This is a genomic window from Serratia sp. GW822-FHT06E05, assembly GCF_058799445.1.
The window spans coordinates 115,344-230,686 of sequence record NZ_JBXALM010000004.1 but is presented as its reverse complement, the minus strand read 5'-3'; the positions used below and the strand labels follow the sequence as shown (position 1 = coordinate 230,686).

Below are 115,343 nucleotides of genomic sequence, written 5' to 3'. Positions count from 1 at the left end.
GGCAGCCTGCATCAGGCTGCGCTGACGGTCGTTGATCCAACAGGCCTGCAGGCCTGAGCGCAACGCGCCGGCGACGTCGGTGGTTAAATCATCGCCGACGTGGAGAATATGCTCAGGGGCGATGCCTAAACGCTCTGCGGCCAGTTGATACATGTCCTGATAAGGTTTGGCGCGGCCATCCGGCCCGGAGCGCAGCACAAACTGAAAGTAACCGTCCAGCCCGCACATTGCAGGATCGGCATTGCCGTTGGTGATCGCCACCAGTGGGAAACGTTCGCCCAATGCTTTCAACGTAGCGTGGGTCGCTTCAGGCACTTCGATGCGGCTGCGCCACAGCGCAAAATTCTGCATCGCCGCGTCAGCCCCTTCAGCAGCCTGGGCATCACGCAGCCCCTGACGGCTCAGCGCCAGGTGGATGGCACGCCAGCGCCACTGGGTGACGTCGTGGTAAATCTCTGGATCCTGTTCACGTAACTCTTGGCGCAGGCGGTGAAAATCCGCCGACTGGAAGTGGTTCAGCCCGGGATGATAATTCTGCAGGAAAGCCACCGACTGCAATTCGGTCTGTTTGATCACCGGACGGTTGTCGTACAGCGTGTCGTCCAGATCGAAGGTCAATGCCGCCAGCGGGCGTAGCGGACGATAAAAGTGCATCAGGATTTCCCCCGTTTGGCGCGTGGATGTGCGGCATCGTACACGTTCGCCAGATGTTGAAAGTCGAGGTGGGTATAGATTTGGGTAGTGGTCAGATTGGCATGGCCAAGCAGTTCCTGCACCGCACGCAGATCGCCGCTGGACTCCAGCATATGGGTGGCAAAGGAGTGACGCAGCTTGTGCGGATGGATGTGGCTGTTAACGCCCTGCTTGACGCCCCACTCGGCAAAACGTTTTTGCACGTTACGGGTCGAGATGCGTTTTCCCTGATTGGACAGGAACATCGCATCGTCTGACGGCCCGAACAGGTCACGCATTGCCAGCCAGTGTTCTAGCCAGGTCACGGCGGTGCGGCCGACCGGCAGCTTGCGCTCCTTGCTGCCCTTACCCAAAACCCAAATTTCACCGGCGGCCAGATCGACGTGGCGACAGTCCAGCCCCACCAGTTCAGAAAGACGCAGCCCTGCCCCGTACATCACCTCAAGCATAGCGCGATCGCGTACCGCCAGCGGATCGTTGAGATCGATATCCAGCAGCTGATTCATTTCATCGACGTCGATGTTTTTCGGCAGATGGCGGCCACTGCGTGGCGTGCGGATCCCTTTGGCGGGGTTGGCTATCAGCATGCCCTGGCTGACCTGCCAGTCGAGAAAACTGCGTAATGCCGACAAGCGTAACGCGAGGCTGGAAGACTGCAGGCCGGCGCGTTTACTGCGCGCCGCCAGCATCCGGACTTTGGCGGCGTCCAACGACGGCCACTCCGTGATGCCCATATCCTGAGCCAGCGCCATCAGCGCCTGCAATTGGCGTGAATAGCTTAACTGCGTCAAGGGGCTGAGCTGGCGCTCCACCTTCAGATAGCGCAGGAAGGCGTCCACCGGCTGTTGCAGGCTGGCCGCCAGCGGGGTCATGCGCGTTCGATCCAGCGTTCCAGCAGTTCCGGCAACATGCGCGCCAGTTGATTAAGCATCACCGTGCCCATGCCCTGCTGATAATGTTGCGTATCGCGGCTGCTGAAAATCACCATACCCAGCTCGCCCTCATCACCCAGCATCGACAGCGCTACCGAGCCGACCAGTTTGGCCTGCGGCAGCAACAACAGCAACTCGGGGCCATTAAGGCTGCCAAGAAAGTGCTGTTGGTCACCCAGACGCTGAATGCGTAACGGTTCAAACGAAGAGCGCGTCAGGGCAAGGTGAGTAAAATCGGAAGGTGCGCCGATTTTCCAGCTTTCGGAAAACAGGCGGATGTTGGCGCCGGCCAAACCGAAACCGCGCGCCCAACGCTGCAGGCGGTTAAGCATATCCTGCAGGCTGTCGGCGGTGGCCAGGTTGGCCTGCAAATGCAGCAGGCTGGCAAACAGCGTTTCGTTGGCGCTGGCCTGCTCCATCAGCAGCGTGATTTCTTCTTCCAGCCGATGGATGTGATTGCGCTGGCGAGCCAGATGCCACTCGACCAACGATACGGTGCCGCGAACGGGATGGGGAACGCGCATTTGCTCCACCAACCGCGCGTTGCGCATAAAGAAATCCGGGTTTTGCAGCAGAAACTGCATCACGGCGTCGTCATCAAGCTCAATGCCTGCGACAGCCTGGTCCTCAACGCTCTTCATAGATGAATAAATCCGTCATATACATGGGTTGCCGGACCGGTCATAAACAGCGGGCTGCCCGGCCCTTTCCAGCGAATATGCAGGCTGCCGCCCGGCAGTTCTACATGCACCTCTTCTGACAGCAATTCCTGTTGAATCCCTACTGCCACGGCCGCACAGGCTCCGCTACCGCAGGCCTGCGTTTCGCCAGCGCCGCGCTCATAGACGCGCAGTTTAATGTGCTCGCGACTGACAATTTGCATAAAACCGATGTTGGCCCGTTCCGGGAAGCGCTCATGCCCTTCCAGCACCGGCCCGAGCAGCTCCACCTTGGCGGTTTTTACATCATCCACCTGTAAAACACAATGTGGATTGCCCATCGACACCACGCCGCACAGCACCGTATGTTCCGCCGCACGCATGATGTAGGTCTTTTCTTCTTTGGTTGCGCGAAACGGCACTGCCTGGGGATCGAAGTTCGGCTCACCCATATTCACGCACACCAGATCATCGTCGGTCACGCTCAACACCATGCGCCCGGTCTGGGTACTGACGCGAATATCGCGCTTGTTGGTCAAGCCTTTCAGCCGTACAAAGCGGGCAAAGCAGCGAGCGCCGTTACCGCACTGCGCCACTTCACTGCCGTCGGCGTTAAAAATGCGGTAATGGAAATCCAGTTCCGGATCGTAAGGCGGTTCTACCACCAGCAGCTGGTCAAAGCCAACGCCCAAGTGCCGATCGGCCAAACGGCGGATCAACTCGGGTGAGAAATAGACATTCTGTGTAACGGCATCGACCACCATAAAGTCGTTGCCCAGACCGTGCATTTTGGAGAACTGCATATCATACTCCGCTATCCGTCTTGGGTTTGCGGTGACTCACGCCGCCGCAAACAAGGTGTTACTGGTCGCTCATCGACGGTTTTTGCTGAGAGCCAGAAAGTTCCTGCTGATTTTTCTGTACCTGATCGCCGGTCTGAACCTGGGTAGCCGGTTTCTTAGTGCTGGCCGGATCGGCTGGCGGGAAGTACAGCGGGCCCTTCAGGCCGCAGCCGGAGAGCCCGGCAAGCAGAACTGCCATCAGCGCATAGCGTAGTTGTTTTTTCATTTGCATTAATGCCTGTAATTCATGCGTCCAAGGTCTCTATAATCGCAGGTGGATCATGAAAAGCAATAGGAATTGAATATGAACGACAGTGAGTTTCACCAGTTGGCTGACCAACTGATGCTGAATATTGAAGAGACCCTGGACGATTTTGACGGCGATGCGGACATCGATTACGAAACTAACGGCGGCGTAATGACGTTAAGCTTCGAAAATGGCACCAAAATTGTGATCAATCGCCAGGAGCCATTGCATCAGATTTGGCTGGCGACCAAAACCGGCGGCTATCACTTTAACTACCGTGACGGCGTGTGGCTGTGCGATCGCAGCGACCGCGCCTTCTACCCCTTACTGAGCGAAGCGGCCAGCGCACAGGCCGGCGAAGAGGTGACGTTTTCCTAACAATGGCAGCACTCGTCGTCAAGGCTCAGCCTGCTGAACCTTGACGATATCAATGCAGTTGAAACTGATGCTTTAGCGGCTGAGCAGCGCCGTCGGTCAGGGGAACGCACAGGCTCGACAACACGTTGCTGCGGAACGGGATCACCTGGGTGCGGCCATCAAGCTGCACTATCTGATAGAACTGCGGTAAGTTGAAGTTGATAAAGCTGGAGCCATAGGTGAAGCGATCGTGCGAGGAAGAGTAGAAACGGCTAACGTCACGCACCAGTTCCTCTTTACTGCCTTCGCAATGGTGATAAACCTCAACCCGGTTAGACTCATCCAGAATATAGATGTTAAAGCCTTTGTCGTCCGAGGTGTCTTCGAAGAAGAACTGAATAATCCCTTCGCTGGCGAAACCGTCCACCACCGGTGGCAGATGCACCTGATCGGTTTCCACTTTGATCGACAGGCCGTGCAATTTGTTGTTGGAAATGGCGCCGTAGAACTCCACCGCGTTTTCCAGCTTCTGCACCGACACGCTCAGCCGTTCGAAGAACAAGCCCCAGGTCTGGCCGGCAACCCGTACCGCTTTGAAACGGCCCGGCTCCAGTCGGGTGCTGGACAGGCGTAGCTCAATACACTCCGACACCAGCTGCTGTATACGGGTACGGATCAGGCCGCGCAGGTGCTGACTGTAGCAGAACACCTCGACCGATTCTGGCGGCGCGGCATCCTGGTGCATTTTGCCGAGAATGGTCTTCAACGCTTCCAGCACAGATTGCTCGCCGCTGAAATGCAAAGTACGCACTTCGTTCCAGGAGTTGCGGTACAACAGATCGATACTGCCCACCAGGCACTGCTGTTGCTGACCAAAGCTGAATACATCGAGCTTGCGGAAATCGAAATGCACCACCTGATTGCGGAAGGCGGCGGTCGGATCGTTTTCCAAATTGACGATTATCGCCAGGTGGCGGATTTCACACGGGCTGTACAGCGCTTTTGGCGTAGGGGCCGCCAGCCGCAGCGGGAAGTGGTGCGACACATCGGCCACCAGTTCCTGCAGTTTTGCGGTATCGCACAGGTTGCCGCTCTTGATGTGCAAACGGGTTTTCGGCGTCAGCAGCCCGTTGAAATAGGCCCAGGCCACCAGCTTGTTGAGGTAGCGGTTATATTCCAGCGGCTGATGGCTGACGATCGAGTCCATGGCCGGTGCCTGGTTATAAAGATACCAGCCGGTGCGGTTGGCGCGGCCAATCGGCACGTGAATAAAGGTCAAGTCGTCTTCTGACAGGTCCGGCGAAATCTGTGGGTTCACCAGCGTCACCTTGCCGGGCAGCGCTTCAAACGCGGCGTACAGCTTACGGGTCAGCACGCCGATATCCTGCGGGCTGGCGCTGACGCTAAGGTTGTTGCGGCGAGCGAAGCGGATCAGGTTGCGATAGCTTTGCATCATCGCATCCAACAGTTCGTTGTGTGCTTCACGTACCCGTTCGATTTTCCAGTTAGCGCGATTATCCAGGATCGCCAGACGCTCTTCGTCCCAGCCCCATTCGCTGACCAATTGGCTGAGAATTTCACGACGCCAGCCGACGCACGCATTGGCGCGGGACAGTTTTTCACAGACTTTCAGGTAGAAACAGCGGCGGACCAGGTCGAGGCGGGTAGTGTCGTTGATTTGATTCAGGTAATGCGTAACGCGTTCGAGCATCATACAGTAGGCGTCGAGACCAAAGCAGACAATCTCGCCCTGATGCAGGCGCTGTTTGATGTCCATCGCCAGCAGCTGCGTATTCGGGTATTCCCAGGAATAGGCTTCCAGCAGCAGGGTTTTCAGCACCGCCTTGTAAGGCGAGTCGATGCTTTTGTACAGTTGCCACAGGCTGGCACCGAAATATTCTTCCGCCGACAGCGTGCTCAGACCGCCGAGATCCAGCCATTCGTTCGGCGTTAACGCGCCTTGCGAGTAAAGCGACAGCACATACTCATCGTAGTGTGCTTCTTCTTCGCCCGGCACCATGTTCCACAAAATACGTTTGCCGGCCAGGCGCACCGCGGTGCGGTAAAATTCGTCCAGCAGCAGGATATGTTGGGTGGAGCCGCAGTCTTCGCCCCCCAGGCTGCCGCTTTCGTTATGACGGAAGCGGTTTTCATCGATCAGGAAGAAGCTGACTTCCACCCCCATCGACGCCGACCATTTTTCCAGCAGGCTGCATTTTTGCTGCAGGCGGTTACGCTCTTCGTTGTCCAGCCAGGATTGGTGGCACACCCAGATGTCGAGATCCGAGCTGCAACTCTGGCCGATCGACGAGGTGCTGCCCATCGAGTAAACCCCGGTAATCGGCAGTTCACCGCTGGCCATTTTGTCAAATGGGCTGCCCCATTTGTCTTCTAAATCATTGAGGTAATCTTGTTGAGTTTCATCAGGCGTGTAGAGGCAAACGCCATGGGGAACGTTACCGTTCAGGTAACCTGGCATCAGTGGGTGGTGGTGGTGCAATAAGGTAGGCAGCAGACTGTATACCCGTTGAAACGCGGGCTTCATGGCCGCTAGGGCGCGATCGATTCGTAATTGATTGATCGCATCCAGTCTCTGCTTCAATGTCTCGATGTAGAGGTACAAGACGTCTCGCCTGGTTATCCCGGTGTTTAGAAAAAAACCCGTATTCCATAAGTGCCGTTAGTGTTGGAAGAATATTTGGCAACTTATTGTTGGAAACGTGATCAATTTAACACCTTGCTGATTGACCGTAAAGGAAGTAACGCTTCACTATTATTGTAGCGCCACTCTAAACGATTTACCCGCAGTGTTAACTGCCCCAAAACACATCACACGTCCCGTTGATTCCGTTGTCCTTTCTTCGCCTATGGCTTCTTGCACTGACAGTTTTCACACTCAGTGGTAGGATGAACGGCGAATTATAAAAACGGTAACAAGCATGTTAGACAAAATTATTCGAATTGCCACCCGACAAAGCCCACTCGCGCTTTGGCAAGCACATTATGTGCAGCAGCGCCTGATGGCCAGCCACCCCGGCCTGCAGGTCGAACTGGTGCCTATGGTCACGCGAGGCGACATTATTTTGGATACGCCGCTGGCGAAAGTCGGCGGTAAAGGGCTGTTTGTTAAGGAACTTGAACTGGCGTTATTGGACGGCCGTGCGGATATCGCCGTTCACTCAATGAAAGACGTCCCGGTCGATTTCCCCGAAGGCTTGGGTTTAGTGACTATTTGTGAGCGTGACGATCCTCGCGACGCATTTGTTTCCAATCGTTTCGCATCGCTCGATCAACTGCCGCAGGGCAGCGTGGTCGGTACCTCCAGCCTGCGTCGTCAGTGCCAACTGCGTGAGCGCCGTCCGGATCTGATCGTGCGCGATTTGCGCGGCAACGTCGGTACCCGGCTGGCAAAATTGGATAACGGTGATTACGACGCCATTATTCTGGCGGTCGCCGGGCTTAAGCGCCTGGGGTTGGAACAGCGTATCCGCAGTCCATTGAGCCCGGAGGAGTGCCTGCCGGCCGTTGGCCAGGGCGCAGTGGGTATCGAATGCCGCCTCGACGACGAAACCACCCGCACGCTGTTGGCACCGCTCAATCACGTTGCCACAGAAACCCGCGTACGCGCCGAACGTGCGATGAATACCCGGCTGGAAGGCGGTTGCCAGGTACCGATCGGCAGCTATGCCGAACTGGATGGCGACAGCCTGTGGCTGCGAGCCCTGGTGGGCTCTCCAGACGGCAGCCAAATGGTGCGCGGCGAACGCCGCGGTCCGGCAGCTCAAGCAGAGCAGATGGGCATTGAACTGGCGGAAGAACTGCTGGCGCAAGGCGCTCGTGAAATTCTGCAGGACGTTTATCAGGGGAATCCCCCTGCATGACGATTCTGGTAACCCGCCCCTCTCCTTCCGGAGAAGAACTGGTCAGCCGACTGCGTGCGCTCGGTCGGGTTGCCTATCATGCTCCGTTGATCGATTTCGCCCCCGGGGGCGATTTGCCAAAATTGCCGCAGGCGTTACAGCAGCTTAATGATGGCGATCTGGTGTTCATCCTGTCGCAGCACTCGGTGAGCTACGCCCATTCTGTGATGGGCCGCGTCGGGCTGTCATGGCCTGCCAGGCTGGCCTATTACGCTATCGGTCGTACCACGGCGCTGGCAATGCACCGCATCAGCAGTCTGCCGATAGAATACCCGCGTGAGCAGGAGATCAGCGAAACATTGCTGTTGCTGCCGGCACTGCAGAAGCTGGAAGGTAAACAAGCGCTGATCTTGCGCGGTAACGGCGGCCGTGAGCTGCTCGGCAACACACTGAGCGAGCGCGGCGCTGCGGTCAGCTATTATGAATGTTATCAACGCAGCCCGGTGCACTATGATGGCAGCGAGCAAAGCGCCCACTGGCAGCGTGCCGGTGTTGATACGCTGGTCGTCACCAGCGGTGAAATGTTACAACAGCTCTATACTTTAGTTCCTGATTACTACCGTTCTTCGTGGCTGTTACGTTGCCGCCTGGTCGTAGTGAGTGAACGTCTGGCTACCCTCGCCCAGGAACTGGGCTGGAGCACAATTCGGGTAGCTGATACCGCCGATAATGACGCGCTGATCCGCGCGCTACAACAAACCTGACTATGGGATGTGCCACTATGACGGAACAAAATACCCCATCCGCCCCGGTTGAAGAACCAACCTCTGCGGTTGAGAGCCCCCAGCAGCCAGACGCTGAAAAGCGTAAAGGTAAAAATACCGGCCCGGTGTTGGGCGCGATCGCGATCGTGCTGGTTATCGCTCTGGCTGCCGGCGGCTATTACCATACACATCGACAGGCGCAGCAGCTCATCGCCGCCAATCAAACGCTGCAGCAACAGCTGGAAACGCTGAAACAAAGCCAACAGCAGGAAAGAAGCGCGCTGGAAGGCCTGCTGCAGCAACAGGGCAAAACGCTGGACGCCGCCGATCGCGAACAGGCAACCCTGGCGCGTCAGCTCAATGAACTGCAAGAGAAAGTCGCCATCATCTCCGGCAGCGACGCCAAAACCTGGTTGCTGGCGCAGGCCGATTTTCTGGTGAAAATGGCCGGGCGTAAGCTGTGGAGCGATCAGGACGTCACCACCGCCGCCGCGCTGTTAAAAAGCGCCGATGCCAGCCTGGCTGACATGAATGACCCGAGCCTGCTCGAGGTTCGTCGCGCCATCACCGAAGACGTCAGCACGCTGTCCACGCTGACTCAGGTGGATTTCGACGGCATCATTCTCAAGACCAATCAGTTGTCCAATCAGGTGGATAATCTGCGCCTGGCGGATAACGACAGCGACGAAGCACCGATGGATCAAGACAGCAGCGAGCTGTCGAGCTCGATCGGCGAATGGCGGCAAAACCTGGCCAAAAGCTGGCACAACTTTATGGCCGACTTTATTACCGTCCGCCGCCGCGATAGCAATGCCGAGCCGCTGCTGGCCCCGAACCAGGACATTTACCTGCGCGAAAATATCCGTTCGCGCCTGCTGGTTGCCGCACAGGCCATCCCACGCCATCAGAACGAAGTGTATAAGCAGTCGCTGGAGACCATTTCCACTTGGGTTCGCGCCTACTTCGATACCACCGACCCGGCCACGAAAGCGTTCCTGGAAGAGTTGGATACCCTGAGCCAGCAGTCGATCACCATGGACGTGCCGGATCAGCTGAAAAGCCAGCCGCTGCTGGAAAAACTGATGCAGACCCGGGTGCGCAATCTGATGGCCCAGTCCCCTGCCGCTCATCAGGAGGGATAAGCCATGTTACGCGTGCTATTTCTGTTCCTGGTGCTGATCGCCAGCGTGGTGGTTGGACCGATGTTGGCCGGCCATCAGGGCTATGTGCTGATTCAGACCGATAACTACAATATCGAAACCAGCGTCACCGGCCTGGTGATCATGGGTATCTTGCTGTTTGTGGTGCTGCTGGTGATCGAGTGGATCCTGCGCCGCATCTTCAGCACCAGCGCCCGCACTCGCGGCTGGTTCCTGGGCCGCAAACGCAGCCGTGCGCGTAAGCAGACCAAGGCCGCGCTGATCAAACTGGCCGAAGGTGATTACAAGCAGGTTGAAAAACTGCTGACGCGCAATGCCGATCACGCTGAACAACCGGTGGTGAACTACCTGCTGGCCGCTGAGGCCGCACAGCAACGGGGGGACGATTTCCGTACCAATCAGTACCTGGAACGCGCCGCCGAAGCCGCCGACACCGACCAGCTGCCGGTAGACATCACCCGCGTGCGCATTCAACTGGCTCAGGGCGAAAACCATGCGGCACGCCACGGTGTCGATCGTCTGCTTAACCAGGCTCCGCGTCATCCCGAAGTATTGCGACTGGCGGAAATGGCTTATCTGCGCACCGGCGCTTTTGCCTCATTGCTGGAGATCCTGCCGTCGATGAGCAAGATCAATCTGCACAACGAGGCTGAGCTGCAGGCGCTGCAACAACAGGCCTACATTGGCCTGATGAATCAGGCGATGGCGGATGAGGGCAGCGATGGCCTGAAACGCTGGTGGAAAGATCAGAGCCGCAAAATCCGGCATGAGGTGCCGTTGCAAATCGCGATGGTGGAGCACCTGATCGAATGCAATGACCATGAACTGGCGCAAGAGATCGTGCTCGACAGCCTCAAGCGCCAGTATGACGAACGCCTGGTGTTGCTGATCCCGCGTCTGAAGTCCGGCAACCCGCAACAGCTGGAGAAAGCGTTGCGTCAGCAGGTGAAGCAGCATGGTGCCACACCACTGCTGAACAGCACCCTGGGCCAGTTGCTGATGAAGCACGGCGAATGGCAGGCGGCGGCCGATGCATTCCGGGAAGCGCTGAAACAGCGTCCAGATGCCTACGATTACGCTTGGCTGGCTGACGTGCTGGAGAAGCTGCACCGCTCGGATGAAGCCGCACAGATGCGTCGTGAAGGCCTGATGCTGACGCTGAAGCAGAACGGCGAATAACGCACAATGCACTGTCTTCAAGGCGCGCCCACAGGTCGCGCCTTTTTTATCTAACGTTGTTTATACCCAAGATAGTTGGAGTCACAGCAAGGCGGCAAGCTCACGAATCCCCAGGAGCTTGGTCAACCAAGTGACTGGGGTGAGAGCGCGCAGTCAACGCAGCTGTGGCTTCAAATATGATGGGTATTAGGCAAAAAAAAACACTTGCCGCGGTGGCAAGTGTATAAAAAAGCAATCAGGTCTAGGACAACAGGGGCGGTGCCTCACTCAACGTTTTGCCCGGAGTGTGATGTCAGCCATTGCAAGCAACGCCGTCATCGTTCTGGTGGGCAATAGGCACCCTAAATCGGCTCTGCGTCATTCCCAGGGTTTATGAAGCCTAAGGCGAACATAAGAGGTGGAATGAGCATCTACATGGTGGATATTGCACTTGGCGTGCCAACTTTGGGAAAAATGCATCGTTCCTTCAGGCGAAAAGCCTAATAAGCTGAATTAAAACAGATTTAATCTCAGCACTTCGTTTCATTCCGCTCACTGCCCTTTCTGCTGCTATCACCTGACGTTTGCAGATATGTCGCCTTAAAACGACGACTTAAGCCAAAGTTATTTTTATTCAATAAAATCAATTCATTAAATGTCTCAAGCTGACGACAATGCGGCATGCCGATGTCGCCGGAAGCCAACACCAAGCCAAAAGCGTCCTGGCGGGATACGATAGATAGCGGGCAGAGGCAAAACCAGTGCAGGAGGACGCAAAGCGGAATGTCAGAAAGCAAAACGCCCGTTCATTGCTGAACGGGCTTTTCTGAATGTGGTCAGCGAGAGAGGATGACTTGCATCTGCGATGCCGCCCTACGGGCCGTTGCTAAAGCAACGTTGTCTCGCTGCGCTCGGCTCAAACCTCCTTCGGAGGTGCTCATCCTATAAACTACAGATGTAAAAAAACCCGCTAAAAGCGGGCTTTCTTGAATGTGGTCGGCGAGAGAGGATTCGAACCTCCGACCCACTGGTCCCAAACCAGTTGCGCTACCAAGCTGCGCTACTCGCCGATTTCTTGTTGCAGATACTACTAAATTTTATCGCTTATGTCTATGTAAATATTAAATTTATTAGACATTTTGTGTGGTGCGAAGAGAGGGACTTGAACCCTCACGTCCGTAAGAACACTAACACCTGAAGCTAGCGCGTCTACCAATTCCGCCACCTTCGCACAGTCACAAAACAGCTTAAAATTCTTCACTTCTCTTAGGAAGTGGGGTGGCTAATGGGACTCGAACCCACGACAACTGGAATCACAATCCAGGGCTCTACCAACTGAGCTATAGCCACCATTACTTCTTAACTACTTCACGCGGTAATACTACCACCGCAGCTCTTGCACACAAACTTAATGGTGCGCCCGACAGGATTCGAACCTGAGACCTCTGCCTCCGGAGGGCAGCGCTCTATCCAGCTGAGCTACGGGCGCATAGCGCCGTTGCGGGAGGGGATACTACGGATTTAACACAATCCTGTCTAGTGCTTTTTCGCAGAAATGTTGTGTTTGATTACGCTTTGCTCACTCCCGCGCAGGAAACCGCTATCCGTAGCCCCTTTTCACCGGTTATTGCTGTGTTTCTGTCCGTTTTTCAGCCGGATGATGTTTCTTGTGCATGCCGAAAGCAAAGTAGCACAGGCTGACTGCCGCTAAGAAAATCGCCCCGACCAGCAAAGAAATTCGCGTATCCGGGTTAATTCCCATGCCGATCAGCACGCAGACCAAGAAAGCGATAGTCAGATAGTTCACATAGGGGAACATAATCGACTTAAAGCTGTGGGTTTTAATCGCTTCCTTATGGGCACGGCGGAAATACAGTTGGCTAATCAGCACCACGAACCACGGCACCATGCCCGGCAACACGCTGGCGCTGTAGACATAGACAAACACCGCCTGCGGATTGGGAATGAGGTAATTCAATCCGGAACCGACTAACAGACAGGCAATGGTCACGGCGATACAGTTAACCGGCACGCCGTTGGCGGACAGCTTGGTCAACGACGCCGGCAACTGCCGGTTTTTAGCCAGTGCGTACAGCATACGGCCACCGCTGTACATCCCGCTGTTACAGCCTGAAAGCGCAGCCGTGAGCACCACAAAGTTAATGATACCGGCGGCAGCGACGATGCCGATTTTGGCAAAGGTCAGCACGAAGGGGCTACCTGCGGTGCCAATGCCGTTCCAGGGGAAGATGGTGACGATGACAAAAATGGCACCGACGTAGAAGATCAGGATACGCCACAGGATATTGTTAATCGCACGCTTCAGAGTCACCTGCGGGTTTTTGGCTTCACCGGCGGTGATCCCCACCAGTTCAACGCCCTGATAGGACGCCACAACAATACAGAGCGCGAACAGGAAGCCCTTCCAGCCGCCGGCAAAGAAACCGCCGTGCTCGGTCAGGTTGGCAAAGCCAATCGGCTGCCCGCCATTCCCGAATCCAAAGAAGATCACCCCCAACCCCACCAAAATCATCACAATGATGGTGGTAACCTTGATCATGGCAAACCAGAACTCCAGCTCGCCGTACAGGCGCACGGCGGCCAGGTTGGCCAGCGCTACCATCGCCACGGCGATCAACGCCGGTATCCACTGCGGGATTTCCGGGAACCAAAACTGCACGTAGACCCCAACGGCGGTGATTTCCGAGATGCCTACGGCAATCCACATAAACCAATAGCCCCAAGCGGTCAGGTAGCCAAAATAGGGATTCATGTATTTATGGGCATAAACGGCAAAGGAGCCCGCGACCGGTTCAAGGAACAGCATCTCGCCCATCGAACGCATAATGAAGAACACGAACAGGCCGGCGATGATATAAGCCAACAATACCGATGGCCCCGCCCATTTCAGCGTGCTGGCCGAGCCCATAAACAGGCCCACCCCGATGGTGCCCCCCAGAGCAATCAGCTCGATATGCCGGGCTTCCAGCCCCCGGTGTAGGCCTTGCGGTTTTTCTTTGTGTGCCATAAATCCTCAATATTATTTTTTTGATTGTGTTTGCATGCCGGCCGTTACCGGTCGTTATTGTTTTAATGAAAATAGCGTAAAACCTCTCCCGCCGCGTTGGCGGACACCAGCTTGTGATGGGACGATCTTACGGTGAGAAAAACGTCGTTAAGCGCTATCACGTTTTGCGCCAACGCTCAGGGATAATTTCCGGGCGGTATCGTTTCGCATTTTGCCGCTATAAGCAAACCGCAATTTAAAACTTTATGGAATAAATACAGGCGAGTTTATGGGCTGAGGTTATAGGAGTGCTGACGAATCCGTCATAAAGCAGGTTATTTGAACAACATGGCGCGCCGGGGCGGGATCTTCCGCCCCAGCATCGTTCTTACATCTTACCGCGGTAATAGTAGCTGACAAACTTCAGCAGTTTCAGTTGGCGTCCCAGGCGGCTCGGTTGACTTAACAGCCGATAGAGCCACTCCAGACCGAGGTTCTGCCAAATCTTTGGCGCACGCTTCACGTGCCCGGTGAACACGTCGTAAGTACCGCCTACGCCCATATAGAGCGCCTGCGGATGCACTTTACGGCAGTCACGCATCAGGATTTCCTGTTTCGGCGATCCCATGGCCACCGTCACTATGGCGGCACCGCTGCCGCGAATGCGTTCGAACAGCGCATCTCGCTGTTCAGGCTTGAAATAACCGTCCTGGCTGCCCACCAGGTTTACATTCCACTGGCTACGCAGCTTCTGTTCGGTTTCCGCCAGCACCGAGGGTTTGCCGCCAATCAGGAAGACCGGCGTACCCTCGCGTCCGGCGCGCTGCATCAACGCTTCCCACAGGTCGGCTCCCGCGACGCGTGATACCTGCGCCCCCGGGTATTTACGGCGTATTGAGCGCACCATGCTGATGCCGTCGGCATACTTGTATTCCGCTTCATCCAGCAAGGCGTGCAACGCCGTATCTTCCTCCGCCTTCAGTATCTTTTCGGCGTTCATCGCGACCAGCGTGCCCTGCTTTACCCGGCCGCCGTCAAACAGAAAATCCAGGCATTGCGCCATATCGCGAAATCCCCACAGGCTGAAACCGCGCAGCTCATATTGAGGAACCGAAATTTTTGCGTCCATCGTTATTATTACCCTTACAGAAGGCCGTCGACCCGTACGGATGATGGCGTCGATGCCAGCGTACGCGTACGCCGCACCCGTGCCTTAATCAACCCGGCAGTGTCAAACAGCCAGTACAACAACTTAGCCATCAGCAGGCAGGCGCCAAAAATAAGGCAGAAGAACACCACTCGCGAGACAAAGGAATCTACCCCTTCCCGCGCCAACACGATGATGTTGAATACCGCACCGAAGCAGAAACTTTGCAATATCGCGGCTTTATACCGGTTAGGTTCGCTTTTGCCCATCTCATACAGCCAGTCGAACCACTTGATGATCATCCCGACCAGCACCGCGCCAACGGGAATAAACACCGCACCGCCCATCACCACCAGTGAGCCGATAAGCGTGGGTGAAATCGCCAGGCCGGAATGGTTATTCAGCACTTCCCAGGTGAAATAGTTGGCGCTATTGAGCACCGTGTCTGGTCGCCCCGGCCACAGCCAGGCCGGAATGAACACGTAGAAATCGCGCACTATCGGTGCCAGGCCCTGGAAATCAATCTTGTCGTAGTTCTGCAGCAGCAGCGCCAGGTTTTCCCATGGCGAGAAGGTATCGCGCGTCAGGTAAAGGAAGGTATAGAACGCTTCGGGACCGCTGACGTCCAGGCTGTAGCGCTTTAACGCCAGCCAGAACATGCCGACGATACCAAACACGCCGGCGGCCACCAACATCCACAACGAGATCCAGCCGCGCACGATGCCGATAAACAGAAATAGCGAGAAGGCAATAATGATATTGGCGCGGGTACCGCCAACTATCACGTAAGTCAGGATGCCAAAGGCCACCGTCGCCGCCAGGAAAAAGAACCAGGCGCGCAGATCTTGCTTCAGGAAATACACCACCAGCATCGCCGGGATGAAGAAATAGAAGAACCGCTTGAGCGCCACCCCGGAGACATCGCTGGAGAAAATCTGGCTGTAAGAGTTGAGCTTGAACAGCAGGAAACCGTTTTGCATGAAGAAAATGCCGACGGTCGCCATCGCCACCAGCGCCAGCAGCATCCAGGTCAGATGGGTTTCCACCCGGTTCATGGTGAACACCGGCTTACGCGGTTGCACGCTGCGCTTTCGCAGCCGGGTTTTATAGCTGACGTAATAAATCGCATAAAAGGCAGTAGCGGAGAGGATCGCATAGAGTAAAAACTCTACCGGTACCACCTCGACGTCAAACTGAAACACCAGCAGACAGGTCAGCGGGAAACCGAAGTAAAACGTCAGCAAATACAGTAGCGTAAAGAAGACGTTAAAATTGAAACGGACGCGCCTAAACTCCTGGTAAGCCAGCGTCAGAATAAACAGCACGCTCACCAGATAAACGATAAATAACCCGCCAAATTGCGCCAGCGTCATACGTTGTCCCCTGCCGCCAGGGTTAATGCCTGCTGCCAACCATCAACGTAGTTAGGGTTGAAGAAAGCGATGGCCTGTTTATCGACGGAGGCCAGTTGGCGTTGAGCTTCACGCACTACCGCCTCATCCAGCGAATCGCCATAGAACAGCACAGGCAGATGTTGCTCCGCCAGATCCTGCCAGAACGGGTTCTGCCGGCTCAGCACAAAGGGCACGCCAAACTGGATCAGAAGACACAGCGTGCCTATGCCCTGCTGGCGGTTAAAAATAAAGTAACCCAGATCGCACTCGCGCAGGATATTCAGGTAATCGTCGAACGCCACCTGCTGCGTCAGCACCTGCAGGTTCCTGGCGCTGAACAGCTCTAGCCCGGCACTGCGTACCTGTTCAATATAGGCGTCGTTATTGGCCGGGTAGCCCATCGGCAGGATCACCCGCACCTCGGCGCCAAACTGCTGATGAATCGCTTTCAACGCCTCAATATGACGGTTGGTACGATCGCCAGAGTTCCCCACCAGAATGGTCATCGGCCCGGCCAGGTTTTTCTCTACCTCAATGCCGGTTAACGCCGGATCCATCCGCGTCGGGAAATACAACAAAGAGGCCGGCACGCGGGCATGGCGCTGCTGGTAATGAATAATATCACCGCGGGTCGCGAACACGTGTCTCACTCTGCCCTGCGCAATACGGCGCAGCAAATAGAACAGGCGGAATTTCCAACTGGTGGCGTTTTCATACAAATCAGCGCCCCAGATATGCCAACTCACCTGATCGGCCTTGATTTTACCACTCAGCAACGCCAACCACAGCGTAGGGTTAAACTGGCCGTGCAGGAAGAAACGTTGATTGCGATCGGCCTGCGCGCGGGAGATGACCGCCATCGCCAGACTTTTCTTGTCCGGATGGCATTCAATGCTCAGCTCGGGGAACACCCCTAACGCAGCGGCATCTTTGGCAGCCACCATAAAATGACGCGTCTGTTCGGACGGCAGGCGTTTCGCCAACACATCGTTGAAGAAACGCAGCACCGTCTGATTGTGATGCGGGATGTCAGATCCCAATACGTGAATCAGTGTCGTCATACTCGTCTACGGTAAAGAATAAATACGCAGCTACAGAGCGTGAAGTACACGATGTAGGTTGCCATGTAGGCCTGTGCCGCTCCCAGCGCGCCATGCAGCGGTATCAACCAATGCGAGAACAGCGTTAACAGCAGGAACTGACTGACTTCGGTCAGGATATAAAAACGCAGCGACGCCTTGGCAATCACCAGATAGCCGAACACATAGGCGCCCACTTTCAGCACGTCCCCCACCAGTTGCCAGGCAAACAGATCGCGCATCGCGACGAATTTGTCCGTGAACAGCAACCAGATGGCGAAGTCGCGCAGTAACCAGACCGTGAAACTCGCCGCCGCTACTGCGGGCAGTACAAATTTTAAGGAGCGCACAATCTCTTGAGATATGGCGCTTTTTTCCTTCAATCGCGACAGCGTTGGCAGCAGATAAACGGTAAACGAGGCGGTGATAAACTGCAGGTAAGCGTCGGAGATGCTGCTGACGCCCTGCCAAATCCCGACCTCATCCCAACTGTAATGGCTGGCCAGCAGGTTACGCATCATCACATAGGCCACCGGCAGCGTCACTGATGTGATCAATGCCATGATGGTGAACTTGCCAAGATGGCTGGCTAACGCCTTGTCCCATGCCAATGCCAAATAGCGCAGCGGCAAGGTTTTGCGCCGCCACAGCATAAAACCTGCGGGCAACACCACCAAGGCCGGCACCAGTGCCAACCCCGCCAGCGCGCCTTCGTAGCCGCCCAGCTTAAAGCACAGGTAGTAGGCCACTACGCCAATCAGGCTACCGCCAATCACCGCCAGCGCGTTGCCCATCGCATCGCGGTAGCCTTTCAGCACCGCCATAAACAGGTTGGCATAGGCGATACCCATCTGAATAAAGGCTACCGCCCGCACCACGCCGACATAGTCAGCATGGCCGAACAACCCGATACTGATAGGCTCCGCCGCGAACAGAAACACCAGCGCCAGCAGCGTGGAGAAACCCAGCACAATGCTCGACGCCGTCCCGACAGCCAGCCGTAACCGCTGCGGATCCTGATGATATTCGGCAACATACTTGGTGATGCCGTTAAAAATCCCGGCGCCGGACAGCACGCCCAGCACGGTAATCAGCTGACGGAAGTTGCCCGCCTGTCCAACCCCGCTGGGGCCAAACGCTACCGCCAGCAGTTTCACTACCAGCAGCCCCGCGCCAATTTTGATCAGCGTGGAGCCTGCGGTCCAAATTGATGTTTTTGCCAGCGACATATCAGGCGCAGAAGCTAAGAATGGTATTGATCACTGTGCGTTGAGTGACATCAGACATATTGTAGAACAACGGCAAACGGACCAAACGCGCACTTTCCTGACTGGTGAAGCGGTCTTCGCCGGAAAAACGGCCAAAACGATCGCCCGCCGGGCAGTCGTGCAACGGGATGTAATGGAACACCGCCATGATTTCGGCCTCCTTCAGATAATCGATAAAGGCCGTGCGGTCTTCAATATCACGCAGTTTGATATAGAACATGTGTGCATTGTGCACGCAGTCCGCCGGAATGGTCGGCAGCGCGATGCGCCCAGCTTTTGCCAGCGGCAGGAAACTGTCGTAATATTTCTGCCACAGCGCCAGGCGGCGTTGATTGATGTGATCGGCCGCTTCCAGTTGACCCCACAAATAAGCGGCCTGCAAATCTGACATCAGATAGCTGGAGCCGATATCGCGCCAGGTGTACTTGTCTACCTGACCGCGGAAGAACTGGCTGCGGTTGGTGCCTTTCTCACGAATGACTTCCGCCCGGTCAATCAGTGCCGGATCGTTGATCAGCGTGGCGCCACCCTCACCGCCTGCGGTGTAGTTTTTGGTTTCATGGAAGCTAAAGCAGCCAATATGACCGATGGTACCGAGCGCTTTGCCCTTGTAGGTAGCCATCACCCCCTGCGCGGCGTCTTCCACCACGTACAGGTTATATTTTTTCGCCAGCGCCATGATGGTGTCCATCTCGCAGGCTACTCCAGCGTAATGCACCGGCACGATAGCTCGCGTCTTATCGGTGATGGCCGCTTCGATTTTAGTTTCATCGATGTTCATGGTATCCGGACGCAGATCGACAAACACCACGGTGGCCCCGCGCAGCACGAAGGCATTGGCGGTTGAAACAAAGGTAAAGCTCGGCATGATCACTTCATCACCCGGCTGAATATCCAGCAGGATAGCCGCCATCTCCAGCGACGCGGTACAGGACGGCGTCAACAGCACCTTCGGGCTGCCAAAACGCTGTTCCATCCACTGCTGGCAACGGCGAGTAAAACCACCATCCCCGCACAGCTTGCCACTGCCCATCGCAGCCTGCATATAGTCAAGTTCAGTGCCAACAACCGGTGGTGCGTTAAATGGGATCATGTTTTCCTCTGTATAACCAATACGAGGTGCTTTCAATAACAGCACCCCGTCGTTGATAGAGCCGTAGTGCGGCCAGATTACCAAGCTGGGTCGCCACCCGCAGACGCTGCTGCGACCGTTGTTGACACTCTGCAATGGCCGCCGCCATTAGCCGCGCACCAATCCCTTTGCCTGACGCACCAGGGAAGGCCGCCAGCAGACCGATTCTCATTTCCTTATTGCCGATATCGCGCAGGCTGACAAAACCCTCCGGCTGACCTGTCTCGTCCAGTGCCAACAGGCATTGGTGATCAAAGGTTCCCAGTACCGCTTTTTCGATCCAGGCCGCATAGAAACGCCCGCTATCCTGAACGTCGTACCAAGGGGCCCGAAAACGGCTGGCGGTGAAAACATTGGCCGCCGCCGCACGCAATACCGGAATATCCTGTGCCACTGCCGGGCGAATCGCCAGCGGTGACGCACTCTGCGACAATGCACATTCCGTGCCGATATTCAGCAACAGATCGACCTCAGCCTCAACCAGTTGGAAACCCAGACCCGACAATGCATCCGCCCAGGTGGTTTGGTGCGCCGGAATTTTGGCTTGCACCAAGGCGTAGGCTGCCAGACCGGCCTCGGTCAACGCCGGGGCCGTGGTGGAAAAGTTGAGTTTGGCGCTGCTAAGGGCGAAAAACTCAGTTTCCCAGGCTAAAGGCTCAATAGTGGCGTGGACGCGCATGCAGCAAATCCAACAGATACTTGCCATAACCGGTTTTGGAAAGAGCACTAGCGGCACGTTTCAAATCTTTATCGTCCAGCCAACCGTTGCGCCAAGCGATCTCTTCCAGGCAGGCAATTTTAAAGCCCTGGCGTTTTTCCACCGTCTGCACGAAGCTGCTGGCTTCCAGCAGGCTGTCATGGGTACCGGTATCCAGCCAGGCAAAACCGCGGCCCAGCAGTTCAACGGTCAGCTCGCCACGCTCCAGATACATCTGGTTAATGCTGGTAATTTCCAGTTCGCCGCGTTCTGAAGGCTTCACCTGCTTGGCAAACTCCACCACCTGGCTGTCGTAGAAATAGAGGCCGGTCACCGCCCAGTCAGATTTTGGCTTTTTCGGTTTTTCCTCGATCGACAGCGCACGGAAATTATCATCAAACTCCACAACGCCGAAACGCTCGGGATCCATTACCTGGTAGCCAAACACCGTGGCACCTTCGGTGCGCGCCGCTACGGTTTTCAGTTTTGGGCTGAAAGATTGGCCGAAGAAGATGTTATCCCCTAACACCAGACAACAAGAGTCACCATTGATGAACTCTTCACCGATCAGGAATGCCTGCGCCAGGCCTTCTGGTTTAGGTTGCTCGGCATAGCTGAGATTCACGCCGAACTGATCGCCATTTCCTAACAGACGCTGGAACGAAGGCAAATCTTCCGGTGTGGAAATAATCAAAATGTCGCGTATACCCGCCAGCATCAGCACCGACATTGGGTAATAAATCATCGGCTTGTCGTAGATCGGCAGCAACTGCTTGGATACGCCACGGGTAATAGGGTGCAGTCGCGTACCGGAACCGCCTGCCAGAATAATACCTTTCATACTCACTCCAAAGAACCCATAGGGCCACCACTCAGGCGGCCAGGGCTTAAATTTAGTCGGATAAGCCTAAACGTTCACCCGTATAAGACCCGTCCTGAACGCGACGCCACCAGGTTTCATTGTTCAAGTACCAGGAAACCGTTTTGCGAATGCCGCTTTCAAAGGTTTCTTGTGGGTGCCAACCCAGCTCCCGGTCAATTTTGCCGGCGTCGATCGCGTAGCGCATATCATGGCCCGGGCGATCTTTGACGTAAGTGATCAGATCGCGGTATTGCGCCACGCCCTGCGGTTTGTTCGGCGCCAACTCTTCCAGCAGATCGCAAATGGTATGCACCACTTCGATATTTTTGCGTTCGTTGTGGCCACCGATATTGTAGGTTTCGCCTACCACACCTTCGGTAACCACCTGATACAGAGCACGCGCATGATCTTCGACATACAGCCAGTCACGCACCTGCGCACCGTTGCCATACACAGGCAAAGGTTTACCGGCAACGGCATTGAGGATCACCAACGGGATCAGTTTTTCCGGGAAGTGATACGGGCCGTAGTTATTGGAGCAGTTGGTGACCAGGGTCGGCAAGCCATAGGTGCGCAGCCAGGCACGGACCAGATGATCGCTGGACGCCTTGGAGGCCGAATACGGGCTGCTTGGCGAGTAAGGCGTGGTTTCGGTGAACAGATCGTCCGTGCCGTGTAGGTCGCCATACACCTCGTCGGTGGAGATGTGGTGGAAACGGAAGCTCTGCTTTTTCTCCGCCTCCAGCGGTTGCCAATAATGGCGGGCCGCCTCCAACAGGGTATAGGTTCCCACCACGTTGGTCTCGATAAAGGCCGCCGGGCCATCTATCGAACGATCGACGTGACTTTCCGCCGCCAGGTGCATGACCACGTCTGGCTGATACTGGGCAAACACCCGATCCAATGCCGCACGATCGCAGATATCCACCTGCTCGAATGAATAGCGTTCATTATCGGCAATCACCGCAAGCGATTCCAGATTACCCGCGTAAGTCAGCTTATCCACCACCACCACGCTGTCCTGCGTGGCTTCAATAATATGCCTGACGACCGCAGAACCGATGAAACCGGCGCCCCCAGTGACTAAAATACGTTTCAACGCCATACTCCTTTGGTATCTACAACCCACGTTTGTTTTATTTCTTCCGGCCTAATTGCCTTGAATTGCTTATGATCGACCAGCATCACGATCACGTCCGCCTGCTGCAACGCGTCAGCCATCGCTTTCAGAGTCACATGGCCCGCCAGCGATTTCGGCAGTTGCTCGACGTTCGGCTCCACCACCAGGGTTTCACCCACGTGCCAATCGGCAATCAAATGCGCCACTTCCACCGCCGGGCTTTCGCGCAGGTCGTCAATATTCGGCTTGAATGCCAGGCCGAAGCAGGCAATTTTCACTTCTGATGCGCGCTTGTCGGTGGCAGCCAGACAGTCGGCAACCGCCGCTTTCACGCGATCAACCACCCACAGCGGTTTTCCGTCATTCACCAGGCGCGCGGTATGAATCAAACGCGCCTGCTGCGGATTCTGCGAGACGATAAACCAAGGGTCAACCGCGATGCAGTGGCCACCTACGCCAGGGCCAGGCTGCAAAATATTGACCCGCGGATGGCGATTCGCCAGGCGGATAAGCTCCCAGACATTGATGCCCTGATCGGCGCAAATCAACGACAACTCATTGGCAAAGGCGATATTCACATCGCGGAAGCTGTTTTCGGTCAGCTTGCACATCTCAGCGGTGCGTGAATTGGTAATCACACACTCGCCCTCGAGGAAAATCTTGTACAGCTCGCTGGCGCGCTCCGAGCATTTTGGCGTCATACCGCCAATCACCCGATCGTTTTGAATCAGCTCAACCATCACCTGTCCCGGCAGCACGCGCTCCGGACAGTAGGCAATGTTCACATCAGCGGCCTCACCGGCCTGCTGCGGGAAACTGAGATCACTACGCGCTTCTGCCAGCCACTGCGCCATCTGTTCGGTCGCGCCCACCGGCGAGGTGGACTCAAGGATCACCAGATCGCCTTTTTTCAGCACCGGTGCCAAGGATTTGGCTGCGGCCTCGACATACGCCAGATCCGGCTCATGGTCGCCTTTAAACGGCGTCGGTACCGCAATCAGGAAGGCATCCGCTGCCAGAGGTTTGGTCACCGCCTGCAGATAGCCGCCGTCGACCGCGTCTTTCACCACTTTATCCAGGTCGGGTTCAACGATATGGATCGCACCACGGTTAATGGTATCCACCGCATGTTGGTTAACATCTACGCCCACCACTTTTTTCTTGCGGGAGGCAAACGCCGCCGCCGTTGGCAGACCGATATAACCCAGGCCGATAACCGAAATAGTGTTAAAACTCATAGTGTCACCTGATGATTCTTCAAAGCTTCCAGAATACGCTGGCAGGCATGCCCGTCACCGTAAGGGTTATGCGCCCGGCTCATGGCGTGATATTCGTTTTCGTCCGTCAGCAGCCGGTTAACCGCATCAACAATTTTTGCTACGTCGGTACCCACCAGCCGCACCGTGCCAGAATCTACCGCCTCCGGCCGCTCGGTGGTGTCACGCATCACCAGCACCGGCTTACCCAATGATGGCGCCTCCTCCTGAATGCCGCCAGAGTCGGTCAGGATCATATATGACTTAGCCATCAGATAGACAAAGGGCAAATAATCCTGGGGATCTATCAGGATGATATTATCAATCCCTTTCAGAATGCGGTTGACCGGCTCGCTGACGTTGGGGTTGAGATGCACCGGATACACCACCTGCACTTCGGGATGAGTACGGGCAATTTCTGCCAGCGCGCTGCAAATTCGCTCGAACCCACCGCCAAAGCTTTCGCGGCGATGACCAGTTACCAGAATCAACTTTTTGTCGGCATCCAGGAACGGGTAGCGTTGAGCCAGGCTGTCATGCAAGGCCGCATCGCCCATCACTCGATCGCGTACCCAGAACAATGCGTCGATCACCGTGTTGCCTGTGACGAAGATATGATCGTCCGGTAACAGTTCGCGCAACAGATTCTGTCGCGAATTCTCCGTCGGGGCAAAATGGTACATCGCCAGGTGGCCGGTGAGCTTGCGGTTGGCCTCTTCCGGCCATGGGGAGTAAAGGTCGCCAGTACGCAAACCTGCCTCTACATGCCCAACGGGGATTCGCTGATAAAACGCTGCTAAGCTGGTCGCCAGCGTGGTCGTGGTATCGCCGTGAACCAACACCACATCCGGTTTGAATTCCTCAAGAACGCCTTTCAGGCCTTCAAGGATGCGGCAGGTGATCTCACTTAATCCCTGGCCGGGTTTCATGATGTTCAGATCGTAATCAGGCACTATCTCAAATAACCGCAATACCTGATCCAACATCTCACGATGCTGTGCCGTCACGCAGACTCTTGATTCAAAGGCTTCATCCTGAGCCAGGGCATGTACCAGCGGTGCCATTTTGATGGCTTCAGGCCTGGTGCCGAAAACTGTCAACACTTTCACAGCGAATCTCTTTTGGTCGGTTAACCGCAGGCGAACCTGCGAATTGGGCGCTCTCACGCCCATCAGCGAATTATTATATTATTTTTATTTACGCGGCCGACGCACCAGGGCAACACCTGCGCCAACCAAAGCGCCCATCGCGCCCCACATGATCAACCAGAATACACGACGTGGGCTGTCACGTTTTACCGGCTCTTCCGGGGTCCGCAAATAGCGGTAAGTCTGGAATTTCTCGTCCAGCGTTGGGCCAACGTTCAACGTCGCCAGCATCGCGCGATTTTGATCGTAGTCCAAATCAAAGGTTGGGCCCGAAGCCTGTAATCCTTCCAGACGCGCCTGCAGCATAGGCTTGCCCAGCAGGAACAAATCGGAGTCTGGCAGCTGTTCTGCCGGGGTATCGGTCTGAGTCCGGCTAATGCCCTGCGTCTCGGCAATTTTTAACGCCTGTTGGATGGTGTTCAGCTCACGCTTGTACACGGCCTCTGCCACCGCTTCCTGGCGCTTGACCTGCGCCTTCATCGACGTGGTACGAGCCGCCCAAGCCCCCTGGATCTCTTCGTTTAAATGCTGAGCCGCGCGGTGGCTGGCAAACGCCACGTACTGACGCAGCAGGCGATTGGCATCTACCGCCGTTTCCGCCGTCAGTTTCACACCGTCGTTCGGCACTTTTTTGTCATCACGTGGCGTAAACTGAATATTGTTAATCAGCTCGTCGAGCAAGGCCGCATCGGCGCCCGCGTCGCCTTCCTGGCGCTGTTTGTAATAATCGCTCTGCAGCCAGAAATCTCGGCGCGTATCGTAAGCCGCCAGCTGCATAATAAATTCATTATAGGCTTCGTCAGCGATGCCCGGTTGCTCGGTAGCAGCCGCTGGCAGAGTACGCACATCCAGATTACGCAGGAACTGTTGCTGGGAATAATACCCCCCCAACGCATTCACCGTTGGCCGATCGGTAATCGCCGCCGCGCTCCACTCCTGTTTCACCAGGTAGGACACCACCAGCGCCACCACGGCGAACAGTACCGCAATACCGATAATCCATGACTTACCGCGCCACAGGGTACAGCACAGGCCGCGAATATCGAGTTCGTTATCCACTGCCGGGATAGTCTTGTCAGACGTTGTTTCTGGATTCATCACTGCCCAAAAGCCTCTGGTTAGGATTCTTGCTTATTGTCGTTCGAACGGCGCAGGCGCCGTTTGATACGCTTAATGTAACGTGCAACACGCCAGGCGCGCTTAATGCAGTAACCGTACAAGAAGAAGGCAAGCAAAAATAATGCCAACATCACCCATTCAGGGATAAAAGTAAGACGTTCGCCGATCACGCCGATGGCCGCCAGCAGCGCCGCCGCCAGGGTAATCAGCACGAAGGCCTGCCGTGGCGTAAAGCCAGCGCGCATAATCAGATGGTGAATGTGTTGACGGTCTGGGGAGAAGGGGCTCATCCCTTTGCGTAAGCGCCGATACATGATCGCAATCATGTCCATCAATGGAATAGCGATAATCCACAGGGCGGTAACAGGATTGATGGAATGGGCTTTACCCTGTGAACTTTGCAACAGCAGCCAAATAGCGGTGAAACCGATTAGCGTACTGCCAGCATCCCCCATAAATACCTTGTAACGTCGGCCAAGAATACCGAGGTTAAGCAGGATATAAGGAACGATGGCGGCAATCATCGCGAAGCACCAGAAAGCCAAATCGGAGTGGCCGCTCAGGTACAACAGCACGCCCAGCGCACCGAAAGAAACGCACGAAAGCCCGCCCAGCAGGCCATCAATGCCGTCTACCATGTTAAAGGCGTTGATAGCCGCCCAAACGGCAAACAGCGTGACCAGATAGCCGAACGGCCCCAGTTGCATTTCCCAGTCGCCAAGCACATGACCAAAACTGCGCAGGTAGAGCCCGGCAAACACCATCATCGCAATGCCGACCAATGCCTGGACCAGCGCGCGAATTTTAACGCTGATATCGAAACGATCGTCGAGAGCACCAACAAACACTAATAACCCCGCACAGGCGAGATAGAGTTTTCCGTGCGCAATCGTTTGGTCAGAGATCAAGAAAGCAAAGCACAGCCCGGCGTAAACAGAAATACCTCCGACAAGCGGGATCAACCCCTGATGACGTTTGCGGTAATTAGGTTTATCAACCAGACCAATACGTTTTGCTGCTTTGCGAGCAACAAAGAGAAAAGCCAAGGAAAACAGGAAAACAAATAGAATTTCAGTACTCATAGTGAGTAAGTTCACAGTTAACAAGATCTCTGTAGAAGATAAGGCAGCTTAACACGGGCGACAGGTCGCGCCATGAGGTCCCGCTACCTTTCAGTCATTTCCTATGACAACAGCCATTCATTCTTATTCCAACGCTTCTGTATGCCGTTTAAACAGCAACAATGCGCGAACGACGAAACGCCGACCGCAAATAAGATGAATTCTCAGTAAGCCATGAAAATAACTTACGTTTCCATTTCTGTTACTTATCGTATCTGCCAAAAGCAAAAAACGCCACGACTAGGCGTGGCGTTCTCTGAATTTTTTACTCAATTATGAGCGCATCGTCATTTATGAGCGCTTCATCATATCGAAGAATTCATCGTTGGTTTTGGTCATGGCCAACTTGTTGATGAGGAATTCCATTGCGTCAATTTCGCCCATTGGGTGAATAATTTTACGCAGGATCCACATTTTCTGCAGTTCTTCAGACGTGGTGAGCAATTCTTCTTTACGGGTACCAGAGCGGTTGTAGTCAATCGCTGGGAATACGCGCTTCTCGGCGATTTTACGCGCCAGATGCAATTCCATGTTGCCGGTACCTTTAAACTCTTCGTAGATAACCTCATCCATTTTCGACCCGGTGTCGACCAGCGCGGTAGCGATGATGGTCAGGCTTCCGCCTTCCTCAACGTTACGTGCCGCACCGAAGAAACGCTTGGGACGATGCAGGGCGTTGGCATCCACACCACCGGTCAACACTTTACCGGAAGCCGGTACCACGGTGTTGTAGGCACGCGCCAGACGGGTGATGGAGTCGAGCAAGATGATAACGTCTTTCTTGTGCTCAACCAGGCGCTTGGCCTTCTCGATCACCATTTCTGCAACCTGGACGTGGCGGGAAGCCGGCTCGTCAAAGGTAGAAGCGATAACTTCGCCCTTCACCAGACGCTGCATCTCGGTAACTTCTTCCGGACGTTCGTCAATCAGCAGAACCATCAACACGCAGTCTGGATGGTTGTAAGCGATGCTTTGTGCAATGTTCTGCAGCAGCATGGTTTTACCGGCTTTCGGCGGAGCAACAATCAGACCACGCTGACCACGGCCAATCGGCGAGGCCAGATCCAGCACGCGAGCCGTCAGGTCTTCGGTTGAACCGTTACCGCGTTCCATCCGCAGACGGGAGTTGGCATGCAGTGGGGTTAAGTTCTCGAACAGGATCTTGCTGCGGGCGTTTTCCGGTTTGTCGTAGTTAACTTCGTTAACTTTCAACAGGGCAAAGTAGCGCTCGCCTTCTTTTGGCGGACGAATCTTACCGGAAACGGAGTCACCTGTACGGAGGTTAAAACGGCGGATTTGGCTAGGGGATACGTAGATGTCGTCGGGGCCTGCAAGGTAGGAACTGTCTCCAGAGCGGAGGAAACCAAATCCATCCTGCAATATCTCCAACACGCCATCGCCGAAGATATCTTCTCCACTTTTCGCATGCTGCTTAAGGATAGAGAAGATAATGTCCTGCTTGCGCATGCGGGCAAGGTTTTCCAGCCCCATATTTTCGCCGAGAGTAATCAGCTCAGAAACCGGCGTATTCTTTAATTCGGTAAGATTCATAGTGGTGGGTTCTTAAACTCGGGGTATGTCTCGAACTTGTATCGTGAATGGTATGGCAGCGGGATATATCTTTCGTCTTTCTGGTGGTTGCCTTGGCCTTCCTTGCTTACCCCGTCACTTAGCGGACTAAGCTGCAGAGATTCGTTCGGTTGCCGACGGCCCACACCTTGAAATCCTTTGGATATTCGTGCCTGTTTACTGGACGTTCGATCGCCGGGCGCTGAGCCGTCACGGTAAGAAATGGCTTACAGAGGACGCGCGCATTGACGGTTTAAGATCGAAGGTACCTTAAAATTGATTTTGCAAAACCGTTTGATTGTTAAAACACGGGCTGAGTTCATTTTTTCTTTCAACGCCAGCGGTTCAACACAGAGTAAAGCTTTAGATTTAGACTCTTTAGATTTAAAACTTCGGGCAAGTTCTATATGCAGTATGGTTAAACTTAACACGCTTCTTGGCAGGCGTCTAGCGGTGAATTGAACATCCCCGCTAGACGCCTGTATATCCCCGTAGTCTCTCACTTCGCGGCTTTTTGACCGCGACGTCAGACCCCTTGGGCATAGGGCATCCCGCCCGATTACAGATTCGCGTTAAGGAAATCTTTGAGCTGGCCTTTGGACAGCGCACCAACCTTGGTCGCGGCCACTTCACCGTTCTTGAACAGCAACAGCGTAGGGATACCACGGATACCGTACTTAGGTGCGGTTGCCGGGTTTTGGTCGATATTCAGCTTGGTGATGGTCAGCTTGCCTTCGAACTCCTCGGCAATCTCATCCAGAATCGGAGCAATCATCTTGCACGGTCCACACCATTCAGCCCAGAAATCGACCAGGATTGGCCCTTCAGCTTTCAGCACGTCGTTTTCGAAGCTGCCGTCAGTCAGGTGAATAATTTTATCGCTCATGTTCTACTCCAAAGGATTGTGTCTACCTTGTTGGTGTAGCATTAACCAACCTAAGGTGACTTTATTTCACCGGATACGCTTTCGTAAAGCAATAGTTAGCTGATATTCTACCACACTATGAGCAAAACACACTTGACCGAACAGAAGTTTTCCGACTTCGCCCTGCACCCGTTAGTCCTTGAAGCCCTTGAAAAGAAAGGGTTTCAACATTGCACGCCTATCCAGGCGTTAGCATTGCCGCTCACGCTCTCCGGGCGTGACGTTGCAGGTCAGGCGCAAACCGGTACCGGAAAGACGCTGGCATTTTTAGCGTCTACTTTTCACTATTTGCTTTCTCACCCGGCGAAACAGGATCGCCAGACCAACCAGCCGCGCGCCTTGATCATGGCGCCAACGCGTGAACTGGCGGTACAGATCCACTCCGACGCGGAAGCCCTGTCCCAATCCACCGGCCTGAAACTTGGCCTGGCGTATGGCGGCGACGGCTACGACAAACAGCTGAAAGTGCTGGAAAGCGGCGTGGATATCCTGGTCGGTACTACCGGTCGTTTGATCGATTACGCCAAACAGAACTATATCGATCTGGGCGCAATCCAGGTCGTGGTGCTGGATGAAGCCGACCGTATGTACGATCTGGGCTTTATCAAAGACATTCGCTGGTTGTTCCGCCGCATGCCTGCGGTCGATCAACGCCTGAACATGCTGTTCTCTGCCACCCTGTCCTATCGCGTACGCGAACTGGCTTTCGAGCAGATGAACAACGCTGAATATGTCGAAGTGGAACCGGAACAAAAAACCGGCCACCGCATTAAAGAAGAGCTGTTCTACCCTTCTAACGAAGAAAAGATGCGTCTGCTGCAGACGTTGATCGAAGAAGAGTGGCCAGACCGCTGCATCATCTTCGCCAACACCAAGCACCGCTGTGAAGACGTCTGGGGCCACCTGGCCGCCGATGGTCACCGCGTAGGCCTGTTGACCGGCGATGTGGCGCAGAAAAAACGCCTGCGCATTCTCGACGATTTCACCAAGGGCAACCTGGATATTCTGGTCGCCACCGACGTCGCCGCTCGCGGTCTGCACATCCCGTTGGTGACGCACGTATTCAACTACGACTTGCCTGACGACTGCGAAGACTACGTCCACCGTATCGGTCGTACCGGCCGTGCTGGCGAAAGTGGCCATTCCATCAGCCTGGCCTGTGAAGAGTACGCGCTCAACCTGCCGGCGATCGAAACCTATACCGGCCACAGCATTCCGGTGAGCAAGTACAACAGCGATGCGTTACTGACTGACCTGCCTGCGCCGAAACGCCTGGCTCGCCCACGCGGCGGCAACGGTCCGCGTCGTAACTCAGCGCCACGTCGTGGCGGTGCGCCGCGCAACAACCGTAAACGTTCAGGCTGATAGACAATGCTCAGTTCCAGCGCACTTTATGCCGCTATCGATCTCGGCTCCAACAGCTTCCACATGTTGGTGGTGCGCGAGGTGGCCGGCAGTATTCAGACCCTGGCGCGCATCAAGCGCAAAGTGCGTCTGGCGGCCGGACTGGATCAGAACAACCTTCTGTCGCATGAGGCCATGCAACGCGGATGGCAATGCCTGAAGCTGTTCGCCGAACGCCTGCAGGACATCCCTCGCGAGCAAATTCGCGTGGTCGCCACGGCCACGCTGCGGCTGGCGTCCAATGCCGATGAATTCCTGCAGACCGCCGAGCAGATTCTCGGATGCCCGATCCAGGTAATCAGCGGCGAGGAAGAAGCGCGCCTGATTTACCACGGTGTAGCCCATACCACCGGCGGTCCGGACCAACGTTTGGTGGTCGATATCGGCGGCGGCAGCACAGAGCTGGTCACGGGGACCGGTGCGCAGGCCGCTCAGTTGTATAGCCTGTCGATGGGCTGTGTCACCTGGCTGGAACGGTTCTTCACCGATCGTAATCTGGGGCAGGAAAACTTCGAGCGGGCCGAACAGGCTGCGCGTGAAATGGTGCGCCCGATAGCACCGCAGCTGCGTCAGCACGGCTGGCAAATCTGCGTCGGCGCTTCCGGCACCGTCCAGGCGCTGCAGGAAATCATGGTGGCGCAGGGCATGGATGAACGCATCACCCTGTCCAAACTGCGCCAATTGAAACAGCGCGCCATTCAGTGCGGCAAGCTGGAAGAGCTGGAAATTGAAGGGTTAACGCTGGAGCGCGCCTTGGTATTCCCAAGCGGGCTGTCCATTCTGCTGGCGATCTTCCAGGAGTTGGGCATTGAAAGCATGATGTTGGCCGGCGGTGCGCTACGCGAAGGTCTGGTTTACGGCATGCTGCATTTGCCGGTCGAACAGGATATCCGCAGTCGCACCATTCGCAACCTGCAACGGCGTTATCTGTTGGATACCGAGCAGGCCGAGCGCGTCAGCCAACTAGCCGCCAATTTCTCGCAGCAGGTGAGCAATGAATGGCAGTTGGACGCTCGATGTCGCGAGTTATTGCACAGCGCCTGTCTGATCCACGAAATCGGCCTCAGCGTTGATTTCAAGCAGGCGCCGCAACACGCCGCCTACCTGATTCGCCATCTGGATTTACCCGGTTTCACCCCGGCACAGAAAAAACTGTTAGCCACCCTGCTGCAAAACCAGAGCAACACCCTCGACTTGCCACTGCTGAGCCAGCAAAACGCCCTGCCGCCACGTACGGCACAACGTTTATGCCGGATTTTACGCCTGGCGATCATCTTTGCCAGCCGTCGCCGCGACGACACGCTGCCTGCGGTGCGTCTGCGCGCCAATCATGATGACGAGCTGACGGTGATCCTGCCGCCTGGTTGGCTGGAGCAGCACCCGCTACGGGCAGAAGCGCTGGAGCAGGAAAGCCATTGGCAAAGTTACGTTCACTGGCCGCTGATACTGGAAGAGCAACGTTAAAATGACAAGGGCGCTAACCGCGCCCTTAGTCTGATGACAAACACCCGAAAACGTGGTTTTCGGATGTTTGGGGGTAAATCAGAAGACATAATCCTTTGTTTTTATTAGCCCCAAGGTCAGGACGTTTAACTGCAAAGGACTTTGTCAGCCATCTGAGGGCGCTAACCGCGCCCTTTCTTCTAGTTGCCGCCCTTGGCCTTGGCCAACTGAGCACGAATATTGGCCAGATGGCTCTGCCCTTTTTGCATCCTTTCCTGCGGACTGACCACTTTGCGCTCACTTTCCCACGCCAGGTCATCCTGCGGCAGTTCCAACAAGAAACGGCTCGGCTCCGGGCGAACCAACTCACCATATTGACGACGCTCGCGGCACAGAGTGAAAATCAGCTCCTTTTGGGCGCGAGTGATGCCTACGTAGGCCAAGCGTCGCTCTTCATCAACGTTATCTTCGTCAATGCTGCTCTGATGCGGCAATAACCCTTCCTCCATCCCCACCAGAAACACATAGGGGAACTCCAACCCTTTGGAGGCATGCAGCGTCATCAGTTGCACCTGATCCAGCTCTTCATCGCTTTCACCGCGTTCCATCATGTCGCGCAGGGTAAAGCGCGTCACCACCTGGGTCAGCGTCATCGGCTCATCCAGCTCGCTGCCTTCCAGCATTTCCGTCATCCAGCCGAACAGCGTATTGACGTTTTTCATGCGCATTTCGGCGGCTTTCGGGCTGGGAGAGGTTTCGAACAACCAGCTCTCGTAATCTACACCGTGGATCAGGTCACGCACCGCAGCCACCGGCTCGCGCTCCGCCAGTTGGGCGATGCCGTCCAGCCAGTGAGTGAAGCGTTGCAAAGACTCCAGCCCGCGTCCGGTCAGGTGCTGACTCAATCCAAGATCAAAACTGGCACGGAACAGGCTTTTATTGCGTTGGTTTGCCCATTCACCCAGCTTTTGCAACGTCGCCGGACCAATCTCACGTTTTGGCGTATTGACGATGCGCAGGAAGGCGCTGTCATCATCCTGATTGGTCAGGACGCGCAGATAGGCCAGCAGATCCTTGATTTCCGGCCGCGAGAAAAACGAGGTGCCGCCGGAGATCTTGTAGGGAATGCGGTTCTGCATCAGCATTTTTTCAAACAGCCGCGACTGATGGTTGCCACGGTAGAGGATCGCATAATCGCCGTAGTTGGTTTTCTTCACGAAATGGTGAGCTATCAGTTCACCCACTACGCGCTCGGCCTCGTGATCCTCATTATTGGCGGTCACCACCTTCAGCTCTTCGCCATAACCCAGTTCGGAAAACAGCCGTTTTTCAAACACGTGCGGGTTATTGGCGATCAGAATGTTCGCCGCCTTCAGAATACGCTCGCTCGAACGGTAGTTCTGCTCCAGCTTGATCACCTGCAGCGCCGGGAAGTCTTCCTTCAACAGCACCAGGTTCTGCGGGCGCGCGCCGCGCCAGGAGTAGATTGACTGATCGTCATCCCCCACTACGGTGAAACGCGCACGGTTACCCACCAACAGTTTTACCAGCTCGTATTGGCTGGTGTTGGTGTCCTGATATTCGTCCACCAACAGGTAGCGGATTCGGTTCTGCCAACGCTCGCGCACCTCTTCATTGCGCTGCAACAGCAGGGTCGGTAACAGAATTAAATCGTCGAAATCCAATACGTTACAGGCACGCATGTGTGCGTGATACAGACCGTAGCAATGCGCGAACAGCTTGTCGCGTTCAGAGCGCGCCAGCTCCATCGCCTTCTTGGGATCGACCAGATCATTCTTCCAATTGGAGATGGTGGAAATCAGCTGCGCCACCAGCGTCTTGTCATTCTCCAGCCATTTTTCGGTCAGCTCTTTCAGCAGCGCCAGCTGGTCCTGATCGTCGAACAGCGAGAAGTTGGATTTCATCTCCAGCGCGGCATATTCCCGCTTGATGATTTCCAGCCCCAGGGTGTGGAACGTGGAAATCATCAAACCGCGCGCCTCTTTGCGCCCCATGGTTTGCGCCACACGTTCTTTCATCTCACGCGCGGCCTTATTGGTAAAGGTCACGGCGGCGATGTGCCGCGCCTGATAGCCACAATTATGGATCAGGTGAGCAATCTTGTTGGTGATGACGCGCGTCTTGCCGGAACCTGCACCGGCCAGCACCAGGCAGGGCCCGGTAACGAATTCGACGGCTTGTTGTTGGCTGGGGTTTAATCGCATGGCGCTTTATTGCTCGACTTTATAACGTGGAAGGGGATTGTAGCAGAAAGCGCCGATGAGATTTAACGGGTATAATCAGCGCAATTTCTGTATCGATAAAGGCAATACCATGGCAAAGACGGCGTGCGCCCTGCACATTCTGGTAGATAACGAAAAACTGGCTGAAGAACTGCTGGCCAAGCTTAAACGCGGCGTCAGTTTCGACACGCTGGCGCGCAAATACTCAACTTGCCCGTCAAAGCGCAACGGCGGCTCGCTGGGCGAATTCAACAAGGGCACCATGGTGGCGGCCTTCGATAAAGCGGTGTTCAGCATTCCGCTGCTGAAGCCCTACGGCCCGGTGAAAACCCAGTTCGGCTACCACATCATCAAGGTGCTGTACCGCAACTGAGTGAGGGGGCAAACGCCCCCTCAGCCGTTATTGTGCGCTGGTTTCCGGGGCCGGTGCGGTATCGGCCGGTTTGACCTCCTCCGACACCACGGCCGGAGCCGGAGACATAATGCCGTTATAGGTTTCCTGTAACTGCTTCATGCTCATTTCCGGTTCGCCCTTCGGCTGCATCAACACCAGCGTCGCATCCTGAGAAAGCTGAAGTTTCAGCTCCTGATTCAGTGCTTCCAGCGTCAATCCGCTCAAGAACTCCTGGCGCAGTTTTTGATACTGCTCCGGTGCGATATCTACGACGCCGCTCTGCTGTGAACGCAGGCGTTGGCTCATCAGCACGTCCGTATCGGTGCGGGCATAGGTTGCGAACAACTTGCTCAACTGATCGGTTTTCTGCGCCAGCAGGGCGTTAAACTCATCCTGCGACAGCCCGTTGTTACGCACATTAGCCAATTCACGAGCGATAAAGCCCAGGCTGTTGTTCAGGTTGTTATTCGGCGTGTCGAGATGAATTGCGCACTGGGCACGCTGGTATTGCACGCGGCAATCAAAGCCCAGATGCAGGTTTTTCTGGTCACTCTTTTCCAGCACCTGCTGGAGATGCCAGAACAGCGCCTCGCGGGCCATATCACCACGCCAGTAGCGGCTCAAATTCTGCGAATCGCGGATCGGATGCCATGGCGCATCCCACATGATCGACAGCGTGTCCTGCTTGACCTGCTCGCTGATCAGGCTGACCGGCTGCGGTGGCAGCGGCGTCAGCGTCGGCATGGTGGCCGGCGTTTCACGCTTGCCTTTCAGCGGCGAGAAGGCCTTGTTGATTTGTTCGCCCAGGCTGCGGCTGTCTACCTTGCCCACCACGTACAGCGTCATGGCGTCCGGGGTATACCACTGCTGGTAGAATTTTTTCAGTTGATCGACATTCACCGGTCGCTTCGGTGGCTGGGCCGGATCGTGCGCCAACAGCGTCGAGCCTTTCAGGCGGTATCGCCACCAGGCATCTTTCGGGTTCGGCGGGAAAGTGCCCACCGGATCGACATTGGAGTTTATTACCGCATGCACGGTATGCTCGTCGATCGCCAGTTTGCCGGTGGTATCGGAAAGCCACGCCAGCGCTTCTTTCAGCAAGTCTGGGCGGTTATTCGGCAAGCTGAGATTATACATGGTGAAATCGTAAGAACTGATGGCCGGCGGCAAAGGCCGCTCAGGATCCACGCTCTGCTGCCACAGTGAACGCAACTGCGGTGGCGTAAAGCTTTCGCTGCGCGCTAAAGACAGGCGCGGCAGCAGATGGGCAAAGCCGATCTGCTGTGAGGACTCGACCAGCGAGCCGGCATTAACCATTAACCGCAGCTCTACACGGTCGCTCGGCCGCTGCGGTGTATCCAGTATCTGCCATGAAAACCCGTTGGCCAGTGCCCCCTGCTGCCAGGCAGGATCGGGTTGCAGTGCTTCGGCCTGCACGCTGCTGTTGGCTGCAGCCAACAGCAGCCCACCTACGATGAGATGAATTCTGGTGCCCTGCATGTGAACCCCTACTTAATGACTATCCAATTTCTTTATGCAAATGCGGATATTCCATTCGCCGGAATATTAGGCCATAACGCACAGCCTATAAAAACGCCCTGAGTTTCACGGTGGGGCGGAAAGCAGAAAGTGTACCATCGAGTTAGACCGCGCGCCTTTGCGGATGTCACTCATTAGGGTGAAAAATAATGGATAACCGGTTTTTAAATGCAAGAAATCATTACGCGGGGGGATAAAACGTCACCGGCTGCGGCTGCAACCGGTGATTTGAGGATTAAATCAGGCTGAAGGCAGCGTTTTGTCGGCACCTGCACCCGGCTTGTTGGACAGGGTGTCTTGCAGCTGTTTTTCGTCCAGCTGTTTACACCATTTAGCCACTACCACCGTAGCCACACCGTTACCGACCAGGTTGGTCAGGGCGCGGGCTTCAGACATGAAGCGGTCAATGCCCAGAATCAGCGCCAGACCGGCCAGCGGCAGGTGGCCCACGGCAGAAATGGTCGCCGCCAGCACGATAAAGCCGCTGCCGGTCACGCCCGCAGCCCCTTTCGAAGACAGCAACAGCACCACCAGCAACGTCACCTGATGCACGATATCCATATGGGTGTTGGTCGCCTGCGCGATAAACACCGCCGCCATGGTCAGGTAAATCGATGTGCCGTCCAGGTTAAAGGAGTAGCCGGTAGGAATAACCAGGCCCACCACCGATTTCTTACAACCCAGCTTCTCCATTTTGTCGAGCATGCGCGGCAGCACCGACTCGGAAGAAGAGGTCCCGAGCACGATCAGCAGCTCTTCTTTTATATAGCGAACGAATTTGAAAATGCTGAAGCCGTTGGCACGGGCAATGGAGCCCAGCACCACCACCACGAACAGAACACAGGTGATATAGAAGCAGGCGATCAACTGGCCAAGCTGCAGCAGCGTGCCCACGCCATATTTACCGATGGTGAATGCCATCGCCCCGAAGGCCCCCAGCGGCGCCAGACGCATAATCATGTTGATGATGCCGAAAATCACGCGGGAGAAACTGTCGATCACGTTGAAGATTAACTGGCCTTTCTCACCCAGGCGGTGCAGGGCGAAGCCGAACAGCACGGCAAACAGCAACACCTGCAAGATGTTACCGCTGGCGAAGGCGCCGATGACGCTACCCGGAATGATATCCAGCAAGAATGGAATGATGCCCTGCTGCTGAGCCTGCTCGGCGTAGACCGCCACCGCTTTGGCATCCAGCGTACCCGGATCGATGTTCATCCCGGCACCCGGCTGCACCAGGTTGACAATCAGCAAACCGATCAGCAGCGCAATGGTACTGACGATTTCAAAATAAAGCAGTGCGATCGCACCGGTACGGCCAACGGCCTTCATGCTTTCCATGCCCGCAATGCCGGTCACCACGGTACAGAAGATCACCGGAGCGATGATCATTTTAATCAGCTTAACGAATCCGTCGCCCAGAGGTTTCATCTGTGCGCCAATGTCAGGATAGAAATGGCCAAGCAGGACACCCAGCGTAATCGCCGTCAGCACCTGAAAATAGAGGCTTTTAAAGATAGTGAGTTTCATATGGACATCCTTTGGGGGAAGACACGCACCAGGCGGTGTTATGGTTATCTCGCCTGTTCATCGCTTGCGCGGAAAATAACACCCGCCTAACAACATGGAAATAATTTGTTGCACCAATAGATACATGTTGATACGAATTTAAGAGCTGAAACGCGCCAGCCCGAATGCAAGGCTGTAAAGGATGTAACCCTTTCTTTGCACTAACGCAAAAGGGGTAGATAAAGCGGGGTATTTCAAGCCAGAGGGCCAGCGGGCAACGTGGATGCCGCCCGCCGCAAAAGGCTCAAGAGGGAAATCAGGCTGGCGGCGGGCAGAACTCGGCTTCAAATTCGCTGCGCGGCAACGGGCGGGCAAACAAAAACCCCTGACCGCTATGAATACCGTGCTGCAGCAGCCAGTCGCGTTGTTCGGCATTCTCGACGCCTTCGGCCATCACCGGCAGCGCCAGCACCTCGGAAATCGAACTGACGATGCGCACCATCGCGTCGTCCATCGGCAGTCCCTGAATAAAGCTCTTGTCGATTTTAATCAAATCTATCGGCAGGCATTTCAATCGATTGAGGTAATTGAGGCTGGAATAGCCCATGCCGAAATCGTCCAACGCGATGGAAAGCCCCAGATCGTGCAGTTGCCGCAGCAGCGCCAACGCACGATCGAGGTCGTCAATGCGCACCGTTTCGGTAATTTCCAGCAGCAGCTTGCGCGGGTCAATTCGATGCTGGGCCAGCAGGCTTTTCAGATGCGGGACAAAATTCTCATGCTGCATCTGGATTGGCGACACATTTACCGCCAGCGGCAGGGTGATCCCCCGAGTCTGCCAATCCGCCAGGATGCGGCAAGCCTCTTCCAGTACCCAGTTACCCAGCGGCACAATCACCCCGAGCTCTTCAGCCAATGGAATGACGTCTGCCGGCAAGGTAAAGCTGCCGTCGTACTGCTGCCAACGAAGTAATGCTTCCGCGCCGATCACCGCGTTGGACTGCATATCTATCTGCGGCTGCAGGAACAGGGTGAAACGACGCTGCTCAATGGCATGCAAGATCTCACTTTCCTGCGTCAGACGCTTTTGGGTGCGTTCCGTCAGGCTCGGTTCGAAGAACAGCACCTGATTTTTACCTTCGCGATGCGCCGACATCATCGCCGAGGTGGCGCTACGCAACAGCTGCTCCGCGCTCTCCCCTGCGTTCAGGTAATGGGCGATACCGATACTGGCGCTGGGCCGCAGCGGCATTTCCTGCAGGCTCAGCGGCGCATTGATCTGCGCCATGATGCGGCGGGCCAACTGCATGGCATGAAACGGCCGTTCAACGCCTTTAGCCAGAATGGCGAATTCGGTATTGCTTAACTGAGCCAGCACGCCGTTTTCATCAATGCATTCACGTAATTTCTTCGCCAGCGTCAACAACAGCGCTTCACGCATCGTCGGATTAAGTACGCCCGAGGCTTCGTGCAACGTTTCAATGCCGATTACCAGCAGATTGAAACGCTCGGGCCGCAGGCTGGAAGCAATGTGTTGTTCCAGCAGCGCGGTGAACAGCGCCTGATTTGGCAACTCAGTGACCGGATGGCGAGTGCTCATGCGACTCAGTTCGGCATAGGCTTTGGCCAGCCGCTGCTGATTGCGGTTGTAGTTACGCACCAGCAAGCCCAACTCATCGTCCTGGTGCAGCGCCGGCAACATCAGTTGATGATAAGGCGCTTCTTCCTGGGAAATGTTTTCCAGCTCTTTGGCCATCGCGCGTAGCGGATGCACCATCAGTCGGTTCATACACCAGCTAATGGCGACCGAAAGAATCAAGGCCAGCAGCAAATAGGTCGACAACATGGTCGACAGCATGCTGAGAATAAATTGATACATGCGGAACGAATCGGCCTGCAACACCAGATAAGCCAATGGCTGCGGGTTGGCCGGCACGCGTTCCAGCGAATAGAGGGGAACGGAAATCTGGATCGGCAACTCGAACAGGCGGGCGATCATTGTCGGTACCGGACGTTCCGGCGGGAAGTTGGCGTGCAGTGCCTGAAATTCGTTCGGCAGCACGATATCCGCGCGCGTCAGGATGCCCACCGGCAACAGCGTATTCAGCACCTTCTTCGTTTCCGGCACGTCCATGCGCAGCACGGCTTCCGCCAGCGGCTGGCGTACCGAATGAGCGATATTTTCCAGTTGCTGGGCATAGTCATCCCTGCGCTGCTGCACAAAATGGAATAACTGGATCACGATAAAGATACAGATCGTCACCAGCGCCACACCGGACACCGTTGCCATCTGTTTAATCGTTAATGAGCGCCTGACCCGCAAACCTGCTCTCCGCTAATTCGGGCTGAAATAAAAAAGGGATGAATAATACCCATCCCTTGAACCGGTCTGAGTATACTCGATTGTTGACTGTTTTTATCTCTTCATGCCCAGGGCAAAACCAAGAAAAACGAGGGTTTCAGTCTTTTCCTAATGAAAGGCTGCGCGCCACAGCCAATTGTGGGACACAGCCTGTACACAGGGTAGCAAAACTCCTCTGTGCCGACACTCCGAATCTCCCTCAGCGGGGTTACTTGAAGTCGGCGTAAGGCGTCAGCAGTTGCGGCGGTAAATCCAGGTCACCCTGCCAACCGGCCAGCGAATAGCGCAGATAAATCAAAGCGTGGCTCGGGGTATAGTCTTTTGCCTGCTGGATGTCGATGCCGGCACCGAGTGTCCAGTGCGAACTGAGACGCCGTTCGACAATCGCCCGCAGGGTATAGCCGACGCCGGAAGAAGAGCTGCCATCCTCGACGGCAAACTTGTCCGGCAGCGAATCCGGGATCAGCCCCTGCAGCGGGTAACGCCGCTGGCTGTTGGTTTTCGAGTGGGATAACGACACCGAACCCCCCAGCTCCCAGGACCAATTATCAGTACGTTGGCGATAGTTTACCGGTATCGCCAGCGACATATATTGCTGCGGGCTGTAATAGCCCCCCTGGCCGAGAGAATAACCGCTCAAATCCTTCTGGTAGTGCCACAGCATGGTGTTCAGCCCGACGGTGACACGGCGATTATCTTCGTTGATCAACTTATAGTAATAACCGGCCATAAAGCGTTCACGCTGATTATCTTCAACGTTTTTGCCGGTTAACTGATGTGCGCTGAGGTCGGCCCAGATACCGTGCGCTTCGCCGCGGTCGTAACTGGCGCTAAGGCTGACCCCAGTCGCGCGCACGCCGCCCCAGGTGGTACCGGTATTTGGGTCCTTGGTGCCGCCGAACGCCAGCAATGAGCTCGAAATGGGACGTCGCGAGGCCGCCAACGTCCAACCAATGTGGTTCCAGTCATTGCTGTAGGCCAGTCCACCGACCCAGTCAACCACCTCAAAGCCCATTGGTGTGGTGCCGATATCCCCCGCCCAGCGATCGTTTTTCCATCCCACGGCCACGCTGGTGCCGGTGGTTTTCTGACGCTCATCGCCGCTGCACCCCTGAGTATTGCAGGTACCGAAGGTTTCGTAATATTTGCCGCTGCCGTCGGTGGAGAAGCTGCCGGCATCCAACTGTACGGTATCGGAACGGAAAAACGCCCGCCCGTCATACCACGGCATATCGACCTGTAACATGGTGTCATGCGCTTTGTAATCGGAGATGCCACCCGTGCCGCTGGAGCTCCAATAATCATGGTCGAGGGTGACATTCACGTCTTGCTGGCGATACAGATCCGCCGCGTCCGAACGAATGCCCCGTTTGAGCCAGTCATCTGTCGGGTTGTTGCGCGTCAGGTAGGTGTAACTGTCGTTATCCTGCGGCACGCTCGGGGCAATACCGCTGGCGACCATCGCCTGTTTATAATCCTGCTGGGCCAGCACCGGCTGCTGTTGATCACGTTCGAGCCGTGCCGCATCGCGATAAATCAGCGCCTTCGCCTGGCTGGGTGGCGCTAGCGGCGCCGTCGTTTTCAGCCGGGTAAAAATCTCGGTCGCTTTTTGCGGTTCGCCAACGGCATACCAGGCATTAGCCACCCGCCGCTCGCTGTTGTCTGATTCGCTCGATTCCGGCGCGGCGGTTTGCAGCCGCTGGCGTGCTTCACTCAGCTTGCCCTGCGCTACATAGGCTTCTATTTCACCCAACCTGGCATCCGGGTTGTTCGGCTCACGCGTCCGTACGCGCTGATAGTCAGCCAGTGCAGCGTCATATTCACCGCGCGCCAGCGCCCAGTCGGCCAACTGGAGATCAATGCGGGTATCCGCCGGCTGGCGGCGCAGATAAGCCACCGCCCCCGGCTCATCGCCCGCAGTACGTAACCGATCGGCATGTTCCAGCGTCGCCTGCATCTTCAAGCGCTGCGCCAGTTCACGCATATTGTCGTTCCACTGCGCGGCGGGCAGGGTATTCAACTGTGCCAACGCCTGAGTATCACGGTCGCTGCCGGAGAGATACAGCGCATAGGCGTATGCCAACTGCGGATTCGCACGCTGTTTTTGCGCCAGTCGACTGAACAGAGCATCTGCCTGTTCCGGCTGCCCGGCCTGACGCAACGTCTGCGCATAGTGGTAAGTCAGCCAGACGTCATCAGGATCCATCTGCTGGGCACGACGGTATTTCTCCACCGCCTGATGCCACTGCTTTTGCTGTACGAGCTGGTCGGCCTGCTGCTTGAGCATATCGAGCTGCAAACCTTCCAGCGTGCCACGCAGCTTGTTTTGCTGGCCGCGTGGCAGGCTGTTGAGATAGGCCAGCGCCTTTTCCGGCGACTGGCGCTGATAAATATTCACCAGACCCCGTACCGCGCTGCCGCTGCCGGGATCCAACCGCAGCGCCTGCTGGTAGAAACGTTCGGCGGCAGCATCATCTTTACGCGCCACCGCAACGTCGCCCAAGCCAATTACCGCGCTGCTGTCACCGTTGTCTATCTGTCGCGCCTGTTGGTATTTTTGCTGTGCCAGCGCCAAATTGCCGGCTTTCAGCGCCTTGTCACCTTCATCCACCGCCAGCCAGTAACTGTTGCTCTTGATCAGGCTCTGCCATTTACTGCTGCCATAGCCGCTTTTATCGGCCTGCAGGGCCTGACGAAACAGGCTCAGCGCCTGTGGACGATTACCGACGCGGGAATAGGCTTGCCCAAGAGCGCCCAGCACGTCGGCGTCGTTGGGTGAAGCCGCCAACGCTTTTTTCAACTCTGGAATGGCGGCACGACTGCCGCCCTTGTCCACCTGCGCCAGCCCGCGCACCCGCGCCTGGTAGGCAGGATCCGACAGCAGCGCCTGCTGCCGGGCCAGTTCTTGTCGGGCGCTGACCGCCTGATCGCCGGTTTCAAAAACGCCAAGAAAACGGTTAAGGGCAGCAACGCTCTGCGGACTGACCGGCATCGCTTTGACTTTCTCCAGCCACAGATCGGCGGCATCTCCGCGTCCGGCAGGATCGGCAGCCACTTTCTGCAAAAGATCATAGGCCTGGGCGTCGCGGTCCTGGCTAAATAGCATCCGCGCCAGCGACATGCGCAGCGGCACGTTGCCGGAATATTGCTGATCCAGCGTCTGCAACTGTTTCAGCGCCGCAGCTTCCTGCCCCGGCAATCGCGCGACCAACCGCCAGTATTCCACCGCCAACTCCAACGTCGGCGGATCGCCGTGGAACAGCTCGTCATACTGCGCTTTCGCCTCCGGCAAACGCCCGGCGGTCGCCATCAGCCGCGCCTGCTGCAGCTTTTGGCGGGTTTCCGGCTGGGTAAGCAGCATGTTCATTTCCGCCTGCCGATAGCTAGTTGACTGCGGCGCAATCTTTTTCAACTTATCCAACTGCTGCTGTGCCAATGCCAAATTGCCCTGTCGCAATGCCAAACGCATACGCGCGGAAATCACCTCCGGGTTATTCGGATCCATCAGTTCAAGCCGGTAGAGCGACTGGCGAACCAACTCATCTTTGTTGCCGGCCTCTCCAACCCGCACCTGCTCCAGCAGCCATTGTTCCGGCGCAACGGTTTCTGCTCCTTGCGCCTGTGGCAGCATCGCCAGGCTTAAAGGCACCAGGCCCAGCCAGTTTATTCGGAAGTTACGCATTGGCCGCCCCAGGAGGGTTGAAGTTCACCCTGCCGATTAAAACGATAACGTTGTTGATCCCATCCCTGACCAAACAGCGCCAACGAGGCGCTGAAATAGGCCCGATCGCCAGGCGGGTTTTGTTTGATACGTTGGCGCTGCACCTGCAAGGCCTCTGGCTCGTGCGCCAACATCGGCAACATCGACGCCGAGAACCCCACCGGACCATCGCCGTGGGTTTTACCGCTGGCAGTGTCGGTTTTCTCCGGCGGCACGCCTTGCTGAGCCGTTAGCTGCGCCATAGGTTGCAGTTGCTTGAGCAACACCGCCTTTTGTTCATCGTCGTCCGCCAGCATGCCGGCCCACAAATAAACCCGGATGGCGTCATAACTGCCGATATTCGGTTTGACGGTATCCGGCTGCCAGCCTTTGCCGACCTGCCACACCACCCAGTCCGGCGAAAAGCCGTGCGGCGCGGTTTCCAACCACAACCGCTGGTTGGTTTGCTGCATCTTCCGCCATGGGCCATTCAGCACGGCAAAACGTGCCAGCAGTTGCGGGGGTAAATAGCTCGGATTGAGGCGCCAGCGATCTTCCGCCACGAAGCCGACTTTGCCCGGTAACAGCATCAACCCCAGACCCGGGATATCCGCCACTTCTTCACGAGCGATACGTTGCAACAACAGTGTGCCAAGGGTTTGATAACGTCGGCTTTTCCACAACCGACCGGCTTCCAGCAAATTGTAGGCAATCCACAGGTCGGCATCGGATGCCGAATTGCTGTCCAGCACCGTCCACTGTTTTTGTTCGTTTTCGCCCCACAACCAGGCGGGCAAATGTGCACTGAGGTCGCCCGCGGCCAGATTGTTTTCCGTCCATGTCAGCAATTGATCGAAAGCAGGCCGATCGTTCGCCACCAGCGCGAAGAACAGTCCGTAACTCTGGCCTTCCGAGGTGGTGATTCGGTTAGGACTGCTCGGATCGATCACTCGCCCCTGCTCACTGATATAAAACTGTTTGTACTGTTGCCAGGCCGGCCATTCACAGGCTGCCGCCGCGCTGAATGCGCACAGCAGCAGCATGCCGATGGTCAGACGCTTCAACCTCGCAGGCATGGCAATCAGTCCCGGTCTTCAGGTGACAGGCGACGGCGGCTGAAGGCCTTCAGGCCACGCCATAACATCAGCGCCAGCACCACCACGACCACCACGGCGATCACCGCCAGCCACACCGGATGGGTCGACAGCGCGTGCCAGATACGCTCCCACCATGGCAGATGGCCAACATAATAAACGTCGCCCACTCGCAGACTGTTCACGCCTGATTCACGGATCACCGCAACCGAGCCAAACACCGCGGCACGCTTGCCGCTGTCCAGCTGCGCCGTGTTCAACAGGTCGTAACCCCGCGCACTGTCCGCCAGCAATGCCACAATGCTGCGCTGAGCGTTAAACGGCGACTGCACGCCGATAATTGCGGCCATCGCCCCTTCAGAACTGATGGTGGTTTTGCTGTCCGGCTTAGTGTCTTCTGCCAGCACGTCCATGGTCGGCAGCGGCAACTGCCGGGTTGGTTGTTTGACCCAGCTCTGGGTGGCGTCCACCAGCAGGCTGATCTTTTTATCGTCCTTCAGCTCCGGGGGAATAGTGCCGATCATCAAAATATCAGCATCCCGATCCTTGGCCTGCGACCAGTCGTCACTCAGCGTCATCGCCAACGCCGGGTAACCGGTTTGCGCGCCAATGATGCCCATCGCGTTCAGCAAAGCGCTGACCTGCGCCGGTTGCGGCTGCTTGTTCACCAGCACCAGCGTTTGCGACAAATCGGCCAGGCGGCTGAAAGGGAAACCGGCATTGGCAAAGGCCCGCAGGTCCGGCATCGCCATAAAGTGACGGTAACCGGAGAAATCAATGGTCGATGCGCCGTCGATCACCGCATGGTTAGCGGTAAAGGAATAGGTTTCGCAACGCCCTTCCGCGCCGCTGGCCAACAGCGTGGTGTAGTCAAAGTCGAAACGCAGTTGGTTGGTCGCCCCCAGACGCAGCGCCGGAATATTGACGTTCTTGTCCGAGTCGATCAGCCCCTGGGTCAGTGGCAAGCGCAGCAATTGGGCCCCCTGCTCATGCTCGGGCACCAGCGAGTAAGCCTGCACGAACTGGTTGTTCAGGCTGACGCTCAGCCGCGAACCGTCCTGAATGCGCGGGGCGGTATAGCGGTATTTCAGGTGCATATCGATGCCGGTACTGCGGATCAGGAACAGGTCCGGCGGCAAATTCATGGTCAACGAAATAGGGCCCGGCTCGATACCGCTGGTTTGCAATTGCTCAGCGTACTGCTGCAGCTCGGCGAAGGTCATCGGCCGATCGGTGCGTACCCAGTTAGGCGCATCATAGGGCTGACGCGGAGCCAGCTGTTCGACCTTGTCCACCGTGACGTTCTGGCCACGGAACAGAATATTGCCCTGCGCGATACCTTTCACCGCGGTGATCAAATCGTTGTCATCGCGCCCCTGCACCAGCAGCAGTTTGATGTACGGGTTATCCGGATGGCTGATCATCTCCACCGTCGGCCCGTTGACCGCCGGATAATCCCGCAGGAAATCCGGACGCTGCTTGTTGGTGGCGAAGACGATGGCGTGCTGTTCCGGCAGCTTGTTGTACAGCGTCGGGAACGACTGGCCGCGCCACTGTGCTTTGCTGCCGAACCACGAAGCCAAAATGCCTGCCGCGCGCTGCTGAGTGATATCCGGCTGGCCGGCAAACACCATCGGCAAGATCAGTGGGCGGTTGTCGCGACTGTCGAAAAACGGTTCCGGGAAATGCGACAGTTCGTTCTTCACCGGCAAGGTCTGGAAGCGCAGGTTCAACGAGCTGGATTTACTGACTTCCAACCACAAGGTCGTGCTGGCCGGGTTTTCGCAAATGTTTTGGTAATGGCCAACGAACACCAGCCGTACGCGGTTAAAATCGGTGATATAGCGAGGATCTATCGCCATTTGGATGCGATTTGGTTTACCGAGCTGCTCTTTGGCGAGCGTCGTCACCCCCATCAGCTCATCATTAAGGTAGACCTTGACGTGCGATTCCACCGGGATCAGCGACGGTGACGGCGTAAACTCCAGATCAAGCATCGCCTGCGACACCACCTCATCGCTGCGCACGCCGAATTCAACCTGGCCATCCGGCCGCGTACCGCGCAGGGTAAAGGTCCCCGGCGGCGGAGCAATAGTGGCGAACGGCAACTGCACATCACGAACCGGCGCATTCGGATCCACCGGCGCGGCCGATCCCATAGGGGTGGTGACCGACGCATCGGCGGGTATCGTCACCGGCGGCTGTCCGGTCGGCGCGGTGGCGGTTTCAGCCTGAGACAAGGTGCTGATGCCTAAGGCCAGGGCGGTAAACCAGGTTATTTTTCTCGTCATCGTATCATCATCAATGTTATAGCCTGGGGGCCAGGCGAGTGAGCGGGCGGTTTGCCTATACCACTGTCTCTTTTTGGCTGAAGGCCGGGGCTCTGCCAACGCCGTGTGGGATAAATGACACTACCCACGCAATCAGCGTCGTGAACCCGACCAGCAGGCGGCGCACCATCGGCGGTGCATAATCCGCCATACGTACGTAACCCCGGAAGCCCAGCGCCAGAACGTCGCGCAGGCTTTCGATCGGTTTATCTTCAGGGAACCCGTCCTGCCACAACGCCCAGGTATCGGCGCGGGCAAAGGTGCACTGAATAAAATCAATGTGTTCGCGGGTGGTCATGGAAACCATACGGATCCCCACCTTGCTGCCGAAGGCTCGGGTCACCACACACGGAAAGCTGTATTCCTGCTGCCCGCGTTTGAGCAGCAGCGACACCTTGTCGCCATCTTTCAGCGCATCCGCTACGCGCATCTCAATGCCCACCCCTCCATCGGAATAATCACGCAGCGTACAAGGGAACAGATGGCCGTCGGCACGAGCGATTGCGGCCGGCATCGCGATCTCTACCCGATGCGCCTGACGCACCTGTTTGGCCTCTACCGCTACCGCCACCGCCCCACCGAGAATGGTCATGTTGTACAGCACCCACACCAGGCTGATGATCACCGTCATGACTTCATCGGTCGGGCCGTAACCCAGCCGCCAAACGCCGAAGAACAGCCCGGCCAGATTCAGGATCACCAGGAACATATAGGGCCGGGTGATCACCCAGTCGACGTGCTCTTCTTCCACCAGCCCGCCTTTGGCGGTGACGTTGAATTTGCCCTTGTGCGGATTGAACAGCGCCACCGTCGTTGGCCGGGCGATATACCAGGCCAATACCGTTTCGTAGATCTCACTCCAGAAAGAGTGCCGGTATTTCCCCTGAATACGCGAGTTGGTCAGACTGGCGTGGATCATATGCGGCAACACATACAGCGCGATCGCCAGCGCCGGGGCGAAAATGATGTAGGCATGCAGCAACAGGAAAGCCAAGGGCGCGGTCAGGAAGATCAGCCGCGGAATACCGGACAAGAAGTGCAGCATGGCGTTGGCATAACATAACCGCTGCGCCAACTTCAGCCCCTTGCCTAACAGCGGGTTATCCAGCCGGAAGATTTGCACCATGCCGCGTGCCCAGCGAATACGCTGGCCAATGTGCGCCGACAGGCTCTCGGTCGCCAGCCCGGCGGCCTGGGGGATACGGATATACGCCGAGGTGTGTCCACGGCGATGCAAACGCAATGAGGTATGGGCATCTTCGGTGACGGTTTCCACCGCGATACCGCCGATTTCATCCAGCGCACTGCGACGCAGAATGGCGCAGGAGCCGCAGAAGAAGGTCGCGTCCCACATGTCGTTGCCGTCCTGCACCAGGCCATAGAACAGCGTTCCTTCGTTCGGCGTCTGACGAAAACGCCCCAGGTTGCGCTCAAAAGGATCCGGCGAGAAGAAGTGATGCGGGGTCTGCAGCATCGCCAGCTTTTTGTCTTTGAAGAACCAACCCATGGTCAGTTGCAGGAACGAGCGCGTGGGTACGTGGTCACAGTCAAAAATCGCGACAAACTCGCCGGTGGCCTGTTTCAGCGCGTTGTTGATGTTACCGGCCTTGGCATGCTCATGAGTCGGCCGGGCGATATACTTAACCCCCACCTCTTCGGCGAACGCTTTGAATTCTGGCCGGTTACCGTCATCGAGGATGTAAATACTGACCTTCTCTTTCGGCCAGTCGATGCCCAGCGCGGCGTAGATGGTCGGCTTCACCACCCCCAGATCTTCGTTGTAGGTCGGCACCAGCAAATCGATCGTCGGCCAGGTTGCGCTGTCGGCAGGCATCGGCACCGGCTGGCGATTCAGCGGCCAGACGGTCTGGAAATACCCCAACACCAGCACCACCCAGGCATAGGTTTCCGCTATCAGCAGCAGCAGGCCGCAGGTCAGGCTGAGCGGATCGTCCCAGTTCAAGGTGGCGGTATAGCGCCACCACAGGTAGCGGCAGGAAACGGTCAGCGACAGCACGATCAGCATCAGTCCCGGCAGACGGCCCGGTACCCGGCGCACCACCATGGCAATGGCCCACAGCAGTACCACAAACACAAACTGCGCCGGCAGATCGAACGGTTGAGAAATACAGAGTATGGCGAGGATTGCCGCCAATACGCCGACAATAATAAACAGCAGACGGCGCATGCGCTGGCTCATCCGGCCAAGGCGCTCAACCGAACGCTGCTCCAGCCCGGCATTTTCTAGCCGCTGTGGCAGGGTTTGCAGCCACTGGGCGTAGCGCAATTGCAACCGCCGCCAGCCGGCGAAACGATGATGGGTTACAGGTGCACGATCGGTGCGGAACACCAGCAGCCACAACCCTTGCACCAGATAGCGCAGCGCGTCCGCCGGCCGCGGACGGCTGGAGGATAGATGGGGGAACCAATAGCTGCGCGCAGCCCGCAACCGTTGCCAGACAGGGGATTCGAAACGCAGGAAAATCCAGCCCAGTGCCACCAGCAGCGTGGTGAAAAAGGCGGTAAACGCCGACGAACCATGCCGTCGGTAGGTACGGTAACGCGTCTGCACCGCCTGATGGACCGGCGGCACCAGCAGCAGGTTCATCACCCGGCTCATGGCGCCGTCCCCTTCAGGTTAATCAGACACCAGTTAGCCAGCGTCAGCACTTCATCCGCAGCCAGGCTTTCCGGCCGGTATTCCCCCAAAGGCTGTTTCACCGCCAGGGCTTCGGCCATCGCCTCATCGCGGTGGATAACCACCGGCAACAATCCGCCCAGCGTTTGCAGCCACAGCTGGTGTAAATCCTGCTGGAGTCGGCTGGCGGCGAAATAGTGATTAATAAGGAAACGGCAGCCTTGCGGCAACGCTTGCTGATGCAGCCGCACCTGGCAGTTTGCGTCCGGAGCAATCAGGGTAAAGACGCAATCTGCCACCGCCAGCGCCTGCTGAGCCAGTGCTTCATCATCCGCCGGCAGATCCAACAGGATCCAGTTGTACTGCGCCGCGGCGTTTAGCTGCGCCACATTGTCCTGCCAGCGGGCGGGCTGCTGCCGACAAGATTGCTGTACATTCAACCGTTCCGCCAGGGTGAGCTGGCCAAAGGGGAGAAAGTCGAGGTTTTCACAATAGCGCATCGCGCCCTGTTGCCAATCGCCGCCGTCCTGCTCGGCCCGCGCCCAACCCCGTGCCAGCTCGAATGGCGTATTAAAATGCAGACGCAGCAGGTTATCCGGCGCAAAATCAATCGCCAATACCGACTCGCCCAGTTGCTGTAATGCCCACGCGAGCGCCGCGGTGACCGACGTCGCCCCCATCCCGCCTCGCAACCCCTGCAGAGCAATCACTGGCATAAACTAACGGCTCCCCGTGGTCTGCGCTAATTCGGCCAGCAGCGGCCAGTTGGCCATCATTTGCGTTAACCGCTCCTGACGTGCGATATCGACATAGCTTAATTTTGGCAGCGAAAATGCCTGACTAAGCGCCAGCAAGTCGTCCTGAGTTTCCGATGGCACCACTGCGTGAAAGCGCGTTAATTGATCATTCATTCTGCCGCCTCAAAAAAATAGGCTAATGTTAATTACTATAGCAACGCTAAAAAAAAGACATGGCCAATAAGATGATTCTCAACAAATATTAGTACATGGCTGGTTTTAATTTTTTTATTATTGTTCCCAATGACAGGATGGCCGAATAGCTATACTCAGTTGGCCGCGACGACACTTTCAACGAAAGTAGAAAAATATCCTATGGCGCAATCTTTCTCATTAGGTGTTCGGCAGATTTGGGAAGAACTGTCTGTCATGCAAGCCCCGGGGCTGTATTGGGTGAATGTCGACCGTCAAACCGATGCCAACCTGCTCTGCCAGCAAACCTTGGCTGCCCAGGCTGCAACCAGCCAGGTCGCGTTGATATGCAGCGGAGAAAAACCTGACGGGTTGCTGGCGGCACTTGTCTCCCCCGCATTGAAAAAAATCCCGCTGTACCAGCTACCCGAGAAAAAAGCGGCGCTGATGCACTTTAGCGACGACCTGATGCGCGCCCTAAAACCGCAAAATCGCCTATTGATTCTGTTGGCCCATGCCAGCTTATGGCAGACCTTCACCCGCGAAGAGTTGGGTGACTGGACCCGCGCCACCGGCGCCTGGCTGCGCCGACAAGGCTGCACGCTGCTGATCCTCAGCCACGGCGGCGGCGTGAATAAACTCAAAGGGCAACTCAGCACTCAACACCGCATCCTTAACGGGCTGGCCAGCCTGCAGTGGCAGCAGGACAGTGCACAGTATCTGGTTAACTGGTGGAGCACCGAAAACGGCATCAACGCCAACCAATTACTGACGCTGTATACCGGTGAACACGGCTGGCAGGGTGACGACGACAGCAATAAACCTTCTCCGACCTCCATCCGCAGCGATGAAGGGCGCTACCTGGCCCAGCAGAGCATTCTTGAAGGCGCGCCGCCGCTATCGGCCAACTGGCAACTGCTGCAAACCAATGCGCAACTGGCGCAGCACGGCATGTTGACGCTTTCGGCTACGTTGATCTTCGCCCTGTACCAAAGTGATGAAATTGATGCGCTGGCACATCAAATCCACAGCCTGCGCCGTCAGCGCGGCAACGGGCTGAAAATCGTGGTACGCGAGATGAGCGCCAGCCTGCGTTACAGTGACGAACGCTTGCTGTTGGCCTGCGGCGCCAATCTGATTGTGCCGCACGTGGCACCGTTATCGCGCTTTTTGACCATGCTTGAGGGTATTCAGGGGCAGCGCTTCTCACGCCACGTTCCGGCAGATATTGATGCCCTGCTGGCCGGGCTGCGTCCGCTGCAACTGAAAGGTTATATGCGGCCGGACGATTTTAGTCAGGCGGTGATTTCGCTGATGGGCAACACGCTGCTGCCGGAAGACGGTAAAGGTGTGATGGTAGCGCTGCGCCCGGTGCCCGGGTTGCGCGCCGAACAGGCGATGACCCTGTGTTTTCTACGGCGCTTCGGCGACGTAATGACCGTGGTGCAAGGCCGACTGGTCCTGTTTCTCTCCACCTGCCGGATTAACGATTTGGATACCGCTCTGAAGTTTATTTTTCGTCTGCCGGTAGATGAAGCCTTCAGTAACCGGGTGGTGTGGCACCAGGACGTAGATATTATTTCTGAAATTAAACGGCTGGCGCACAACGCCAATATTCCGTTGCCTGCAGCGACCGCACAGGCCACACCGCGCCAGGCCGCCGCCGAGGCAGACCGCCCGCAGGAGCGCCGTCAACCGGTGGCTTTCACGCTGACTACCGGTGCGCAGGAGAATAAGCATGTTGAATCTTAACGATATTGTGCAACTGATTATTCTGTGCGCCATTATTTTCATCCCACTGGGTTACGCCTTTCACCGGCGTTTCCCGCACTGGCGTCAGTACTGGCAAAACCTGTTGTTATCACCGCGCTATTTAAAATCCATCGGATTATGGGTGCGCGAAGGTTCTTCATCTCAGATTAAGCGTAAGAAACAGCCATGAAGCCAACAAACAACCCGCAATCCGATAACTCCCTGTGGCGCTACTGGCGTGGGCTGGGTGGCTGGAACTACTACTTCCTGGCCAAATTTGCCCTGCTGTGGTTCGGTTACCTGAACTTCCACGCCTTGCCCAACCTGGTGTTCATGGCATTTCTGTTGATGCCGATACCTGCGATGCGTCTGCACCGCTGGCGTCATTACGTGGCGATCCCGATTGGGATTGCGTTGTTCTATCACGACACCTGGTTGCCCGGCATCAACAGCATCATGAGCCAGGGTTCGCAATTGACCGGCTTTAGCGCCCAGTACCTGCTGGAGCTGATAAATCGCTTTATCAATTGGCAGATGATCGGCGCGGCCTTCGTGATGCTGATTGCCTACCTGTTCCTGGCTCAATGGGTACGGGTTACCGTATTCACCGTTGCCGCACTGGTGTGGTTGAACCTGGTCAACATTGCCGGGCCGGCCGTCTCCCTGTTACCGGCCAGTACCAACGCTTCTACCAGTAGCACCCCGGCAACGACGCCGCCGGCTGCCGGGGGCGACAGCGCACCGGCGGACAGTGCGCCACCAACCAGCGCCAACCTGACGGCCTATCTGAATCAGTTCTACGACAAGGAAAAAACCCGCGCAACCGCCTTCCCGGCCAGCCTGCCTGCCGATGCTCAGCCGTTTGACCTGCTGGTGATCAACATCTGTTCGTTGGCCTGGGCCGACATGGACGCGGTAAAACTGGAAAACCATCCGCTGTGGTCGAAGATGGACATTATGTTCGACAACTTCAATTCGGCCACCGCCTACAGCGGCCCGGCGGCAATCAGGTTGTTACGCGCCAGCTGTGGTCAGCCTTCGCATCACGATTTGTATCAGCCGGTCAATCAGCAATGCTATCTGTTTGATAATCTTGCCAAGCTGGGCTTCAAAGAGCAGCTGATGCTGGATCACTCCGGCGTGTTCGGCAACTTCCTGAAAGAGCTGCGCGAACAGGGTGATATGCAGGCACCGCTGATGTCTCAGGCCGGGATCGGCAATGAGCTGGCCTCGTTCGATGGCGAACCGATATACAACGATTTGGAACTGCTCACCCGCTGGCTGGATCAGCAGCAGAAAGCCGGTGAGACCCGCAGCGCCACCTTCTTCAATATCATTCCATTACATGACGGTAACCGTTTCGTCGGTTCGAACAAGAGCGCGGACTATCAACCCCGGGCGCAGAAATTGTTCGACCAGTTGAACACCTTCCTGGATCAATTGGAGAAGTCTGGCCGCAAGGTGATGGTGGTGATCGTGCCGGAACACGGCGCGGCACTGGTGGGAGACAAAATGCAGATGTCCGGCCTGCGCGATATCCCAAGCCCGAACATTACCCATACGCCGGTAGGTATCAAACTGGTTGGTATGAAAGCACCGCATCAGGGCAGCCCGCTGCAGGTCAAAACGCCAAGCAGCTACCTGGCGCTTTCCGAGCTGGTTTCTCGTTTGGTAGACGGCAAGGCCTTCACCGCACCGAGCGTAGACTGGCAGGCGCTGACGCAGAACCTGCCGCAGACGGCGGTCATTTCCGAGAATGACAACGCCATCGTGATGCAATACCAGGGCAAGCCTTACATCCGGCTAAACGGCGGCGATTGGGTACCTTATCCCCAGTAATTGCATTACCTGATGACTCAGGCGCACGCCTTCGGGCGTGCTTAGTCTGATGACAAACACCCGAAAAACGTGGTTTTCGGATGTTTGGGGTAAATCAGAAAACATAATCCTTTGTTTTTATTAGTCCCTAAATCAGAACTTTTAATTGCAAAGGACTTTATCAGCCATCTGGGCACGCCTTCAGGCGTGCTTTTTTTTGCAGCCATCAATCTGCAGCGGAACCTTAATCCTTAACATTGGCTTTGGGCATTCCATTCCAATCGGCGTAATAATCCGGATAGAAAAAGCCAAGAGATTAATTATCAGTGGCTTGCGAAGATTCCTAATTCAGCTTATTTCGTCAGGATTTCGCTAAGAAAAATAAGCGCCATTAATACAAATAAAAAATCCACTCAATAAACTAATTAATACGATCATAATTAAAAGCAAAAAAAATGCCGGCGTAAAAACCGGCATTTTTAGTTAATTGTCATGGATAACAAAGTTATGCCGCAGAATTTTCATCCTGATCGACCGCAAAGCAGGCCACCATCTGCTCGCCGTATTGCTTTAACTGGGGTTGCAATTGGGTACAAGGCCCGAAAGCACGGCGGCAGCGAGCATTGAATGCACAACCTGGCGGCGGGTTCATCGGGCTGGGCAGTTCGCCGGTCAGCTTAATGCGCTCGCGACGCATATCCGGATTCAGGCGCGGCGTCGCGGACAGCAACGCCTGGGTATACGGATGACGCGGGTTGTTGAAGATGGCGTCTTTACTGCCCTTCTCCACGCAGCGGCCGAGATACATCACCATCACTTCGTCGGCAATATGCTCCACCACCGACAAATCATGGGAGATAAACACGTAAGACAGCCCCAGATCCTGCTGCAAATCCATCATCAGGTTCAACACCTGCGCCCGCACGGACACGTCCAGCGCGGAAACCGGCTCATCGGCAATCACTACGTCCGGGTTAAGCATCAACCCGCGTGCAATAGCGATACGCTGCCGCTGCCCGCCGGAGAACATATGGGGATAACGATCGTAATGCTCGGTTTTCAATCCGACCTTGGCCATCATCTCCAGCGCTTTCTCACGACGTTCTGCGCTGCTTAACGCGGTATTGATCTGCAACGGCTCCTCAAGGATCTGCCCGACCTTCTTGCGTGGGTTGAGCGATCCATAAGGATTCTGGAACACGATCTGGATCTTCTGGCGTCGCAGCTTCTCAGCCGTGACATCCGGCTTCAGCAAATCCTGCCCCTGATAGTACAACTCGCCACCGGTCGGAACTTCAATCATCGTCAGCAGGCGACCCAGCGTCGATTTACCACAGCCGGATTCGCCCACCACCGCCAGCGTTTTGCCACGCTCAAGCGTAAAGGAAACGCCATCCAGCGCTTTGACCAGCCGCTCCGGGGCAAATAGCCCCTTCTTGACCGGGTAGTGTTTCTTCAGGTCAATCGCCTGCAATAAGGGTTGGTTCTGGCTCATACGGTCGGCCTCCCCGCATCATCCAGCGGTGTGTGACATTTAACCTGACGGCCGGGAATGCTGCGCAGTTCCGGCTCTTCAGTACGGCAACGCTCATTGGCGTACGGGCAGCGTGGATTGAGCAAACAGCCGCTTGGGCGGTCATATTTGCCCGGTACCACGCCAGGCAGCGAAGCCAGGCGCGCTTTATCGGCGGCGAATTCCGGCAACGCGCGCAGCAGCGCCTGAGTATAAGGATGACGCGGTGCGCGGAAGATTTCCGATGCCTTACCGGACTCCACCACCTGCCCGGCATACATCACGATGATGTGATGCGCCGCCTCGGACACCAGCGCCAGATCGTGAGTGATCAGCAACAGGGCCATATTTTCGCGTTGCTGCAGTTCCAGCAGCAGTTCGATGATTTGCGCCTGAATGGTCACGTCGAGCGCGGTGGTCGGTTCATCGGCAATCAGCAGCTTTGGTCGGCAGGCGATCGCCATGGCGATCATCACGCGCTGGCTCATCCCACCCGAAAGCTGGTGCGGATAAACGTCGAGACGCGAAGCCGGGTCGGGGATACCTACCTGGGTCAGCAAATCAACAGCCCGTTGACGACGAGTGCGGCGATTGCCGCCCTGGTGCACCTTCAACGCTTCCATGATCTGGAAGCCGACGGTGTAGCACGGGTTAAGGCTGGTCATCGGATCCTGGAAAATCATCGCCACTTCCGAGCCCACCAGTTGGCGACGCTCTTTTTCGGAAATTTTGCGCAGATCCTGGCCGTTAAACTCCAGTTTTTCGGCCATCACCTTACCGGGGAAGTCGATCAGCCCCATAATCGCCAGCGAGCTGACGGACTTGCCGGAGCCGGATTCGCCGACAATGCCCACCACCTGGCCCTGCTCCACGCTGTAACTGATGCGGTCTACCGCGCGGAAGGGAGTGCCTTCGTCACCGAAGTGCACCGAAAGCTTGTCTACATTTAATAACGCCATCTCTCTCGTCCTCTGTTACTGCTTGAGTTTGGGGTCGAGAGCGTCACGCAAGCCGTCCCCCATCAGGTTAAATGCAAGCACCGTCAGCAGAATCGCCACGCCGGGGAAGGTCACGACCCACCAGGCGCTTTGAGCGAACTGCAGTACGTCGGAGAGCATGGTGCCCCACTCCGGCGTTGGCGGTTGCGCACCCATGCCCAGGAAGCCGAGAGCGGCCATATCCAGAATGGCGTTCGAGAAGCCAAGAGAGGCCTGGACGATCAGTGGCGCCAGGCAGTTTGGCAAGATGTTGATAAACATTTGGCGCAGCGCACCGGCACCGGCCACGCGTGAAGCGGTGACGTAGTCGCGGTTCACTTCCACCAAGACCGCCGCGCGCGTAAGTCGCACGTAGTGCGGTAAGGCGACGAAGGTTAACGCCAGCGAAGCGTTGACGATGGAGGGGCCGAAGATAGCCACCAGCACCAATGCTAACAGCAGGCTCGGCAACGCCAACATGATGTCGACGATACGCATGATGATTGCATCTACCACGCCGCCGAAATAGCCAGCCAGCAGGCCCAGCACCACGCCCATGATCAGCGAAAGCACCACCACCAGACAGCCGACCAACAGCGACAGCCGCGCGCCGTACATCAGGCGCGACAGTACATCACGGCCCACATCGTCAGTACCGAGGATATATTGCCAGCTGCCGCCTTCCTGCCAGACCGGCGGTTTGAGCAGCGCGTCGCGGAACTGATCCGCTGGCGCATGCGGTGCCAGCACCCCGGCACCGATGGCGATAACGAACATCACAATGATATAAACCAGGCCGACAACGGCCCCTTTATTGCGCTTGAAATAGTGCCAGAACTCCTGAAACGGGGTCATGGGCTTCGGCGCACCTTTAACTACAGACTCAGTGACTTGAGACATTAGAGCGCCCCTTATTTCTTGTGGCGAATACGCGGGTTGACCACGCCGTAGAGCACGTCTACCAGCAGGTTAACCAGAATAATCATACAGGCGACCAGCAATACGCCGCCCTGAACAACCGGATAGTCGCGACGCTGCAACGCATCCATCAGCCAGCGCCCCAGGCCCGGCCAGGAGAAGATGGTTTCGGTCAGGATCGCACCGGCCAGCATGGTGCCGACCTGCAGGCCAATCACCGTTACCACCGGCAGCAAGGCATTGCGCAAAGCATGCACCACGATCACCCGCATGCGGCTCACGCCTTTGGCGCGCGCGGTACGGATGTAATCTTCGCCCAACACTTCCAGCATTGAGGAGCGCGTCATACGCACGATCACCGCCAGCGGAATGGTGCCGAGTACGATAGCAGGCAGGATCATATGCATCACGGCATCAGCGAAGTCGCCCGGTTCGCCCCAAATCAGGGTATCAATCAGCATAAAGCCGGTTAACGGCAAGGTATCGTCGAGGAACACCGTGTCGCTGACCCGCCCCGATACCGGCGTCAGGTTTAGCTGCACCGAGACCAGCATGATCAGCATCATGCCCCACCAGAAAATCGGCATCGAGTAGCCGGTCAGCGAGATGCCCACCGCGGTATGATCGAATATTGAGCCTCGCCTGACTGCCGCCAGCACCCCGACCGGGATACCCACCAGCACGGCAAAAATCATCGCGCAGAACCCTAATTCCAGCGTGGCCTTGAAGCGTGGAACAAACTCATCCCAAACGGAGATGCGGCTTTTGAGGGACGTACCCAAATCACCCTGCAACACGTTGGATACGTAAGAGAAATATTGTTGATAGAGCGGTTTATCCAGCCCCATTTCCGCCATCAACTGCGCATGGCGTTCTGCGGAGATCCCGCGTTCCCCGGCCATGATGGTCACCGGGTCACCGGGGATCATATGGACGAATGCAAAAGTCAGCAAAGTTATGCCGATAAACGTTGGGATAACTAACCCCAAACGTCGGAGTATGAACTGCAACATATCCCGAACTCTCTGTATAAAGTGCCCGGCAGCTCATCGTCCGCCAGGCTTATTAAAGCTCACACACTTTGAACAATCCTGATGCCATACGCCGGAGACTGGTCAGCAGAAGCGCAACCTGTTGCGCCCCTGCCAAGTCCATTCGTGTGTCGCCGGCTTAACGGCCAGAATTAATCTAGAGAGACATTCTCAAAGTGATGCTTACCAAGCGGATCCACAACATAGCCCTTCACTTCTTTACGCACTGGCTCGTAAACGGTGGAGTGGGCGACAATCAGTGCCGGAGCCTGATCGTGCATCACTACCTGAGCCTGTTTGTACAGTTCGATGCGTTTGTCGTGGTTCGATTCAGCGCGTGCCGGTTGGATCAGATCTTCAAACGGCTTGTAGCACCAACGAGAGTAGTTGGAACCATCTTTCGCCGCCGCACAGCTAAACAGCGTGGCGAAGAAGTTGTCCGGATCCCCGTTGTCGCCGGTCCAGCCCATCATCACCGTCTGATGCTCGCCCGCTTTGGCGCGCTTGAGGTACTCACCCCACTCATAGGTCACGATTTTGGCTTTCACGCCGATTTTCGCCCAGTCAGACTGGATCATTTCCGCCATGCGGCGCGCGTTCGGGTTGTACGGACGTTGTACCGGCATAGCCCACAGGTCGATGGCGAAGCCGTCTGCCATGCCCGCTTCTTTCAGCAGCTCTTTGGCCTTGACCGGATCGTAGGTGTAATCCTTCACCGCGTCGTTATAGCCCCACATGGTTGGCGGGATCAGGTTTTTAGCCGCCTGGCCTGCGCCCTGGTACACCGCGTCGATGATCGCCTGCTTGTTGACCGCCAGGGTCAACGCCTGACGCACCTTCAGGTTATCCAGCGGTTTTTTCTCAACGTTGAACGACAGGTAGCCAACGTTCAGCCCCGGTTGTTCCATCAGGTTGATGGTTTTGTCCTGCTTCATGCGGGCGATGTCAGCCGGGTTCGGGAACGGCATCACCTGACATTCGTTTTTCTGCAGCTTGGCGTAACGCACTGAAGCGTCTGGCGTGATAGAGAACACTAAACGGTCGATCTTCGGCTTGGTGCCCCAGAAACCGTCGAATGCCTTATAAAGGATTTTGGAGTCTTTCTGGTATTGCAGCAGTTGGAACGGACCGGTACCGATTGGGTTCAGGTCAACTTTTTCCGGAGTACCGGCTTTCATCATCACGTCGGCGTATTCGGCAGACAGAATGGATGCGAAGTCCATACCCAGGTCAGCCACAAACGGGGCTTCCGGACGGTTCAGCACGAAACGGACTGTGGAATCGTCCACCTTCTCGATTTTGGCAATCAGTTTCGGCATGTCCATGCCTTCAAAGTACTCATAGCTGCCGCCGGAGACTTTGTGATAGGCATTATTCGCGTCCAGCTGGCGTTCGAAGGAGAACACCACGTCGTCAGCGTTGAAGTCACGGGTCGGTTTGAAATCTTTGCTGCTCTGCCACTTCACGCCTTTACGCAGGTGGAAGGTGTAGACTTTGCCGTCTTCGCTAACGTCCCATTTTTCAGCCAGGCCCGGCTGCAGTTCGGTGGTGCCGATTTTGAATTCGACCAGACGGTTGTAAATTGGCACCGAGCTGGCGTCATAAGTGGTACCCGAGGTAAACAACTGCGGGTTGAACCCTTCCGGGGAACCTTCAGAACAGTAAACCAAAGTCTTGGCTTGCACGCTGGCCGCAACGGTCAACGCAATCAGCCCAATACCGAATTTCAGAATCCCTGTTTTTCCCAAGGAACTTGTCATCGCTAGTGCTCCATTATGTGATGTGATGTGTGTTTTACCGCCAGAGCCTGTATTTTTTATTGCGCGGCCTGTGCAGTGTGCCCGAAGGCTGGGAGGGATAATTGCGCGAGAGAGCCGGGTGGAACGCGTCCCGGTGGGGGCGTCTGAGCGCGTGGAATTCACTCAAACAACTCTCGCTCTTACCCCTGAGGCTACCAAATTGCCAACTGTTTGGGGTGTCGTCAATATAACCAGTAGGGATTTACACAGACTGTGAGAAACAGCAAACAAACATAAAAAAAACCTTTCTTTAACAGTTGCAGCATTAAAAATTATGCTACACGGTCATTTTTAGTTCGTTAGCCTGCACTGAAGAAAGTTACTGGTGTTTAACTCCGATAAAAAACTAAAAAAGTTTGTTGCTGAATGATGAATATCTGAACGGTTATTTTTGTGATCTGCGTTAAATACAGGATGAAATGCTGATCCCCTACCCGAAAGAGTGAGACCTCGGCAACCTTTTTGATCGAGACGACTCCACAATCTATGCGCCGTTAAAAAACTTTCGTCTGTAAAAAGCCGGGGGCGAAAAGATATCCCCCGGCAACGTACTACAACCGATTTAAGGCGTACCGACGCTGTTGCCCAGGCTGCTGTTCATGTTATTCAGAATATCGCCGTTGTCGGCGTCAATTTCCCATGAGAACAACCCGCCCAGCTGCTTATCCAGCACATATTTGCCCTTCGCCTGCACCGAGCGCGCATCGTCGAAGGTGATCAGATCGCCAGTGGAAGGTTTGAAGACATAGGGTGCTTCAGCGGTAGCATCGTAGCTGTACTGCCATTCGCCGCTCATAAACTCATTGGCGATCTGGCGGTAATCCACGATGCCATTTTCCCAGGTGCCTTTCACCGGGCCAGTGGCGGTGCCGGTAAACGGAATGTTGTTCTGGTAACCGTTCACCCCGGTCCAACCGCGACCGTACATGGCGGTGCCCACCACGATTTTGCCCGGCTTCACGCCCTGCGTGAGCAGTGCATTAACGCCATTCACCGTGGTATACGCCGTATCCGGTTTCCAGGCCGGCGCTTTCAGCGCAGTCTGGTGGCCCAGGTTTTTCAGATCGAATGCCCCATAGAAGTCGTAACTCATCAGGAAAATGTGATCCATCGAGTTTTGTGCGGTGTTGTAATCCACCTTATCGATTTTATCCTTGCCGGCGCTGATCGCAGAGGTCAGTTCATACTTACGGCCAGTTTCCGCCGAAAGCTGATCCAGCATGGCGCGCAGCTCTTTCATCAGTTGCACATAGGTTGCCCCATCCTGCGTACTGCCCAGTTTCGGGTTAGCACCCTGCCCGCCCGGGAATTCCCAATCGATATCTACTCCATCAAAGAACTTCCAGGTTTGCAGGAACTCCTTCACCGAGCCGACGAAGCGATCACGCTTCACCTTATCGCCCATAAAGAAGAACGGATCGGACAACGTCCAGCCACCGATCGACGGCAGGATTTTCAGGTCCGGGCGCGCCTGTTTCAACGCCATCAACTGGCCGAAGTTGCCTTTGTAGGGGTCGTCCCAGGCGGTCACGCCCTTCTGACCTTTCTGCAGCGCAGCGAACGGATCGTGGATCGATACCTTAAAGTCTTCACGCCCCTGACAGGAACGCTGTAACGCCTGGAAGCTGCCTTCGATCTCTTTCAGGCTGTCGTTGATGCCGTCACCGCCACAGATAGGGATAAAGCCGTACAGCAGGTGCGTCAGATTCTGAGCCGGAAGTTTATCGACGGTGAAATTACGGCCGTAAACGCCCCATTCAACGAAATAAGAGCCAACCACTTTGCCGGAGTCTTGTTTATAAGGCTTATTCTTTTCCAACAAAGGTTCTTTTAAAGGTGCCAAATGGCTACCGTCGGTATCTGCCACCACAATTTCGGTTGCATCGCTGGCGGTACAGCCGTCGGCGTTGCATAACGCCACCTGCATTTGATAACGGCCGCCTTTATTCACCTTAAAGTTTGCGGTTCCCGAACCACCGGTTGAGGCACCACTCCAAACTTCTTTGCCATTTAATAATACTTTCGCCGTGGTACCGGTATCGCCATTCCATAAATTCCATGAAACAGAAACGTCGGCGGCATTTTTTACTTTCACCAGATTATTATAAGCCGTCGCCGCTTGATCGACTTCGACAATGGCGAATTTGGTATTGCCCCAGGCCAACGTAGGTTTGCCCGGTGCAGCGGCCTGCGCCGCAGAGCACAGCGTGCTGCCGATCAGCAACGCCAACAGCGGTTTATTAAATTTGCGCATAACTGATTCCTTTATTCCGAGAGGATAAACATAAAATAATTAATCATGGCCACCCATTGTCGGAACAAAATAATCCCGCAATAATCCTGGCCGATTAAAGTTAATAAATAAGCATTCATCTTTCCACGCAACGGAAATCTATCATTCCCATTTCGTGTATTCAGACTATAGATAAAATAATCATTAAAACAAGATGGCTATCAAGCGGGTTTTATTGAGCAGCGATGAATTTATTTAATAATGAATCACCGCTGCCAATAGGAATAAGGAGTGTGAATTAATTTCTGGGCAAGGATCAATATTTTTCATGGGATTGATGTCATTATTGACATCAAATTTAAATTGATGGTAGCGTAAACATCAACAAGGAATGTTCAATGCCAGCGACACTCGTAATGAACAGGCGTATTTGGCTGGATACAAACAGTTTGCTCAGTCTGGTTGTATGGGACGTCACTTCTGCGGTAAGAGGCAGCAACCACAAGTACAAATATCGCTTGGCCTATGTGGTTGAGGATAAATGCGTATTACGCTACGACAACGAGGCAGGCAAAGGTGACCATAAGCATCTGGATACCGTTGAGATCTCGATAAATTTTATCGATATTAATCAGCTGATTGACGACTTTATTGCAGAAGTTAACCAGCTAAGGAGGCCGAAATGCGCACTCTGAGGGTAAGTGTAATGCCTGTCCAACAGGCAATAGACGGGTTGAAGACTGATTTTGCCAAAGCTTTATCCGGTAAGGAGATGGGTAACAGGCTGATATTCCCCGATGTCAAAACGCTGACTTATGTCTTGCTGAACGCTAATCGGATGACTCTGCTGGAAATAATGACCGGTGCAGAAGCTATGTCGATTCGAGAGCTTTCCAGACGACTAAACCGGGATTTCAAAGCCGTACATACGGATGTGCAAGCACTACTAAATGCCGGCGTTTTAGATAAGAAAGGTGCAAAGATTATCTTCTCTTATGACGAAATTCATTTTGACTTCGTAACAGGAAAAGCAGCCTGAAGGGCAAATAACAGGCGAAAAAAAACCTGCTTATAAAGCAGGTTTTTCAAATGTGGTCGGCGAGGAGAGGATTACGCGCATCTCTGATGCTTGCCCTGCGGGCCGTTGCTAAAGCAACGTGGTCTCGCTGCGCTCGGCTCAAACCTCCTTCGGAGGTTCTCATCCTATAAATAACAGGCGAAAAAAAACCTGCTTATAAAGCAGGTTTTTCAAATGTGGTCGGCGAGAGAGGATTCGAACCTCCGACCCACTGGTCCCAAACCAGTTGCGCTACCAAGCTGCGCTACTCGCCGATGCGGGGCGCATCTTACTGCTGGGGATAATACGCGTCAATCACTTTTTCAACCCAGCCCGCCAAGTGGCGATAAAAGCGTCATAAAGCGCGGTACAATGCCCTGTACCGCGCTTTTGCATCATGCCTTGGCGGTTTTCAGCGCCGGTGATTGCGCACGCAAGAACGGCAGCAGGAACAGCGCGGACAGGCAGGCGGCGATAGAGATCACCACGAAGAAACCGTTCCAGTGCCAGATTTCCATGATGCGGGCAATCGGGTAGCCGGACAGTGCCGCCCCGAGATAGGCAAACAGACCGACGAAACCGGTCGCCGCTCCGGCGGCATCCTTGTGCGAACATTCCGCCGCCGCCATGCCGATCAGCATCTGCGGGCCAAAGATAAAGAAGCCGATAGCAAAGAAGCAGGCAGCCTGCAGCAGGAAGGTCACGCCCGGCATGAGCCACAGCGCCGCCACCGACAGGAAGATACCGATGGCGAAGATCAGGTTCATTGGCCCACGGTTACCGCGGAACAGCTTGTCGGAGCCCCAACCAGCCACCAGCGAGCCGATAAAGCCACCCACTTCGAACAGGGAAATCGCCGAGTTGGCGGTCATCAGCGAATAGCCTTTTTCCTGCGTCAGGTACAGGTTGCCCCAATCGTTGATCGCCGTACGTACGATGTACACCAGCACGTAAGACACTGCCAGCAGCCAGATGTACTTGTTTGTCAGCACGTAACGCTTGATGATTTCCCGATTGGTCAGGCCCTGGCCTTCCGATTCCTGCACCAGTTCCATGGCGTCGTTGCGCCATTTACCGACGCTAGGCAACCCCATGGAAGACGGCTTGTCACGCAGGCGCCAACACATCAGCAGGCCCAATAACACACCGATAATGCCCGGAATGATCATGCCGTAGCGCCAGCTGAAGTGCAACGAGATAAAACCGACCAGCAGCGGGATCAGCGCACCACCGAAGTTGTGCGAAGTGTTCCAGATAGCCCACCAACTGCCGCGTTCGGAGCGGGAATACCAACTGGTGAGGATTTTTGAACAAGGTGGCCAGCCCCAGCCCTGGAAGAAGGCGTTGAGGATCCACAGCGTACCCAGCATCAGCAACGAAGAGCTAAGCCCGAAGAAGATATTGAGCACGCCGGTCATGATCAGACCCAGGCCCATAAAATAGCGCGGGTTGGAACGATCGCTGATCATGCCTGAGATAAATTTCGAGCAGCCGTAGGTGATGTAGAACAGCGTCCCCAGGATGCCAACATCGGACATCGTCAGGCCAAGATCGCTCAGCATAGCCGGCATGATGAAGTTGAAGCTTTTGCGCGTAAAGTAAAACGCGGCATAGCCGATGTACATCGTCCACATCAGCTGGATACGCCAGTATTTATAGCTGGCATCGATCTGTTTTTGATCGGTAACCGGCGGCACATCCTGGCGGCTTTTAAGGAAAGACCACATGTGAAACCTCAGAGAATAGGAAAAGTGCCGCTATCATGCTGCGCGCGCGCGCGAATGGCTTACGCCGGATTCCCGACGCAGTTAGGAGTATTTCCTAGTTTTACGCTTCTGCCGTTGAAACTGTGGGTAAGATCACATTCAAACAGGTGCCATGCTCCGACGTCAGCCGCAGTTGGCCCCCCAGTGCGCTAATGCGCTCTTGCATGCCGCGCAGGCCGTAACCCGGCTCATGGTCGGCCAAATCGATACCGATGCCATTATCGCGAATGGTCAGCAGGATTTGCGGCGGTAGCCCCTTACGGTGACGAAGACGCGCGTCCAGCTCAATGCGGCTGGCAGCAGCGTGGCGACAGACGTTGGTCACCCCTTCCTGACAGACCCGGTACAGGGTAATTTTCAGCGTTTCATCCAGCAGTTCATCCGGTACCTGCCACTGCATCGTGCTCACCAGCGACGTATCCTGCGGTAGCGACTCACGCAACATCGCCGCCACCGCCGCCGACAGCGGCAGGTTATTCAGGGCGGCGGGCCACAGCTGAGTCAGCACGTCGTGAACGCCGTCATACACCCGCAGCGCCAGCGTATCTATCGCTTCTGCACAGCCGATCACCGGCGGCTGTGGTGCCAGACGCTTGATAATGCTGGCCTGGGTACGGATAACGGTGATGGTCTGGCCGACTTCGTCGTGCAGCTCACGCGCGACCTCCCGCCGGGTTTGCTCTTCGGCCGTCACCAGCGCGCGCGCCAGCTGGCGGTTTTCCGTCAATCGCAGCCGTAGCTGCTGGTTCAACTCACGCTGGCGTTGAATGCCGGCCCCAAGCAGCAGCCCGGTCAGACTTTGGGCCAGCAGCGACAGCAGCAGGTCGCGATGCGACTCGGGCTGCGGTGGCTCGTTGGCGACCAACACCACGCCGTTGAGCAGCGTCGCCAACAGCGCCCCCTGCCAACCGTAACGGTACGACATGAAGACGATCGGGATGGCCAGACAAAACGGCGCAAAGCGGCGCAGCTCGGCGGCATTCACCTGCTGTTGCAGCCAGATACTGAGCGCAAACAGCAGCAGATAGGTAGCCAGATGCCGTAACCGCAGCGTCACCGGTTTATGGATCAGGCCCGGTTCGAGCGGTACCCAGATTTGCCGCGCCAGATAGTGCCATAGCAGCAGGCAGGTCGGGGCGATGGTGAAGCCACCCGCCAGCCCAAGCAACAGCGCCCGTGCGCCCTCGCCGTTCACCACCTGCCACACCAGCGCCTGCAGCAGTGCGGCGACCGCCACCACCGCGCCCTGCATCAGCGGCCATTGCCATTCGCTGTCGTTTTGTTGATGGCGCAGCAGCCACGGGGACGCGACCAGGCTAAGCAACACCGTCAACACCAGCACCACCACCGAAGCCCACAGCGCCGGCCCGTAACCGAACTGATCCGCCAGCAATACCATCAGCAGCAGGTCGGCCAGCAAGATCCCCGGCCAGAAGCGGTAAGGGCTTTGCAGCAGAATGCCCAGGCGCAGGCCAAACGGGAACAGCAGCAGCGCCTGCCAGGGCGGGTCGATCAGCGCGGTGCCGATGCCCCACAGGCAAAACGCACTGGTGGCATAAATGAAAAACAGCGCCAGTTGGGTGATCAGGCGTTGCATCACAGATTCAGCATCCGCTTCGCCAGTTCGACGTTATTGTTAATGCCCAGCTTGGCGAACAGATTGGCGCGATGCACGTGGACCGTTTTCGGCGATAGCCCCAGGGCGACGGCAATCTCCCGTACCTCCTGCCCCTGGGCGAGTAACAGCGCGATTTCGCGTTCGCGACGCGTGAGGGGATCCACCTTCACCCGTGCCAGCTGTTGGGCGATTTCAGGCATCAGGTACACGCCGCCGCTGGCGACGGTGCGCACCGCGGTGATCAAATCTTCCGGCTTGCAGCGTTTGGACAAGAAGCCACAGGCACCACGCTCAAGCGCCATTTCCACCAGCGCCGGGTTGTCATGCATCGACAGCATCACCACCCGAATACCCGAGGGAATGTCCGCCAGCAAATCCAACCCGCTGCCATCCGGCATCGAAATATCGCAGATGCAGATTTCCGCCTCCAGGCCTGGTAACCCAGCGCGCGCCTGAGCAGCACTGCTGAATTCCCCCACCACCTGAATATCCGCCTCAAGCGACAGCAGTTGCACAAAGCCCGATCGCACAATGTCATGATCGTCAATAAACGCCACGCGCAAGGTCATGGAAATCTCCGGTTCGAGGGGGAAAGTGCCCAAGTATACCCTATAGCTTTCAAGTTGCAGCTAGGCGCCCAGCTCGTTCATCTCCAGGTACTGTAGGGGCGCCGCATGCTGCGCCCGCATTAATCGGGGCGAATTTATTCGCCCCCTACAGTAACTGGGGTGAACAACAAATCTGTCGGGAACAGATTTGAACGCTGCTTGCAGCAGCCCCGAAGGGGCAAGACCCACGGACGGGTCTTGTAAGCAGGTAATAACGCTGCAAGTTGAAAGATGACGGGTATATACCGCAAGCCTGTGCCGGATTAATTGATGAAGGGAAGGTATTAACAGATTTTACCGGGCGCAGTGCGCCCGGTATTGCAGAGGTTACAACTGTGCCGCCGGCAATTTTTCCTGCGGAATATTACACCAGTTGTTTTTCGCCACGATGCCGCCGTTCGGCGAGGTATATCCGAGGCAGCCGAGAATGGTATCGAACAGCTCTACATGACGGTGGGTTTTACCCACGCGCTGTTGGGCCTGAAGTTGTTCAAACGCCCCGCGATGCTGAGGATCTTCCAGGAATTTATCGGATGCCCATACCATCATCGGTACGCGGAACTGCTCCGGCGGTGCCATTTCACGCGGCGTGCCGTGCAGGTGCGAATTCTCGCCGATAGATTCGCCGTGATCGGACGAATAGAACACAATTGCCTTCTTCTCACGCACCTGATCAATCACGTTGGCGATAAAGCTGTCGGTATACAACACTGAGTTATCGAAGGCGTTAACCAGCTGCTCTTTAGAACAGAAATTGTCGACGCCGGTACACTCAGGTTGGTAACGCGCGTAGCTGCGTGGATAACGCTGTGAATAGAGGTAATGCGAACCTTTAGTGTGCAGGATCACCATGTGCTTGCCCTGCGGATAGCGGGCCAGCGACTCTTTCATTTCGTCTACCAACAGCATGTCGTCAACCGATTTACCGTCATTGCGTTTCTCGGAGGCGATCATTTCGCGGAACGAATAGTTGTTCACTTCGGTATTGTTATAGAACCAGACCTCGCTCTGCATGGCAAACAGCTCCGAGGTGAAGCCCAGATCCTTCAGCACTGCAAACACGTTCTGCTCTTTCAACGTACGCTGTGGGTTGTCTGAGGTACCGCCTTCACGCACGAACATGCAGCGCAGAGAAAGTTTGGTCGAGGTATCGCAGGATTCACCGCGGAACGCCACCAGGTTTTTCTCTTTGGACAGGCGTGGCGTGGTGTCACGGTCGTAACCCAGTATCCCCATGTGATCCCAGCGCGTGGTTTCACCGATAATAAACACCACGTAGGTATCATCGATATCGGCCGGCGGCACATAGGTAAAGTTCTTGGCCGGGTCGAACAAATTGGCCTGATCCTGGCTTTCGTCATACCGGGTATAGGCAAACAGCCCCAGCGCAGACAGCCAGTTGGATGGCAAATAGGAGTGCGCCACTACGCCACCGTAGCTCGGCAAATCCACATTGGTGATTTTTTCCTGCGCGCTCTGTTCGCTGTCCAACATACGCAGCGGCAACCACACCAGCGCCACCACCGCCACCAACACCACCAGCGGTTTCACCCGGTGCCCTGGGGTTTTCAGCTGTTCGATCAGCGTGTAGCGCAGGTTGTTTTTCCAAATGCACAGCAGCGGCAAGGCGCTGAGCACCAGCATCCATAATACAAAGTGCAAGCCGACCACTTCTTTTGACAGGTCGATATCCGTGGTCATGACCGAGACCACAATGCCGTAGCCAATCACCACGTTGAAGAACGTCATGTAATAGCTGGCGGCAACGGAAATCAGCACCAGTAACGAAGCAACGATACGGTAAAACAGCCGGCCACCAAGCGAGACCAGCCGCATGATAAAGAAGGTAAACAGCACGATAGCGATAACCTCGGTTACCGCAGAAATAACCTTAATCCCCTGAATGCCGTGCGAAAACGAATCAAAGCGACGATAGAAAACGGAAAGGTTTAAAAAGATGCCGATATAAATCGCTAACAATAACGATAAATTCTGCTGTGAAAGCGATTTAACTTTGTTCATGTAACGCGGTGGCTCCGGACGGTAACAGTTCTGAATCAGTCAGACATTCAATGCGGCTTCAGGTTCAGCCGATCGGCAATAAGCGCTATTTCGGGGGTAATAATCAAGAGAATTCTCAAGAAACGGATATTTTTTTCATTTTTTGTGAGAAGTGTAAAGGCGGGGCAGAACGAGAAAGGGAGGGATACCCTCCCCTTTTTCCGTGACGTTGGCGAAAGTCTTACTTAACGTTAAGCGTTACATCAATATTGCCGCGGGTAGCATTGGAATAAGGGCAGACCACGTGGGCTTTTTTCACCAGGTCTTCCGCCACGCTGCGCTCGATACCCGGCAGGCTGATATCCAGTTGCACTTCGATACCGAAACCGTTGGGGATTTCACCGATGCCGACGGTGCCATCAATTTTGGCTTCGGCAGGAATTTTCACCTTTTCTTTCGCCGCAACAAACTTCAGCGCGCCGAGGAAACAGGCCGAGTAACCGGCAGCAAACAGCTGCTCCGGGTTAGTGACTTCACCGCCCGCGCCACCCATTTCTTTCGGCACGCCCAGTTTGACATCCAACACGCCGTCGGATGAGGTCGCACGGCCATCGCGGCCACCGGTTGCTGTGGCATGAGCGCGGTAAACAACTTTTTCAATCGACATAAATCATTCCTTCTTTTGGTTGGAGGCATCATATCGGATCCAGTTGGCTGAACCCGATCATAGGTCTATCTCTCACGATTAAATCGCGCACTACTTAAATTACCCACTTATTTCAGTGTAGCGCAGGATCGCCGATCCTGCGTCTGGCAGCCGTTCTTCAAATCTGATCTATCAGCTTGCCGCGCAGCTTTTCGAGCTGCTGCTTGATATTAACGATTTCATCGAGGCTGCAATCGGTAGCGCACATCACGGCTTCCGGCACCGCCTGCGCTTTTTCACGCAGCGCGCGCCCGGCGTCGGTTAACGCGATAATCACCTGTCGCTCGTCGGTCGTGGCGCGGTAACGCAACAACAGCCCTGCCGTCTCGAGCCGCTTCAACAGCGGCGTCAGCGTGGCGGAATCAAGAAACAACCGCTCGCCGATGTCCGAAACCGTAATTTCGTCACGCTCCCACAGCACCAGCATCACCAAATATTGCGGATAGGTGAGATCAAGCTGGCTCAGCAGTTTGCGATACACCTTGTGCAACGCCAGATTGGCGGAGTACAAGGCAAAACACATCTGCTGATCGAGCAGCAGCAGGTTTTTCGCTACGGGGTGTTCGGGGTTTTTACTTTTCATGTTTTGAATATAGATAGCGCACGATGTAATCGCAAGCTATTTTTTAATCGGTATGCTACCTTTTTTAATGCAGGGGATGCCACAGCAGGGTGCTGTGCCGGAGGAAAAGGATATGACAACCACACTGGTAGAACGCGCACGCCGCTACGCCACCAAGGCGCATGCGGCTATCGATCAGCGCCGCAAATACACCAATGACCCCTACATCGTACATCCGCAAGCGGTAATGGAAATCGTCAGCAGCGTGCCGCACAGCGAGGAAATGCTGGCTGCCGCCTGGCTGCACGACACGGTGGAAGACACGCCCACCACCCTCGGCGATATCGAGAGCCATTTTGGGCCAAAGGTGGCAGAACTGGTGGCAATGCTGACCAACGTCAGCGGCACCGGCGGCGGTAACCGCTTCGAACGTAAAAACCGCGATCGACGGCACAGCGCCAACGCTTCACCCCAGGCCAAAACCATCAAACTGGCCGATCTGATCGACAACACCCGTTCACTGCTGGAATTCGACAGCCATTTTGCGCGCACTTATTTGATAGAAAAACAGCGGCTGCTGGAAGTGCTGACCGAAGGCGACCCGACGCTGTGGCGCCAGGCCAACCATATCGTCGAGCAGGGTCTGGAAAAGCTGCTGTTGCCGCCGCATAACGTCCCGGCAAGCTGGTTCGAACATGCACGCCAGCGTTACCGGGAAAGCGATGCGGCGTAATCCTCAGAAGGTCACTACGGTTTTCAACGCCGTCACCCAGGCATCCTGCGTTTCACTTACGCCCCCCGGATGATGCCAGTATTGTAGGCCCGGCTGCAGCTGCAGCCAGGGGGTGACGTTGAAGCGATAGTAGAGTTCTGCCGTCACGGAATGTCCTGGCACCGGGCGGAAATTGGGATCGTTATACGCGGTGGCGTTGTTGAGTTGATTCAGGTAACGCTGATTATCCCGGTAATGGTCGCTCAACTTGACCATTGAAACGCCCAGGCCCAGCCAATCGTCCGGCCGCGCGTCAAACAATCCGCGGTAGCGAATACCGGTAGAGGTGGAGTAATGCATATAGTTGGAACGCGGATCGGCCAATCCCAGGCTGTAGAACAGGCTCAGACCCCGATTGGCATCATCCGGATGACGCGTTAGCTGTTGGTTAAAACCACTGTACAGGAACCAGGTGCGGTCATGGCTGCGATAGCCGTTTGGATCGCTCGCTCCCGGGCCGCCGGAGACCCCCTCATACAAATCTTGTTGCCGGGCATTGGTGAACAACACTCCCAGGTTATAAACCCCCGGCAACTGATTGACCGCATGGGTTTTCAGTTCCAGCTCCATCGGCAGCAACAGGCCTTTACTGCCTTTGGTCGACCAGCTCCAGGCATGGCTGCGGCTTGGGGCGCTTGGGTTCTGCTCCATCAGGCCGGTTTTGAAGGTCAACCCGTCGGTCAGTTTGTATTGCAGCGTGGTACCCCAGTAGTGGACGTTCCAGTTATACCAGGTCAATGAGTTGGCGGACTTGCCGCCGCACAGCGTCAGCGTCTGGAAGTCACAGGGAATGATCTGATCGAAATCCTGCACCTTGTTCATCATGCCGATACGCCATTGCAGCCGACGCTCCAGAAAACTGCGGCTAAAGGTCAGCCAGCCCAGCCGGGTGATCGACTGGCCGCCGTAACTTTCCTGGGACAAATCGGTCGGATTAACGCGCGGATCCTGCAGGCGGTCGCGCGTCAGGTTGTTATCATGGTTGCGGTTAACGATATTGCCTTCAAGCGCCGCATCCGGAATTCCGGTCAGCGCCTGCAGGTCCTGGCTGAAGGTCAGCGAGAACTGATCGATATAGGACGCCTGCCTGTCGTGGTTATATCCACCGCCGGCGTTATAGGAAAGCTGGCTGAGATAACCCAGATTATAGTGAAAGCCATGATCTTCCAGGATCGGTCTGATCCCCAGCATGTCGCCCAACAACCCAGGTTGTGGCGGTTCGAACCCGAGCGCAACGCCTTGCCACTGGGCCGTTGGCGCCTCCACGTCTTTGGCGGTTTGCAAAGTTTCCGCCTGTGCGCCAACGCTGACCCACAGTAATCCTGCGCAGGTTATTGAGAGAGGTAATGGGTATTTCATTATTATATTTCTCCGCATATTACGCTGACTGCGGGCAACAGCATTCCCTGGGCGAGAATTCCCCAAACATTGGCAGCAGTAGATAAAGGTCATGACCCGGTGATTGCCACCGGGTTAATGGGTAAAACCTAGGCTTTTTCTTTCAGTGAGTTACCGTTGCTTTGAATCACGTCGCGATACCAGTAAAAACTCTTTTTGCGATGGCGCTCCAGGCTACCGTTACCGGCATCGTCGCGGTCGACATAAATAAAGCCGTAGCGCTTGGACATTTCAGCTTTAGAAGCGCTGACCAGATCGATCGGCCCCCAACTGGTGTAGCCCATCACTTCCACGCCGTCGTCGATCGCTTCCGCCACCTGCACCAGATGATCGTTGAGATAATCGATGCGGTAGTCATCGTTGATACTGCCGTCGGCTTCGATACGGTCCTTGGCCCCCAACCCGTTCTCGACGATAAACAACGGCTTCTGATAGCGATCGTACAAGACGTTCAGCAAATAACGCAGGCCAACGGGGTCAATCTGCCAGCCCCACTCCGAACTGGCCAAATGCGGGTTAGGCACCATATTGAGAATGTTGGCGCGGGCGGCGTTGTTTTGCTGTTCGTCGGTGGTGACGCAGCCGCTCATGTAATAGCTGAAGGAGATAAAATCGATGGTCTCGCGCAGCGCCAGCCGGTCTTCGGCGGTGATCTCAATCTGAATGCCGTTTTCGCGGAAGTAGCGCTGCATATAGGCCGGATAATCACCGCGGGCCTGCACGTCACCAAAGAACAGCCAGTCGCGGTTCTGGCGCTGAGTCTCCAGTACATCCTCCGGTCGGCAGCTCAGCGGGTAAACAATACCGCCCAGCAGCATATTGCCGATTTTGCCGTCCGGCACGATTTCGTGGCAGGCTTTGACCGCCCTGGCGCTGGCTACCAGTTGATGATGAATGGCCTGGTAAATTTCGCTCTTGCTGCTGTCCTCCGCCAGGCCAACGCCGGTAAAGGGCGCATGCAGCGACATATTGATCTCATTAAAGGTCAGCCAGTGCTTCACCTTGTGCTTATAGCGCTCGAACACCGTGCGTGCGTAGCGTTCAAAAAAGCCGATGGTCTTGCGGCTGCCCCAGCCGCCGTAGCGTTTCACCAGCCCATACGGCATTTCGTAGTGCGACAGCGTGATCAGCGGTTGAATGCCGTACTTTGCCATTTCGTCGAACAACCGGTCATAGAACGCCAACCCCGCCTCGTTCGGGGTGTCCTCATCGCCCTGCGGGAAAATCCGCGTCCAGGCGATGGAGGTTCGCAGGCACTTGAAGCCCATCTCAGCGAACAACGCGATGTCCTGCGGGTAACGATGATAAAAATCGATCGCCACGTCCTTGATGCCGCTGTCGCCGTCAACCCGTGGGACAATCGCGCCGAAAATGCCCTGCGGCTGCAAATCAGAGGTCGATAGGCCTTTGCCGTCGGTCTGATAGGCTCCTTCCACCTGATTGGCCGCTACCGCACCGCCCCACAGAAAATGGTCTGGAAATTTGCTGCTCATGGTTTTCTCCTCGGTTAACGTAATAAAGTCAGCAGCGGCGCCTGCTCCCGCACCCTGCTCTCGCCACTGGCCAACACCTCGACGTAGTCATCGCTGTTACTGATGATGATCGGCGTAGTGGTGTCAAAGCCGGCGGCGCGGATCGCTGCCTGGTCAAACTCAATCAGCAGATCGCCTGGCTTAACCCGATCCCCCTCTCGCACATGGGCGCTGAAATGCAGCCCGTCGAGCTTGACGGTATCTATACCGACGTGAATCAAGATCTCCGCACCGTCGTCCGATTCAATGCCGATGGCATGCCGGGTTTTAAACAATGAGGCCACGTGCCCGGCGACCGGTGACACCACTCGGCCCTGCAATGGGACAATCGCTACCCCCTTGCCCAATAAACCGCTGGCGAAAGTCGCGTCGTTCACCTGCTCCAGCGGCAATACGTCACCGGCAATCGGGCTGACGACGGACTGTTTGCGGTTAAGCGGGGCTGCAGGCGCCTGCTCGGCGACCGCTTCAACGGGGACCACGCCGAACAGATAGCTGGCCACCGCCGCAAAGCAGAACGACAGCAAGGTACCGGCAATCGCACCCCACACCGTGGCGTCAAAGCCACCGGCGGGAATAATCTGCGCAAAGGTGAAAACGTTCACCAGACCAAAGGAATAGGTGGCAGTGTGGAAATAACCGATCACCGCTCCGCCCAGCGCCCCCCCGATACAGCCGAAAATAAACGGCCGCTTGTTCGGCAGGGTCACGCCATAAACGGCGGGCTCGGTGATACCAAAAATCCCTGCGCCGATAGCAGAACCTGCCAGGGCCCGAAGTTTGGCGTCACGGGTACGCAACATCACGCCCAGCGTAGCCCCCACCTGCCCCATCACGGCCGGCAGCAGCAGCGGCACCATGGTGTCGCGGCCAAACACGCTCAGGTTGTTGATCATCAAGGGAACCAGTCCCCAGTGCAGGCCAAAGATCACGCACACTTGCCACATCGCGCCCATAAACGCCCCGGCAATAATCGGGTTAAAGGCGTAAATACTCTGATAGCCATTGGCCAGCAGATGGCTGAGCCAGGTGGCCGCCGGGCCGATCAGCAGGAAAGTCAGCGGGACGGTGATCACCAGGCACAACAGCGGCGTAATAAAGTTGCGGACCGCGCTGTGGATCACCCGGTTAAACAGCGGCTCCAGGCGGCACGAAATCCAGGCGGCAAATATGATCGGAATGACCGACGAGCTGTAGTTGATAAAGGTCAGTGGGATACCGAAGAAATACTCCCGCACCGCATCGGGCTGCTGGGCGGCTTCAAACGCCGCCATCATCAGGGGGTGGGTCAAAGCACCGCCGATCGCCATGCTGATGAAGGGGTTACCGCCAAATTTTTTCCCAGCGGTGTACCCGAGCATGATGGGCAAAAAGTAAAACAGCGCATCACTGGCAGCAAACAGCATTTTAAAGGTGCCGCTGCTCTCCAGCAGCCAGTCGCAGGCCAGGCTCAATGCCAGGAAGCCTTTCAGGATCCCCGAAGCGGCCATCACCCCCAACAGCGGAGTAAAAATGCCGGAGACCACGTCGATAAAGCGGCTGAAAAGATTGTCTTTTTTGTCACCATCTTCCGCCACCGCCTCACGCTCGCTCAGGCCGCCCACCTGATTGACCGCGTTGTAGACGTCGGCCACATGGTTGCCTACCACCACCTGAAACTGCCCGCCGCTTTCCACCACCATGATCACACCCGGATTTTTTTTCAGGGCGGCGGCGTCGGCACGGCGGCTGTCGCGCAGCTTGAAGCGCAGGCGAGTGGCGCAGTGCACCAGGCTTTTTACGTTGTCGCGGCCACCGACGCCGGCCAAAATCTCACTGGCTAATGCTTCATATTTCATCGCGATATCCTTCAATCCTGCATTCTGCCAAATCCCATTCAGCGGTGGCCAATCGCCGCCACAGAATTCAGCGCAAAAAAAAACCTAAACCTCATGGCCTCTGCACCCACGAAGGGAACAGAAGCACGAGGTTTAGGTTTTGCCTGCCTGAGCAGTGACAACCCTAAATCGGCTGAGTTATGACGTTACCACCCGACTTTTTGTCGAGGCAAGAGCTTGCGACGGCAAATTACCGAACTGTGATCCGCCGTACAAAACAGCGTCAGTGAGCGAAATAGTGCATGCCGCCGTCTACCGGAATCACCGCACCGGTGATATATCGCGCGAGCGGGGAACAAAGAAACGCGGCCAGATAAGCCATGTCTTCCGGCTCGCCAAAATAGCCGATCGGGATATTCTGTTCGATAAATGCCAGGCGTGCGGCGTCGGTCGGGTGCAGTTTTTCACGCACCTGTTCGCTATTAATCCGCCCGGGCTGCAGCGTATTGACGGTAATGCCCTGCGCCGCCACCTCTCCCGCCAGCCCCTTGGCCCACAGATGCAATGCGCCTTTAGCGGCAGTGGCGGCGTTTAAACTACGCGGCTCCATCGAGCCACTGATGTTGATGATCCGGCCCCATCCCTGCGCCTGCATGCCGGGCAGCAGTGCGTGGGTGACCCGACGCGCCGGCGTGAAATTCAGGGCAAACGCCTCTTCCCAACCCGCGTCGCCTTCGTTCAGTGCGGTTGGACGAGCCCCGCCGACGGCATTAATCACAATGTCTATCATGCCGAAGCGTTGCTGCACCTGAGCAAGCAGGCTGTCGAGTGCTCCTGCATCGGTGATATCCGCCGCAATCACGTAAGGCCGTATGCCACCGCTTTTCGCGATCTCATCTGCCAGGGCCAGCAGGCGATCTTCACGACGGGCGGTAGCCACCACGGTAACGCCCTGCGCTGCAAATACCCTGACCATACCCGCACCGATTCCTTCACTGGCGCCGGTCACCAACGCGACGCGATCCTGCAGTTGCAAATTCATAAGATTACCTTATTGAATAATTCAATTTGGTTTCAAACATAACGGCATTGAATCACACCCCGCTCTGTGTGAATATTCCATAAATTTGCAACGATACTGTGCAGGAATTCACTGATGTTCGATTGGCAGGATTTAAAACACTTTGTGGTGCTGGCGCGTACCGGTTCATTGTCGGCAGCGGCGCGAGAAATGGGCTGTGATCACGCCACCGTGGGCCGCCGAGTCGCAGCACTGGAGAAAGCGCTCGGTCTGCGGCTGATCCTCCGCCTGCCGCGCAGCACACCGCTGACACAGGATGGCAAAATGATTGCCGGCCTGGCTGCCGAGATTGAAAACCAAAGCCATGCCATTATCCGTCATGCGCGCAGCGCCGGCGAAACACCGCAAACCCAGGTGCGCATCAGTGCACCGCCGTCGATAGCCGCACGGGTTATCGCACCGGAGATTGCGAAATTTCATCAGGCTTTTCCGCATATTACGTTGATACTTTCCGGCGAGTCGGCCATCGCCGAACTGGACCGTGGCGATGCCGAAGTGGCGGTGCGGATGGTACGTCCGCAACAACCAGATCTGCTGGTTCAGCGCATCGGCATGATGCGCTACGCGCTGTACGCCACGCCGCAGCACGCAGCCCTGCCGGAAGCCGCACGGGCCTTTATCGCCTATGACCACCACTACCAACACCAGCCCCACCAGCAGTGGCTGCAGCAGCTGTTGCAGGGCCGCCCGGTGGTTTTTGAGGCCAGCGATCTGTTCTCGCTGCAAGAAGCCGCGCGTTCGGGGCTAGGTGCCGTGGTATTGCCGACGTTTGTCGCCGATAGCGACCCAGATCTGGTGGTTTTACCCACCCCCATCGCCGCGCCAACTCGCGAGCTGTGGCTGGTCACTTATCCCGATCTGGCGCGGTCCGTTGCCGTACGCGCAGTGATGACTTTTCTAGCGGATACCATCGAAAAAAAATGCCCATTGGTGACATAAAACATCAGCAAGGCTAATTGATGCTGGACAAAAGTCACGCAGGGGATTATTACTGATCACCGCGTAATTCACTTTAGGGACAGCTGAGATCATGACTTTGCGTACTGAGTTTGGACGAATTCTGATTACCGGCGCGGGCGGCCGGGTCGCTACGGCATTCCGTCAGTCCGTTGGCAATCGCTATCAGCTGCGGCTGGCGGAAAGAGACGTCAGCCTGTTGCACAATCTGCAGCCGGACGACGAGATCATCAGTTTTGATATCGCCGATATCGAAGCTTGCCGGGCGGCCTGCGCCAATATCGATACCGTACTGCACCTGGCGGCCGATCCTTCCCCCGATGCCGATTTTTGCAATTCACTGATGGACAACAATATCCTCGGCACCTTCAATATCTTCCGTGCGGCGAAGGACGCCGGTTGCAAACGCGTGGTGTTCGCCAGCAGCGCGCAGGCGGTCGAGGGCTATCCGTTGGATTACCAAATTCGACCGCAGGACGCGCCCAAGCCGAAAAATCTGTACGGGGTCAGCAAAGCGTTTGGCGAGGGCATCGCCGCCTACTTTGCCCATCAGGAGGGGCTGTCTTCGCTGTCGGTACGCATCGCCAACTTCACCACGTTGGCACGCGGTGAACAACTCAGCGCCCGTGATATGAGCGCCTTCCTCAGCCATCGCGACGCCGCCGATCTGCTCGAACGCTGCCTGCGCATTGAAGGCGTGCACCATGCGGTGGTGCACGGCGTTTCCAACAACCGCTATAAGCGCCTGTCGCTGGAGGAAACCACCCGCCTGCTCGGCTACTACCCGCAGGACGATGCCTTCAGCATCCTCGGTTTCGACTAAAGCTTGCTATCGATGCGCTGCAGCAGATAAGGGAAAAACGGGTTAGAGGCAATGCGCATCAGTGAATCCAGATCGACCACCAGCACCGAACGTTCGCCACGCGCTGCCAGCGTACCCAGGCTGATGCCGAACTCGCCGCGCTGAGCCGGGAAGCGGCCATAAAGCGAATCGCTCACCGGGAATGGCAGTGCCACGTGCGACAGCGAATAGATGTCCGCCGGATAGGTCATGCCCAGTGGCTGTACGCTTTGCGTCGTTTCTCCGGCCGCTGTCACACTGGCAATGGCCTCGCTACTCTCGGGCGAGGCGTTGGCAATCACCGTGGTTTGATAACGGCGCGGCGGTGCAGGCAACAGTTGGCTGACCGCCGCCGCCGCATTGGGTCGCAGCAAGGGTCCAAAGTTTACCGTACGATTGACGTCAAACAGCACCAGTTCGCTGCCGTTAGCCGGCAATTCATTATATAACGCGCGGATCACCGCCCGCGTACTGACGGTCGAATCCATTACCGACTGGAAGGTCAGCACCGGCGCCAACTTGTCCAGCTTGCCATCACGCGCTGCCCGAGCGATTTGCTGTTGCAGACCGTTGCTGAGAAGGTAAGACTGACGCGCGCCGTTCACTGGAAATGAATTGTATTTGAAGGGGTTAAACTCCGGCAGGACGCCGAGCCAGGCCGCTTTGGCAAACGCCGGAAACACCGCTGGCCAGCCGGCAATACCGGCGAAACGGGCAAAACTGGTCACGCCAATCATCGGTGAGATCAACACCAACCGCTGCGGCGCCGCTAACTGCGGATCGTCCAGCGCATCCAACGCATACTTCATCGCCAGCGCACCACCGTTGGAAAAGCCCACGATATGCAGCGGCTTGTCGCCTCCGGCCTTGCTGCGCGCCTCGCGCACGGCTAAACGCGTTGCCGCCAGCCAGTCGCGCCATTCAATATCGGTCAGTGCTCCCGGCACCGTACCGTGCGCCGGCAGGCGAATACCTACCGCCACATACCCCTGCTGCCGGTAGTTCTCAGCGATATGCCGCAGGCTATAAGGCGAATCTGTCAGGCCGTGCAGCAGCACCACCGCACCACGGGGTTCGCCCTGCGGCAGCAATTCGTAGGAGCGGTTCCAGTCGTGGGCAAAATGTTCCGGGTAGACCGGGCTGCCGTCAAAATAGCGGTTGAGCGGAATGCGTTCGCTGGCGGAGAGTTTGTCCGTGACGTTAACTTTCACCTCGTCAAACACCCGGCTCTCTGCGGCCAGATAAGCTTGCCAGTTGGTTTTATCCAGCTCGGCGGCCGACAACTCGTGCGGCACAAAAGTATGCCAAGGCTCCAACGCAGGGCCGCGCTGAGTATCGTAAACCCGCACCGCAAACAGCGTGAGCAAGACGGTGACGCCCACTATCGTCAGTCGTTTGGTCCATTTAATTATCGCCCTGGAAGGCATGCTCACTCCTGAATTCGCGGTTATCCAGCAGCGATTATAGAAGCTAAACGCCCGCAGGGTCAGCTCACTGACCGCCAACTTCTACTCGCCTATTTTTAGAGCCTGCTCACAGAACGCGCATTTCCCGGCCTTTTTCACGGATAAAAATTGATCTGCCAACCGAATGTTTGTAGGTTTTCTGTAACGATACACTAAAACGTTACAGTTAAAGATTAAGACACAAAGTATCGTCCCGTTCCCCCCTGTCCCTACCGCATTGCCCAGCAGGGGAATCATCTTCACCACCAGCATCGCAGGCTGTCTGCGATCGGGAGCCAGGCTCATGAAATCAATGACATGCCGCTTAACGCCGCGCCTGTTTATCACGTTGTTATTTATGCTGTTTACCCTGCCGTTGCGCGCCAACGCCGCCGAAGTCAACCTGCGGGTTTATTCATCGTTACCCGACGATGGCTACTCCGCACACGCTATCTGGTTCAACCGTTTCAAACAGAATTTGGAGCAGCGTCTGCCGGGTAAAATTGCCCTCAACTATTTCCCGAACGGCATGCTCGGAAAAGAAGCCGATGCGGTGCAGCAGGTGCGCATCGGTGCGATCGACATGATGATCTCCGGGACTTCCATCTGGGCCACGCTGGTGCCGGAGATCGGCGTGTTGGATCTGGGTTATCTGTTTAATGACAACCAACAGCTGGGCCGGGCGCTCGACGGCCAGGCAGGCCAACTGCTGAGCGCCATGTTGGCCAAACAGAGCAATATCAAGGTGCTGGGTTACGGTTTCAGCCTGGGGGCGCGCAACATTTACAGTAAAAAACCGCTGCAGTCGCCGCAGGATCTTAATCGGATGAAGGTGCGGGTGCTGCCGGCCCCCAATTTCATCGCCACGCTGAAAAGCATGGGCGCTACGGCAATCCCAATGCCCGGCGGTGAGGTTTACTCCGCACTGCAGATGGGAGTGATCGACGGCGTAGAACACGATGCCGCCACGGTGTACACCAGCAAGTATTACGAGATCGCCAAAAACGCCACGCTGACCCGTCATATCTATAACCCGATAGTAGCCACCATCAGCCAGGCGGCTTTCCAGCGCATTCCGCAAGACTTGCGTGACGAGGTGCTGGCCGCGGCCAACGAAGCCACCCTTTATGAACGCAAAATTGCGGCGGAAAAAGAAATTCAGGCCATGGAAAAACTGAAAGCCGCCGGCGTGATTTTCAGCGAAACCGACCGCGACTATTTCCGCCAGCAAACCCTGCCGCTGCAGGCGGCATTTACCGCTAAGTATCCACAGGCCAAAGCGGTGCTGGACGCCATTCATGCCGCAGCGCAGCCGTAACGCGCCCCGGCGGAGGATTTGCTATGACCCTTCCTGTAACCCTTGAAATGAGCGTGAAAAAAGTGGCTATTCTGACGCAGTTAAGCCGCGGCCTGACCCGCTTTACCGCCTGGGGCGGCGCACTGGCGCTGCTGGTGAACGTGGTGGTGGTATTCGCTTCAGTCGTCTGGCGCTACGCGCTGCACAGCCCGATCGAATGGGCTGAAGAGGTGGCGCGAGCGCTGATGGTGACGCTGGTGTTCTTTGGCGTCGCCACCTCCACCGGGCGCGGCAGACACATTGGTGTCGATCTGTTTCTGCGCTGGCTACCGGAAGCCACCCGGCCGTATGTGGTGCATGCCAGCCGCTGGGTTTTGGTGTTGGTGGCATTGGGGCTGACGGTATCCAGCTTTAGCCTGGTCGGCATTTCGCTGCCGCAGACCACCGAGCACGGCCTGCCGCAGGCAATTTTCGTGGTGCCGGTATTTATCGGTGCCGCGGTGATGTTGGTCAGCGCGCTCGACCACGCCTGCCAGGCGCCGCTGAAAGTGGTGTTAACCAGCGCCGCCGTTGTCGCGCTGTTGGGTGCCGCGGGCTACCTTAGCTTGCATACTGCCACCGGGCTCAGCTCGCTGCCCGCCGCGTTGATGCTGGCCTGCTTTATTCTTGGCATTATCTCCGGCGTGCCGATCGCCTTTACCCTCGGGATGTCGGCGATGGTGTTTTTCCTCAGCGATCCGTCGCTGCCGTTCGTCTTCTTTGCCCAACAGGTCACCGCCGGCGTCGACCATTTCGTGCTGCTGGCGATCCCGTTCTTTCTGTTGGCCGGCGCGGTGATGGAAGTCAATGGCATGTCGTCACGGCTGGTTGAGCTGATCGTGCGCGGCATGGGGCGCTATCGCGGCGGCCTGAACATGACGACGATTTTGTCGATGGCGTTTTTCTCCGGCATTTCCGGTTCCAAGCTGGCGGACGTCGCCACGGTCGGCGGCGTGCTGATGCCGGCGGTACGTCGGGCTCGCCAACCTGCCGAAGAGTCTGCCGGGGTATTCGCCGCTTCAGCCATTATGGCGGAGACCATTCCCCCCTGTGTAAACCTGATCGTAATGGGCTTTATCGCCAACATTTCGATTGGCGCGCTGTTTATCGCCGGGCTGATCCCCGCCCTGTGCCTGCTGGTATTGCTGCTGATTGCCGCCGTGATATTCGGCAAACGCATCAACGTCGATGACGCCTACCCGGTACGGATGCCGACGCGCCAACTGCTGATCGGCGCCGCCGTCGGTCTGGTTATGATTTTGATGATCGGCAAGGGGGTGGTGGCCGGCATCGCCACCTCCACGGAGATCTCCGCCTTCGCGGTGGTCTACGCCATCGTGGTCGGGCGGTTGGCCTTTGGTGAGCTGACGCTGAAAGCTACCCTGAAGCTGTTTGTCGACACCGCCGCGCTGTCCGGCATGCTGCTGTTTATCGTCGCCTGCGCCACCAGTTTGTCCTTCGCTCTGACCATCGAAATGATCCCGCAGCAGTGCGCACAGCTGCTGGTCGCCATCGGCGCAGACTACGGTCCGTGGCTGTTCCTGCTGCTGTCGATTGTCATCCTGATTATCTTCGGCGCAGTGCTGGAGGGCGCTCCGGCGCTGATTATCTTTGCGCCGATCCTGGTGCCCATCGCCACCCAGCTCGGCTTCAACCCGTTGCACTACGCCATTGTGATGATTCTGGCGATGGGTTTCGGCCTGTTTTCCCCGCCGATCGGCCTGGGGTTGTACACCACCTGCGCCATCTGCGGCGTCCCGATGCAGGACGTGATTAAACCTATGGCCAAATACCTGCTGATCGTGCTGTTCGGCATCATCGTTATCGCGCTATTCCCGGCGCTCTCCACCTGGTTGCCGACGCGGCTGGGCTACTGATTTTCTCAAGCAAGGAGTCACACCATGTTCTCTGATTTAACCGACAAACGCGTATTGATCACCGGTTCCACCGCCGGTATCGGGCTGGCGACCGCCGCCCTGTTCGCCCGGCACGGCGCCAAGGTAGGCATTAACGGCCTGCGCAGTGAGCCACCGGCAGAGATCGCCACCTTCCCCGGTGAATGCGCATTCTTCTCGGCCGATCTGTCGCGCTCCGCCGGCTGCGAGGCATTGGTGGAAGCCTTTGTCGCCCGCTTTGGCGGCATCGATATTTTGATCAACAACGCCGGTGGATTGGGCGGTCGCAACGGGCTGGAAGCGATAGACGACGAGTTTTTTGATCGAGTGATGGATTTGAACTGCCGCTCGGCGCTGATGGTGACCAAATTCGCTATCCCTCACCTGCGCGCTTCGGCTCGCGAGAATGGGACGACCGCCAGCGTCATCAGCACCGGCTCCATTGCGGCACGCGAAGGCGGCGGGATCGGCGCCGGGCTGTATGCCAGCGCCAAAGCCTGGTTGCACAATATCCACCGCAACTGGGTGAAGGAGTTCACCCAGGACAATATCCGTTTCAATATCGTGTCGCCAGGCAGCATCGACACCGCTTTCCATCACGGCAAGAGCGACGAAGTGCTGGGTAAAATGCGCGCTTCCATTCCGATGGGCCGCTTTGGCCGCAGCGAAGAGGTGGCGCCCACCTACCTGTTCCTGGCCTCGCATAACTGTAGCGGATATATCACCGGGCAAATTATCGACGTCAACGGCGGTCAACTCGCGCCCTAAGGGTCTGTGACTCACTTTCGGCCGCGTGATAAAGTCGGGGTAATGGGTTAATGCAAAACGGGAATGTGATGGCGAATATACGTGATGTGGCACGTCATGCCGGGGTGTCGGTCAGTACGGTATCCAACGTGCTGAACGGCCGAGTCGATCAGATGCGCAAGGATACGCTGGCCCGTATTGAACAGGCGATGGCGGCGCTGCAATACCAGCCAAACCGCGCCGCGCAGCAGCTTAAAACCGGGCAGGTCAAAATGCTGGGCCTGCTGGTACCGTCCATCGTCAACCCCAGCTTCGCTGCGCTGGTGCGCGAAATTGAGCTGGCGGCCAAGCAAAACTATGGTTATCAGGTGTTGCTGGGTGATACCCATCGCCAACAGGAAGAAGAGATCCGTTTTCTCGACGATCTGCTGGCGTTAGGCATTCGCGGCGTAGTAGTTGCCTCCACGTTTTACGATCGCCCCCATTTTCGCGATGCCCTGAAACGCGGCCTGGTGATGATTAACTACGACGAGCGCACCCTGGCCGTCCCTGGCGAGGCGGCGCTGCCGATTGACAGCGTGTCGATGGATAATTGCGCCGCCGGCAGCATGGCGGCACAGCATCTGATAGCCCAAGGCTGCCGCCGTATCGCCTTCGCTACCGCTTCCGGCATGACCAGCAGCCGCGCCAACAAAATTGCCGGTTACCGGCAGGCACTGGAAAACGCAGGGCTGCCGGCCTGGGTGATCGAAGGCAAAGCGCAGTTCGCCTACGGTGATGCTGAAATGGCCGAGTTAGGCAAGACGCTGGCCGAACAAATTTGCCAGAGTGAACCCCGGCCGGACGGCATTGTAGCGCTGAACGACATGTTGGCCATCGGCATGATTTCTGCCTTCCAGCGGCTTGGTGTGCGGGTGCCCGAGGATATTTCAGTTGTCGGCATCGATAACATGTTCCTGTCCGAGCTGTTTAACCCGGCGCTTAGCTCAGTGGCGCCGCCGCTGCGCGAGATGGCGGTGAAAATCGTCGATCGGCTGATTGGTCGGCTGGAAAACCCTGAATTGCCGGTGGAGGAGTTTTTATTCGCGCCTAGCCTGGTGCGCCGACAGTCGGTCATTAGCACGTAACCTCCTGCGGGGCTACGGCTCCGCTCTCTTTCATACTGAATCCATGCTGCGCTAATGCGCGGCGGGAGCTTCGCTGCGCCCAAAACCGCAGCGGGAGAATAAAAATGAACAATGAATCCTGCGTTTACTGCCATCCAACCAATGAAATCCTGCTGTGGCAAAACCCGCTGTGCCGGGCCATTTTCATTGCCGACAGCCCTTTCCCCGGCTGGTGTCGGGTGGTCTGGCATGAGCATATCGCCGAACTGAGCGATTTACGTGACGACCAACGCAACAGCCTCATGACCGTGGTCGCTCAGGTTGAAGCGCAACTACGGCAATTGCTGACGCCGGCGAAGATCAATATCGCCAGCCTGGGCACCGCACTGCCCCATTTGCATTGGCATATCATCCCGCGCTACCTCGACGACTCACATTTCCCGGAGCCGGTCTGGAGCCAGGCGCTACGCGCGCCAACGGCGAGAACCGTGCCGGAGAATTTTATTGAATTAATGAGGGAACGGCTGGCGATAACGCTGGGGGAATAACAAAACGCCGGGCATGGCCCGGCGTTTACTATTTAATTAAGGCTTTTCGGCGATTTTTCGCAGGTACTCATTATTTTTAAACGCAATGATGATCATTTCGAAACAAACGCGGGTGAACACGCCGCCGATAATGATCGCAAACAGGCCGCGGAAGAACTCACCGTAGAACATCAACCCAATCCCGACAACAATGATGCCCAGCAGGCACAGCCAGTACACGCCGGTGATGATTTTCGGCGTCAGCATCGCATCAAAAAAGAAAATGTTTTTCATTGTAAATCCTTCCTTAGGCCAGTATTTAATTATCCCAGAGGCACCGCATCAGTGCGGCATGCCTTGTTGTCACGCCAGTTATGATAGCGAGTAACGTGACGAAAAGCGCTCAGAAATCAGCAGGCCATTACATAAGGGTTGAGGATGTTTAACAAAATCGGCAACAAAATCCTGGGCGGTTTAGCGGCGCTGCTGCTCAGCCAAAGCGTGCTGGCACAGGAAACGCTGATCTTCGTGCGGCACGGGGAGAAACCCGCCAACGACAGCGGGCAGTTAACCTGCAAAGGGCTCAATCGCGCGCTGGCACTACCGGACGTGCTACTGGACCGCTATGGCAAACCTGATTTTATCTTTGCCGCCGGGCCCAAAGAGAATAAGACCGGCAGTTCGCTGCGAGCGCTGTCGACCATTATGCCCACCGCGGTACGTGTCGGACTGCCGATCGGCATTCAATTCCACGCCGATGACATCGCCGGGCTGCAGCAGGAGCTGCTCAGCGATAAGTACCAAAACTCGCGCATCTTCATCGCCTGGGAGCACAAGAATCTCGATAAGGCAGTGAAGAACATCGTTGCCGCGCGCGGCGGCGACGCCAGTTTGGTGCCCGAATGGCCAGGCAGCGACTTCGACAGCATTTTTGTGGTCACGCTGGATCAGGGCAAGGTTTCATTCCGACAAGAACGTGAGGGGTTGACTCAGTTGGCGGAGAGCTGCCCTTTCGCGGGGTAATGCCATGCTCCCGTTTCAATTGGCTCTCTGCATCGGGATAGGTAACGACGACGGACAAAGGTAACGGCCGCGTTCAGAGAGTCCACTGCGCTATTTTAATTTATTATATATTGGACTATTTTATAAACACCCCAACCATTTAATAATAATCAATTAAGATTACTCATCAACATATATATAAATAAAATAGTGCAATGGAAATGATATAAATTATTTATATATCGAAACAAACAATGGCTAAATATCTTTAAATTTAAAAAATCAACTCCAGCATTCACTAATATCAAACTAATGTCTTGTATTTCACTTATGGGATTGAATATCTACAGGAACCTGTAAATATCTTTATTAGCGGTGCTAGGGTAGCGCCGCACTGATTAAGGAAAGATCATGATGACCAGATCCCCCCTTGGTACTACTGCTTCAACAGGGCAAAAATGCCCGGAAAGCGGCGTTTGGAAGGTAGTGGGCACACCATCAACCACCGCCCCCATCGCGAAAGGTAATACCATGCCGCCCTACAATAATAAGGCGGCTACCTGGAAGTTAACCCAGTACGCCTAAGCCTTAAGTTATAAGCCGCCGCTTCGGGGCGGCTTTATTGCTGATGTTCAAGCCAACAAAGAAAGTCCATCATTCGCTCGGTAAACTCAGCGTCATTAGCGTTATTGATAGCATGTGCCAGCAGATAATTTATTTCTGAAGCCTTATCAGGATGCCGCGCTAATAATTGCTCGGCATAATCATCAAGCGCTATCGGCCAAAACAGGCTATCAGGATCACGCAGCATATTAGTTGCTCTGATCAGCTTTCTGGCCGCTTCGCGTTTGAGTCGTTGCAGCTCAGCAACCCGAGACCCGCCCGAGATTTTCACACCATAATCTTCCAGCACGGTGCGCAGATCGGCATTTACCGCCCGCGCAATGCGACGATCTGGCCGGAACAGTGGCAATGCGTTGCTAACGTCATTTCCCCAAAGACAGCGGCAATGGTGTTTCAACCAATAGCCCCAGCTATAGCGATTGGCGGGATTTAGCGCTTCATCGAGGGTGCCAATATCAAAATCCACCTTGCTGACTATCGTCTGATGTTGCTGGAAATCCTCACGCCATTGCTCAATAAGCGCCAATTCAGCGTCAGTAGCCCGCCGACTCAGCAACAAGGTGATATCCAAATCAGACTCCCCCGGTGTCGCTTGTCCGCGTGCCACACTGCCATAGAGATAAATACAGTGGATCAAGTCGGGGAAATGGCTCGGCAAGCCTGCGACCAACGCTGTCAGCACAGGCGTGAACGCATCCTGCAATGAGAAGTCGGTTACCCTGGGGATAAAGCCATCGCGGCAGAAGGTCATTGGCTGCTCCGAAGGGGTTTACGCTGGAGAGCATCACAGGAGTGATAAAACAGCAACTAACATACTGAATAACAAGCATATTAAATAATAAGAAGAAAGCGATCTATACACATACATATACACAATGGGTCTAGCTCCAAATGTATTGCGCAAATTATACCCAACTAAAATCGTTGCTAGCCCTCACTCTCACAGTAAAAAAGATTTATAGAAAAACTGTTCACACTGTTCACTTTTGAGTTTTTTATACAAAAATCAGTACTTTATATAGTGATTAGTTAACTAGGAACTATGCACTACTGTTCACTTCAACGTGAACAGTAGCAGCCAACTCCAACGCCCTCAGACTCAATGGGTATTAGTGCCCTTGAGTTTGCATATATGAGAGGTAAGCATGATGTCCAGGTTGGCTGGGTAATGTTGGCGTTATGTATATTCAGGCGTGCGCTTCACTTTCTACTAGCTCTAGGATTAGCCCGAAAAAAATGATTAGTTTATTGTGATTATTGAAAATAAGTGTCGCCGGACTTATTATGTGTACCAACCTTTATGACCAATAGCGATTAGTAAGAATAAAATCAATGGTTAACTTTATAAGTTACGTGAAACTACTTAACTATTCATAAAAATCAACTAGTTACTTTTCAAAATAGAAAGTAAGTAGTCTCTGCTACTTATAGCCAACTCATTATTGGGTTCTACTTGGAGCCAAAAACCTACACGTCCGAGAATGGAAAATAAATAGTTTGGGTCTTTGATTTTTTGTTGAGTAATGTGTGATATATATCCATACTTCATAATAAAATGTAACTCATTTTTTAATTTTCTTTTGTATTCTCTAGGTAATGATAATTGCTGGCCTGAAACTGAAAGTCCTGTTATTATTTTTTTATTAGAGTTGATTAACAATGAAGTTTTCTCTTCGTTAATACTTAGACCAAATTTTTTTATTATCTCTGTGATTACTCCTATAATCTTATTAGGTATATAGCTTCCTGAAAAACACATATCATCAGCATAACGAGAGTACGAAAGTTGATACTTTTTACTCAAATTATTTAATCTATTATCCAGTCCTTTAAGTAATAGATTGGAGAGATAAGGACTTGTAGAAGCACCCTGAGCCAATTTTCTGTCGTAACAACATAGAGAGGCTAGATAAAATGAAACATTATTTGTATAGCCTAGATGCTTAAAGTAATTAATAACCCAATTTATAGGTATGGATGGGAAAAAATCTTTTAAATCCATTTTAAGCAAACAAGGCTTATTCAAGTGGATAGAGGCATTTGTGATGATGGACTTTGCGGGTGTAAAACCATGACATGCATCATGAGGTTTATCATTGAGTAAAATATTTTTATAAATCCATTTCTGACACATTAACAATGATGGATAAGGTGATGCGATTTTTCTCATTCCACCTTTTTTCTTTGGTATATTAAACTCCCTATAGAAATCTTTAGATGAGGAGATCATTCGATCAAGTGTCGTTTCATCGATACCTATAAGATGAGATAAATGTTGTTTTTCAAAAATGATTGGAGAATTTGAATCTAACAATCCGGATATATATTGAATGTAAAGATTTGCTTGTTCGTTAGACACGCCACGGTCAGCAAAAAAATCTATCCAGGATTTGATTTTATTGTTTTTCATAATAATGGCTTACAGAAGATACCTTCAATACTTTAGCCTGTGGATTGAAGCGGCAAAATTTTGCGAAAACGCAAAAATTTGCTGATTCAATCCAGATAATAAAAGCGAGCAGCGAAAACGTTCGCTGCGAGGTTTTATTATCACTATCATGGGAATTGCGGAATTTTGCAATTCCCATGAACTGGGTTAACCCGGACCTAATCATGAGAGCGACTCCACTCTAACATACTAGCTTCTGTAAGCCATTTCATCATCATTCCAAATGCTCCATTACTTGTCAAGTATTGTCTTAAGTTTTTTATCCAATAATCTTATACTTGGAACATATTTATAATTTAGATCAAGTTTTGATCCTAACATTGATGCTGGAACTTTCCTCCAATCTCTATTGGCAGGTTCATAATAGTTATGATTCAATAGTACATACTCACGTCCTGAACCTGTAATACTTAAAATAATTCCGTCAATATTAATATATCCACTCTCTTTTAACTCGTTTAGATTTTTAGAAAATAAAGAAAAGGAAACTCTTGTTCTCTTGAACACAGAGAAGCTATCTACTTTATTAATACTTGCTGAAAATAATATTTTCATAATGATAAATTTTATTTTATTTTTCCCTTTCATCATGCATCTCCCATAGCTCTAAATAACAATGTCTTCCTAGCGCTTTTATTTAAGTACTCAGCCCACCAAAATATTGGGAATACACTATTTGGTAGGTTTATGTCCTTTCTATAATATAATGCCTCCGCTTCTCCATACCCCATTGTCGGCATATTCCGACCTTTATATTCTTTCGAGAGTATGTTTTCCATCGCTAACATTAAGCCTCTCATTTCCTTTGCCTCTTCACCTGTATAATAATCACTAATTCCTTTTTTTATTTTTATTTCAGATGTGATATCAATACCTTCAGCTAATACATTGGAAATCCCTTTTTCAGTGGCTGCAAGAACCTTAACTTTAATAGTAAAGTCATCATTTCTCGCAATTGAGAATTGTCGCTTAATGGTATTAACTCGGTCGATCACTGTCTTACCTGAACCAACAAACTCATCTACTATGATAATATCTTTTAGAGGGGCGTTATTTTTAAATGTTTTATATGCTTGCATTGCATCATTTATTAACTTATGATTAGTCCAGTTAAGTTCTTGTAAAAATAATTTCAATGAATATATAATTGCTTGTCCGCTATCAACACCACTTCCAATACTCATAGCGGATATTAATGTTGACTGCTCATGCAGCTGAGGTTCCGTTACAATATCTAACGCGATTTTTCGCATCAGAAATTGATATCTGTTATTATCAAGGAACTCAAACCTGTTAATGAGATCAATTAACAGCTCTCTTGTTTCATCATCTTGGCACTCTTCAAATAATAATTCTTCTAAAGCTTGAGACTTATCATGCAACCATGGTTGTTTACTTGTAAGCTCAAGCATAATCCTGAAAACATTCCTTTTCATAGACTGACAATGCTCAGTTTAACACTACAATGTAAAAGGTATATCATAAGTATATAACTCTATCATAGTAAAAATCATGGTATTACAGGGAATTAATTATCGAGGAACCGTACACAGCTTTTCACTTCAGCGTTAACCGTAGAGATTGGCAAGTACAAAAAAACCGGCCGGAGCCGGTTTTGCCGTTGTAGTGAAAGGGGGTAGCGAACAGCCCGCAAGCGGGCCGGAAGGATAACCGATACATTTTCCCTGGTGTTGGATTGCATGCGGTTTATAGCCTGAAACTATAAATGCCTCACTGCGGCAGCGTCCAATGGGTTCGGCAGATCAATAGCCGCGTATTGATCGGTGAAAACGATCATGACCGCGTTCACTCAGTGGGCTTCACACTTGGGTAACCAATCGGCCTCACAATCCTCACTCAGTACCAGGTTGGTCTGTATCCCCTGGTTGGTCTTGCGCTTAAGCAAGCTGATCTCGTATTCGCGCAAGGTCTGCGGGATGGCCCGCCCGAACGCCGTCAGATTCAACGGGTATTTGTGCCCTCGCGCCTCCATGTAAGAGAGGTAAGCGTGATACAGATACTTGCGCGGGTTGGCGGGCACAATATTGGCGTTCCCCATATACAGGCCGTGGGGTTCACTCTCTTCCAGCAGGTAGCCGCAAAAATCAACCAGCGGATCGGCACTGCGTTTGATCTCCAGCGCTTCATCCGAATGTTGCTGCGCCTGGAGCAGGTCGCGGGCATCGTTCGGGTTGGCAAAGCGTTGCATCAGGTGGCGTACAATCACCGCCAGTTCGCCGGTGATTTTGGTCAGGAGCTGCGGATCGCGCTCATGGGTCGGTATCACCTCTGGGAATGGCAGGATCACCCGGCGACGGGATACACCCCCGCTGCGGTCACTGAACTGCATCGGGTTGTTGTTCACCGCCAGGATCACCGCCGGAATGTGGGTGGAGTAGCCATCACGGTATTTCGGATCGATGGCGACGGCATCACCGCCGGTGATCGCCTTGATGCCTGCCCCGTCACCGCTCCATTTCTCCTGGTCAGGCAGGATTATCAGCGAGAACCCGACCACCGAGGCCCGATCCCGCGAGGATTCCAGCGTATCGATAGAGGCCGAGGTGGTGTTGTCTTTCCCCGCCAGCAGGCTGGCGATTGATGCCATTACGCTTTTACCGCTGCCACCCGGCCCGGTCACTTCCAGGAACATCTGCCAGTCATAGCGGTTTGCCAGCACCATAAAGAGCGCCGCGAGAATACGTTCCCGTTTGTCGGGTTGCTGTCCGGCGGCCCGCGTCAGCCAGCGCCAGAAGTGCGGCGCGTGGTCGGCCAGATTTTCCCCGGCCTTGGGTGGCGTGTAATCCACGCTGTTCACGGTGCGCAGCCAGTGGGTTTTCTGGTGGGCGCTAAACTGGCCGGTGACGGTATCAAACACGCCATTACGAAAGCCGATCAACTGGCGGGCCGGGGTACCCATCTGCGGCACCATCAGTTTAAGCGTATCCAGGACGCTGCCGATCCCCGAGGCGGAGAACGGGGCGCGGATTTTCTGGAACAGGGCGGCAATTTCCCGGCTGAGTACCCGGTAAGGCAATACCTGCCATGCGCCGTTCTCGTAGCGGCACAGATCTTCCCCCACCGGCGGCACCGCCAGCAAGTGCTGGTAATGTTCGGCCAGCAGTGCGGCTTTCTCACTGGCGCTCATGGCTTTCAGGTCGGCATCGCTGAGGGTGTCGAACGGGCTAGGGTGCTGCGGTGGGTTAAAGGCCTGCAACTGTGCCAGGGTAGGGAGTTTGCCCTGTTGCTGATAGAGATCGTTCCAATCACCGATCATTGGCGGTAATGCCAGTGTAGCGCCGGTCAGTTGGGCGGCCTCGGCGGCGCGGGTTTGGCCGGTGCCGTTCTCGTCATTGTCGGCGGCCAGCAGCAGCAATGCATCCGGGTATTGTGCGCGCAACTGTTGCGCCAGGGCGGGCAGGTTATTGGCACTGAGCGCAATACAGACGCTTTCCCCGGTCAGTTGATGCACGGTCAGCCCGGTGGCGTAGCCTTCCGTTAACCAGATCACCGCGTGATCCGGCCCGGCCAGAGAATGGCAGGCATCTTTGACCTGCCCTCCGGCCAGGGTGCGCTTGTCGCCTGCTGTGTTGATCAACTGGACGTTAACCACCTCCCCGGCGGCATTGGTCAGCGGTAACAGCAGGTCACCGGGTTGGTAGGTGATACCGCCCACGCGCAGGGGCTTACCCTGTAAGGTCAGGGGGGACACATCTGGCCAGCCTTTGCGGATCAGGTAGGCATTGCCTGCCTGGGGGACGGCAGCGGCCAGCAGTTGGCGGGCCTGTTCGGCGGCCTGTTGCCGGGCCTGGGTTTTATCCTGTTGGCTATCCGGCACCGGTAACGGGGCGTATGAGGTGTTGCCCAATACCCCGGCCACCTTGCTGGCGGCCTCTTTGGTGGTCACCGCCAGCGCCTTTTCGACCAGTGACAGGCCATCCCCGCCGCCGCACTGGTTGCAGAACCAGGTTCCGCGCCCTTGCTGGTTGTCGAAGCGAAAACGGTCTTTACCGCCGCATACCGGGCAAGGCTGTGCCCGGCCCCCGGCGGTGATGTGAATGCCCAGGGCAGGAAGTAATACCGGCCATTGGCCGGTTGCTGCACGTGAGGTGTGTGAAACGTTTAATAGCGTCATCGTCGCCCCCTCAATGCACGGTCGTGTTAGTGGTGGCGGCGAGCTGGTCACAGCACAGTTCGTCCATCATCTTTTGCCCTAACGGCGTCAGGCGGGGAGGAGCGACCAGGATATCCGGCTGCACCATATCCCCCAACATGGCACACGCCATGTCCATACCCTCTTCCGGGCCATGCTGACCAACAAAGTAGCCTTCCAACTGCATGGCGATGGTCATTTGCAATTCATCCAGCGAGTAACCGAGGCTAAGCCCATAAAAGGCGCAGGTATCGAGATAGGCTTGTGCCACCGCACGGCGATACACCGCTGTACGCACTTCAATAGGCAGGCAGGATTGATTGAGTGTGTTCATGCGGCGGTCGCCTCCAGGTTGTCATTGATATGGGATTCGCAGGTGGTGACCACCTGTCCGAGTTGGTCGGTCAGTACTGCCACCACTGAAGCCAGAGCATCTTGTTGGAAGCTGTCCGGGCGTTGACCGCAGCAGTTCATCTGATCGAGCATATCGAGGAACAACACCCCGACAGAATGCGCATGCTGCAAGCGCAGGAAATCGGCATGTGGGATCGGGTAGTGTGTATCGCTATAGAAACGGGCGGCCAGGGTATTCATGCCACCTCCGCGACAGGCAGACGGCCTGCGAAGGACAGCACGTAATCACGTACCAGGGCGCGGCGGGCGGCGTGCTCACAGGTGGCAACGGTGCGCAGCATGCAGGGCTGTAATGTGGTGGTGTTGCGGCGCACGGCAGCAAACAGGAAGACAAATTGCGGGTGTGACGGGGTGAGGATAGTAGCCATGGTGGCAGCCTCCATTGAGTAATGGTTATCGCTACCACCGAAGTTCCTACACTTATGGGTGGTAGCCCAGACGGGGGTAGGAATACCGGCCTCAATGGATACCGGCCAGCCCGAAGGCTGCCCCGCCTGAGCCACCATTGTTTGATCGCTACAGTAGCATAAAAACCACTGTGCAAAAAATGAGCGCGCTAAGGCCACGACATAAAAAAACACGCTAGGCGCGTGTTGTGTCGCCATTGAGTAACACGGGTTCCTACGCCCGGCTGTCGATTGTGCGACAGCGCAAGGACTATAACGTAGGGCTTGCCGCCAGGGCAAGCCGGAAAACGCATACGGATATTCAATCGATCGCATAGTGATCAACAGTCTGTTAAAACAGAGGTTTTGTAGCTGTCGGCGGCATTGGAAAGCGGTACATGGCGCACTTGGGGCCGGTGGTAAATCGATGGCCCCTGGCAAGTAAGGGCAATCACGCCGTGCTGGGCGCTGTGGCGTTCAGACAGGGCCATTTTAGGGTTCTTGCGCAGCATCAGGATAGCTTCTGCCACAAACAGGGCATCGCTGTGATCCAGGCTGAAGGTTTGTTGGCCGAGCGTCAGGAGCATCATGCTACGGCCTCCGGGTGACGGTTGGCGATGCGTTCAGCCATCCACTCTTCAACCTCAGACTCAAGCCAGGCAACATTCTTACCGCCCAGGGAGATTTGGCTCGGGAACTGTGAACGCCCAATCATTTCATACACGGTGGAGCGGGAAAGGCCGGTGGTATAGAGCACTTCCGGCAGGCGCATAAAGCGATCGCGGGGCGTGGGATCGGTCAGGGTTGGCGCGGGGGTAGAACGGGGCGGTGTGGCAACTGCAAGCATGGTTATGCTACCTCGTTTATATCCGGTGGTGACTCACCGGGACTGTGTGGACTCGTGTGGTAGCGCCCTATTATGTGAATATTTTTCATGATGGCAACAAGGGCTTGTTGTGTGGTAGTGAGCTATAACTGATTGTAAAACAGACAATTTTATCTATTGGCTTATATTGCCCATTATTGCCTTCTATTGACCCACTCAGCCAAAATTACTTATTACAAAATTCAGCATAACTATTATCTGATAGATAAAAATGTGATTAAAAGCGGGTTATATGGCTAGCCAGAAAAAAGGTCAATTTTGGGCAGGGTGAACAGTAGTGAACAGTGAGTGATGAGTTTTAAGTCAACTGTTCACTGCTTTACTTACTGATTTAACTCTATTTTTTATTAAAGTGAACAGTAGTGAATAGTTTATATAAAAACTAAAATCTCGGTGATGGTTTTCTGGGCAATTTCATGGGGTGTTGTCCTGCCGGTGATCCAACGGGCATTGATAGCGATGTTGTGCGGTTATCAACAGAATGGCGACACATTGACGAACACCGGAGATACCACAATGAGTACCACGCTACCCAAGTCCATCACTGAAAAGCTGCAAGCGCTGCGTGATGCCCGCGCCGCCCACGACAAAAATGCCCAGGAGTTAACGGAGGTCGTGACAGGCATCGCCCGTTGCCATCAACAGAAGAAAGACACCGAGGTGGAAAGTCTCGAAGCGGAAAGCCAGTGGCGTACCCTGTTCCGTAAACTGCGTGGGGAAATGACCCCGGAGCTGCAAGCGCAGCACCACAGCCGGATCTCCAAGCGGGAACTGACCAAAGAGTTTGACGGCCTGATTGAAGAAATGGAGGTGGATAAAATGTACCTCCACCTTTGCTGTGGAACGACGGCCCCCAAGCTGGTCGACGCGCACCGAGAGGCTTTGAACGCCTTTGCCGAGCACGCGATGACCCAGGCAGCGGATGCCCTTGGGAAAGTGCTTCTGACCGCCGATGTTGTCAATGCCTGCTCCCTGGCAAAGAAAGCCTACAGCGTTTACCACGATAACCCGATGGACGTCATTGAACAGCGCATACTGGGGGGGCTGAATGCCCATATCAGTGCAGCTATGGCGCAAAAGAATATTGAGCATCCGGTGCTGAGCGAAATCGGACTGGCACAGCCCGAGGAAACGGGGGTATTGCCGGAACTGCGCACTAACTTGATCAAGCGCATGCGGATAGCGGCGGAAGTGGCGGAAAAACGCAAGCGTTTCAAGGAACGGGGGATTAAATCATGATGCGTTGTCCCTTTTGCCGCAGTGGTTCACATACCCGCACCAGCCGGTATTTAACCGAACAGACCAAAGAGGCGTATTACCAGTGCCAGAATATCGACTGTTCCAGCACCTTTAAAACGCGGGAAAGTATTGAGCATGTTATTCAGCGGCCCTTGCCACCGGAAACTATTCCGGCACCGCCTCCACCGGAACGCCGAACGTTAAACCGTTACGGCAACAATAATCACCTGCACTGATTAACCATCCCCGCATCTTCCACCAGGATGCGGTTTTTTGCTTTCCAGCGCTCTCCCGAAATCAGCCTTTTTTCTGGCTAGCCTGTCTCAAACTGTGCGTGCATGCATAGAGTGCATGATTTTGCATGCGTATAATGCGTGTGTTTAGCCTATCTCGCCCCAGTGCTGGCGCGGCTTGAAGCCCTGCATGCAACTGCATGAAATGCGATACATAAAGCGGGCAGGCGAGGCGGGGATAGCATTGCGCGCGGGCGTGTTTAATTATTTCTACTCAATTTTACAGAGTGCCCATCGGACGTTTATTTATTTAGATATCTAAATAGAATTTTGGCATTGTCTTAGTGTTGTTGAATAAGCCGACTCTGCTTATATTCTCTCTGCCTTTACACAAGCACATACATCACTCGTTAAAGAGAAATATTATTACTTTATACCACACATCAATATATAAAAGATATGAAAACTGTATAGGTTAAAAAATAACAACATCAGATCCAACAATTATTAACTTAAAAAAAGTAGAATGCAGCATTACTGCAGCATTCTTTAATGACTTATGTTTTTATTAATTTTGGCAGACTTAAACCTTGAGTTATAGACCTCTTGTCACGATCAACATTCTTATTAATCCATATATTCATCATTTCTTCAGTACTAGTCTGATTTTGCTCAGAGGCTTGTTGAGCAAAAGTCCTATCAAATCGATTGCTTACTGTGTATCCATCCATTAAATTCCCTTTAGGGCGCATCATCTCTAAGTATTTGGTTTTATTGTTCATTTTTCACCTCCACCTATCAAGTATCTTTCTTCAACACTCTTGATACTTTAAGTATATGTTCCACTAACCCAATTCGTCAACAACTAGCAAATAGTGGCATTTTGAAAATTATAATACATTCATCATAAACTATATATTTTACTTATCATGATCATCTGCCACTTCCTCCTTATCAGGCATAGTCGAGGCATCGATGGCGTCATGAATAAAGACTTTAAATATGCTATCTATATAAATTGTCAATAAATAGCTAAAGGTAAGTAAAAAATCACCATCTCTATCAATTTTAAATTGATTAGCATCTGCGCTAGTTAGCACTAACACGCCCAAGCATTTATCATTTATTAAACTGGTATCAGGAGACATTATTGGCACAGATAGAAAAGATCTATAGTTAATATTATCACTTTCATCATCACTATTAAGTTCTGAGCTTTTTGTGATATCAGGACAAATTTTCATTTCTTTATGTAAGTGAGTAAGTCCCACGTGTCCAAAACCACTTTTCCATTTTCGGTTACGCTTTTGTAACCTGTCATCACATATTCTTGCTCGCACGCTTAGTAAATCACTCGGTGCATCATAAAGATATAAAGCAATATTAAATTTACTCTCACTTTTGTAACTAAAAAGTACTTCTCTTTTAGCTGATAGGAAACCTAAAACTGTCTTAAAGAAAGTAGCCGCATCACTCACTACCGCTTTCTGAGTTAGCTCTTTTGACTGGGTTCTTTTCGCCATTTCACTCAATTTATTCATTATCAGCAAGGTGGTGAAATGAATAACTGCCTTTTGGGTTTGATGCAACTCACTTTGGTCAATTGAGCGACTAGTTAACCCTTTATAATCATTAGCTAATTTATTATATTTCACTATCATTTCTGACAAGTGAAGGCTTGTATCCTCCTTCTTATCTAGGTACATAAATGAAATGCTAATAATTACGTGCAAAGTAAAAAGAAAGATATAAAAACCAATAAAATAGCTAGGCAAATCAATTAACTCGCCTTTAAATTGGAATATATAAGATATTCCTATACCAAGCAGTATCGGAATTATAAATGCGTTCCAGATAGAAAAGAAACTCACAAAATAACTGGAGAAACTAGTGCTTTTATAATTATTCCTTTTGATTATTTCGTGAACATCGTTAAATTCCATACATTATACCTTACATATTAAAATATAGTTAGCATACCACTGCAACATCTCCCTACGTTTCTCAAGGTATTGAGCGTGGTTATATGTCCCTCGGATACTATTCTTATCCACATGCGCAAGCTGCATCTCGATCCAAGCACTATCAAACCCATGCTCATGTAGGATAGTAGACATCGTGTGTCTAAAACCGTGACCAGTAGCACGTCCCTTATATCCTAGTAGCTCAATTACCTGATTCACACTTTCCTTACTTATAGGTTTTCTGCGGTTGTTGCGTCCAATAAAAATATAAGGGTAGTGACCAGTGATCGGCTGTAGCTGTTTGAACAACTCCATAACCTGCGTGGATAACGGCACAACATGGGGGCGTCGCATTTTCATACGTTCGGCAGGAACCTCCCAGATTGCCCTCTCAAAATCGATTTCTTCCCAAGTAGCAAAGCGCATTTCTTGTGTACGCACACCGGTCAGCATCACGATTTTGGCGGCGTTCTTGGTAATAATACTGCCGGTATAGCCTTCTAAATCTTTTACGAAGTAAGGCAGCTCCTCTGCTGAAAGGAACGGATGGTGTTGTTGCTTTGGAACAGCCAATGCACTGGCGAGATCTGGAGCAGGGTTGTACTCCGCCCTGCCGGTGATAATCGCATAGCGGAACACTTCTCCGCACCGCTGACGCACTTTGCGGGTTTTCTCTAGCGCTCCCCTCTTCTCAATGCGCCGAAGCACCTCTAAAAGCTCCAAGGGCTTAATTTCAGAGATCGGCCGCTTGCCGATATAGGGGAAAACATCAGCCTCAAAGGTGCTCATGATTTCCCCACGATAGCCGAGTGACCAGCGATCTGCCTTGGCCGTATGCCATTCACGGCTGATAACTTCAAATGAGTTCTCGGCGGAGAGTTTCTGGGCCAGCTTTGCAGCCTTTTTCACTTCACCTGGATCAATCCCTTCAGAAACCTGCTTACGCGCTACCTCACGCTTTGAACGCGCTTCAGCAAGGGAAACTAAGTCATAGGTGCCAAATGACATCAGCCTAGCCTTACCGGCATAGCGATAGCGAAAACGCCAACCTTTACTGCCACTGGGTTCGATCAGGAGTGAAAGGCCTTGGCCGTCGTTGAGTGTATAGGCTTTCTCTTGGGGTTTGGCACGGCGGATTTGTAAGTCAGTTAGCGGCATGTGTATAGCTCAAAGATGTATAGTCAAAATCTATACCCATCAGTATACACATTTTTCACGGATTTAGAGAGAAACTCTCGGACACCCTCGGACAGAAACTCACAGTAACCATTGGTTTTATTGGTGTTTTTTGGATTTATCGGGAGGTATTCGGACAAGCTTTGGCGGAAGATCACAGGAGTCGAACCTGCCCAGGACCGCTGGCGGCCCCAACCGGATTTGAAGTCCGGCCGCCCCACCGGGGACGAGGATCTTCCTTCGGGAGTCAGAAGCAAGAGCCTGATTATAGCGCAGTTTATCCTTAGCGCTAAGAGGGAAATAGCGGCGGCCCCCGGCAAAAATACCGGAGGCCGGCAGAATTACGGCTTCAACAGATCTTTGACGTCCAGCAGGATAAATTCATTGTCATCCGCCACGTTCGGCTGGCGGCTGGAGGAGAACGGGAAGTTATTGTCGTTACCGACAATAATATGACTGCCGTCCACCACGTCGACGTTTTCAATGGTGAAGAACGGGAAGGTCAGCACACCGTTGTTCAGCGGTTTGCGCGCCAACTTGTTCGGGTCCTGAATGTTCAACAGGTCGATATAAGCCAGTTTATCGACCGGTTTGCCGACGTTGGCATCAGAAAAAGCGATTTTATATACCCGCTTGAACTTCGCCACCTGGCTGAAGCAGTTGTCGGTTGGCGCACCCGCCGCACAAGCTTTGTCCGGCGTACCTTCGCCATTATCACGCTCAATCACCAGGCCATGGGTAGCGTCGATCATATTGAAATCGCCGATGGCGTTCTGGTTGTCTTCCAGCATGTACTGCCAGCTGCGGCCAGTCCAGGCCTGCTGTTTCACGTCAAATTCCAGCACCCGCAGGTAACGTTTTCCATCGCGGTTTTCAAACTTTTCGCCATCCCACAGCGCGCCCTCAAGCAACGGGTACAGCTTGCTGCCGTCCGGCGATGCCGCCATGCCCTCAAAACCCTTGGAACGCGCTACCTGGAAGTTCTGTTTGCCATCCGGTGCACCCGGTAGGGTCAGCGTCGGGTTATCCGGCGATTTGACTACCTTGCCGTCCACCTTGGTGTCGAACACCGCCAACACCTTACCGTCCAGATCGGCCTTGATCAGGTAAGGGCCGAATTCATCGCCGATCCACAGGGCATTGTCGGCGAACTGGAAGCTTTCCGGGTCGAAGTCGCTACCGGTCAGGTAACGCTGGTCGGTGCTCTCATTGACGATATGGAACGGCACTTTCTGGTCAGGATCGTGCAGGAATACCGTTTTCAGCGGCGTCACCGTGCCGTTATCAAAGTCGATTTTGTAGTGATTGAGGTACAGCATCGCATCCGGTGAGTTGGCTTTGCTGCCGAAGCCGTTGTCGGTCAACACCCAGTAGGTGCCGTCAGGCATGTGCTTGATACCGGAATGGCCCTGAAGGGGTTGGCCCGCGATCGGCAGGCCGATACCGGTCATGCGATCGGCGGATTTTCCCGCCACGCTGCCCAGTTCCGTCACGCGTTTGCCGCTGGTGTACTTACCGCTTTGTTGCAAATCGGTGGGAGCATCCTGTGGCGCCGCAATACTGGATTTTACCGCCAGTATCGCATGCCCGGCCAGCGTCGCAGACACCGGTTGGGCGTCAGCCCACAGGTTACCGCTCAGCGCCATACAGCCAGCCAACAGCGCCAGACGAGTTTTGGTGATGTGCATGTCATGGTTCCCTTTTTGTTGTTATCGCCCAGAAGTAAAAGCAACGTCACTATAGGGAGCCGCAATGACAGAAATATTATTCGGCGAACGCTCGCCGGTAGCTGTGCGGATGGAAGCACCAGGTGATGGCGATAAGCACCACCACCAGCAGTGCGTGAATTTGCCAATCGAGCACAAAGCCACCGCTGTAATCACGCAACAGGCCGGAAATATACGGCGTCGTACCCGCCAGCAGGAAGCCGATACCCTGCATAAACGCCACCAGTCGCCCCGCCGCCGCCGGGTGCGGAATATGGTCGAGCGCCAGCACCAGGCACAGCGGGAACGCACCGCCCAGCCCCAGGCCGGAAAGCAGTACCCACAGCCAAGGCAGCGTTTGCGGCAGGTAGATAAGGCCGATGAAACCTGCCAACTGCATGATCAGCGCCAGCAACAACAGCGGACGGCGGTCCGTAGCGCGCGCCAAGGCGGGCAACAGCAGCGCCCCCACTACCTGGCCGAAGGTCATCAGCGCCAATAGCGATCCACTGGCCTGCGGCTGCCAGCCGAGCTGCATGTAATAAGGGGGGAGCCAGGCGATCAGGCTGGTGTAGCCGCCATTAATCAAACCGAAATAGGCACCGAGCAACCAGGCGCGACGGCTGCACCATAAACTCGGTCCGCGAGCAGTACCGGACGGCGTCAGGCGTGCCAAGCCTCGGCTGACGGGCCACCAGGCGATCAACGCCACCAGCGCCGGTGCTGCCCACCAGGCCAGCGCGCTATGCCAGTCATGGCCAACACTCATCAGCCAGGGAGTAATCGCCGCCCCCAGCCCACCGCCGCCCATCAGCGCCGCCGACCACAGTCCGGCCACCAACGCCATCTGCTTGAGAAAATGATGCTTGATAATACCGGGCATCACCGCCTGGATAACGCCAATTCCCAGCCCGCCCAGCACTGCACTCAACATCAACTGCGTGCTGCCCGGTGCCAGCTCGCGCCAGGCAGCACCCAGGCCAATGGCCAGCAAACTCAGGACAACGCTGGTGCGTTCACTGAACAAACGGTTGATGGCACCGCCAGCCAACGCCATCAGCCCCATCATCAACACCGGCAAGGTAGTCAGCAGGGCCGCGCCGCCAAAACTCAGCCCGGTAGCCTGGCGCAGCGTCGGCAACAGCGGGCCAATAGACGTCAGCAACGGCCGCATATTCAAGCCAATCAGCACCAGTACCCACAACAGGGGATTGAACCAGCGGCGTAAGAAAGGGGGAGCAATAAAATGATTTAACACGGTCTATTCCTGAACTTCCGGGGTGAAGAGTGCGACGTCACAACCTGTACGCCGCAGCGTTGCATTACTCTAGGCAACGCCGCTAGTATTGGGAAATTAAATAATAAAATAGCCAGCAGTGGGAAAATGAATCGCTACCCGATGTTCAATCCGCAGTTATTGCTCAGCTTTGTCGCCGTGTGCGACAGCGGTAGCTTCACCCGCGCCGCGGACCGGGTATTTTTATCGCAGTCCACCGTCAGCCAGCAGGTGCGTCGGTTGGAGGAGATGCTCGGTAAACCGCTATTTGAGCGCTCCTCTCATCAGGTATTACTGACCGAGGAAGGCGTCAAACTGTTGAGCTATGCGCGGCGGATCATCGCGCTGAATGAAGAGGCACATGACGCCCTGACCGGTATCTGGCGCGACGGCGTACTGCGGTTGGGGATGCCGGAGGATTTCGCAGCACCGACTACTGAACTGCTGGCGGAATTCAGCCGGGCGCACCCGCACCTGCGGCTGGACGTCACCAGCGGCCTGAGCGCCGATCTGCACAGCGCCTATGCCCGTGAAGAACTGGACCTGATCCTGGTGAAACAGCGTCGTAGTCAACCTCCGCGCGCCGCCAGGCCGGAGCCGCTACTGTGGCTGGATAGCCTGGCCTTTCCGGCCATCGAACAATCCCCGGTACCGCTGGCGGTGTTCCCGCTCAATGGCCTATACCGCGATGACCTGTGCCAGGCGCTGGATAACCTTGGCAAGCGCTGGCGCATCGGCTACAGCAGTGCCAGTCTGGCGGCTCTCACCGCCGCATCCGCCGCCGGGTTAGGCGTCACGCTGTTGCCAGCGAGCTGTCGCTTGCCCAGCCACCGGGTGCTCGGCATCGCCGAAGGGTTACCGCCGATCGACAGCATCGAACTGGCGCTGTATTACCGCGACGGTGCCCCCGCCGCCACCCCGGCACTGGCCGAACGGCTGAAGGCATTTTGCGGGTTGGTGTAAAGACAGCTGTGTGGCCATCGCGAATGCACCCGGCCTAATACCCGACCTCACCGTAACGCTCGCGGTAATCCTTCGGCGTCATGTCGTAACCCTTCTTGAATACCGAGTAAAAATACTGCAGTGAGGGGTAGCCGCACATCTGCGAAATTTCAGCAATAGGTAGCGACGTCGCCGTGAGTAAATTACGGGAACGATCGAGCTTCTCTTCGTGGATTACATGGTGAATTGTCTGGTTCAGTTCATCCTTGAAACGTTTTTCCAGGTTAGAACGCGATATACCCACAGCATCCAATACTTGCTCTACCTTAATACCTTGGCAAGCATGGTGGCGTATATAATGCATAGCATGAATCACTGCGGGATCGCGCAAAGAGCGAAAGTCTGTAGAACGCCGTTCAATGACTTTTATTGGGGGAACCAAAATGCGCTGTAATGGCAGTACCTGCCCATTGAGCAGTTGATGCAGCAATTTCGCGGCACGATAGCCCATCTGGCGGGTACCCTGTGCGACCGAAGACAATGCCACCCGCGAAAGATAACGCGTAAGTTCCTCATTATCGATACCAATCACGCACAGTTTTTCTGGCACAGCGATATCCAGATGTTCGCAAACCTGCAGCAGATGGCGTGCCCGGGCATCAGTCACGGCGATGATGCCGGTCTGCTGCGGCAGCGTCTGTACCCAGTCCGCCAACCGGTTTTGTGCATATTGCCAATTGTCTGGCGACGTGGCCATTCCCTGATAGATAACTCCTTGATATTGTTCGGCAGCCACCAACGCCTTGAAGGCGTATTCACGCTCCTTCGCCCATTGTTTTCCACCTTCGCTTGGCAATCCGTAGAAAGCAAAACGATTAATGCCCTTTTCTTTCAAGTGAGTGAAGGCCGCCGCGACCAAGGAGTGGTTGTCGGTAGCAATGTAGTGCACCGGTGGGTATTCATCATCGCGATGGTAAGAGCCCCCCACGCCGACGATAGGCACAGTGACATTTTGCAGTAGTCGCTCAATCTCTACATCGTCAAAATCAGCAATGACGCCATCACCCAGCCAGTCTTTAATATTGTCGATACGGCAGCGAAAATCCTCTTCAATAAAAATATCCCAGTCACACTGCGACGCCTGCAAATACTCGCCCACACCTTCTACCACCTGACGGTCGTACACTTTGTTAGCGTTGAATAGCAGCGTAATCCGATAGCGCTTATCGAACATATCTACCCCACTCCACGTTTGAGCTCTTTGCGTCCATATACAACACGAATGGCCATTTCGACGTTAATCCTTTGCTTTACTTGTGAGCAATATCACGTAAGTCATTTTTCATAACAGCAAAAGTAAAACCCGGAATAAACACCCTGATGCATTAGCGCTATCGTAGCACCACAATAATGACAAACGTCAAGGTGAGGTCGTGTGATGGATAACTATAACTTTAATAATAAAATATCACGCAAAGGAACTCATAGCGCCAAGTGGGAAAGCACAAGCGATGCATTACCCATGCCATTAATTCCCCTTTCCGTTGCCGACATGGATATTCCACTACCGAATAAAACAATCAATTTACTTAATGAATTCACAAACAAAGGAATTTATGGCTATACATTACTGAGCGAAAATTGGGGAGAAACCGTCACGCAATGGATGCAACGTCATTGCCACTGGCATATCAATGCTGAGCACGTGGTCTTTTGCCCGCGAGTCATACAGGCCGTATCTCTGTACATCCAGAATTTTACTGCGCCGGGAGATAGCATCGTCAGCCTGGCGCCAGCATATCATCCCATCAGCCACAGTGTCGTACTGAATCAGCGTAAACTGTTGGAAAGCGAGCTACGCTATCATCATGGGTGCTATACCATCGACTTCGATGACCTTGAGAATAAATTTAAACATGCGCGCTGTTTTATTTTATTATCACCCCATAATCCAACGGGCACCGTTTGGGAAAAAGAATCATTAATAAAAATCGCACAGTTGGCCGAGAAACATCACGTCTTTATTATTTCAGATGATGTTCATTCTGATTTCATTTTTAGTCATCACCAGCACCAGGTAATTTCATCCGTTAGCTCCTACGTTGAGCAAAATTCTTTTATCTGCACCTCTCCGGCAAAAACATTTAACATGGCTGGTCTTGAAGTTGCCAACATTATTATTGCCAATAAACAACACCGTCAAAAATTTATACATTGTCTCGAAGCTGCGGGGATTCACAACCCCGGATACTACGCCGTCCCAGCCTTTTTAAGCGTTTACCGCGACTGTGATGACTGGCTATTCGCCTTAAAAAACTACCTTGCCGATAACCGCGCATGGGTAATCAACATGCTAAGTAAACATTTCCCTGACTGGGTGGTTACCCGCAGCACGGGAACATACATGCTCTGGGTGAATTACCAAGCAAGTCACCTCAGCGAAGATCAACTAAAGCACTGGTTCCTTAACCTTGCCGGCGTCGAAATGAGCTGGGGCTCGGGGTTTGGCGAGTCGGGAATAGGCTTTTTCAGAATCAATATTGCCACGCCACGAGATACGCTGGCTGAAGCATTAGAACGAATCATCAGTACTTCCCCCTACGCACACCAGGAGTAGTACCCCATGAATAATATAATAAAACCACGCGCACCGACGCTGACTGAATCCCTGCTGCCGATCGTTACCATGGTGCTGTTGTTGGGTATTGGCTACGCCGCTTTTGACCTACCGCCAGAACCTCTGATGGTACTGTCTACCGTGATTGCTGCACTATTGGTTAAACGCCTCGGTCACAGCTACAACGATATTCTCGTATCTATCTCACAAAAAATAGCCAAAACAATGCCCGCCTTGCTGATTCTCATCAGCGTAGGTTTGCTGATTGGTACGTGGATGGCGGGTGGCACGATTCCGCTGATGATTTATTACGGCCTAAAACTGATCAACCCGGCGATGCTGTACGTCACCGCACTGCTGGTCACTTCAGTTGTGTCCGTTTGCACTGGCACTTCCTGGGGTTCAGCAGGTACCGTGGGCGTCGCGTTTATGGGCGTCGCCATAGGTATGGATGCAAACCTGGCCGCTACTGCAGGAGCCGTTGTTGCAGGCGCATACTTTGGCGATAAACTCTCACCGCTGTCTGGCGATACTAACCTCGCGGCCATGGCGGCACAGGTCGATTTGTACGAACATATTGGCCATCTGCTGTACACCACCCTGCCATCACTCATTCTTTCCGCCGCTGTGATGTTCTTTTATGGCATGTCAGGCGATCTCGCAGGCGCCGCCATTCCAGACAAGGTCTTGTTGATTACCTCTGGCCTGGCCGGGATCTACCATTTTAATCTGTTGTTGTTGTTACCCGTAGCCATTGTGCTCTATGGCTCAATCACCAAAAAACCGACTATCCCTATCATGCTGGTTTCAGCGCTGGTAGCCATGGCCAATGCCTCATTTATTCAAGGATTTGCCTTTCATGATGTCGTCAAAAGCGCAGTCGACGGCTTTAACGTGTCGATGGTGGGTAATCAAGATATCAACCCTGTACTGAGTAATCTGCTGAACCGCGGTGGCATGAATTCCATGATGAGCACGCTGCTGATCTGCTTTTGTGCCCTTTCTTTTGCAGGCACGCTGGCACTGAGTGGTGCACTGGAAGTGATTGTCCACGCACTGCTTAAATTGGTGCACTCCACTGGCACCATGATCCTGGCAACACTGGCCTGTGGCCTGACCATGATCAGCGTCACCTGCAACGGGCAAATATCCATTCTGATCCCTATTGAAATGCTGCGTAATGCCTATATCGAGCGCGGTCTGCACCCGAAGAATCTGAGCCGAACGGTGGAAGACTCCGCAACAATCTTTGAACCTATTCTGCCCTGGACCGCCGCAGGCGCATACATGGCAGGCACACTCGGTGTCGCCACACTCAGCTATCTGCCGTGGGCAGTGCTGTGCTGGAGCGGGATATTTTTTGCCACGCTGTGGGGATTTACCGGATTCGGTATCGCCCGGCTGAAAAAAGAAGAACAGCAGCAGTTGCTGGCCCAAACCGCCGATAACCTCAAATAAGGAAGCCCCGAATGTCATATTTTGATCAGCTTGAGCAAGTGCGCTACGAAGGCCCAGCCAGCAATAACCCCCTGGCCTTTCATCACTACAATCCGGATGAACTGGTGCTTGGCAAGCGCATGGCGGAACATCTGCGTTTCGCCGCCTGTTACTGGCATACCTTCTGCTGGAACGGCGCGGACATGTTCGGCGTCGGTGCCTTCGATCGTCCCTGGCAGCAGCCGGGCGACGCGCTGGCGCTGGCCAAACGCAAAGCCGACGTGGCGTTCGAGTTCTTCCACAAGCTGAACGTACCTTACTACTGCTTCCATGACGTAGACGTCTCACCGGAAGGTGCCTCGCTGAAAGAGTATCTGCACAACTTTGCGGTAATGACCGACGTGCTGGAAGAAAAGCAGCACAGCAGCGGCGTGAAACTGCTGTGGGGCACCGCCAACTGTTTTACCCATCCGCGTTATGGCGCTGGGGCCGCCACCAACCCGGATCCGGAAATCTTCAGTTGGGCAGCCACCCAGGTATTCACCGCCATGAACGCCACCCAGCGCCTGGGCGGTGAAAACTACGTGCTGTGGGGCGGGCGTGAAGGCTATGAGACCTTGCTTAATACCGATTTGCGCCAGGAACGTGAGCAAATTGGCCGCTTTATGCAGATGGTGGTGGAGCATAAACACAAAACCGGTTTCCAGGGCACCCTGCTGATTGAGCCCAAACCGCAGGAACCGACCAAACATCAGTACGACTACGACGTCGCCACCGTCTATGGTTTCCTTAAGCAGTTCGGCCTGGAAAAAGAGATCAAGGTGAATATCGAAGCCAACCACGCCACGCTGGCAGGCCATTCGTTCCACCATGAAATCGCCACCGCCATTGCGCTGGGCATTTTCGGCTCTGTCGATGCCAACCGGGGTGACCCTCAGCTGGGCTGGGATACCGACCAATTCCCGATCAGCGTAGAAGAGAACGCGCTGGTGATGTTCGAAATTCTCAACGCCGGGGGATTCACCACCGGTGGGTTGAACTTCGATGCCAAAGTCCGCCGTCAAAGCACCGACAAGTACGATCTGTTCTATGGTCATATTGGCGCCATGGATACTATGGCACTGGCACTGAAGGTCGCGGCAAAAATGGTGACTGACGGCCAGTTGCATCAGCAGGTAGCGAAACGCTATGCCGGCTGGAATGGTGAATTGGGCCAGCAAATTTTGCAGGGCAAACTGTCGCTCGAAGCCTTGGCGCAGTACGCTGAAGGCCATGCACTGGCGCCGCAGCACGTCAGCGGCCGTCAGGAACAGCTCGAAAACCTGATGAACCGCTATCTGTTCGGCTAACCGATCGCGCGGCACACGCCGCGCCTTTAAGGATCCTCAACCATGTATATCGGCATCGATCTCGGCACTTCCGGCGTAAAAGTTATTTTGCTCAGCGAGCAGGGCCAATTGCTCGCCAGCCACGGTGAATCGCTGCCCATTTCCCGTCCTCATCCCCTATGGTCAGAGCAGGCCCCGCAGGACTGGTGGCACGCCACCGACCGCGCGATGCTGGCGCTGGGCAAACAACACAGCCTGCAGCAGGTAAAAGCCATTGGGCTCAGCGGTCAGATGCACGGTGCCACGCTGTTGGATGCACGTCAGCAGGTGCTGCGCCCGGCGATTTTGTGGAACGACGGCAGAAGCGCCGCACAGTGTCTGGCGCTGGAACAGGCGGTGCCGCAGTCGCGGCAAATCACTGGCAACCTGATGATGCCGGGCTTTACCGCCCCCAAACTGCTGTGGGTACGGCAGCATGAGCCCGAGCTGTTCAAACGTATAGATAAAGTCCTGCTGCCCAAGGATTACCTGCGCTGGTGCCTCACCGGCGAATTCGCCAGCGACATGTCGGACGCCGCAGGAACCGGCTGGCTGAACGTGGCGCGGCGCGACTGGAGCGAGGAGATGCTGGCGGCATGCAGCCTGACTCGCCGCCAGATGCCACAGCTGTTCGAAGGCAATCAGATCACCGGCCAGACCCATATTGAACTGGCCAAACGTTGGGGCATGTCGCCAGTGCCGGTGGTGGCCGGCGGCGGTGATAATGCCGCCGGGGCGATCGGCGTAGGCCTGTATCAGCCGGGGCAGGCGATGTTGTCACTCGGCACCTCCGGCGTTTATTTTGCCGTCAGCGACGGTTTTCTCAGTAACCCGGCCAGCGCGGTACACAGTTTCTGCCATGCGTTGCCCGACACCTGGCACCTGATGTCGGTCACGCTCAGCGCCGCATCCTGCCTGGACTGGGTGTGCAAACTTACCAACGTCGAGGACGTCGCTACCCTACTGCGCAATGTCGAACAGGCGCCGCCGGCGGCAGCGCCGCTGTGGTTCCTGCCCTATCTGTCCGGCGAGCGTACGCCGCACAACAATCCTAACGCCAAAGGCGCATTCTGGGGCCTGACTCACCAGCATGGGCCAACCGACCTGGCGCGCGCCGTGCTGGAAGGGGTTGGTTTCGCCCTGGCTGATGGCATGGACGTACTGCACGCCAGCGGTCTGCAGCCGTCCAGTATCACCCTGATTGGCGGCGGCGCGCGCAGCCCCTTCTGGCGACAAATGCTGGCGGATATCAGCGGCCAGCGGCTGGAATACCGCACCGGCGGCGATGTTGGCCCGGCGCTGGGGGCGGCTCGCTTGGCTCAGATTGCCCTGAACCCGCAGCGCTCACTGGCTGAATTGTTGCCTGAATTGCCGCTGGAACAGGTACATACCCCGGATGCCGAGCGCCACCAGCAGTACACCGCGCTGCGCAGCACCTTCCGCGAGCTCTATTCCCGTCTGTTACCGTTGATGTAAAACCGAAAGGGGGCCAAACAGCGCCCCCTTATTATTGCCAAATCGAATAGTCGCCAGTGGCAAATGTCACTGCCAACCCACGCGCTCCTCTCCTAAATTGGTGGCTGTCTTTTGACGCACCTCACCTCTGGATTAAGGAATTGAACGTGGAAAAAAACCAACAACAAAGCCGCAGAGCTTTCCTCAGCCAAACCGGCAAGCTCACCACCGCCTGTGCAGTCATTGGCCTGACGGGGGGCGTGGCGCAAGCCGCCGCGCCAGCGAGCAGCGCATGTATACCAGAGAGCACACCTATGACCCTGACCGACAGCCACTACTGGCTGAGCGACGTTCGACTGGAAGACGGTTTTGAGTACGATGGCGAGACGGTGATCGGCACCCGCACCGCGCTGTATCAGCTTGAAATCAAAGACGGAAAAATTGCCGCAGTTCACCCGAAAGAAGCAACGCCTCCCGCCGGGGTAGCGCGCTATCAGGCGCAGGGCCAACTGCTGCTGCCGGCATTTCGCGACATGCATATCCATCTGGATAAAACCTTCTACAGCGGCCCATGGCAGGCACCGCGCCCACGTCAGGGCAAAACCATCATGGACATGATCGCGCTCGAACAGACCTTGATCCCCAAGCTGTTGCCCACCTCGCAGCAGCGTGCGGAAAACCTGATCGCCTTGCTGCAATCGAAAGGCAGCACCGTGGCACGCAGCCACTGCAATATCGATCCGGTCAGCGGGCTGAAAAGCCTGGAACACCTGCAACGTGCGCTGGAAAACCACCGGGCGGACTTCAGCTGTGAAATCGTCGCCTTCCCGCAGCATGGCCTGCTGCATTCCAAAGTCGACGGCTTGATGCGCGAGGCCATGCAAATGGGGGTGCAATACGTCGGCGGACTGGATCCGACCAACGTTGACGGCGCCATGGAGAAGTCGCTGGATGCGATGTTCCAGATTGCACTCGACACCGGCAAAGGCGTCGATATCCACCTGCATGAAACCAGCCCCGCTGGCGTAGCGGCAATCAACTACATGATCGCCACCGTAGAAAAGAACCCGGCGCTGCGCGGTAAAGTCACCATCAGCCATGCGTTTGCCCTGACCGTGCTGAACCCGAATGAACTGGAGGAAACCGCTAGCCGGCTGGCGGCGCAGCAAATCACCATCGCCTCTACGGTGCCGATTGGCGGGCTGATGATGCCGCTGCCGCAGCTCAGTGAAAAAGGGGTATTTGTGATGACCGGAACCGACAGCGTGATCGACCATTGGTCACCGTTCGGCAGCGGTGACATTCTGGAAAAAGCCAACCTTTACGCCCAACTTTACCGCGGCTCCGACGAATTCCACCTCTCCCGTGCTATGGCAATCTCGACCGGTGGCGTGCTGCCGCTGAACGACAAAGGCCAACGCGTCTGGCCGCAGGCCGGGGACAACGCAGAGTTTGTACTGGTCAACGCCAGTTGCTCCGCCGAGGCGGTGGCACGCCTGCCGGCGCGCACGGCCACTTTCCATCAGGGGCGGCTGGTCGCTGGCCAGGTCGGCAAAGCCTGATGCTGGTCCGTTGATGTCACCATGATGGCCGTTTTTGGCCTTCTGCCAGACAAAGTAACGGCGCAGTATGGCGTCATACCCATTGGCGGAGGGCCGAAAATGTCACAGAGCGCGTTATTGATCATCGATGTTCAACAATCATTCCAGCATCGCCCATTCTGGCAGGAAGAAGATCTGCCCGCTTTCCAGCAGGCACTGACACGGCTGCTCGAAGGCTGTCGCCGGCAGGGCGTAGCCTTGGTTGATGTTTTCCACGTATCACCGGAGGGGCCGTTTTCGCTGGCATCCGGCTGGGTAAAACCGCTGCCGTTCCTCAACCATCAGGCAGACGTCACCGTTCATAAACAGGTGCACAATGCACTGACCGAATCCGGTCTGGACGCCTGGCTGCGCCAACGGGATATCGATCACTTGATTATCTCCGGCATCCGCACCGAACAGTGCTGCGAAACCACCACCCGGGTGGCGTCCGATCTCGGTTATCGGGTGACTTTCGTCACCGAGGCCACGATGACTTTCCCGATGCAGCATCCCAATGGAGAAGTCTTTACCACCGAACAGCTCAAGCGGCATACTGAGACGGTGCTGGTCGACCGCTTCGCCCAGCTCGCCAGCGTGGATGAAGTGCTGGCGCAACTCTCACAGGAGTAATCATGCCGCAGGCCGTCTATTTTTTGATGTTGCCCAACGCGCTATCGCTGGACGTCAGCGGCCCGGCCGAAACCCTGCGTTTGGCCGGGGCATTCAGCCTGCGCTACATCAGCCCACTGCCGCAGATCACCTGCTCGATTGGCATGACGTTGAGCCAGCTGCAGCCGCTGCCCGCCCGACTGGAAGACGGCGCTATTGTGGTGGTGCCAGGCGCACGCGATTCACGCAGCGATTTCGACCATCAGGCGGCCGAACAGGCCCGCCACTGGCTGGCGGCGCTGCAACCCGATTTGCGGCAGCAGCGCATCACGCTGGTCTGTATCTGCTCCGGCGCCCTGCTGGCGGCGCAGGCCGGGCTACTCGACGGCTATCAGTGCACCACCCACCATGATGTGATCGAACGCATGCGTCAGCAGGCCCCGGCCGCGCAGGTGAAAGAGAACCGTATCTTTGTTGAAGACCGCAACCTATACACCAGCGCCGGCATTACCGCCGGTATCGATCTGGCGCTGCATTTGATTAACCGCCAATGCGGTGCAATACGGGCAATGGAGATTGCCCGTGAAATGGTGGTGTATTTTCGCCGTTCCGGCGATGATCCGCAGCTCTCCCCTTGGCTGCGTTACCGCAACCATCTGCACCCGGCGGTGCACCGTGCGCAAGACGTGATGGCCGCCGAACCCGAGGCCGAATGGTCGGTGCCGCAGGTGGCGGAAAAGGCCCATGTCAGCAGCCGCCATCTGGCCAGGCTGTTCCGTAGCCACGTCGGCATCAGCGTGCGTGAATACCATGAACAGCTGCGGCTGGCGGTGGCGCAGCAGCGGCTACAACAGGGTTATGGGCTGGAAAAAGCGGCGCTGGCGGCGGGGTTTTCCTCCGGTCGTCAACTG

97 protein-coding genes, 6 tRNA genes and 2 other RNA genes (2 of these 105 cut by a window edge) are annotated in these 115,343 nt (G+C 55.1%); 32 read left to right on the top strand and 73 right to left on the bottom strand.

Translation table 11 applies throughout. The annotated features are described in order from the left end of the window. The 5 genes in view from yigB to lptM are tightly spaced (at most 58 nt apart) and all read right to left on the bottom strand, a layout consistent with a single transcriptional unit that may run on beyond the window. On the bottom strand, positions 1 to 654 hold the 5' portion of the coding sequence (gene yigB / locus AC1RKC_RS13115) for a 5-amino-6-(5-phospho-D-ribitylamino)uracil phosphatase YigB (protein WP_046374740.1). Its footprint begins 63 nt before the window's first position; the window shows 654 of its 717 coding nt (coding positions 1-654); its start codon is at positions 652 to 654; its stop codon lies beyond the left edge, outside the window. Next, entirely contained in the window at positions 654 to 1,565 is a 912-nt protein-coding gene (gene xerC / locus AC1RKC_RS13110; protein ID WP_261136499.1) for a tyrosine recombinase XerC, read from the bottom strand. Before xerC ends, yigB begins: the two co-directional genes overlap by 1 nt. Beyond that, positions 1,562 to 2,266: a DUF484 domain-containing protein gene (locus AC1RKC_RS13105; protein ID WP_020824770.1), complete on the bottom strand. Its 705-nt coding sequence runs from the start codon at positions 2,264 to 2,266 to the stop codon at positions 1,562 to 1,564. Before AC1RKC_RS13105 ends, xerC begins: the two co-directional genes overlap by 4 nt. Next, the gene (dapF, locus tag AC1RKC_RS13100; RefSeq protein WP_020824769.1) at positions 2,263 to 3,087 is read right to left on the bottom strand and encodes a diaminopimelate epimerase; all 825 of its coding nucleotides are present in this window, start codon (positions 3,085 to 3,087) and stop codon (positions 2,263 to 2,265) included. The genes AC1RKC_RS13105 and dapF overlap by 4 nt, the downstream gene beginning before the upstream one ends. Before the next feature lie 58 nt (positions 3,088 to 3,145). Next, on the bottom strand, positions 3,146 to 3,352 hold the full coding sequence (gene lptM, locus AC1RKC_RS13095; RefSeq protein ID WP_020824768.1) for an LPS translocon maturation chaperone LptM: 207 nt from the start codon (positions 3,350 to 3,352) through the stop codon (positions 3,146 to 3,148). Positions 3,353 to 3,430: 78 nt separating this feature from the next. Between lptM and cyaY the strand changes: the two genes are divergently transcribed. Further along, positions 3,431 to 3,751 carry an iron donor protein CyaY gene (gene cyaY / locus AC1RKC_RS13090; protein ID WP_020824767.1) on the top strand — a complete coding sequence of 107 codons (321 nt, stop codon included), beginning with the start codon at positions 3,431 to 3,433 and terminating at the stop codon, positions 3,749 to 3,751. A 49-nt stretch (positions 3,752 to 3,800) separates the two neighbouring features. On the opposite strand, the gene AC1RKC_RS13085 is transcribed toward cyaY, so the two are convergent. Continuing rightward, the gene (locus tag AC1RKC_RS13085; protein ID WP_048762216.1) at positions 3,801 to 6,353 is read right to left on the bottom strand and encodes a class I adenylate cyclase; all 2,553 of its coding nucleotides are present in this window, start codon (positions 6,351 to 6,353) and stop codon (positions 3,801 to 3,803) included. A gap of 316 nt (positions 6,354 to 6,669) precedes the next feature. On the opposite strand from AC1RKC_RS13085, the gene hemC reads away from it, so the two are divergent. The 4 genes from hemC to hemY are packed head-to-tail and all read left to right on the top strand — an operon-like array spanning position 6,670 to position 10,693. Further along, a complete protein-coding gene (hemC, locus tag AC1RKC_RS13080) occupies positions 6,670 to 7,611 on the top strand; it encodes a hydroxymethylbilane synthase (protein ID WP_048762214.1) in 942 nt (313 codons plus the stop codon). Beyond that, entirely contained in the window at positions 7,608 to 8,354 is a 747-nt protein-coding gene (gene hemD, locus AC1RKC_RS13075) for a uroporphyrinogen-III synthase (protein WP_115057956.1), read from the top strand. Before hemC ends, hemD begins: the two co-directional genes overlap by 4 nt. Positions 8,355 to 8,371: 17 nt before the next feature. Further along, entirely contained in the window at positions 8,372 to 9,496 is a 1,125-nt protein-coding gene (gene hemX, locus AC1RKC_RS13070; RefSeq protein WP_046374744.1) for a uroporphyrinogen-III C-methyltransferase, read from the top strand. Positions 9,497 to 9,499: 3 nt separating this feature from the next. After that, positions 9,500 to 10,693, top strand: a complete 1,194-nt coding sequence (hemY, locus tag AC1RKC_RS13065; protein WP_020824762.1) for a protoheme IX biogenesis protein HemY — start codon at positions 9,500 to 9,502, stop codon at positions 10,691 to 10,693. Positions 10,694 to 11,505: 812 nt separating this feature from the next. On the opposite strand, the gene AC1RKC_RS13060 is transcribed toward hemY, so the two are convergent. The 20 genes from AC1RKC_RS13060 to trxA form a co-directional block, all read right to left on the bottom strand. After that, positions 11,506 to 11,634, bottom strand: a non-coding RNA gene (locus tag AC1RKC_RS13060) — RtT sRNA. 31 nt (positions 11,635 to 11,665) lie between these two features. Next, a tRNA-Pro gene (locus AC1RKC_RS13055) sits at positions 11,666 to 11,742 on the bottom strand. A gap of 74 nt (positions 11,743 to 11,816) precedes the next feature. Beyond that, positions 11,817 to 11,903, bottom strand: a tRNA-Leu gene (locus AC1RKC_RS13050). Positions 11,904 to 11,946: 43 nt separating this feature from the next. Further along, positions 11,947 to 12,022: transfer RNA gene (locus AC1RKC_RS13045), tRNA-His, on the bottom strand. Between the two features lie 62 nt (positions 12,023 to 12,084). Next, positions 12,085 to 12,161 (bottom strand) — tRNA-Arg (locus AC1RKC_RS13040). A 135-nt stretch (positions 12,162 to 12,296) separates the two neighbouring features. Next, positions 12,297 to 13,700, bottom strand: a complete 1,404-nt coding sequence (gene thrP, locus AC1RKC_RS13035) for a bifunctional threonine/serine APC transporter ThrP (RefSeq protein ID WP_020824761.1) — start codon at positions 13,698 to 13,700, stop codon at positions 12,297 to 12,299. A gap of 367 nt (positions 13,701 to 14,067) precedes the next feature. Next, complete coding sequence (wecG, locus tag AC1RKC_RS13030) at positions 14,068 to 14,808, bottom strand: lipopolysaccharide N-acetylmannosaminouronosyltransferase (protein ID WP_149574099.1); 741 nt, start codon at positions 14,806 to 14,808, stop codon at positions 14,068 to 14,070. Positions 14,809 to 14,822: 14 nt separating this feature from the next. Next, positions 14,823 to 16,199, bottom strand: coding sequence for an ECA oligosaccharide polymerase (gene wzyE, locus AC1RKC_RS13025; RefSeq protein WP_020824759.1), 1,377 nt, complete (start codon positions 16,197 to 16,199; stop codon positions 14,823 to 14,825). Beyond that, entirely contained in the window at positions 16,196 to 17,281 is a 1,086-nt protein-coding gene (locus AC1RKC_RS13020; protein WP_046374748.1) for a TDP-N-acetylfucosamine:lipid II N-acetylfucosaminyltransferase, read from the bottom strand. Before AC1RKC_RS13020 ends, wzyE begins: the two co-directional genes overlap by 4 nt. Continuing rightward, on the bottom strand, positions 17,278 to 18,528 hold the full coding sequence (wzxE, locus tag AC1RKC_RS13015; RefSeq protein WP_493092567.1) for a lipid III flippase WzxE: 1,251 nt from the start codon (positions 18,526 to 18,528) through the stop codon (positions 17,278 to 17,280). Before wzxE ends, AC1RKC_RS13020 begins: the two co-directional genes overlap by 4 nt. A gap of 1 nt (position 18,529) precedes the next feature. After that, positions 18,530 to 19,660 (bottom strand): dTDP-4-amino-4,6-dideoxygalactose transaminase, encoded by a 1,131-nt coding sequence (rffA, locus tag AC1RKC_RS13010; RefSeq protein WP_115057951.1) that lies wholly within the window; start codon positions 19,658 to 19,660, stop codon positions 18,530 to 18,532. Further along, complete coding sequence (gene rffC, locus AC1RKC_RS13005; protein ID WP_115057950.1) at positions 19,647 to 20,378, bottom strand: dTDP-4-amino-4,6-dideoxy-D-galactose acyltransferase; 732 nt, start codon at positions 20,376 to 20,378, stop codon at positions 19,647 to 19,649. Before rffC ends, rffA begins: the two co-directional genes overlap by 14 nt. Next, entirely contained in the window at positions 20,356 to 21,237 is an 882-nt protein-coding gene (rfbA, locus tag AC1RKC_RS13000) for a glucose-1-phosphate thymidylyltransferase RfbA (RefSeq protein WP_115057949.1), read from the bottom strand. The genes rffC and rfbA overlap by 23 nt, the downstream gene beginning before the upstream one ends. A 52-nt stretch (positions 21,238 to 21,289) precedes the next feature. Continuing rightward, on the bottom strand, positions 21,290 to 22,363 hold the full coding sequence (gene rffG, locus AC1RKC_RS12995) for a dTDP-glucose 4,6-dehydratase (RefSeq protein WP_174573603.1): 1,074 nt from the start codon (positions 22,361 to 22,363) through the stop codon (positions 21,290 to 21,292). Beyond that, positions 22,354 to 23,616 carry a UDP-N-acetyl-D-mannosamine dehydrogenase gene (gene wecC / locus AC1RKC_RS12990; RefSeq protein ID WP_129941186.1) on the bottom strand — a complete coding sequence of 421 codons (1,263 nt, stop codon included), beginning with the start codon at positions 23,614 to 23,616 and terminating at the stop codon, positions 22,354 to 22,356. Before wecC ends, rffG begins: the two co-directional genes overlap by 10 nt. Beyond that, on the bottom strand, positions 23,613 to 24,743 hold the full coding sequence (gene wecB / locus AC1RKC_RS12985) for a non-hydrolyzing UDP-N-acetylglucosamine 2-epimerase (RefSeq protein ID WP_020824751.1): 1,131 nt from the start codon (positions 24,741 to 24,743) through the stop codon (positions 23,613 to 23,615). The genes wecC and wecB overlap by 4 nt, the downstream gene beginning before the upstream one ends. An 84-nt stretch (positions 24,744 to 24,827) precedes the next feature. Continuing rightward, positions 24,828 to 25,880 carry an ECA polysaccharide chain length modulation protein gene (gene wzzE, locus AC1RKC_RS12980; RefSeq protein WP_041414104.1) on the bottom strand — a complete coding sequence of 351 codons (1,053 nt, stop codon included), beginning with the start codon at positions 25,878 to 25,880 and terminating at the stop codon, positions 24,828 to 24,830. Between the two features lie 20 nt (positions 25,881 to 25,900). Next, positions 25,901 to 26,998: a UDP-N-acetylglucosamine--undecaprenyl-phosphate N-acetylglucosaminephosphotransferase gene (wecA, locus tag AC1RKC_RS12975; RefSeq protein ID WP_115057947.1), complete on the bottom strand. Its 1,098-nt coding sequence runs from the start codon at positions 26,996 to 26,998 to the stop codon at positions 25,901 to 25,903. 315 nt (positions 26,999 to 27,313) lie between these two features. Continuing rightward, a complete protein-coding gene (gene rho / locus AC1RKC_RS12970; protein ID WP_004950874.1) occupies positions 27,314 to 28,573 on the bottom strand; it encodes a transcription termination factor Rho in 1,260 nt (419 codons plus the stop codon). 577 nt (positions 28,574 to 29,150) lie between these two features. Further along, positions 29,151 to 29,477 carry a thioredoxin TrxA gene (gene trxA, locus AC1RKC_RS12965; protein WP_020824748.1) on the bottom strand — a complete coding sequence of 109 codons (327 nt, stop codon included), beginning with the start codon at positions 29,475 to 29,477 and terminating at the stop codon, positions 29,151 to 29,153. Between the two features lie 117 nt (positions 29,478 to 29,594). On the opposite strand from trxA, the gene rhlB reads away from it, so the two are divergent. Next, positions 29,595 to 30,881, top strand: a complete 1,287-nt coding sequence (gene rhlB, locus AC1RKC_RS12960) for an ATP-dependent RNA helicase RhlB (RefSeq protein WP_020824747.1) — start codon at positions 29,595 to 29,597, stop codon at positions 30,879 to 30,881. Between the two features lie 6 nt (positions 30,882 to 30,887). Beyond that, the gene (gene ppx / locus AC1RKC_RS12955) at positions 30,888 to 32,384 is read left to right on the top strand and encodes an exopolyphosphatase (protein WP_020824746.1); all 1,497 of its coding nucleotides are present in this window, start codon (positions 30,888 to 30,890) and stop codon (positions 32,382 to 32,384) included. Positions 32,385 to 32,563: 179 nt separating this feature from the next. On the opposite strand, the gene rep is transcribed toward ppx, so the two are convergent. Further along, positions 32,564 to 34,588, bottom strand: coding sequence for a DNA helicase Rep (gene rep, locus AC1RKC_RS12950; protein WP_048762492.1), 2,025 nt, complete (start codon positions 34,586 to 34,588; stop codon positions 32,564 to 32,566). Positions 34,589 to 34,697: 109 nt separating this feature from the next. Between rep and ppiC the strand changes: the two genes are divergently transcribed. Further along, positions 34,698 to 34,979 carry a peptidylprolyl isomerase PpiC gene (ppiC, locus tag AC1RKC_RS12945; protein WP_041415145.1) on the top strand — a complete coding sequence of 94 codons (282 nt, stop codon included), beginning with the start codon at positions 34,698 to 34,700 and terminating at the stop codon, positions 34,977 to 34,979. A 27-nt stretch (positions 34,980 to 35,006) separates the two neighbouring features. Here the strand turns inward: ppiC and AC1RKC_RS12940 are convergent, their stop codons facing one another. The 9 genes from AC1RKC_RS12940 to bcsR form a co-directional block, all read right to left on the bottom strand. Beyond that, positions 35,007 to 36,500 (bottom strand): M16 family metallopeptidase, encoded by a 1,494-nt coding sequence (locus AC1RKC_RS12940; protein WP_261136485.1) that lies wholly within the window; start codon positions 36,498 to 36,500, stop codon positions 35,007 to 35,009. A gap of 279 nt (positions 36,501 to 36,779) precedes the next feature. Continuing rightward, positions 36,780 to 38,069, bottom strand: coding sequence for a dicarboxylate/amino acid:cation symporter (locus AC1RKC_RS12935; RefSeq protein WP_020824742.1), 1,290 nt, complete (start codon positions 38,067 to 38,069; stop codon positions 36,780 to 36,782). 295 nt (positions 38,070 to 38,364) lie between these two features. Beyond that, positions 38,365 to 40,371, bottom strand: coding sequence for a biofilm formation regulator HmsP (gene hmsP / locus AC1RKC_RS12930; protein ID WP_130016592.1), 2,007 nt, complete (start codon positions 40,369 to 40,371; stop codon positions 38,365 to 38,367). 247 nt (positions 40,372 to 40,618) lie between these two features. Next, complete coding sequence (gene bcsC / locus AC1RKC_RS12925; protein WP_493092568.1) at positions 40,619 to 44,092, bottom strand: cellulose synthase complex outer membrane protein BcsC; 3,474 nt, start codon at positions 44,090 to 44,092, stop codon at positions 40,619 to 40,621. After that, positions 44,074 to 45,186 (bottom strand): cellulose synthase complex periplasmic endoglucanase BcsZ, encoded by a 1,113-nt coding sequence (bcsZ, locus tag AC1RKC_RS12920; RefSeq protein ID WP_174573600.1) that lies wholly within the window; start codon positions 45,184 to 45,186, stop codon positions 44,074 to 44,076. The genes bcsC and bcsZ overlap by 19 nt, the downstream gene beginning before the upstream one ends. A 5-nt stretch (positions 45,187 to 45,191) precedes the next feature. Further along, positions 45,192 to 47,495, bottom strand: coding sequence for a cellulose biosynthesis cyclic di-GMP-binding regulatory protein BcsB (gene bcsB / locus AC1RKC_RS12915; RefSeq protein ID WP_020824738.1), 2,304 nt, complete (start codon positions 47,493 to 47,495; stop codon positions 45,192 to 45,194). 55 nt (positions 47,496 to 47,550) lie between these two features. Next, a complete protein-coding gene (gene bcsA / locus AC1RKC_RS12910) occupies positions 47,551 to 50,154 on the bottom strand; it encodes a UDP-forming cellulose synthase catalytic subunit (protein WP_048762483.1) in 2,604 nt (867 codons plus the stop codon). Next, positions 50,151 to 50,888, bottom strand: coding sequence for a cellulose biosynthesis protein BcsQ (bcsQ, locus tag AC1RKC_RS12905; protein ID WP_261139810.1), 738 nt, complete (start codon positions 50,886 to 50,888; stop codon positions 50,151 to 50,153). Before bcsQ ends, bcsA begins: the two co-directional genes overlap by 4 nt. Before the next feature lie 3 nt (positions 50,889 to 50,891). After that, positions 50,892 to 51,083 (bottom strand): cellulose biosynthesis protein BcsR, encoded by a 192-nt coding sequence (gene bcsR, locus AC1RKC_RS12900; protein ID WP_046374762.1) that lies wholly within the window; start codon positions 51,081 to 51,083, stop codon positions 50,892 to 50,894. 201 nt (positions 51,084 to 51,284) lie between these two features. On the opposite strand from bcsR, the gene bcsE reads away from it, so the two are divergent. The 3 genes from bcsE to bcsG are packed head-to-tail and all read left to right on the top strand — an operon-like array spanning position 51,285 to position 54,692. Further along, positions 51,285 to 52,853 (top strand): cellulose biosynthesis protein BcsE, encoded by a 1,569-nt coding sequence (bcsE, locus tag AC1RKC_RS12895; RefSeq protein WP_261139812.1) that lies wholly within the window; start codon positions 51,285 to 51,287, stop codon positions 52,851 to 52,853. Next, a complete protein-coding gene (gene bcsF / locus AC1RKC_RS12890; RefSeq protein WP_020824733.1) occupies positions 52,840 to 53,043 on the top strand; it encodes a cellulose biosynthesis protein BcsF in 204 nt (67 codons plus the stop codon). Before bcsE ends, bcsF begins: the two co-directional genes overlap by 14 nt. Continuing rightward, positions 53,040 to 54,692, top strand: coding sequence for a cellulose biosynthesis protein BcsG (gene bcsG / locus AC1RKC_RS12885; protein WP_122080541.1), 1,653 nt, complete (start codon positions 53,040 to 53,042; stop codon positions 54,690 to 54,692). The genes bcsF and bcsG overlap by 4 nt, the downstream gene beginning before the upstream one ends. A 484-nt stretch (positions 54,693 to 55,176) precedes the next feature. On the opposite strand, the gene dppF is transcribed toward bcsG, so the two are convergent. The 6 genes from dppF to chiA all read right to left on the bottom strand — a co-directional run bounded on the left by dppF (position 55,177) and on the right by chiA (position 63,163). Beyond that, positions 55,177 to 56,166 carry a dipeptide ABC transporter ATP-binding subunit DppF gene (dppF, locus tag AC1RKC_RS12880; protein WP_020824731.1) on the bottom strand — a complete coding sequence of 330 codons (990 nt, stop codon included), beginning with the start codon at positions 56,164 to 56,166 and terminating at the stop codon, positions 55,177 to 55,179. Next, a complete protein-coding gene (dppD, locus tag AC1RKC_RS12875; RefSeq protein ID WP_020824730.1) occupies positions 56,163 to 57,143 on the bottom strand; it encodes a dipeptide ABC transporter ATP-binding protein in 981 nt (326 codons plus the stop codon). The genes dppF and dppD overlap by 4 nt, the downstream gene beginning before the upstream one ends. A gap of 15 nt (positions 57,144 to 57,158) precedes the next feature. Continuing rightward, positions 57,159 to 58,061, bottom strand: coding sequence for a dipeptide ABC transporter permease DppC (dppC, locus tag AC1RKC_RS12870; RefSeq protein ID WP_041414095.1), 903 nt, complete (start codon positions 58,059 to 58,061; stop codon positions 57,159 to 57,161). Positions 58,062 to 58,072: 11 nt separating this feature from the next. Then, entirely contained in the window at positions 58,073 to 59,092 is a 1,020-nt protein-coding gene (dppB, locus tag AC1RKC_RS12865) for a dipeptide ABC transporter permease DppB (protein ID WP_020824728.1), read from the bottom strand. A 170-nt stretch (positions 59,093 to 59,262) separates the two neighbouring features. Next, positions 59,263 to 60,870, bottom strand: a complete 1,608-nt coding sequence (dppA, locus tag AC1RKC_RS12860) for a dipeptide ABC transporter periplasmic-binding protein DppA (protein ID WP_020824727.1) — start codon at positions 60,868 to 60,870, stop codon at positions 59,263 to 59,265. A 601-nt stretch (positions 60,871 to 61,471) separates the two neighbouring features. Continuing rightward, complete coding sequence (chiA, locus tag AC1RKC_RS12855) at positions 61,472 to 63,163, bottom strand: chitinase ChiA (protein WP_142816134.1); 1,692 nt, start codon at positions 63,161 to 63,163, stop codon at positions 61,472 to 61,474. A gap of 377 nt (positions 63,164 to 63,540) precedes the next feature. On the opposite strand from chiA, the gene AC1RKC_RS12850 reads away from it, so the two are divergent. Beyond that, on the top strand, positions 63,541 to 63,837 hold the full coding sequence (locus AC1RKC_RS12850) for a toxin-antitoxin system TumE family protein (protein ID WP_048762474.1): 297 nt from the start codon (positions 63,541 to 63,543) through the stop codon (positions 63,835 to 63,837). Then, a complete protein-coding gene (locus tag AC1RKC_RS12845; protein WP_020824724.1) occupies positions 63,825 to 64,181 on the top strand; it encodes an HVO_A0114 family putative DNA-binding protein in 357 nt (118 codons plus the stop codon). Before AC1RKC_RS12850 ends, AC1RKC_RS12845 begins: the two co-directional genes overlap by 13 nt. A gap of 54 nt (positions 64,182 to 64,235) precedes the next feature. Here AC1RKC_RS12845 and AC1RKC_RS12840 read toward each other — a convergent pair. From AC1RKC_RS12840 to AC1RKC_RS12805, 8 genes are all read right to left on the bottom strand, one after another. Then, positions 64,236 to 64,365: non-coding RNA, RtT sRNA (locus AC1RKC_RS12840), on the bottom strand. A gap of 32 nt (positions 64,366 to 64,397) precedes the next feature. Next, positions 64,398 to 64,474: transfer RNA gene (locus AC1RKC_RS12835), tRNA-Pro, on the bottom strand. A gap of 120 nt (positions 64,475 to 64,594) precedes the next feature. Beyond that, positions 64,595 to 65,926, bottom strand: a complete 1,332-nt coding sequence (locus AC1RKC_RS12830) for an MFS transporter (protein WP_020824723.1) — start codon at positions 65,924 to 65,926, stop codon at positions 64,595 to 64,597. A 100-nt stretch (positions 65,927 to 66,026) separates the two neighbouring features. Continuing rightward, a complete protein-coding gene (uhpB, locus tag AC1RKC_RS12825; RefSeq protein WP_261136469.1) occupies positions 66,027 to 67,562 on the bottom strand; it encodes a signal transduction histidine-protein kinase/phosphatase UhpB in 1,536 nt (511 codons plus the stop codon). Further along, complete coding sequence (gene uhpA, locus AC1RKC_RS12820) at positions 67,562 to 68,152, bottom strand: response regulator transcription factor UhpA (RefSeq protein ID WP_020824721.1); 591 nt, start codon at positions 68,150 to 68,152, stop codon at positions 67,562 to 67,564. The genes uhpB and uhpA overlap by 1 nt, the downstream gene beginning before the upstream one ends. A 366-nt stretch (positions 68,153 to 68,518) precedes the next feature. After that, positions 68,519 to 70,213, bottom strand: coding sequence for a kdo(2)-lipid A phosphoethanolamine 7''-transferase (gene eptB / locus AC1RKC_RS12815; protein ID WP_048759427.1), 1,695 nt, complete (start codon positions 70,211 to 70,213; stop codon positions 68,519 to 68,521). 220 nt (positions 70,214 to 70,433) lie between these two features. Beyond that, a complete protein-coding gene (locus tag AC1RKC_RS12810; RefSeq protein ID WP_004934114.1) occupies positions 70,434 to 70,859 on the bottom strand; it encodes an organic hydroperoxide resistance protein in 426 nt (141 codons plus the stop codon). A 157-nt stretch (positions 70,860 to 71,016) separates the two neighbouring features. After that, positions 71,017 to 71,481, bottom strand: coding sequence for a MarR family winged helix-turn-helix transcriptional regulator (locus tag AC1RKC_RS12805; RefSeq protein ID WP_020824719.1), 465 nt, complete (start codon positions 71,479 to 71,481; stop codon positions 71,017 to 71,019). 112 nt (positions 71,482 to 71,593) lie between these two features. Here AC1RKC_RS12805 and AC1RKC_RS12800 point away from each other — a divergent pair, with 112 nt between their 5' ends. Next, the gene (locus AC1RKC_RS12800; protein WP_041415142.1) at positions 71,594 to 72,193 is read left to right on the top strand and encodes an HD domain-containing protein; all 600 of its coding nucleotides are present in this window, start codon (positions 71,594 to 71,596) and stop codon (positions 72,191 to 72,193) included. A gap of 3 nt (positions 72,194 to 72,196) precedes the next feature. Here the strand turns inward: AC1RKC_RS12800 and AC1RKC_RS12795 are convergent, their stop codons facing one another. From AC1RKC_RS12795 to AC1RKC_RS12780, 4 genes are all read right to left on the bottom strand, one after another. After that, entirely contained in the window at positions 72,197 to 73,591 is a 1,395-nt protein-coding gene (locus tag AC1RKC_RS12795; protein ID WP_261104435.1) for a carbohydrate porin, read from the bottom strand. A 128-nt stretch (positions 73,592 to 73,719) separates the two neighbouring features. After that, positions 73,720 to 75,123 carry a glycoside hydrolase family 1 protein gene (locus tag AC1RKC_RS12790; protein WP_115057938.1) on the bottom strand — a complete coding sequence of 468 codons (1,404 nt, stop codon included), beginning with the start codon at positions 75,121 to 75,123 and terminating at the stop codon, positions 73,720 to 73,722. A 14-nt stretch (positions 75,124 to 75,137) separates the two neighbouring features. Further along, positions 75,138 to 77,000 carry a PTS beta-glucoside transporter subunit IIABC gene (gene bglF / locus AC1RKC_RS12785; RefSeq protein WP_234529272.1) on the bottom strand — a complete coding sequence of 621 codons (1,863 nt, stop codon included), beginning with the start codon at positions 76,998 to 77,000 and terminating at the stop codon, positions 75,138 to 75,140. Between the two features lie 262 nt (positions 77,001 to 77,262). Then, positions 77,263 to 78,021: an SDR family NAD(P)-dependent oxidoreductase gene (locus AC1RKC_RS12780; RefSeq protein WP_493092569.1), complete on the bottom strand. Its 759-nt coding sequence runs from the start codon at positions 78,019 to 78,021 to the stop codon at positions 77,263 to 77,265. A gap of 114 nt (positions 78,022 to 78,135) precedes the next feature. On the opposite strand from AC1RKC_RS12780, the gene AC1RKC_RS12775 reads away from it, so the two are divergent. Together AC1RKC_RS12775 and AC1RKC_RS12770 are read left to right on the top strand one after the other, a co-directional pair. Continuing rightward, positions 78,136 to 78,999, top strand: coding sequence for a LysR family transcriptional regulator (locus AC1RKC_RS12775; protein WP_234529270.1), 864 nt, complete (start codon positions 78,136 to 78,138; stop codon positions 78,997 to 78,999). 91 nt (positions 79,000 to 79,090) lie between these two features. After that, complete coding sequence (locus AC1RKC_RS12770) at positions 79,091 to 79,840, top strand: NAD-dependent epimerase/dehydratase family protein (RefSeq protein WP_048759421.1); 750 nt, start codon at positions 79,091 to 79,093, stop codon at positions 79,838 to 79,840. Here the strand turns inward: AC1RKC_RS12770 and AC1RKC_RS12765 are convergent. Next, on the bottom strand, positions 79,837 to 81,285 hold the full coding sequence (locus tag AC1RKC_RS12765) for an alpha/beta hydrolase (protein ID WP_493092570.1): 1,449 nt from the start codon (positions 81,283 to 81,285) through the stop codon (positions 79,837 to 79,839). The two genes, AC1RKC_RS12770 and AC1RKC_RS12765, sit on opposite strands and share 4 nt — an antisense overlap. Before the next feature lie 322 nt (positions 81,286 to 81,607). Here AC1RKC_RS12765 and AC1RKC_RS12760 point away from each other — a divergent pair, with 322 nt between their 5' ends. From AC1RKC_RS12760 to AC1RKC_RS12740, 5 genes are all read left to right on the top strand, one after another. Further along, the gene (locus AC1RKC_RS12760; RefSeq protein WP_041414090.1) at positions 81,608 to 82,621 is read left to right on the top strand and encodes a TRAP transporter substrate-binding protein; all 1,014 of its coding nucleotides are present in this window, start codon (positions 81,608 to 81,610) and stop codon (positions 82,619 to 82,621) included. 23 nt (positions 82,622 to 82,644) lie between these two features. Continuing rightward, the gene (locus AC1RKC_RS12755; RefSeq protein ID WP_046374779.1) at positions 82,645 to 84,516 is read left to right on the top strand and encodes a TRAP transporter large permease; all 1,872 of its coding nucleotides are present in this window, start codon (positions 82,645 to 82,647) and stop codon (positions 84,514 to 84,516) included. A gap of 24 nt (positions 84,517 to 84,540) precedes the next feature. After that, complete coding sequence (locus AC1RKC_RS12750) at positions 84,541 to 85,302, top strand: SDR family NAD(P)-dependent oxidoreductase (protein ID WP_020824707.1); 762 nt, start codon at positions 84,541 to 84,543, stop codon at positions 85,300 to 85,302. Between the two features lie 68 nt (positions 85,303 to 85,370). Next, positions 85,371 to 86,408 (top strand): LacI family DNA-binding transcriptional regulator, encoded by a 1,038-nt coding sequence (locus AC1RKC_RS12745; protein ID WP_176984498.1) that lies wholly within the window; start codon positions 85,371 to 85,373, stop codon positions 86,406 to 86,408. Positions 86,409 to 86,512: 104 nt separating this feature from the next. Then, the gene (locus tag AC1RKC_RS12740; RefSeq protein ID WP_493092571.1) at positions 86,513 to 86,935 is read left to right on the top strand and encodes an HIT family protein; all 423 of its coding nucleotides are present in this window, start codon (positions 86,513 to 86,515) and stop codon (positions 86,933 to 86,935) included. A 36-nt stretch (positions 86,936 to 86,971) separates the two neighbouring features. Here AC1RKC_RS12740 and AC1RKC_RS12735 read toward each other — a convergent pair whose 3' ends face one another. Then, the gene (locus tag AC1RKC_RS12735) at positions 86,972 to 87,208 is read right to left on the bottom strand and encodes a DUF4282 domain-containing protein (RefSeq protein WP_046374782.1); all 237 of its coding nucleotides are present in this window, start codon (positions 87,206 to 87,208) and stop codon (positions 86,972 to 86,974) included. 144 nt (positions 87,209 to 87,352) lie between these two features. Here AC1RKC_RS12735 and AC1RKC_RS12730 point away from each other — a divergent pair, with 144 nt between their 5' ends. Further along, entirely contained in the window at positions 87,353 to 87,937 is a 585-nt protein-coding gene (locus tag AC1RKC_RS12730) for a histidine phosphatase family protein (protein WP_115057932.1), read from the top strand. A 598-nt stretch (positions 87,938 to 88,535) separates the two neighbouring features. Here AC1RKC_RS12730 and AC1RKC_RS12725 read toward each other — a convergent pair. From AC1RKC_RS12725 to AC1RKC_RS12680, 10 genes are all read right to left on the bottom strand, one after another. Next, the gene (locus AC1RKC_RS12725) at positions 88,536 to 89,291 is read right to left on the bottom strand and encodes a nucleotidyltransferase domain-containing protein (RefSeq protein WP_261440304.1); all 756 of its coding nucleotides are present in this window, start codon (positions 89,289 to 89,291) and stop codon (positions 88,536 to 88,538) included. Positions 89,292 to 89,924: 633 nt separating this feature from the next. Next, on the bottom strand, positions 89,925 to 90,950 hold the full coding sequence (locus AC1RKC_RS12720; protein ID WP_493092572.1) for a reverse transcriptase family protein: 1,026 nt from the start codon (positions 90,948 to 90,950) through the stop codon (positions 89,925 to 89,927). A 270-nt stretch (positions 90,951 to 91,220) separates the two neighbouring features. After that, on the bottom strand, positions 91,221 to 91,580 hold the full coding sequence (locus AC1RKC_RS12715; protein WP_493092573.1) for a hypothetical protein: 360 nt from the start codon (positions 91,578 to 91,580) through the stop codon (positions 91,221 to 91,223). After that, entirely contained in the window at positions 91,577 to 92,401 is an 825-nt protein-coding gene (locus tag AC1RKC_RS12710; protein WP_493092574.1) for a phosphoribosyltransferase-like protein, read from the bottom strand. Before AC1RKC_RS12710 ends, AC1RKC_RS12715 begins: the two co-directional genes overlap by 4 nt. 398 nt (positions 92,402 to 92,799) lie before the next feature. Continuing rightward, the gene (locus AC1RKC_RS12705) at positions 92,800 to 95,124 is read right to left on the bottom strand and encodes a primase-helicase zinc-binding domain-containing protein (RefSeq protein WP_493092575.1); all 2,325 of its coding nucleotides are present in this window, start codon (positions 95,122 to 95,124) and stop codon (positions 92,800 to 92,802) included. Positions 95,125 to 95,134: 10 nt separating this feature from the next. Continuing rightward, the gene (locus AC1RKC_RS12700; protein WP_202673236.1) at positions 95,135 to 95,476 is read right to left on the bottom strand and encodes a DUF5375 family protein; all 342 of its coding nucleotides are present in this window, start codon (positions 95,474 to 95,476) and stop codon (positions 95,135 to 95,137) included. After that, positions 95,473 to 95,736 carry a hypothetical protein gene (locus AC1RKC_RS12695; protein WP_493092576.1) on the bottom strand — a complete coding sequence of 88 codons (264 nt, stop codon included), beginning with the start codon at positions 95,734 to 95,736 and terminating at the stop codon, positions 95,473 to 95,475. Before AC1RKC_RS12695 ends, AC1RKC_RS12700 begins: the two co-directional genes overlap by 4 nt. Continuing rightward, complete coding sequence (locus tag AC1RKC_RS12690; protein ID WP_493092577.1) at positions 95,733 to 96,278, bottom strand: host cell division inhibitor Icd-like protein; 546 nt, start codon at positions 96,276 to 96,278, stop codon at positions 95,733 to 95,735. Before AC1RKC_RS12690 ends, AC1RKC_RS12695 begins: the two co-directional genes overlap by 4 nt. 5 nt (positions 96,279 to 96,283) lie before the next feature. After that, complete coding sequence (locus AC1RKC_RS12685; RefSeq protein ID WP_161739810.1) at positions 96,284 to 96,532, bottom strand: hypothetical protein; 249 nt, start codon at positions 96,530 to 96,532, stop codon at positions 96,284 to 96,286. After that, positions 96,529 to 96,789 (bottom strand): helix-turn-helix transcriptional regulator, encoded by a 261-nt coding sequence (locus tag AC1RKC_RS12680; RefSeq protein ID WP_493092578.1) that lies wholly within the window; start codon positions 96,787 to 96,789, stop codon positions 96,529 to 96,531. Before AC1RKC_RS12680 ends, AC1RKC_RS12685 begins: the two co-directional genes overlap by 4 nt. Before the next feature lie 555 nt (positions 96,790 to 97,344). Between AC1RKC_RS12680 and AC1RKC_RS12675 the strand changes: the two genes are divergently transcribed. Next, a complete protein-coding gene (locus AC1RKC_RS12675) occupies positions 97,345 to 98,067 on the top strand; it encodes an NAD-dependent aldehyde dehydrogenase (RefSeq protein WP_493092579.1) in 723 nt (240 codons plus the stop codon). After that, positions 98,064 to 98,303 carry an ogr/Delta-like zinc finger family protein gene (locus tag AC1RKC_RS12670; protein WP_241921788.1) on the top strand — a complete coding sequence of 80 codons (240 nt, stop codon included), beginning with the start codon at positions 98,064 to 98,066 and terminating at the stop codon, positions 98,301 to 98,303. Before AC1RKC_RS12675 ends, AC1RKC_RS12670 begins: the two co-directional genes overlap by 4 nt. A 554-nt stretch (positions 98,304 to 98,857) precedes the next feature. Here the strand turns inward: AC1RKC_RS12670 and AC1RKC_RS12665 are convergent. From AC1RKC_RS12665 to AC1RKC_RS12640, 6 genes are all read right to left on the bottom strand, one after another. Continuing rightward, positions 98,858 to 99,082 (bottom strand): hypothetical protein, encoded by a 225-nt coding sequence (locus tag AC1RKC_RS12665; RefSeq protein ID WP_493092580.1) that lies wholly within the window; start codon positions 99,080 to 99,082, stop codon positions 98,858 to 98,860. A 138-nt stretch (positions 99,083 to 99,220) separates the two neighbouring features. Further along, positions 99,221 to 100,243, bottom strand: a complete 1,023-nt coding sequence (locus AC1RKC_RS12660) for a GAF domain-containing protein (RefSeq protein ID WP_493092581.1) — start codon at positions 100,241 to 100,243, stop codon at positions 99,221 to 99,223. 3 nt (positions 100,244 to 100,246) lie between these two features. After that, complete coding sequence (locus AC1RKC_RS12655; RefSeq protein WP_493092582.1) at positions 100,247 to 101,422, bottom strand: tyrosine-type recombinase/integrase; 1,176 nt, start codon at positions 101,420 to 101,422, stop codon at positions 100,247 to 100,249. A 162-nt stretch (positions 101,423 to 101,584) separates the two neighbouring features. Beyond that, positions 101,585 to 101,679: transfer RNA gene (locus AC1RKC_RS12650), tRNA-Sec, on the bottom strand. A gap of 102 nt (positions 101,680 to 101,781) precedes the next feature. Continuing rightward, a complete protein-coding gene (locus AC1RKC_RS12645) occupies positions 101,782 to 103,128 on the bottom strand; it encodes an esterase-like activity of phytase family protein (protein WP_493092583.1) in 1,347 nt (448 codons plus the stop codon). Positions 103,129 to 103,204: 76 nt separating this feature from the next. After that, positions 103,205 to 104,404: a cyanate transporter gene (locus tag AC1RKC_RS12640; RefSeq protein ID WP_020824699.1), complete on the bottom strand. Its 1,200-nt coding sequence runs from the start codon at positions 104,402 to 104,404 to the stop codon at positions 103,205 to 103,207. A gap of 126 nt (positions 104,405 to 104,530) precedes the next feature. On the opposite strand from AC1RKC_RS12640, the gene AC1RKC_RS12635 reads away from it, so the two are divergent. Next, positions 104,531 to 105,385 carry a LysR family transcriptional regulator gene (locus AC1RKC_RS12635; protein ID WP_020824698.1) on the top strand — a complete coding sequence of 285 codons (855 nt, stop codon included), beginning with the start codon at positions 104,531 to 104,533 and terminating at the stop codon, positions 105,383 to 105,385. Between the two features lie 34 nt (positions 105,386 to 105,419). On the opposite strand, the gene xylR is transcribed toward AC1RKC_RS12635, so the two are convergent. Next, positions 105,420 to 106,598: a D-xylose utilization transcriptional activator XylR gene (xylR, locus tag AC1RKC_RS12630; RefSeq protein WP_493092584.1), complete on the bottom strand. Its 1,179-nt coding sequence runs from the start codon at positions 106,596 to 106,598 to the stop codon at positions 105,420 to 105,422. Positions 106,599 to 106,802: 204 nt separating this feature from the next. Between xylR and AC1RKC_RS12625 the strand changes: the two genes are divergently transcribed. The 7 genes from AC1RKC_RS12625 to AC1RKC_RS12595 form a co-directional block, all read left to right on the top strand. Further along, the gene (locus AC1RKC_RS12625) at positions 106,803 to 107,981 is read left to right on the top strand and encodes a MalY/PatB family protein (protein ID WP_493092585.1); all 1,179 of its coding nucleotides are present in this window, start codon (positions 106,803 to 106,805) and stop codon (positions 107,979 to 107,981) included. A gap of 6 nt (positions 107,982 to 107,987) precedes the next feature. After that, positions 107,988 to 109,439 (top strand): Na+/H+ antiporter NhaC, encoded by a 1,452-nt coding sequence (gene nhaC, locus AC1RKC_RS12620; protein ID WP_116691489.1) that lies wholly within the window; start codon positions 107,988 to 107,990, stop codon positions 109,437 to 109,439. Positions 109,440 to 109,450: 11 nt separating this feature from the next. Beyond that, a complete protein-coding gene (gene xylA / locus AC1RKC_RS12615; protein WP_046374803.1) occupies positions 109,451 to 110,767 on the top strand; it encodes a xylose isomerase in 1,317 nt (438 codons plus the stop codon). Between the two features lie 42 nt (positions 110,768 to 110,809). Continuing rightward, complete coding sequence (xylB, locus tag AC1RKC_RS12610; protein ID WP_392457600.1) at positions 110,810 to 112,261, top strand: xylulokinase; 1,452 nt, start codon at positions 110,810 to 110,812, stop codon at positions 112,259 to 112,261. Positions 112,262 to 112,407: 146 nt separating this feature from the next. Continuing rightward, positions 112,408 to 113,802 carry an amidohydrolase family protein gene (locus AC1RKC_RS12605; protein WP_187962097.1) on the top strand — a complete coding sequence of 465 codons (1,395 nt, stop codon included), beginning with the start codon at positions 112,408 to 112,410 and terminating at the stop codon, positions 113,800 to 113,802. Between the two features lie 99 nt (positions 113,803 to 113,901). Then, positions 113,902 to 114,453, top strand: coding sequence for a cysteine hydrolase family protein (locus AC1RKC_RS12600; protein ID WP_493092586.1), 552 nt, complete (start codon positions 113,902 to 113,904; stop codon positions 114,451 to 114,453). Positions 114,454 to 114,455: 2 nt separating this feature from the next. Next, positions 114,456 to 115,343 carry the 5' portion of a GlxA family transcriptional regulator gene (locus tag AC1RKC_RS12595; RefSeq protein WP_020824688.1) on the top strand. 36 nt of this gene lie beyond the right edge of the window, so only the first 888 of its 924 coding nucleotides appear in the window; it begins with the start codon at positions 114,456 to 114,458; its stop codon lies off the right edge, out of view.

Excerpts from the sequence above, each read along its gene's own strand:
- xerC (WP_261136499.1), bottom strand. The coding sequence starts at position 1,565 with ATGACCCCGCTGGCGGCCAGCCTGCAACAGCCGGTGGACGCCTTCCTG.
- AC1RKC_RS13105 (WP_020824770.1), bottom strand. The coding sequence starts at position 2,266 with ATGAAGAGCGTTGAGGACCAGGCTGTCGCAGGCATTGAGCTTGATGAC.
- dapF (WP_020824769.1), bottom strand. The coding sequence starts at position 3,087 with ATGCAGTTCTCCAAAATGCACGGTCTGGGCAACGACTTTATGGTGGTC.
- lptM (WP_020824768.1), bottom strand. The coding sequence starts at position 3,352 with ATGAAAAAACAACTACGCTATGCGCTGATGGCAGTTCTGCTTGCCGGG.
- cyaY (WP_020824767.1), top strand. The coding sequence starts at position 3,431 with ATGAACGACAGTGAGTTTCACCAGTTGGCTGACCAACTGATGCTGAAT.
- hemC (WP_048762214.1), top strand. The coding sequence starts at position 6,670 with ATGTTAGACAAAATTATTCGAATTGCCACCCGACAAAGCCCACTCGCG.
- hemD (WP_115057956.1), top strand. The coding sequence starts at position 7,608 with ATGACGATTCTGGTAACCCGCCCCTCTCCTTCCGGAGAAGAACTGGTC.
- hemX (WP_046374744.1), top strand. The coding sequence starts at position 8,372 with ATGACGGAACAAAATACCCCATCCGCCCCGGTTGAAGAACCAACCTCT.
- hemY (WP_020824762.1), top strand. The coding sequence starts at position 9,500 with ATGTTACGCGTGCTATTTCTGTTCCTGGTGCTGATCGCCAGCGTGGTG.
- thrP (WP_020824761.1), bottom strand. The coding sequence starts at position 13,700 with ATGGCACACAAAGAAAAACCGCAAGGCCTACACCGGGGGCTGGAAGCC.
- wecG (WP_149574099.1), bottom strand. The coding sequence starts at position 14,808 with ATGGACGCAAAAATTTCGGTTCCTCAATATGAGCTGCGCGGTTTCAGC.
- wzyE (WP_020824759.1), bottom strand. The coding sequence starts at position 16,199 with ATGACGCTGGCGCAATTTGGCGGGTTATTTATCGTTTATCTGGTGAGC.
- AC1RKC_RS13020 (WP_046374748.1), bottom strand. The coding sequence starts at position 17,281 with ATGACGACACTGATTCACGTATTGGGATCTGACATCCCGCATCACAAT.
- wzxE (WP_493092567.1), bottom strand. The coding sequence starts at position 18,528 with ATGTCGCTGGCAAAAACATCAATTTGGACCGCAGGCTCCACGCTGATC.
- rffA (WP_115057951.1), bottom strand. The coding sequence starts at position 19,660 with ATGATCCCATTTAACGCACCACCGGTTGTTGGCACTGAACTTGACTAT.
- rffC (WP_115057950.1), bottom strand. The coding sequence starts at position 20,378 with ATGCGCGTCCACGCCACTATTGAGCCTTTAGCCTGGGAAACTGAGTTT.
- rfbA (WP_115057949.1), bottom strand. The coding sequence starts at position 21,237 with ATGAAAGGTATTATTCTGGCAGGCGGTTCCGGTACGCGACTGCACCCT.
- rffG (WP_174573603.1), bottom strand. The coding sequence starts at position 22,363 with ATGGCGTTGAAACGTATTTTAGTCACTGGGGGCGCCGGTTTCATCGGT.
- wecC (WP_129941186.1), bottom strand. The coding sequence starts at position 23,616 with ATGAGTTTTAACACTATTTCGGTTATCGGCCTGGGTTATATCGGTCTG.
- wzzE (WP_041414104.1), bottom strand. The coding sequence starts at position 25,880 with ATGAATCCAGAAACAACGTCTGACAAGACTATCCCGGCAGTGGATAAC.
- rho (WP_004950874.1), bottom strand. The coding sequence starts at position 28,573 with ATGAATCTTACCGAATTAAAGAATACGCCGGTTTCTGAGCTGATTACT.
- trxA (WP_020824748.1), bottom strand. The coding sequence starts at position 29,477 with ATGAGCGATAAAATTATTCACCTGACTGACGGCAGCTTCGAAAACGAC.
- rhlB (WP_020824747.1), top strand. The coding sequence starts at position 29,595 with ATGAGCAAAACACACTTGACCGAACAGAAGTTTTCCGACTTCGCCCTG.
- ppx (WP_020824746.1), top strand. The coding sequence starts at position 30,888 with ATGCTCAGTTCCAGCGCACTTTATGCCGCTATCGATCTCGGCTCCAAC.
- rep (WP_048762492.1), bottom strand. The coding sequence starts at position 34,588 with ATGCGATTAAACCCCAGCCAACAACAAGCCGTCGAATTCGTTACCGGG.
- ppiC (WP_041415145.1), top strand. The coding sequence starts at position 34,698 with ATGGCAAAGACGGCGTGCGCCCTGCACATTCTGGTAGATAACGAAAAA.
- AC1RKC_RS12940 (WP_261136485.1), bottom strand. The coding sequence starts at position 36,500 with ATGCAGGGCACCAGAATTCATCTCATCGTAGGTGGGCTGCTGTTGGCT.
- AC1RKC_RS12935 (WP_020824742.1), bottom strand. The coding sequence starts at position 38,069 with ATGAAACTCACTATCTTTAAAAGCCTCTATTTTCAGGTGCTGACGGCG.
- bcsC (WP_493092568.1), bottom strand. The coding sequence starts at position 44,092 with ATGCGTAACTTCCGAATAAACTGGCTGGGCCTGGTGCCTTTAAGCCTG.
- bcsZ (WP_174573600.1), bottom strand. The coding sequence starts at position 45,186 with ATGCCTGCGAGGTTGAAGCGTCTGACCATCGGCATGCTGCTGCTGTGC.
- bcsB (WP_020824738.1), bottom strand. The coding sequence starts at position 47,495 with ATGACGAGAAAAATAACCTGGTTTACCGCCCTGGCCTTAGGCATCAGC.
- bcsA (WP_048762483.1), bottom strand. The coding sequence starts at position 50,154 with ATGAGCCGGGTGATGAACCTGCTGCTGGTGCCGCCGGTCCATCAGGCG.
- bcsQ (WP_261139810.1), bottom strand. The coding sequence starts at position 50,888 with ATGCCAGTGATTGCTCTGCAGGGGTTGCGAGGCGGGATGGGGGCGACG.
- bcsR (WP_046374762.1), bottom strand. The coding sequence starts at position 51,083 with ATGAATGATCAATTAACGCGCTTTCACGCAGTGGTGCCATCGGAAACT.
- bcsE (WP_261139812.1), top strand. The coding sequence starts at position 51,285 with ATGGCGCAATCTTTCTCATTAGGTGTTCGGCAGATTTGGGAAGAACTG.
- bcsF (WP_020824733.1), top strand. The coding sequence starts at position 52,840 with ATGTTGAATCTTAACGATATTGTGCAACTGATTATTCTGTGCGCCATT.
- bcsG (WP_122080541.1), top strand. The coding sequence starts at position 53,040 with ATGAAGCCAACAAACAACCCGCAATCCGATAACTCCCTGTGGCGCTAC.
- dppF (WP_020824731.1), bottom strand. The coding sequence starts at position 56,166 with ATGAGCCAGAACCAACCCTTATTGCAGGCGATTGACCTGAAGAAACAC.
- dppD (WP_020824730.1), bottom strand. The coding sequence starts at position 57,143 with ATGGCGTTATTAAATGTAGACAAGCTTTCGGTGCACTTCGGTGACGAA.
- dppC (WP_041414095.1), bottom strand. The coding sequence starts at position 58,061 with ATGTCTCAAGTCACTGAGTCTGTAGTTAAAGGTGCGCCGAAGCCCATG.
- dppB (WP_020824728.1), bottom strand. The coding sequence starts at position 59,092 with ATGTTGCAGTTCATACTCCGACGTTTGGGGTTAGTTATCCCAACGTTT.
- dppA (WP_020824727.1), bottom strand. The coding sequence starts at position 60,870 with ATGACAAGTTCCTTGGGAAAAACAGGGATTCTGAAATTCGGTATTGGG.
- chiA (WP_142816134.1), bottom strand. The coding sequence starts at position 63,163 with ATGCGCAAATTTAATAAACCGCTGTTGGCGTTGCTGATCGGCAGCACG.
- AC1RKC_RS12850 (WP_048762474.1), top strand. The coding sequence starts at position 63,541 with ATGCCAGCGACACTCGTAATGAACAGGCGTATTTGGCTGGATACAAAC.
- AC1RKC_RS12845 (WP_020824724.1), top strand. The coding sequence starts at position 63,825 with ATGCGCACTCTGAGGGTAAGTGTAATGCCTGTCCAACAGGCAATAGAC.
- AC1RKC_RS12830 (WP_020824723.1), bottom strand. The coding sequence starts at position 65,926 with ATGTGGTCTTTCCTTAAAAGCCGCCAGGATGTGCCGCCGGTTACCGAT.
- uhpB (WP_261136469.1), bottom strand. The coding sequence starts at position 67,562 with ATGCAACGCCTGATCACCCAACTGGCGCTGTTTTTCATTTATGCCACC.
- uhpA (WP_020824721.1), bottom strand. The coding sequence starts at position 68,152 with ATGACCTTGCGCGTGGCGTTTATTGACGATCATGACATTGTGCGATCG.
- eptB (WP_048759427.1), bottom strand. The coding sequence starts at position 70,213 with ATGAACAAAGTTAAATCGCTTTCACAGCAGAATTTATCGTTATTGTTA.
- AC1RKC_RS12810 (WP_004934114.1), bottom strand. The coding sequence starts at position 70,859 with ATGTCGATTGAAAAAGTTGTTTACCGCGCTCATGCCACAGCAACCGGT.
- AC1RKC_RS12805 (WP_020824719.1), bottom strand. The coding sequence starts at position 71,481 with ATGAAAAGTAAAAACCCCGAACACCCCGTAGCGAAAAACCTGCTGCTG.
- AC1RKC_RS12800 (WP_041415142.1), top strand. The coding sequence starts at position 71,594 with ATGACAACCACACTGGTAGAACGCGCACGCCGCTACGCCACCAAGGCG.
- AC1RKC_RS12795 (WP_261104435.1), bottom strand. The coding sequence starts at position 73,591 with ATGAAATACCCATTACCTCTCTCAATAACCTGCGCAGGATTACTGTGG.
- AC1RKC_RS12790 (WP_115057938.1), bottom strand. The coding sequence starts at position 75,123 with ATGAGCAGCAAATTTCCAGACCATTTTCTGTGGGGCGGTGCGGTAGCG.
- bglF (WP_234529272.1), bottom strand. The coding sequence starts at position 77,000 with ATGAAATATGAAGCATTAGCCAGTGAGATTTTGGCCGGCGTCGGTGGC.
- AC1RKC_RS12780 (WP_493092569.1), bottom strand. The coding sequence starts at position 78,021 with ATGAATTTGCAACTGCAGGATCGCGTCGCGTTGGTGACCGGCGCCAGT.
- AC1RKC_RS12775 (WP_234529270.1), top strand. The coding sequence starts at position 78,136 with ATGTTCGATTGGCAGGATTTAAAACACTTTGTGGTGCTGGCGCGTACC.
- AC1RKC_RS12770 (WP_048759421.1), top strand. The coding sequence starts at position 79,091 with ATGACTTTGCGTACTGAGTTTGGACGAATTCTGATTACCGGCGCGGGC.
- AC1RKC_RS12765 (WP_493092570.1), bottom strand. The coding sequence starts at position 81,285 with ATGCCTTCCAGGGCGATAATTAAATGGACCAAACGACTGACGATAGTG.
- AC1RKC_RS12760 (WP_041414090.1), top strand. The coding sequence starts at position 81,608 with ATGAAATCAATGACATGCCGCTTAACGCCGCGCCTGTTTATCACGTTG.
- AC1RKC_RS12755 (WP_046374779.1), top strand. The coding sequence starts at position 82,645 with ATGACCCTTCCTGTAACCCTTGAAATGAGCGTGAAAAAAGTGGCTATT.
- AC1RKC_RS12750 (WP_020824707.1), top strand. The coding sequence starts at position 84,541 with ATGTTCTCTGATTTAACCGACAAACGCGTATTGATCACCGGTTCCACC.
- AC1RKC_RS12745 (WP_176984498.1), top strand. The coding sequence starts at position 85,371 with ATGGCGAATATACGTGATGTGGCACGTCATGCCGGGGTGTCGGTCAGT.
- AC1RKC_RS12740 (WP_493092571.1), top strand. The coding sequence starts at position 86,513 with ATGAACAATGAATCCTGCGTTTACTGCCATCCAACCAATGAAATCCTG.
- AC1RKC_RS12735 (WP_046374782.1), bottom strand. The coding sequence starts at position 87,208 with ATGAAAAACATTTTCTTTTTTGATGCGATGCTGACGCCGAAAATCATC.
- AC1RKC_RS12730 (WP_115057932.1), top strand. The coding sequence starts at position 87,353 with ATGTTTAACAAAATCGGCAACAAAATCCTGGGCGGTTTAGCGGCGCTG.
- AC1RKC_RS12725 (WP_261440304.1), bottom strand. The coding sequence starts at position 89,291 with ATGACCTTCTGCCGCGATGGCTTTATCCCCAGGGTAACCGACTTCTCA.
- AC1RKC_RS12720 (WP_493092572.1), bottom strand. The coding sequence starts at position 90,950 with ATGAAAAACAATAAAATCAAATCCTGGATAGATTTTTTTGCTGACCGT.
- AC1RKC_RS12715 (WP_493092573.1), bottom strand. The coding sequence starts at position 91,580 with ATGATGAAAGGGAAAAATAAAATAAAATTTATCATTATGAAAATATTA.
- AC1RKC_RS12710 (WP_493092574.1), bottom strand. The coding sequence starts at position 92,401 with ATGCTTGAGCTTACAAGTAAACAACCATGGTTGCATGATAAGTCTCAA.
- AC1RKC_RS12705 (WP_493092575.1), bottom strand. The coding sequence starts at position 95,124 with ATGACGCTATTAAACGTTTCACACACCTCACGTGCAGCAACCGGCCAA.
- AC1RKC_RS12700 (WP_202673236.1), bottom strand. The coding sequence starts at position 95,476 with ATGAACACACTCAATCAATCCTGCCTGCCTATTGAAGTGCGTACAGCG.
- AC1RKC_RS12695 (WP_493092576.1), bottom strand. The coding sequence starts at position 95,736 with ATGAATACCCTGGCCGCCCGTTTCTATAGCGATACACACTACCCGATC.
- AC1RKC_RS12690 (WP_493092577.1), bottom strand. The coding sequence starts at position 96,278 with ATGCGATCGATTGAATATCCGTATGCGTTTTCCGGCTTGCCCTGGCGG.
- AC1RKC_RS12685 (WP_161739810.1), bottom strand. The coding sequence starts at position 96,532 with ATGATGCTCCTGACGCTCGGCCAACAAACCTTCAGCCTGGATCACAGC.
- AC1RKC_RS12680 (WP_493092578.1), bottom strand. The coding sequence starts at position 96,789 with ATGCTTGCAGTTGCCACACCGCCCCGTTCTACCCCCGCGCCAACCCTG.
- AC1RKC_RS12675 (WP_493092579.1), top strand. The coding sequence starts at position 97,345 with ATGAGTACCACGCTACCCAAGTCCATCACTGAAAAGCTGCAAGCGCTG.
- AC1RKC_RS12670 (WP_241921788.1), top strand. The coding sequence starts at position 98,064 with ATGATGCGTTGTCCCTTTTGCCGCAGTGGTTCACATACCCGCACCAGC.
- AC1RKC_RS12665 (WP_493092580.1), bottom strand. The coding sequence starts at position 99,082 with ATGAACAATAAAACCAAATACTTAGAGATGATGCGCCCTAAAGGGAAT.
- AC1RKC_RS12660 (WP_493092581.1), bottom strand. The coding sequence starts at position 100,243 with ATGGAATTTAACGATGTTCACGAAATAATCAAAAGGAATAATTATAAA.
- AC1RKC_RS12655 (WP_493092582.1), bottom strand. The coding sequence starts at position 101,422 with ATGCCGCTAACTGACTTACAAATCCGCCGTGCCAAACCCCAAGAGAAA.
- AC1RKC_RS12645 (WP_493092583.1), bottom strand. The coding sequence starts at position 103,128 with ATGCACATCACCAAAACTCGTCTGGCGCTGTTGGCTGGCTGTATGGCG.
- AC1RKC_RS12635 (WP_020824698.1), top strand. The coding sequence starts at position 104,531 with ATGAATCGCTACCCGATGTTCAATCCGCAGTTATTGCTCAGCTTTGTC.
- xylR (WP_493092584.1), bottom strand. The coding sequence starts at position 106,598 with ATGTTCGATAAGCGCTATCGGATTACGCTGCTATTCAACGCTAACAAA.
- AC1RKC_RS12625 (WP_493092585.1), top strand. The coding sequence starts at position 106,803 with ATGGATAACTATAACTTTAATAATAAAATATCACGCAAAGGAACTCAT.
- nhaC (WP_116691489.1), top strand. The coding sequence starts at position 107,988 with ATGAATAATATAATAAAACCACGCGCACCGACGCTGACTGAATCCCTG.
- xylA (WP_046374803.1), top strand. The coding sequence starts at position 109,451 with ATGTCATATTTTGATCAGCTTGAGCAAGTGCGCTACGAAGGCCCAGCC.
- xylB (WP_392457600.1), top strand. The coding sequence starts at position 110,810 with ATGTATATCGGCATCGATCTCGGCACTTCCGGCGTAAAAGTTATTTTG.
- AC1RKC_RS12600 (WP_493092586.1), top strand. The coding sequence starts at position 113,902 with ATGTCACAGAGCGCGTTATTGATCATCGATGTTCAACAATCATTCCAG.